At 62.9% G+C, this 113,459-nt stretch carries 107 protein-coding genes, 2 tRNA genes and 1 pseudogene (2 of these 110 running past the window's edge); 34 read left to right on the top strand and 76 right to left on the bottom strand.

Annotated elements, in window-relative coordinates; translation table 11 throughout:
• Positions 1-1,612, bottom strand: the 5' portion of a protein-coding gene (locus tag I4X03_RS13675; protein WP_223468791.1) for a DUF4214 domain-containing protein. Its footprint begins 1,760 nt before the window's first position; the window shows 1,612 of its 3,372 coding nt (coding positions 1-1,612); it begins with the start codon at positions 1,610-1,612; the stop codon falls past the left edge of the window.
• Positions 1,613-1,838: 226 nt separating this feature from the next.
• On the opposite strand from I4X03_RS13675, the gene I4X03_RS13680 reads away from it, so the two are divergent.
• Together I4X03_RS13680 and I4X03_RS13685 are read left to right on the top strand one after the other, a co-directional pair.
• Complete coding sequence (locus I4X03_RS13680; protein WP_223468792.1) at positions 1,839-2,315, top strand: RDD family protein; 477 nt, start codon at positions 1,839-1,841, stop codon at positions 2,313-2,315.
• A 95-nt stretch (positions 2,316-2,410) separates the two neighbouring features.
• On the top strand, positions 2,411-2,806 hold the full coding sequence (locus I4X03_RS13685; RefSeq protein WP_223468793.1) for a hypothetical protein: 396 nt from the start codon (positions 2,411-2,413) through the stop codon (positions 2,804-2,806).
• A gap of 74 nt (positions 2,807-2,880) precedes the next feature.
• On the opposite strand, the pseudogene I4X03_RS13690 reads toward I4X03_RS13685, so the two are convergent.
• Positions 2,881-3,327, bottom strand: a pseudogene (locus tag I4X03_RS13690) (alpha-isopropylmalate synthase regulatory domain-containing protein); the annotation flags it as partial.
• Between I4X03_RS13690 and I4X03_RS13695 the strand changes: the two are divergent.
• Together I4X03_RS13695 and I4X03_RS13700 are read left to right on the top strand one after the other, a co-directional pair.
• A complete protein-coding gene (locus I4X03_RS13695; RefSeq protein WP_307735367.1) occupies positions 3,327-3,581 on the top strand; it encodes a hypothetical protein in 255 nt (84 codons plus the stop codon). The pseudogene I4X03_RS13690 and the gene I4X03_RS13695 overlap by 1 nt on opposite strands.
• A 119-nt stretch (positions 3,582-3,700) precedes the next feature.
• Positions 3,701-4,174 carry an RDD family protein gene (locus I4X03_RS13700; RefSeq protein ID WP_223468794.1) on the top strand — a complete coding sequence of 158 codons (474 nt, stop codon included), beginning with the start codon at positions 3,701-3,703 and terminating at the stop codon, positions 4,172-4,174.
• 5 nt (positions 4,175-4,179) lie between these two features.
• Here the strand turns inward: I4X03_RS13700 and I4X03_RS13705 are convergent, their stop codons facing one another.
• Positions 4,180-4,551 (bottom strand): VOC family protein, encoded by a 372-nt coding sequence (locus tag I4X03_RS13705; protein WP_223468795.1) that lies wholly within the window; start codon positions 4,549-4,551, stop codon positions 4,180-4,182.
• Between the two features lie 105 nt (positions 4,552-4,656).
• On the opposite strand from I4X03_RS13705, the gene I4X03_RS13710 reads away from it, so the two are divergent.
• A complete protein-coding gene (locus tag I4X03_RS13710) occupies positions 4,657-5,352 on the top strand; it encodes a hypothetical protein (protein WP_223468796.1) in 696 nt (231 codons plus the stop codon).
• Between the two features lie 51 nt (positions 5,353-5,403).
• Here the strand turns inward: I4X03_RS13710 and I4X03_RS13715 are convergent, their stop codons facing one another.
• From I4X03_RS13715 to I4X03_RS13740, 6 genes are all read right to left on the bottom strand, one after another.
• Entirely contained in the window at positions 5,404-6,948 is a 1,545-nt protein-coding gene (locus I4X03_RS13715; RefSeq protein ID WP_223468797.1) for a 2-isopropylmalate synthase, read from the bottom strand.
• A gap of 61 nt (positions 6,949-7,009) precedes the next feature.
• A complete protein-coding gene (pssA, locus tag I4X03_RS13720) occupies positions 7,010-7,873 on the bottom strand; it encodes a CDP-diacylglycerol--serine O-phosphatidyltransferase (RefSeq protein WP_223468798.1) in 864 nt (287 codons plus the stop codon).
• Between the two features lie 125 nt (positions 7,874-7,998).
• Positions 7,999-8,742 carry an SIMPL domain-containing protein gene (locus I4X03_RS13725; RefSeq protein ID WP_223468799.1) on the bottom strand — a complete coding sequence of 248 codons (744 nt, stop codon included), beginning with the start codon at positions 8,740-8,742 and terminating at the stop codon, positions 7,999-8,001.
• A 207-nt stretch (positions 8,743-8,949) separates the two neighbouring features.
• Positions 8,950-9,966, bottom strand: a complete 1,017-nt coding sequence (ilvC, locus tag I4X03_RS13730) for a ketol-acid reductoisomerase (protein WP_223468800.1) — start codon at positions 9,964-9,966, stop codon at positions 8,950-8,952.
• Positions 9,967-10,005: 39 nt separating this feature from the next.
• The gene (gene ilvN / locus I4X03_RS13735; RefSeq protein ID WP_223468801.1) at positions 10,006-10,497 is read right to left on the bottom strand and encodes an acetolactate synthase small subunit; all 492 of its coding nucleotides are present in this window, start codon (positions 10,495-10,497) and stop codon (positions 10,006-10,008) included.
• Entirely contained in the window at positions 10,497-12,224 is a 1,728-nt protein-coding gene (locus I4X03_RS13740) for an acetolactate synthase 3 catalytic subunit (RefSeq protein WP_223468802.1), read from the bottom strand. The genes ilvN and I4X03_RS13740 overlap by 1 nt, the downstream gene beginning before the upstream one ends.
• 462 nt (positions 12,225-12,686) lie before the next feature.
• On the opposite strand from I4X03_RS13740, the gene I4X03_RS13745 reads away from it, so the two are divergent.
• The 5 genes from I4X03_RS13745 (at position 12,687) to I4X03_RS13765 (ending at position 16,283) form a co-directional block, all read left to right on the top strand.
• Positions 12,687-13,256 (top strand): RNA polymerase sigma factor, encoded by a 570-nt coding sequence (locus tag I4X03_RS13745; protein ID WP_223468803.1) that lies wholly within the window; start codon positions 12,687-12,689, stop codon positions 13,254-13,256.
• Positions 13,253-13,648 carry a DUF3619 family protein gene (locus tag I4X03_RS13750; RefSeq protein ID WP_223468804.1) on the top strand — a complete coding sequence of 132 codons (396 nt, stop codon included), beginning with the start codon at positions 13,253-13,255 and terminating at the stop codon, positions 13,646-13,648. The genes I4X03_RS13745 and I4X03_RS13750 overlap by 4 nt, the downstream gene beginning before the upstream one ends.
• Positions 13,645-14,175, top strand: a complete 531-nt coding sequence (locus I4X03_RS13755; protein ID WP_223468805.1) for a DUF3106 domain-containing protein — start codon at positions 13,645-13,647, stop codon at positions 14,173-14,175. The genes I4X03_RS13750 and I4X03_RS13755 overlap by 4 nt, the downstream gene beginning before the upstream one ends.
• A complete protein-coding gene (locus I4X03_RS13760; protein ID WP_223468806.1) occupies positions 14,165-14,704 on the top strand; it encodes an RDD family protein in 540 nt (179 codons plus the stop codon). The genes I4X03_RS13755 and I4X03_RS13760 overlap by 11 nt, the downstream gene beginning before the upstream one ends.
• A gap of 76 nt (positions 14,705-14,780) precedes the next feature.
• Complete coding sequence (locus I4X03_RS13765) at positions 14,781-16,283, top strand: helicase HerA-like C-terminal domain-containing protein (protein WP_223468807.1); 1,503 nt, start codon at positions 14,781-14,783, stop codon at positions 16,281-16,283.
• Positions 16,284-16,286: 3 nt separating this feature from the next.
• Here I4X03_RS13765 and I4X03_RS13770 read toward each other — a convergent pair whose 3' ends face one another.
• The gene (locus I4X03_RS13770; protein WP_223468808.1) at positions 16,287-16,961 is read right to left on the bottom strand and encodes a GNAT family N-acetyltransferase; all 675 of its coding nucleotides are present in this window, start codon (positions 16,959-16,961) and stop codon (positions 16,287-16,289) included.
• 333 nt (positions 16,962-17,294) lie between these two features.
• Here I4X03_RS13770 and I4X03_RS13775 point away from each other — a divergent pair, with 333 nt between their 5' ends.
• A complete protein-coding gene (locus tag I4X03_RS13775; RefSeq protein ID WP_223469056.1) occupies positions 17,295-18,971 on the top strand; it encodes a methyl-accepting chemotaxis protein in 1,677 nt (558 codons plus the stop codon).
• A gap of 64 nt (positions 18,972-19,035) precedes the next feature.
• Here the strand turns inward: I4X03_RS13775 and I4X03_RS13780 are convergent, their stop codons facing one another.
• From I4X03_RS13780 to iscR, 11 genes are all read right to left on the bottom strand, one after another.
• Positions 19,036-19,773 (bottom strand): rRNA pseudouridine synthase, encoded by a 738-nt coding sequence (locus I4X03_RS13780; RefSeq protein ID WP_223468809.1) that lies wholly within the window; start codon positions 19,771-19,773, stop codon positions 19,036-19,038.
• Positions 19,770-20,801 (bottom strand): low-specificity L-threonine aldolase, encoded by a 1,032-nt coding sequence (gene ltaE, locus I4X03_RS13785; RefSeq protein ID WP_223468810.1) that lies wholly within the window; start codon positions 20,799-20,801, stop codon positions 19,770-19,772. The genes I4X03_RS13780 and ltaE overlap by 4 nt, the downstream gene beginning before the upstream one ends.
• A gap of 20 nt (positions 20,802-20,821) precedes the next feature.
• The gene (locus I4X03_RS13790) at positions 20,822-21,715 is read right to left on the bottom strand and encodes a class I SAM-dependent methyltransferase (RefSeq protein ID WP_223468811.1); all 894 of its coding nucleotides are present in this window, start codon (positions 21,713-21,715) and stop codon (positions 20,822-20,824) included.
• Positions 21,702-21,896, bottom strand: coding sequence for a Fe-S cluster assembly protein IscX (gene iscX, locus I4X03_RS13795; protein WP_223468812.1), 195 nt, complete (start codon positions 21,894-21,896; stop codon positions 21,702-21,704). Before iscX ends, I4X03_RS13790 begins: the two co-directional genes overlap by 14 nt.
• A gap of 12 nt (positions 21,897-21,908) precedes the next feature.
• On the bottom strand, positions 21,909-22,250 hold the full coding sequence (fdx, locus tag I4X03_RS13800) for an ISC system 2Fe-2S type ferredoxin (RefSeq protein WP_223468813.1): 342 nt from the start codon (positions 22,248-22,250) through the stop codon (positions 21,909-21,911).
• A 31-nt stretch (positions 22,251-22,281) separates the two neighbouring features.
• Positions 22,282-24,168 (bottom strand): Fe-S protein assembly chaperone HscA, encoded by a 1,887-nt coding sequence (gene hscA / locus I4X03_RS13805; RefSeq protein ID WP_223468814.1) that lies wholly within the window; start codon positions 24,166-24,168, stop codon positions 22,282-22,284.
• Positions 24,169-24,272: 104 nt separating this feature from the next.
• Complete coding sequence (gene hscB, locus I4X03_RS13810; protein WP_223468815.1) at positions 24,273-24,788, bottom strand: Fe-S protein assembly co-chaperone HscB; 516 nt, start codon at positions 24,786-24,788, stop codon at positions 24,273-24,275.
• A 10-nt stretch (positions 24,789-24,798) separates the two neighbouring features.
• Positions 24,799-25,125 (bottom strand): iron-sulfur cluster assembly protein IscA, encoded by a 327-nt coding sequence (gene iscA / locus I4X03_RS13815; RefSeq protein ID WP_223468816.1) that lies wholly within the window; start codon positions 25,123-25,125, stop codon positions 24,799-24,801.
• A 15-nt stretch (positions 25,126-25,140) separates the two neighbouring features.
• A complete protein-coding gene (gene iscU, locus I4X03_RS13820) occupies positions 25,141-25,530 on the bottom strand; it encodes a Fe-S cluster assembly scaffold IscU (protein ID WP_223468817.1) in 390 nt (129 codons plus the stop codon).
• A 27-nt stretch (positions 25,531-25,557) separates the two neighbouring features.
• Entirely contained in the window at positions 25,558-26,811 is a 1,254-nt protein-coding gene (locus tag I4X03_RS13825; protein ID WP_223468818.1) for an IscS subfamily cysteine desulfurase, read from the bottom strand.
• Between the two features lie 19 nt (positions 26,812-26,830).
• Positions 26,831-27,313, bottom strand: coding sequence for a Fe-S cluster assembly transcriptional regulator IscR (iscR, locus tag I4X03_RS13830; RefSeq protein WP_223468819.1), 483 nt, complete (start codon positions 27,311-27,313; stop codon positions 26,831-26,833).
• Between the two features lie 438 nt (positions 27,314-27,751).
• Here iscR and I4X03_RS13835 point away from each other — a divergent pair, with 438 nt between their 5' ends.
• The gene (locus tag I4X03_RS13835; RefSeq protein WP_223468820.1) at positions 27,752-28,822 is read left to right on the top strand and encodes a trypsin-like serine peptidase; all 1,071 of its coding nucleotides are present in this window, start codon (positions 27,752-27,754) and stop codon (positions 28,820-28,822) included.
• A gap of 30 nt (positions 28,823-28,852) precedes the next feature.
• On the opposite strand, the gene I4X03_RS13840 is transcribed toward I4X03_RS13835, so the two are convergent.
• A complete protein-coding gene (locus I4X03_RS13840) occupies positions 28,853-29,626 on the bottom strand; it encodes a uracil-DNA glycosylase family protein (protein WP_223468821.1) in 774 nt (257 codons plus the stop codon).
• Positions 29,627-29,800: 174 nt separating this feature from the next.
• On the opposite strand from I4X03_RS13840, the gene I4X03_RS13845 reads away from it, so the two are divergent.
• The gene (locus I4X03_RS13845) at positions 29,801-30,244 is read left to right on the top strand and encodes a CBS domain-containing protein (protein WP_223468822.1); all 444 of its coding nucleotides are present in this window, start codon (positions 29,801-29,803) and stop codon (positions 30,242-30,244) included.
• A 66-nt stretch (positions 30,245-30,310) separates the two neighbouring features.
• On the opposite strand, the gene I4X03_RS13850 is transcribed toward I4X03_RS13845, so the two are convergent.
• The 5 genes from I4X03_RS13850 to I4X03_RS13870 all read right to left on the bottom strand — a co-directional run bounded on the left by I4X03_RS13850 (position 30,311) and on the right by I4X03_RS13870 (position 33,676).
• Positions 30,311-30,898, bottom strand: a complete 588-nt coding sequence (locus tag I4X03_RS13850; RefSeq protein ID WP_223468823.1) for an NAD(P)H-dependent oxidoreductase — start codon at positions 30,896-30,898, stop codon at positions 30,311-30,313.
• Between the two features lie 6 nt (positions 30,899-30,904).
• A complete protein-coding gene (locus tag I4X03_RS13855; RefSeq protein WP_223468824.1) occupies positions 30,905-31,342 on the bottom strand; it encodes a universal stress protein in 438 nt (145 codons plus the stop codon).
• 110 nt (positions 31,343-31,452) lie between these two features.
• Positions 31,453-32,100: a maleylacetoacetate isomerase gene (gene maiA, locus I4X03_RS13860; RefSeq protein WP_223468825.1), complete on the bottom strand. Its 648-nt coding sequence runs from the start codon at positions 32,098-32,100 to the stop codon at positions 31,453-31,455.
• A complete protein-coding gene (locus tag I4X03_RS13865) occupies positions 32,097-33,122 on the bottom strand; it encodes a fumarylacetoacetate hydrolase family protein (RefSeq protein WP_223468826.1) in 1,026 nt (341 codons plus the stop codon). The genes maiA and I4X03_RS13865 overlap by 4 nt, the downstream gene beginning before the upstream one ends.
• Before the next feature lie 8 nt (positions 33,123-33,130).
• Entirely contained in the window at positions 33,131-33,676 is a 546-nt protein-coding gene (locus I4X03_RS13870; protein WP_223468827.1) for a VOC family protein, read from the bottom strand.
• A gap of 88 nt (positions 33,677-33,764) precedes the next feature.
• Here I4X03_RS13870 and I4X03_RS13875 point away from each other — a divergent pair, with 88 nt between their 5' ends.
• Both I4X03_RS13875 and I4X03_RS13880 read left to right on the top strand, forming a co-directional pair.
• A complete protein-coding gene (locus I4X03_RS13875; protein WP_223468828.1) occupies positions 33,765-34,688 on the top strand; it encodes a LysR family transcriptional regulator in 924 nt (307 codons plus the stop codon).
• Positions 34,689-34,730: 42 nt separating this feature from the next.
• The gene (locus tag I4X03_RS13880; RefSeq protein WP_223468829.1) at positions 34,731-35,294 is read left to right on the top strand and encodes a gamma-glutamylcyclotransferase; all 564 of its coding nucleotides are present in this window, start codon (positions 34,731-34,733) and stop codon (positions 35,292-35,294) included.
• 43 nt (positions 35,295-35,337) lie between these two features.
• Here the strand turns inward: I4X03_RS13880 and I4X03_RS13885 are convergent, their stop codons facing one another.
• The 3 genes from I4X03_RS13885 to I4X03_RS13895 form a co-directional block, all read right to left on the bottom strand.
• Positions 35,338-36,468 (bottom strand): PA0069 family radical SAM protein, encoded by a 1,131-nt coding sequence (locus I4X03_RS13885; protein WP_223468830.1) that lies wholly within the window; start codon positions 36,466-36,468, stop codon positions 35,338-35,340.
• 93 nt (positions 36,469-36,561) lie between these two features.
• On the bottom strand, positions 36,562-37,188 hold the full coding sequence (locus I4X03_RS13890; protein WP_223468831.1) for a tRNA-uridine aminocarboxypropyltransferase: 627 nt from the start codon (positions 37,186-37,188) through the stop codon (positions 36,562-36,564).
• A 46-nt stretch (positions 37,189-37,234) separates the two neighbouring features.
• Positions 37,235-37,816 carry an NADPH-dependent FMN reductase gene (locus I4X03_RS13895; protein WP_223468832.1) on the bottom strand — a complete coding sequence of 194 codons (582 nt, stop codon included), beginning with the start codon at positions 37,814-37,816 and terminating at the stop codon, positions 37,235-37,237.
• Between the two features lie 346 nt (positions 37,817-38,162).
• Here I4X03_RS13895 and I4X03_RS13900 point away from each other — a divergent pair, with 346 nt between their 5' ends.
• A complete protein-coding gene (locus I4X03_RS13900) occupies positions 38,163-39,308 on the top strand; it encodes an alpha/beta hydrolase family protein (RefSeq protein ID WP_223468833.1) in 1,146 nt (381 codons plus the stop codon).
• A gap of 3 nt (positions 39,309-39,311) precedes the next feature.
• Here the strand turns inward: I4X03_RS13900 and I4X03_RS13905 are convergent, their stop codons facing one another.
• Positions 39,312-40,250 carry a pyridoxal-phosphate dependent enzyme gene (locus I4X03_RS13905; RefSeq protein ID WP_223468834.1) on the bottom strand — a complete coding sequence of 313 codons (939 nt, stop codon included), beginning with the start codon at positions 40,248-40,250 and terminating at the stop codon, positions 39,312-39,314.
• A 3-nt stretch (positions 40,251-40,253) separates the two neighbouring features.
• Positions 40,254-40,637 carry a hypothetical protein gene (locus tag I4X03_RS13910; RefSeq protein ID WP_223468835.1) on the bottom strand — a complete coding sequence of 128 codons (384 nt, stop codon included), beginning with the start codon at positions 40,635-40,637 and terminating at the stop codon, positions 40,254-40,256.
• Here I4X03_RS13910 and I4X03_RS13915 point away from each other — a divergent pair.
• On the top strand, positions 40,636-42,882 hold the full coding sequence (locus tag I4X03_RS13915) for an ATP-binding protein (protein WP_223468836.1): 2,247 nt from the start codon (positions 40,636-40,638) through the stop codon (positions 42,880-42,882). The two genes, I4X03_RS13910 and I4X03_RS13915, sit on opposite strands and share 2 nt — an antisense overlap.
• A 9-nt stretch (positions 42,883-42,891) precedes the next feature.
• Complete coding sequence (locus I4X03_RS13920) at positions 42,892-43,353, top strand: response regulator (RefSeq protein ID WP_223468837.1); 462 nt, start codon at positions 42,892-42,894, stop codon at positions 43,351-43,353.
• Positions 43,354-43,476: 123 nt separating this feature from the next.
• Here I4X03_RS13920 and I4X03_RS13925 read toward each other — a convergent pair whose 3' ends face one another.
• Positions 43,477-45,114 (bottom strand): response regulator, encoded by a 1,638-nt coding sequence (locus tag I4X03_RS13925; protein ID WP_223468838.1) that lies wholly within the window; start codon positions 45,112-45,114, stop codon positions 43,477-43,479.
• Positions 45,115-45,316: 202 nt separating this feature from the next.
• Here I4X03_RS13925 and I4X03_RS13930 point away from each other — a divergent pair, with 202 nt between their 5' ends.
• Positions 45,317-45,826 (top strand): hemerythrin domain-containing protein, encoded by a 510-nt coding sequence (locus tag I4X03_RS13930; RefSeq protein WP_223468839.1) that lies wholly within the window; start codon positions 45,317-45,319, stop codon positions 45,824-45,826.
• A 159-nt stretch (positions 45,827-45,985) separates the two neighbouring features.
• Here the strand turns inward: I4X03_RS13930 and I4X03_RS13935 are convergent.
• Positions 45,986-46,061 (bottom strand) — tRNA-Asn (locus I4X03_RS13935).
• A gap of 109 nt (positions 46,062-46,170) precedes the next feature.
• Here I4X03_RS13935 and I4X03_RS13940 point away from each other — a divergent pair.
• The gene (locus tag I4X03_RS13940) at positions 46,171-48,843 is read left to right on the top strand and encodes a PAS domain S-box protein (RefSeq protein ID WP_223468840.1); all 2,673 of its coding nucleotides are present in this window, start codon (positions 46,171-46,173) and stop codon (positions 48,841-48,843) included.
• Complete coding sequence (locus I4X03_RS13945; protein WP_223468841.1) at positions 48,840-50,051, top strand: EAL domain-containing response regulator; 1,212 nt, start codon at positions 48,840-48,842, stop codon at positions 50,049-50,051. Before I4X03_RS13940 ends, I4X03_RS13945 begins: the two co-directional genes overlap by 4 nt.
• A gap of 70 nt (positions 50,052-50,121) precedes the next feature.
• Here I4X03_RS13945 and I4X03_RS13950 read toward each other — a convergent pair.
• Together I4X03_RS13950 and I4X03_RS13955 are read right to left on the bottom strand one after the other, a co-directional pair.
• Positions 50,122-50,197, bottom strand: a tRNA-Asn gene (locus I4X03_RS13950).
• 126 nt (positions 50,198-50,323) lie between these two features.
• Positions 50,324-51,538 (bottom strand): amino acid aminotransferase, encoded by a 1,215-nt coding sequence (locus I4X03_RS13955; RefSeq protein WP_223468842.1) that lies wholly within the window; start codon positions 51,536-51,538, stop codon positions 50,324-50,326.
• A 95-nt stretch (positions 51,539-51,633) separates the two neighbouring features.
• Between I4X03_RS13955 and uvrB the strand changes: the two genes are divergently transcribed.
• Positions 51,634-53,721, top strand: a complete 2,088-nt coding sequence (gene uvrB, locus I4X03_RS13960) for an excinuclease ABC subunit UvrB (protein WP_223468843.1) — start codon at positions 51,634-51,636, stop codon at positions 53,719-53,721.
• 317 nt (positions 53,722-54,038) lie between these two features.
• On the opposite strand, the gene I4X03_RS13965 is transcribed toward uvrB, so the two are convergent.
• The 21 genes from I4X03_RS13965 to ndk form a co-directional block, all read right to left on the bottom strand.
• Entirely contained in the window at positions 54,039-57,110 is a 3,072-nt protein-coding gene (locus I4X03_RS13965) for a CHASE domain-containing protein (RefSeq protein ID WP_223468844.1), read from the bottom strand.
• Between the two features lie 405 nt (positions 57,111-57,515).
• On the bottom strand, positions 57,516-58,433 hold the full coding sequence (locus tag I4X03_RS13970) for an NAD(P)/FAD-dependent oxidoreductase (protein WP_223468845.1): 918 nt from the start codon (positions 58,431-58,433) through the stop codon (positions 57,516-57,518).
• A complete protein-coding gene (locus I4X03_RS13975; RefSeq protein ID WP_223468846.1) occupies positions 58,408-58,872 on the bottom strand; it encodes an RrF2 family transcriptional regulator in 465 nt (154 codons plus the stop codon). Before I4X03_RS13975 ends, I4X03_RS13970 begins: the two co-directional genes overlap by 26 nt.
• Before the next feature lie 81 nt (positions 58,873-58,953).
• A complete protein-coding gene (locus I4X03_RS13980; RefSeq protein ID WP_223468847.1) occupies positions 58,954-59,619 on the bottom strand; it encodes an ion channel in 666 nt (221 codons plus the stop codon).
• A 17-nt stretch (positions 59,620-59,636) separates the two neighbouring features.
• Positions 59,637-60,233 (bottom strand): MarC family protein, encoded by a 597-nt coding sequence (locus tag I4X03_RS13985; RefSeq protein ID WP_223468848.1) that lies wholly within the window; start codon positions 60,231-60,233, stop codon positions 59,637-59,639.
• Positions 60,234-60,481: 248 nt separating this feature from the next.
• Entirely contained in the window at positions 60,482-61,027 is a 546-nt protein-coding gene (locus tag I4X03_RS13990) for a phosphoribosyltransferase (protein ID WP_223468849.1), read from the bottom strand.
• A 17-nt stretch (positions 61,028-61,044) separates the two neighbouring features.
• Positions 61,045-62,358, bottom strand: coding sequence for an adenylosuccinate synthase (locus I4X03_RS13995; RefSeq protein ID WP_223468850.1), 1,314 nt, complete (start codon positions 62,356-62,358; stop codon positions 61,045-61,047).
• 5 nt (positions 62,359-62,363) lie between these two features.
• Positions 62,364-63,518, bottom strand: coding sequence for an ATP phosphoribosyltransferase regulatory subunit (locus I4X03_RS14000; protein WP_223468851.1), 1,155 nt, complete (start codon positions 63,516-63,518; stop codon positions 62,364-62,366).
• A gap of 229 nt (positions 63,519-63,747) precedes the next feature.
• On the bottom strand, positions 63,748-64,620 hold the full coding sequence (gene hflC, locus I4X03_RS14005; protein ID WP_223468852.1) for a protease modulator HflC: 873 nt from the start codon (positions 64,618-64,620) through the stop codon (positions 63,748-63,750).
• Positions 64,620-65,897, bottom strand: a complete 1,278-nt coding sequence (gene hflK / locus I4X03_RS14010) for an FtsH protease activity modulator HflK (RefSeq protein ID WP_223468853.1) — start codon at positions 65,895-65,897, stop codon at positions 64,620-64,622. The genes hflC and hflK overlap by 1 nt, the downstream gene beginning before the upstream one ends.
• 1 nt (position 65,898) lies before the next feature.
• Positions 65,899-67,095, bottom strand: a complete 1,197-nt coding sequence (gene hflX / locus I4X03_RS14015) for a GTPase HflX (protein WP_223468854.1) — start codon at positions 67,093-67,095, stop codon at positions 65,899-65,901.
• A gap of 54 nt (positions 67,096-67,149) precedes the next feature.
• Positions 67,150-67,386: an RNA chaperone Hfq gene (gene hfq / locus I4X03_RS14020; RefSeq protein WP_026354376.1), complete on the bottom strand. Its 237-nt coding sequence runs from the start codon at positions 67,384-67,386 to the stop codon at positions 67,150-67,152.
• Between the two features lie 136 nt (positions 67,387-67,522).
• On the bottom strand, positions 67,523-68,866 hold the full coding sequence (gene der / locus I4X03_RS14025; RefSeq protein ID WP_223468855.1) for a ribosome biogenesis GTPase Der: 1,344 nt from the start codon (positions 68,864-68,866) through the stop codon (positions 67,523-67,525).
• 1 nt (position 68,867) lies between these two features.
• Positions 68,868-70,022 (bottom strand): outer membrane protein assembly factor BamB, encoded by a 1,155-nt coding sequence (gene bamB / locus I4X03_RS14030; protein WP_223468856.1) that lies wholly within the window; start codon positions 70,020-70,022, stop codon positions 68,868-68,870.
• A gap of 96 nt (positions 70,023-70,118) precedes the next feature.
• Entirely contained in the window at positions 70,119-70,772 is a 654-nt protein-coding gene (locus tag I4X03_RS14035; RefSeq protein WP_223468857.1) for a YfgM family protein, read from the bottom strand.
• A 47-nt stretch (positions 70,773-70,819) separates the two neighbouring features.
• Positions 70,820-72,160, bottom strand: coding sequence for a histidine--tRNA ligase (hisS, locus tag I4X03_RS14040; protein WP_223468858.1), 1,341 nt, complete (start codon positions 72,158-72,160; stop codon positions 70,820-70,822).
• Between the two features lie 88 nt (positions 72,161-72,248).
• Positions 72,249-73,523 carry a flavodoxin-dependent (E)-4-hydroxy-3-methylbut-2-enyl-diphosphate synthase gene (gene ispG / locus I4X03_RS14045; protein ID WP_223468859.1) on the bottom strand — a complete coding sequence of 425 codons (1,275 nt, stop codon included), beginning with the start codon at positions 73,521-73,523 and terminating at the stop codon, positions 72,249-72,251.
• A 2-nt stretch (positions 73,524-73,525) separates the two neighbouring features.
• Positions 73,526-74,494 carry a helix-turn-helix domain-containing protein gene (locus I4X03_RS14050; RefSeq protein WP_223468860.1) on the bottom strand — a complete coding sequence of 323 codons (969 nt, stop codon included), beginning with the start codon at positions 74,492-74,494 and terminating at the stop codon, positions 73,526-73,528.
• A 13-nt stretch (positions 74,495-74,507) separates the two neighbouring features.
• Complete coding sequence (gene pilW, locus I4X03_RS14055; protein WP_223469057.1) at positions 74,508-75,326, bottom strand: type IV pilus biogenesis/stability protein PilW; 819 nt, start codon at positions 75,324-75,326, stop codon at positions 74,508-74,510.
• Complete coding sequence (gene rlmN, locus I4X03_RS14060) at positions 75,326-76,495, bottom strand: dual-specificity RNA methyltransferase RlmN (protein WP_223468861.1); 1,170 nt, start codon at positions 76,493-76,495, stop codon at positions 75,326-75,328. Before rlmN ends, pilW begins: the two co-directional genes overlap by 1 nt.
• Positions 76,496-76,560: 65 nt before the next feature.
• Positions 76,561-76,974 carry a nucleoside-diphosphate kinase gene (gene ndk, locus I4X03_RS14065; RefSeq protein WP_169463274.1) on the bottom strand — a complete coding sequence of 138 codons (414 nt, stop codon included), beginning with the start codon at positions 76,972-76,974 and terminating at the stop codon, positions 76,561-76,563.
• Between the two features lie 226 nt (positions 76,975-77,200).
• Between ndk and I4X03_RS14070 the strand changes: the two genes are divergently transcribed.
• Positions 77,201-77,884 (top strand): Bax inhibitor-1/YccA family protein, encoded by a 684-nt coding sequence (locus tag I4X03_RS14070; RefSeq protein ID WP_223468862.1) that lies wholly within the window; start codon positions 77,201-77,203, stop codon positions 77,882-77,884.
• Between the two features lie 459 nt (positions 77,885-78,343).
• Here the strand turns inward: I4X03_RS14070 and I4X03_RS14075 are convergent, their stop codons facing one another.
• The 9 genes from I4X03_RS14075 to I4X03_RS14115 form a co-directional block, all read right to left on the bottom strand.
• A complete protein-coding gene (locus tag I4X03_RS14075; protein WP_223468863.1) occupies positions 78,344-78,805 on the bottom strand; it encodes a cupin domain-containing protein in 462 nt (153 codons plus the stop codon).
• A gap of 4 nt (positions 78,806-78,809) precedes the next feature.
• Positions 78,810-81,230, bottom strand: coding sequence for a hybrid sensor histidine kinase/response regulator (locus tag I4X03_RS14080; protein WP_223468864.1), 2,421 nt, complete (start codon positions 81,228-81,230; stop codon positions 78,810-78,812).
• 77 nt (positions 81,231-81,307) lie between these two features.
• A complete protein-coding gene (rlmD, locus tag I4X03_RS14085) occupies positions 81,308-82,648 on the bottom strand; it encodes a 23S rRNA (uracil(1939)-C(5))-methyltransferase RlmD (protein ID WP_223468865.1) in 1,341 nt (446 codons plus the stop codon).
• A 143-nt stretch (positions 82,649-82,791) separates the two neighbouring features.
• The gene (rpoS, locus tag I4X03_RS14090) at positions 82,792-83,790 is read right to left on the bottom strand and encodes an RNA polymerase sigma factor RpoS (protein WP_223468866.1); all 999 of its coding nucleotides are present in this window, start codon (positions 83,788-83,790) and stop codon (positions 82,792-82,794) included.
• 23 nt (positions 83,791-83,813) lie between these two features.
• On the bottom strand, positions 83,814-84,737 hold the full coding sequence (locus tag I4X03_RS14095) for a peptidoglycan DD-metalloendopeptidase family protein (protein WP_223468867.1): 924 nt from the start codon (positions 84,735-84,737) through the stop codon (positions 83,814-83,816).
• Positions 84,738-84,773: 36 nt separating this feature from the next.
• Entirely contained in the window at positions 84,774-85,664 is an 891-nt protein-coding gene (locus I4X03_RS14100; protein WP_223468868.1) for a protein-L-isoaspartate(D-aspartate) O-methyltransferase, read from the bottom strand.
• Positions 85,661-86,398, bottom strand: coding sequence for a 5'/3'-nucleotidase SurE (surE, locus tag I4X03_RS14105; protein ID WP_223468869.1), 738 nt, complete (start codon positions 86,396-86,398; stop codon positions 85,661-85,663). The genes I4X03_RS14100 and surE overlap by 4 nt, the downstream gene beginning before the upstream one ends.
• Before the next feature lie 70 nt (positions 86,399-86,468).
• Positions 86,469-88,913, bottom strand: a complete 2,445-nt coding sequence (locus I4X03_RS14110) for a tetratricopeptide repeat protein (protein WP_223468870.1) — start codon at positions 88,911-88,913, stop codon at positions 86,469-86,471.
• Positions 88,914-88,922: 9 nt separating this feature from the next.
• Positions 88,923-89,531, bottom strand: coding sequence for a toll/interleukin-1 receptor domain-containing protein (locus tag I4X03_RS14115; protein WP_223468871.1), 609 nt, complete (start codon positions 89,529-89,531; stop codon positions 88,923-88,925).
• 190 nt (positions 89,532-89,721) lie between these two features.
• On the opposite strand from I4X03_RS14115, the gene I4X03_RS14120 reads away from it, so the two are divergent.
• Positions 89,722-90,696, top strand: coding sequence for an NADPH:quinone oxidoreductase family protein (locus I4X03_RS14120; RefSeq protein WP_223468872.1), 975 nt, complete (start codon positions 89,722-89,724; stop codon positions 90,694-90,696).
• 66 nt (positions 90,697-90,762) lie between these two features.
• On the opposite strand, the gene yoaA is transcribed toward I4X03_RS14120, so the two are convergent.
• A complete protein-coding gene (yoaA, locus tag I4X03_RS14125; RefSeq protein ID WP_370660520.1) occupies positions 90,763-92,799 on the bottom strand; it encodes a DNA repair helicase YoaA in 2,037 nt (678 codons plus the stop codon).
• Between the two features lie 28 nt (positions 92,800-92,827).
• Positions 92,828-93,028, bottom strand: coding sequence for a YdcH family protein (locus I4X03_RS14130; protein WP_223468873.1), 201 nt, complete (start codon positions 93,026-93,028; stop codon positions 92,828-92,830).
• A gap of 212 nt (positions 93,029-93,240) precedes the next feature.
• On the opposite strand from I4X03_RS14130, the gene I4X03_RS14135 reads away from it, so the two are divergent.
• Both I4X03_RS14135 and I4X03_RS14140 read left to right on the top strand, forming a co-directional pair.
• Positions 93,241-94,047: a PP2C family protein-serine/threonine phosphatase gene (locus I4X03_RS14135; protein ID WP_223468874.1), complete on the top strand. Its 807-nt coding sequence runs from the start codon at positions 93,241-93,243 to the stop codon at positions 94,045-94,047.
• A gap of 154 nt (positions 94,048-94,201) precedes the next feature.
• Complete coding sequence (locus tag I4X03_RS14140; protein ID WP_223468875.1) at positions 94,202-95,545, top strand: alpha/beta hydrolase family protein; 1,344 nt, start codon at positions 94,202-94,204, stop codon at positions 95,543-95,545.
• Positions 95,546-95,609: 64 nt separating this feature from the next.
• On the opposite strand, the gene I4X03_RS14145 is transcribed toward I4X03_RS14140, so the two are convergent.
• Positions 95,610-96,500 (bottom strand): LysR family transcriptional regulator, encoded by an 891-nt coding sequence (locus I4X03_RS14145; RefSeq protein WP_223468876.1) that lies wholly within the window; start codon positions 96,498-96,500, stop codon positions 95,610-95,612.
• 92 nt (positions 96,501-96,592) lie between these two features.
• On the opposite strand from I4X03_RS14145, the gene I4X03_RS14150 reads away from it, so the two are divergent.
• The 3 genes from I4X03_RS14150 (at position 96,593) to I4X03_RS14160 (ending at position 99,110) form a co-directional block, all read left to right on the top strand.
• A complete protein-coding gene (locus I4X03_RS14150; RefSeq protein ID WP_223468877.1) occupies positions 96,593-97,594 on the top strand; it encodes a sodium-dependent bicarbonate transport family permease in 1,002 nt (333 codons plus the stop codon).
• 167 nt (positions 97,595-97,761) lie between these two features.
• Entirely contained in the window at positions 97,762-98,370 is a 609-nt protein-coding gene (locus I4X03_RS14155) for a hypothetical protein (protein WP_223468878.1), read from the top strand.
• A gap of 92 nt (positions 98,371-98,462) precedes the next feature.
• The gene (locus tag I4X03_RS14160) at positions 98,463-99,110 is read left to right on the top strand and encodes a hypothetical protein (RefSeq protein WP_223468879.1); all 648 of its coding nucleotides are present in this window, start codon (positions 98,463-98,465) and stop codon (positions 99,108-99,110) included.
• A 166-nt stretch (positions 99,111-99,276) separates the two neighbouring features.
• Here the strand turns inward: I4X03_RS14160 and I4X03_RS14165 are convergent, their stop codons facing one another.
• The 7 genes from I4X03_RS14165 to I4X03_RS14195 all read right to left on the bottom strand — a co-directional run bounded on the left by I4X03_RS14165 (position 99,277) and on the right by I4X03_RS14195 (position 108,939).
• Positions 99,277-100,437: an IS30 family transposase gene (locus I4X03_RS14165; RefSeq protein WP_223468880.1), complete on the bottom strand. Its 1,161-nt coding sequence runs from the start codon at positions 100,435-100,437 to the stop codon at positions 99,277-99,279.
• A 608-nt stretch (positions 100,438-101,045) separates the two neighbouring features.
• Positions 101,046-101,687, bottom strand: a complete 642-nt coding sequence (locus tag I4X03_RS14170; RefSeq protein WP_223468881.1) for a hypothetical protein — start codon at positions 101,685-101,687, stop codon at positions 101,046-101,048.
• Between the two features lie 24 nt (positions 101,688-101,711).
• Positions 101,712-102,809 carry a cell division protein ZapE gene (zapE, locus tag I4X03_RS14175; RefSeq protein WP_223468882.1) on the bottom strand — a complete coding sequence of 366 codons (1,098 nt, stop codon included), beginning with the start codon at positions 102,807-102,809 and terminating at the stop codon, positions 101,712-101,714.
• Between the two features lie 55 nt (positions 102,810-102,864).
• Positions 102,865-104,298 (bottom strand): dihydrolipoyl dehydrogenase, encoded by a 1,434-nt coding sequence (gene lpdA / locus I4X03_RS14180; protein WP_223468883.1) that lies wholly within the window; start codon positions 104,296-104,298, stop codon positions 102,865-102,867.
• A gap of 14 nt (positions 104,299-104,312) precedes the next feature.
• Positions 104,313-104,654 carry a PspC domain-containing protein gene (locus I4X03_RS14185; protein ID WP_223468884.1) on the bottom strand — a complete coding sequence of 114 codons (342 nt, stop codon included), beginning with the start codon at positions 104,652-104,654 and terminating at the stop codon, positions 104,313-104,315.
• A 118-nt stretch (positions 104,655-104,772) separates the two neighbouring features.
• Positions 104,773-106,026: a 2-oxoglutarate dehydrogenase complex dihydrolipoyllysine-residue succinyltransferase gene (odhB, locus tag I4X03_RS14190; protein WP_223468885.1), complete on the bottom strand. Its 1,254-nt coding sequence runs from the start codon at positions 106,024-106,026 to the stop codon at positions 104,773-104,775.
• Between the two features lie 54 nt (positions 106,027-106,080).
• Positions 106,081-108,939 (bottom strand): 2-oxoglutarate dehydrogenase E1 component, encoded by a 2,859-nt coding sequence (locus I4X03_RS14195; RefSeq protein ID WP_223468886.1) that lies wholly within the window; start codon positions 108,937-108,939, stop codon positions 106,081-106,083.
• Between the two features lie 324 nt (positions 108,940-109,263).
• On the opposite strand from I4X03_RS14195, the gene I4X03_RS14200 reads away from it, so the two are divergent.
• The 5 genes in view from I4X03_RS14200 to I4X03_RS14220 are tightly spaced (at most 12 nt apart) and all read left to right on the top strand, a layout consistent with a single transcriptional unit that may run on beyond the window.
• Complete coding sequence (locus tag I4X03_RS14200) at positions 109,264-109,908, top strand: PepSY-associated TM helix domain-containing protein (protein WP_223468887.1); 645 nt, start codon at positions 109,264-109,266, stop codon at positions 109,906-109,908.
• Positions 109,909-109,917: 9 nt separating this feature from the next.
• A complete protein-coding gene (locus I4X03_RS14205; RefSeq protein WP_223468888.1) occupies positions 109,918-110,433 on the top strand; it encodes a DUF2271 domain-containing protein in 516 nt (171 codons plus the stop codon).
• 12 nt (positions 110,434-110,445) lie between these two features.
• Complete coding sequence (locus I4X03_RS14210; protein ID WP_223468889.1) at positions 110,446-111,264, top strand: DUF4198 domain-containing protein; 819 nt, start codon at positions 110,446-110,448, stop codon at positions 111,262-111,264.
• 2 nt (positions 111,265-111,266) lie between these two features.
• Positions 111,267-112,268: an FAD:protein FMN transferase gene (locus tag I4X03_RS14215; RefSeq protein ID WP_223468890.1), complete on the top strand. Its 1,002-nt coding sequence runs from the start codon at positions 111,267-111,269 to the stop codon at positions 112,266-112,268.
• Positions 112,265-113,459: the 5' portion of a sulfite reductase subunit alpha gene (locus tag I4X03_RS14220; protein ID WP_223468891.1), read on the top strand. It continues 140 nt past the right edge of the window; the window shows 1,195 of its 1,335 coding nt (coding positions 1-1,195); the start codon lies at positions 112,265-112,267; its stop codon lies off the right edge, out of view. Before I4X03_RS14215 ends, I4X03_RS14220 begins: the two co-directional genes overlap by 4 nt.

Genomic DNA, 113,459 nt, shown 5'->3' on the forward strand with positions numbered 1-113,459 from the left:
GGCTCCACGACGGACTGCTTGCCAAAGGGTTGCCGTTGGAATCGAGGATTTTTGCGATAACCGACGCGTCGAAGCTGGTCGCATCGGCGCTCGCGGTAGTGAACGAGTAACGCTGGCCAGCGGTCAAGGTAACGCCAAACCAGTCGCGGTCACCGCCGCCCGACGTCAGCTTGCCGGAGACGGAACTGCCGATGACCAGTTTTCCGGCCGTCGCCGCGGTCACGCCGAAATCATCGGTCTCAAGTGTGGCTTTGAACGTGAATGCGCCGCCCGTCGGTCCTGCCGATGCCGACACATAATAGGTGCCGCTACTTTGCGGTGTGAAGGTGTGCGAAAGCAGCATGCCTCCTTCTGAGTACACGCCTCCGGCAACAGTCGAAATGGCCATGCCCACGCCGGTGCCCGCCCTGCCGGATGCCATTTCGAACACGTAGCTTTTACCGGCCTGCAGGTCCAGTTTCAAGACGTCGATATCGCCAGCGCCGTCGAGCACGCCGCTGACGGTGGCGCCGAGCGCGACGGCACTAGCGTTGGCGTAATTGTCTCCAAAGTCATCGCCCGCGACCGGACGCACCCATTTCAGTGTGTAAGGGCTGCGCGTCACGCCATTGAATAATTGTTCGCCATCGACGACGAAGTAGTAGTCGCCTGCGGTGGCCGGCGTGAACGTCAATGTCGCCCTCCCCGCCGCTGGTGACGATTGCGACAGCGGCACCCATTCCCCGGCCGCGTTTCTCAGAGAAATACTGAGAGCAGAAATATCCGAGAGATGGGCAGCAAGTTCGAACGTGTACGCAACACCCGCGGCAAGGGTCGTCTTGATGTAATCCGTGTCGGCGCGGAACTGGATCGCGCCTGTGATATCGGCGCCGGCACGCAGGACTGCGGTGGTGCTCATGTCCCCTGCATAGTCATCGGTGGCCAGCGTGCGCGAGACAATCGAATACGTCCCGGGCTGGTGCGAACCGACAGCAACATAATAATCGCCGGTTACCGATGGATTGAAGGGGTAGATCGGATACTCGACACCGTTGCTGTCGAATATCTGCATGCCCCCGGGTGATACGAAGGGCGCTACTGTCTCGCTGCCGAACGAATAATGCTTGCCGGCTTCTGCCCGGAACCGGAACCAGTCGATATCGCCGGCGAACTCGAAAGTGCCACTGGCTTTTCCTGATGCGACCAACACCCCTGCTGTCGTGGCATTGCTGGCGAAATCATCAGCCACTGCCGGCTTGATGGCAGCGGCCACGTTGTAGCTGCCGTATTGGTGTGCGTCAGGGTTCCAGCTTCGCGTCTCAAGGAAGTAGCTACCAGACACCTTCGCCGTGTACTCGAAGGTGGGGCCGAACTGCCCTGAGCCAGACTGGTCCCAGAGCAGTGCGCCACCGGGACCGCGCAGTGCGAGTTCAGTAGAACTGAACGACGTGAAGCCACCCAATCCGGTAGGATGCGATGGCATCGAAAAGACGTACGAGGTACCTGCAACAAGGTCGACTTTCACCCAGTCCGAATCATACTCACGGTCAATACGCCCAGTCAGCGTGCCGCCAACCGTCAGTACGCCAGTGGTTGAGGAATCCCCTGGGAAGTCGTCGGCTGCGTGCGTCATAGAAATGATTAACCGTTAAATTGAATTGGAAGTAGCTTACCAGAAACACACGCTCCAAGTTGCAAGTTTATTAAGTTACTTGCCAATATGCATAACGCATCAGCGACTTTCATACACGTTCAGATGAGGGATCTTCGGTGCGACGGAACAAGCGTCTATGCATTACAGATTGCTGTCTATGTAGGGGGGTATTGTCGGTCGCAAGACCACCACACGCGGAGTAAAAATGCTGCAGCAACAAGAGTCCGAGATCGAATACGCTGGGTTTTGGTCTCGGGTTGGGGCAACGCTGATCGACACCATCATTCTCATGATCGTCTCGATACCGCTGCTGCTGGCCTTTTACGGTACCAGCTACTGGGAGAACACATCGTTCGTCGCTGGCCCGGCCGGCTTCCTTATTTCCTATGTTCTGCCGGCAGTCGCCGTCATCCTGCTGTGGATCAAGTTTTCGGCAACCCAGCGAAAGATGGCGATTGGCGCAACCGTGGTCGATGCCCGGACCGGCGGCAAACCAGGGACCTCCCAGTTTCTCATCCGCTACCTCGGCTATTTCGTCTCCACCATCCCACTGTTCCTCGGATTGATCTGGGTTGGCATCGATCCGCGCAAGCAGGGCTGGCACGACAAGATGGCCGGCACGGTCGTGGTCAAGCGGAAGGCTGGCGGGGCCGTGCCAGTCCGCTTCGACCAAGCAGGCTAAACTGCCGCCTACGCCATGGAATGCAGGCCGATCATATTGCCTTCGGTATCAGTGACCAGGGCAATGTGGCCGTACTCGTTAGCACAAGAGGTCCGATGACCAAACAGACTGGCTCCCATGAGGGAAAAATACCCCGATTAAATACTTTTATGGGGCTCACGATCGCTTGCCTCTCAGGACTTGCGTTGGTATTTGGCATCGCAGCGCCCGGCTTAGGGTGGGCGATTTCCGTCTCTATTTTATTGTTAGCAACCGCGCTTGCAAAAATAATCCGAGCGCGCTGGCTAACAGCTTCCATTGCGATCTCGATCGTTCATTTGTTGGCTTTCGGCCCTTTAGCAAATTTCGAGCTTCAACCAGGCGTATCTGCGACATTCGCCTTCTGGATAATTATCCTACCGCTGACGGTAGCCGCTGTTGCCGTTTGGGCCGTCATGGAAAAACGACCGAAAAAAAGACCTACTGACAAGGCGAAGATCGGCCATTCGTAATCCGTCCGCCTGCGGTCTTGGCCAACGAGGTTTCGGGCGAATGTGCATGTTGCCAAAAGCCAGGCCGGGTACGTTTATAGCTGCGGATTGACCCGCTCGATTTTTGAATGCAGCTTGTTCAGCCCTGACAGATACGCCTTGGCTGACGCGACGACGATATCCGGGTCGGACCCCACACCATCGACGATCCTGCCCGACCGCGACAGGCGCATGGTCACTTCGCCTTGCGATTCGGTGCCATTGCTGATCGCATTAATCGAGAACAGCACCAGCTCGGCGCCGCTGGCGGCCTGCTTTTCAATCGCGTTGACTGTCGCGTCGGCCGGGCCGTCGCCCTGCCCTTCGCAGGTGTGCTCCTTGCCGTCCATGGTAAACACCACTTTGGCCGTCGGTGTCTTGCCCGTTTCGGACTGCTGCGCCAGCGACACGAAGCGGTAATGCTCGCCTTCGCTCGCGTGCTCTTCATCCGATACCAGCGCCATGATGTCCTCATCGAAGATCTCCGACTTGCGGTCGGCCAGTGCTCACCGGCGAGAAGTTCACCACGCTCAAGATCGGCAAGGCAGCCAAGGAAGACGTGCTGCGCACCATCGGCAGGTCCGCGGAGACCTCGTTCCTGTCGCTGCCACAGCTGGAAGTCTGGTCGTACCGGTACAAGGAAGCGGGCGTGTGGAACTCGATGATGCACGTTCACTTCGACCGCAGCGGCGTGCTGTCGATGATGCAGAACGGGCCCGACCCGATGTACGAGGAAAAGCGTTTCTTCCGCGACTAGCGGCCGGTCCAACCCGGCAGTGGACGCCGCAGGAAAACGCGTATGCCGCGCGCATTGCGCGATGGTTGATCGGGTGTTATCGTCAGCAACATCTCATCGTCAACGCGGAACGGGCACCAATGGAACAACAATTGTCGGACGTCGAATACGCGGGCTTTTGGTCGCGCGTCGGCGCCACGATCATCGACACCATCATTTTGATGATCGTCACCGTGCCGTTGTTATGGACCATTTACGGAGCCAGCTATTGGGAAAGTGACGCGCTGGTCGCCGGCCCCGCCGACTTCGTGGTGTCTTACCTGCTCCCGGCAGTTGCAGTGATCCTGCTTTGGATCAGGCTTTCAGCAACGCCCGGCAAAATCGCGATCGGCGCGACCATTGTCGACGCCAGGACGGGCGGCAAACCAACCGCGGGGCAGTTTGTCATCCGTTACCTCGGCTATTTCGTGTCTACCATTCCGCTTTGCCTTGGACTGATCTGGGTAGGCTTCGATTCGCGCAAGCAGGGCTGGCATGACAAGATGGCCGGCACCGTCGTCATTAAACGCAGGGGCGGCGGCGCCGAACCCGTCAGTTTCGACCAGCCAGGCTAACGCGGTTATTCCATCGAATGCAGGCCGATCATATTGCCCTCGGTATCGGTGACCAGGGCGATGTGACCATACTCACCGATGGAGAATTTCTCTTTTTCGACCTTGCCGCCGAAAGTGGCCGCCTTCGCCGCCTCAACCGCGCAATCATCGCATACGAAGTAGACCAGAACACTGTTTCCGCCTGACGGAATACCCGGCATTTTCACCAGCGCGCCGGGTGAGCCGTAGCGTTCCGAGTCCATCGGAAATGCCAGCATCTCGATTCCCGGACTCGGCAGCGGAGCCAGCGGTGTGCCGAATACGCCTTCGTAAAAAGCCTTCGCACGCTCCATGTCCTGCACGTAGATTTCAAACCATCCAACGGCGTTGCTGTTCATGGCAATCCTTTCGAAGTTCGGTGTGGTTGAGGGTAGCGGTATGCTGCCACGGAAAGATTGGCAAGACAATCAGCCGAGGCTGGTTCTTGTTTATGATTCTGCTGAATGATGCTGACTTCGCCCCTCCTCCGAAATGACCGCCGCGTGGGCGCGCTTGCGCTGACGCTCGGCATGCATCTGGTTATCGTGTACGGCTGGCATCTCAATAGCCGCATTCGTGACCATGAGGACAGCGACGCCGGCAGCCGGATTCAATGGCTGCTGGTTCCGAAGGCTGAACCCGTCGCGGCGCCAAAGCCGAAGCCGCAGGTATCAAAGCCTGTTGCCGCAGCGCCCCGGCCGCAGGCGTCGGCAGCGCCGGTGGCGCCATCGGATGAGGCTCCATCTTTGCCAGCCGATGTTGCCTTGCAAGACGCGCCGACACCTGCTCCGGTAATAGGTCTGCTTGACCGCGCGCGCAGCGCCGTCGGGGAAATCGATCGCGGTTTGCAAGAAGCGAACACGAGCAAGCTGATTCGCGCGAAACCGGTCTCCACCCAGATGCGCCTGGAACGCGCGATGCAAAAGGCCCACGACATGGCGCCGAACAAATGGTACGAGGCGCCCAAGGTGACTGAGATCATTGACCCGGGCGGGTACGGCCGGCGCCGCTATCGGGTAGTCGGGGCGAACGGTACCTATTGCATCACGGTCGAGTCGAACCACGCGCCCGATGGCATCGATACCATGCAGCATGGAATAAAGCCGAAGCTGACCAATTGCGACACCGACGAACAGGCCGCGACGAAGCAGGATTGGTAGCGCCGCATGCCCGACTCGGCATGGGCTCCCGCATTCGCGGGAGCGACGGCTCTACAGCTGCGGATTGACCCGCTCGATCTTCGAGTGGAGTTTGTTCAGCCCTGACAGATAGGCTTTCGCCGAGGCCACGACGATGTCCGGGTCGGACCCCACACCATTGACGATCCTGCCCGAACGCGACAGGCGCATGGTCACTTCGCCTTGCGATTCGGTGCCATTGCTGATCGCATTAATCGAGAACAGCACCAGCTCGGCGCCGCTGGCGGCCTGCTTTTCAATCGCGTTGACTGTCGCGTCGACCGGGCCGTCGCCCTGCCCTTCGCAGGTGTGCTCCTTGCCGTCCATGGTAAACACCACTTTGGCCGTCGGTGTCTTGCCCGTTTCGGACTGCTGCGCAAGCGACACGAAGCGGTAATGCTCGCCTTCGCTCGCGTGTTCTTCATCCGATACCAGCGCCATGATGTCCTCGTCGAAGATCTCCGACTTGCGGTCGGCCAGCTCCTTGAAGCGCGCGAATGCGGCGTTCACTTCTTCCTCGGTCTTGAGGTCGATGCCCAGCTCCTGCAGGCGCTGCTTGAAGGCGTTGCGGCCGGAGAGCTTGCCCAGCACGATCTTGGTGGCGGCCCAGCCCACGTCTTCCGCGCGCATGATCTCGTAGGTCTCGCGCGACTTGAGCATGCCGTCCTGGTGGATGCCCGAGGCGTGTGCAAAGGCGTTGGCGCCGACCACCGCCTTGTTCGGCTGTACTGCGAAGCCGGTGATCTGCGAGACCATCTTGGATGCGGCCACGATCTGCGTGGTATCGATGCCCAATTCGAGCTTGAAGATGTCCGGACGCGTGCGCACCGCCATCACCACTTCTTCCAGCGCCGTGTTCCCTGCGCGTTCGCCCAGGCCGTTGATGGTGCATTCGATCTGGCGCGCGCCGCCGATGGTGACGCCGGCCAGCGAATTGGCGACCGCGAGGCCAAGGTCGTTGTGGCAGTGGACCGACCATACGGCCTCGTCGGAATTGGGAATGCGCTCGCGCAGGCGGCGGATGGTTTCGCCGAACACTTCCGGCACCGCGTAGCCGACGGTGTCGGGGAAGTTGATGGTGGTGGCGCCTTCGGCGATCACCGCTTCCAGCACGCGGCACAGGAAGTCTTCTTCCGAGCGGCTGCCGTCTTCCGGGCTGAACTCGATGTCGTCGGTGTACTGGCGCGCGTAGCGGATTGCCTGCTTGGCCTGTTCCAGTACCTGCTCCGGCTGCATGCGCAGCTTGATCTGCATGTGCAGCGGCGAGGTGGCGATAAAGGTGTGAATACGCTTGCGCGGCGCCGGCATCAACGCTTCGGCGGCGCGTGCGATGTCGCGCTCATTGGCGCGCGACAGCGAGCAAATGGTGGAGTCCTTGATGACGCTGGCGATCGCGCGGATCGCTTCGAAGTCGCCCGGCGAGGCAGCGGCGAAGCCGGCTTCAATCACGTCGACCCGCAGGCGCTCAAGCTGGCGCGCGATGCGGACTTTTTCGTCGCGGGTCATCGAAGCGCCCGGCGATTGCTCGCCGTCGCGCAGGGTCGTATCAAAAATGATGAGGCGGTTCGAGTTGGTCATGGAGGGGCTCCGTCATAGCTAAATAAATAGCAGGCGCCCCGCCATCGACCAAAGTCGACGGTCAGCGGCGCTCGCTCGCGTCAACCGGCTCGTCGTCGGTCTGCACGATGGACACGGGCTTGCCTTTTGCAAGGCGCCACAGGTACACGGCATAACCGGACAAACCATATAAAACAAAGATCGGCATCAGGACTTTCGGCGGGTCGATCGATACCAGCGCCAGCGCCAGTGCGATCAGGAACACCACGATGAACGGTACCGACTTGCGGAAGTTCACGTCCTTGAAGCTGTAATACGGTACGTTGGTGACCATCGTCAGTCCGGCGAACAGCGCGATGCCGAACGAGATCCACGGCAATTGGAAGCCGCTGATTAACAGGTCGTCCATCAGCAGCACAAAGCCCGCCACCATCGCCGCCGCCGCAGGGCTTGGCAAGCCCTGGAAGAAGCGCTTGTCGACGACTTCGATATTGGTGTTGAAGCGGGCCAGGCGCAGCGCGGCGCCGGCGCAGTAGACGAAGGCGGCGATCCAGCCAAGCTTGCCCAAGCCGCGCAGCGACCATTCGTAAATCACCAGCGCCGGTGCGGCGCCGAACGACACCATGTCGGACAGGCTGTCGTACTGGGCGCCGAATTCGGACTGGGTGTTGGTCAGGCGCGCGATGCGGCCGTCCAGGCTATCGAGGATCATCGCGATAAAGATCGCCCACGCGGCGTATTCGAAACGCTGGTTCATCGACATGACGATCGCGTAGAAGCCGCAGAACAGCGCCGCTGTGGTGAAGGCGTTTGGCAGCAGGTAGATCCCGCGCGAGCGCACCGGCATGCCGTCGGCATCGAATTTCGGGCGGCGGCGGAAACGGGGAATTTTCGCGGCTTTCGCGGACAGGGTTCCGGGCTTTCGGCGGCGTGGGAAGGTGGGCATAAGTTTCCGTTTCAAGTGATTGTGTCGCTCTTTGCGGCCGCGCCAGGTTCAGGCGCGCCTGTGCCCAGGTATGCCGGGCTACCTTATTATAGTGGGCAGCCCGTCAACTTAGCGAACAGATACTGTTACTTGAATTTCACCTTTCCTACGAGACGCATTTGGAGGGTGGTTTCGCCCGGCTCGAAGCTGGGTTCGGCGACCTGGCCGGAGTCAGCCATCTTGGCAGAGCGCATGCTGGCCATCTCCATTTGCTGCGGAGCGCCGGCATAGTTGCCTGAGCCTTCGAAATCGACCGTATCGAGCACGGCTTCGCCTGGCTGGCGGCCCATCGCCTTGGCAATCGACGCGATCCGCTCGTTCAGGTTGCGGTAGGTGACGGCAATGCGCTGGTCATCCAGCTTTTTGGTGGTTTCCGCCGACAGGCCGTAGTTCAGGCCATTCAGACCCAGTACTTTCTGGGCGGCAGCGGTGGTTTTCGGCAACCCCGTCAGGTTATTCGTCTTGACTTCCAGGTACTGCCCGACGCGCCAGCCGACGATGCTTGGCTTTGGCATGGTGCCGTTCGGCAACGGGCGCACTTCCGAATGCACCGGGTAGGTGTAGTAGCCGTAGGTCTTCAGCTTGGCCTGCGGATCTTCCTTGCGGATGATCTCGGTGCCCTGCTTCATTTTCTGGTTGACGCGCGAAGCCGCCGCGGCCTTGTCCTTGTCCTGCTCTTCAATCATGAAGTGCGCAAGCGCCTCGTCGTTGGCGTGGGTGACTTCACCGAAGGCCGGGACGACGACCATGGTGCCGCTGGTCGATTGGGCGAATGCTGCTTGCGATGCCAGTGCGACACTGGCGAGGACGAGGATGGTTTTGAGCGACATTGTTTTTCTCCAAGGGTTGATGTGCGGGCGACCGCGTAGTATCAACAATACAATCAAATCAATAATCGCTGTGCCACGGAAATATATGGTTGCACATTGGTTGATTTGTAACCTTGGTGGGAATGGGCGGATCATAGGGTTTCCGCCTGCGCCGGAACGACGGCAAATCGTCGTTCCCGCGCAGGCGGGAACCCATGCATGACTTGCTTAGTTCTTGGACTGATCCACCAGCTTGTTCTTGGCAATCCAAGGCATCATCGCGCGCAGCTTCTCACCGACCTGCTCGATCTGGTGCTCGGACGTCAGGCGGCGGCGCGAGATCAGCGTCGGGGCGCCGGCCTTGTTTTCAAGAATGAAGCTCTTCGCGTATTCGCCGGTCTGGATGTCCTTCAGGCACTGGCGCATCGCTTCCTTGGTCTGCTCGGTAACAATGCGCGGGCCGGTGACATACTCGCCGTATTCCGCATTGTTCGAGATCGAATAGTTCATGTTGGCAATGCCGCCTTCGTAGATCAGGTCGACGATCAGCTTGAGCTCGTGCAGGCACTCGAAGTACGCCATTTCCGGCGCGTAGCCCGCTTCGGTCAGGGTCTCGAAGCCAGCCTTGATCAGCTCGACCGCACCGCCGCACAGCACTGCTTGCTCGCCGAACAAGTCAGTCTCGGTCTCTTCACGGAAATTGGTTTCGATGATGCCGGCGCGGCCGCCGCCATTGGCCATCGCATACGACAGCGCGATGTCGCGCGCCGAACCGGACTTGTCCTGGTACACCGCGATCAGGTGCGGCACGCCGCCGCCTGCCGCGTAGGTGCCGCGCACGGTGTGGCCCGGCGCCTTTGGCGCGATCATGATGACGTCGAGGTCGGCGCGCGGCACAACCTGGCCGTAGTGGACGTTGAAGCCGTGCGCGAAGGCCAGCACCGCGCCTTGCTTGGCGTGCGGCGCGACGTTCTCGCTGTAGACCTGGGCGATGTTCTCGTCCGGCAGCAGGATCATGATGATGTCGGCGGCCTTGATCGCGTCGTTGACTTCGGCAACCTTCAGGCCCGCCTGCTCAACCTTGTTCCACGAGGCGCCGCCTTTGCGCAGGCCAACGGTGACGTTGACGCCGGAGTCGTTCAGGTTCTGTGCGTGCGCGTGGCCTTGCGAGCCGTAGCCGATGATGGCGACGTTCTTGCCTTTAACGAGGGAGAGGTCGCAGTCTTTGTCGTAGAAAACGTTCATGGTGTGGGTTCCTGTATTTTTTTGTGTGGGATTAAATAATTAAACTTTGAGGATGCGTTCGCCGCGGCCGATGCCCGATCCGCCGGTTCGCACCGTTTCGAGGATGGAGGCGCGGTCGATCGAGTCGATGAACGCGTCGAGCTTGCCCTTGTTGCCGGTCAGTTCGATCGTATAGGTCTTCTCGGTCACGTCGATGATGCGGCCGCGGAAGATGTCCGCCGTGCGCTTCATCTCTTCGCGTTCCTTGCCGACCGCCCTGACCTTGATCAGCATGAGCTCGCGCTCGATGTGCTGGCCTTCGGTGAGGTCAACCACTTTCACCACTTCAATCAGGCGGTTCAGGTGCTTGGTGATCTGCTCGATGATGTCGTCCGAGCCGCTGGTGACAATCGTCATGCGCGACAGGGTGGCGTCTTCGGTCGGCGCCACCGTCAGGGTCTCGATGTTGTAGCCGCGCGCGGAAAACAGGCCCACGACGCGCGACAGCGCACCGGCTTCGTTCTCAAGCAATACAGAAATAATATGGCGCATTACAGGTCCTCCGATCCGAGCAGCATTTCGGACAGGCCTTTGCCCGACTTGACCATCGGCCAGACATTCTCGGACTGGTCGGTGATGAAGTTCATGAACACCAGGCGGTCCTTCATGCCGAAGGCTTCCTTGAGCGCGCCGTCGACGTCGCCGGGTTTCTCGATGCGCATGCCGACGTGGCCATACGCTTCGGCCAGCTTTTCAAAGTCGGGCAGCGATTCCATGTAGGACTCCGAATAGCGCGAGCCGTAGTCGATTTCCTGCCACTGCCGGACCATGCCGAGGAAGCGGTTGTTGAGCATGATGATCTTCGGCGTCAGGTGATACTGCTTGCAGGTGGCAAGTTCCTGGATGCACATCTGGATCGAGCCTTCGCCGGTGATGCAGGCAACCGTCGCGCCGGGGTTGGCCATCTGCACGCCCATGGCGTACGGCAGGCCCACGCCCATCGTGCCCAGGCCACCGGAGTTGATCCAGCGGCGCGGCTTGTCGAACGGGTAGTATTGCGCGGCCCACATCTGGTGCTGGCCGACGTCGGAGGTGATGAAGGCGTCGCCCTTGGTCACTTCCCATACCTTTTCAACTACCGACTGCGGCTTGATCAGCGTATCGGAGCCGGCGTACTTCAGGCATTCGCGTCCGCGCCATTCGTCGATCTGCTTCCACCAGTCGGTGATGTTGGCCGGGTTCGGCTTGACCTCGGCGGCGTCGAGCTGGGCGAGGAACTCGACCAGCACCTCCTTGACGTTGCCGACGATCGGAATATCGACCTTGACGCGCTTGGAGATCGACGATGGATCGATGTCGATATGGATGATCTTGCGCGGGTTCGATGCAAAGTGCTTCGGGTTGCCGATCACGCGGTCGTCGAAGCGGGCGCCGATGGCGATCAGGACGTCGCAGTGCTGCATCGCCATGTTCGCTTCGTAAGTACCGTGCATGCCAGGCATGCCGACGAAGTTCTTGCTCGACGCGCGGTACGCACCCAGGCCCATCAGGGTGTTGGTAACCGGGAAGCCAAGCTTGTCGACCAGGCGGTTCAGCTCCGGCGAGGCGTTCGCGAGAATGACGCCGCCGCCGCTGTAGATCATCGGGCGTTCGGCCTGCAGCAGCATCTGCACTGCCTTGCGGATCTGCCCGGTGTGGCCCTTGTCGACCGGCTTGTACGAGCGCATCTCGATATCCTTCGGATAGTCGTAGACGCACTTGTGCATGCTGATGTCTTTCGGGATATCGACCAGCACCGGTCCCGGACGGCCGGTCCTGGCGATGAAGAAGGCTTTCTTGATGGTCGATGCCAGGTCGCGGACATCCTTGACCAGGAAGTTGTGCTTGACCACGGGGCGGGTGATGCCCACGGTGTCGCATTCCTGGAAGGCGTCCTGGCCAATGGCGTGGCTCGGCACCTGGCCGGAGATCACCACCATCGGGATCGAGTCCATGTACGCGGTCGACAGGCCGGTGACGGCGTTGGTGACCCCGGGACCGGACGTGACGAGGGCGACGCCAACGGTGTTCGAGCTGCGCGAATAGGCGTCGGCAGCGTGGACGGCGGCCTGTTCGTGGCGCACCAATACGTGCTGGAATTTGTCTTGCTGGAAGATGGCGTCGTAGATATACAGGACTGCCCCGCCCGGATAGCCAAAGACGTGTTTCACGCCCTCTTCGGCCAGGCAACGCACGACGATCTCAGCGCCCGTGATGGGAGCCGTTGTTTCGTTACTCATGATACATTCCTTTCAAAACCCATTGGGAGGTGATCGGATGCTCTTTCCTAACGAAGTACGCGTGCCGCGACAGTGCTCAGGCTTCCCTTCTTTCTGCGGTCGCCGCAATCCTTCTCGTACCCATAGGTACGTTACGAACTGAGGCTAAACGCAACTCGTTTGGCATGAGTTTCTGTAGCGGCTGTACGAACCTCTCACGCTTGTGGCGCGGGTTAGAGCAAACTGCCTACATATGAAAGCGCGCCAGTGCGTTGCCGGCATTGTGCGCCGGCCGCGACCGGCCTGAGCTTTGGGAGTGCAAAGCGTCCCTAACCTTACTGCGTTGCACCATTTTGGTCAAGATAAAAAAATGCGCTTTTTCAGGGCAAAATGGCGCAAAAACGGTAAATTTCCAGCAAGAAGGCCGGTAATTTGCTAGCATGCCTCAGTTTTTCCACCCGGCCATACCGTTCCTCCTTTTGCATGGCGACCGATAAAGAACTCTCCGATTTCCTCGCGCACGTAGAAAAGCGCGCATTCAAGCAGGCCGTCTACGCGGTCCGCAAGGATGAGTCTGCCCTTGATATCGTGCAGGACGCGATGATCAAGCTTGCCGAAAAATACGGAGACAAGCCCGCCGCCGAGCTGCCGATGCTGTTCCAGCGCATTTTGCAAAACACCATCCTCGATTACTTCCGGCGCGAAAAGGTGCGCAATACCTGGATCAGCCTGTTCTCCGGCATGGGAAAGCGCGATGGCGACCATGACGATTTTGATATACTCGACTCTTACGAGGCGGAGGACGGATCGCGGGCATCGGAGTCAACCGCGGACCAGTTCGAGCGCATGCAGACGCTCGGCCTGATCGAAGCGGAAGTACAAAAGCTGCCGACGCGTCAACGCGAAGCCTTCCTCATGCGTTACTGGCAGGATATGGACGTGGCTGAAACGGCCGAGGCGATGGGATGTTCGGAGGGCAGCGTCAAGACGCACTGCTCGCGGGCCACGCACACACTGGCGGCGTCGCTGAAAGCCAAGGGAATTAAACTATGAACACCGACGACCTCAATTTTGCGTACAAGGTAAGACATGCCTTGAACGACAACCTCGACAACCTGCCGCCTTCGACGACGGACCGACTCGCTGCCGCGCGCAAGCTCGCCGTGTCGCGCAAGAAAGCCAACGCCAGCCCGCTGCGCGCCGTTCATCACGCCATCGCCGGCAACGCCTCTTCGCTGTTGTCGTTCGAGTGGCTCGGCCGCATGGGCGTGGCGGTGCCGTTGATGGTGATGGTCGCCGGCCTGGCCGGCATCTACCAGTTCCAGGAAGAACAGCGTATCGCTGAAGTTGCCGAGCTCGATGCCGGCGTACTGTCCGACGAATTGCCGCTGACCGCCTATCTCGACCAGGGCTTCAACGCCTACGTCGACGAGCGCACCCAATGATCGTCAAGCTGTTACGCGCAGCCGCCGTCGCGGCGGCCATGCTGGCCGGTGTGGTGGCGGTCGCACAGTCGGCGCCGCCCAAACACGGCGCGGTTCCGTCCGCAACCAAGCCGTCATGGGCCGAGCTGACGCCCGCCCAGCAAATGGCGCTCTCGCCGCTCAAGGGCGAGTGGAACACGCTGGAAGCGGTGCGCAAGCAGAAGTGGCTGGAGATCGCCAACCGTTTTTCGTCGATGCAGCCGGGCGAGCAGCAGCGCATGCATGACCGCATGCGCGACTGGGTCAAGCTGACGCCGGAACAGCGCAAGGTCGCGCGCGAAAACTATGCGCGCGTCAAGAAGATCGACAAGGACGAGCGCAGCGCCAAGTGGCAGCAGTACCAGCAGCTTCCCGAAGAACAAAAGCAGAAGCTGGCCGCCGACGCCGCGCGCAAGCGCAAGGCAGGCGCCGCTTCGCCCAAACCTGGCGACACGCCACCATCCACCTCACCGGCCCAGCCGGCACCGCCCGCACCAAATGCAAAATAGTAAGCCGCTCGTCGTCACACCCACCCTGAAACGCCGTTTTATCTGCCTGGTTTATGAAGCGTTTTTGCTGACCGCCGTGGTCATGTTCGCGCTGTTCGTGTTCCTGTTCCTCACTCAGAAGCTGCAGGGCGGGCCGGTGCAGGAATATGGCCGCCAGATCGTGCTGTTTCTCGCCTCGGGCGCCTACTTCATCCACTCCTGGACTGGCAGCGGCCACACGCTGGCGATGAAAACCTGGCGTATCAAGCTGGTCAAGGTCGGCCATGCGGCCGTGCCGTTCAAGACGGCGTTGCTGCGCTATGTGTTTGCCTGGGGCTGGGTGTTCCCTGCCCTGGCCATCTGCTACGCATTCGGATTGACCAGCAAAGCCCAGGTCAGCGCGGCGCTGGCGATCAATATCGTGCTGTGGGGCCTGAGCGCCCTGGTCGACAGGGATGGCCAGTTCCTGCATGACCGCCTCGCCGGTACGCGGCTGATCCAGCTGCCAAAACCGGTCAAGGCGCAAAAGGCCAAGGCCGCAGTGTCGTAGGGACGTATCGACGTATGATCGGGAACGTGGAATCTTGAAGTATCATTAACTACTTCCATTCCATGCGAGTCTCGTCATGTCCACGCTGCTGCCGATTGCCAAAGCCACCTCCTCCACGCTCGGCCCCCTCTCCAACCTCGTCAACCGCCATGGCTGCATCACCGGCGCCACCGGCACCGGCAAGACCGTCACGCTGCAGGTCATCGCGCAGGCGCTGTCCGGCATCGGCGTGCCGGTGTTCATGGCCGACGTAAAGGGCGACTTATCCGGCATGGCAAAAGCCGGCGCGCTGTCGGAAAAAATGGGCGCGCGCCTGCAGTCGCTGGGCGTCGATGCGCCGCAGTGGGCCGGCTGCCCGGTCACCTTCTGGGACGTGTTCGGCGAGAAGGGCCACCCGGTGCGCGCGACCATCTCCGACCTCGGCCCGCTGCTGCTGGCGCGCATGCTGAACCTGAACGACACCCAGGAAGGCGTGCTGCAGCTGGTCTTCAAGATCGCCGACGACAGCGGCATGCTGCTGCTCGACACGCGCGACCTGCGCACGATGCTGCAGCACGTCGGCGACAATGCGGCCGACTACCGCACCGAATACGGCAACATCTCGGCCGCCAGCATCGGCGCGATCCAGCGCGGGCTGATCGGCATCGAGGAGCAAGGCGGCGACCAGTTCTTCGGCGAGCCGATGCTGAACATCGACGACCTGCTGCAGACCGATGCGCGCGGCAAGGGCGTGGTCAACATCCTGGCCGCCGACAAGCTGATGAACGCGCCGCGGCTGTACTCCGTGTTCCTGCTGTGGATGCTCTCGGAACTGTTCGAAAACCTGCCCGAAGTGGGCGATCTCGATAAGCCGAAGCTGGTGTTCTTCTTCGACGAGGCGCACCTGCTGTTCGACGAGGCGCCCAAGGCGCTGCTGCAAAAGATCGAGCAAGTGGTGCGGCTGATCCGCTCGAAGGGCGTCGGCGTTTTCTTCGTTACGCAAAATCCCCTGGATATCCCGGAAACCGTGCTCGGACAGCTGGGCAACCGCGTCCAGCATGCGCTGCGCGCCTACACGCCGCGCGACCAGAAGGCCGTCAAGGCCGCCGCTGAAACCTTCCGCCCCAACCCCGCGCTGGACACCGCGCAGGTGATCACCGGACTTGGCGTGGGCGAGGCGCTGGTATCCTTCCTCGATGAGAAGGGACGCCCGAACATGGTCGAACGCGCGTTCATCCTGCCGCCTGCTTCGCAGATCGGACCGATTAACGATGCCGAACGCCAGCAAGTGACGGCAAGCTCCGTGGTCGCGGGCGTCTATGAAAAGACCATCGACCGCGAATCGGCGCACGAGATGATCAGCGCAAGGGTCGCGGCGGCCGCCGCGGTTCAGCAGCCGGCACCCGCGGCGAAAGGCAAGGCAGCACCGGCTGAGGAGCCAGCCGCTGGCGGGATGTTCGGCGGTTTGTTCGGCGGCGGCTCCAGCAAGCGCGAGTCGCCGGTTCAGGCGATGATGAAATCGGCGGCGCGCAGCATCGGCTCGCAGGTAGGACGCGAGATCATTCGCGGGGTGCTCGGGTCGATTCTCAAGAAGCGCTGACGCCTAGCACGGCGCCACCACGCGCACCACCGTCTCCTTGTAGTCCTTGAATCCCATGCGCAGGTATAGCGCATGGGCGCTGGCGTTGGTGCTCATCACGTGCAGGAACGGGGTCTCGCCGCGCTGCATCTGGCGCATCAACAGCTTTGCCATCAGGCGGCGCGCGTAGCCCCTGCCCTGGTAATCGGGATGGGTGCACACGCCGCTGATCTCGCGCAGGCCGGTGGCGGCCGCGCGCTCGCCCGCCATCGCGACCAGGCGTCCATTGTCCACATAACCGAAGTACTCTCCCAGTTCCGGCGTGCGCGGGCCGAACGGGCCGGGGCGGGTGAGCATCGCCAGGTCGTACGCCTGCTGCGCATGCTCCGGCCCGAGCAAAATGGCGTCCGGCGCCTCGTCGTGCGGCGGGGGCGGCGCATCCCACACCATCAGGTACATCGTGGATTCGGCTTCGATCACCCATCCGTCGGGCACCTGGCCGGACCACCCTTCGCAATAGAAGTGCTCGCCCGGCGTGCAGAAAGGCCGCAGGGACGCGAAGTCGGGCCGACTGGCATCGGGAAAGGCGACGATCGGCGAGAAGCCGGGCGCGAAGCGGAGCGCAGCCGGCGTGCCGGTAGCAAATTTTGCATGTGGGCCAGTGAGGCAAGCCCAAAAGATATTCTCAAGCGCCAGCACACCCGGTCTCCTGCGATCTTAGAGATGCACAGCATACAGCAGCCCGGCCTAAGGCGAGGAGTAAGCAAGTGGCAACACACGACCACTCTTTTTCTACTATGAAAAAAGCATTGTTTGTTGATTATTCGCAATAACAGGGCAGCTACTGTTGCGCTGCGACATCATTTTGTTTTGGAATTGATATTGTTGCCTACACCTGCGCCGCATATTGGTGCGCATTTTCTTTCCGTTGGGCTACTCTGTATACACGTCGGCCCCCTGTCCCTTTGGGACAAGCCGACTTCGTTTGCCCTGACGCTCTCGTTGCGGACTCGTTTTAAGATTGGAACAATGATGAAGATTTCAGATTTAAAAATTGGCGTTCGACTGGGCTCAGCATTTGGCGCCGTGCTGCTACTGATGGCCGCGATGGTCGCCGTTGGCATTTGGGAGATATCCAAAATTGCGGACGCCAAAGTGGAGATGAAATCCACCGCCTACAAACAGCGCCTGGCGGCGAACTGGCTCCAAGGCATCGCGACCAATGCCGTCCGGACCTACGCCAAGGTGCGAAGTTCCACGGCCGAGGATGAACAGTTCTTCGGCGACGAGATGAAAAAGACGAGCGCGGACATCACAAAAATCCAGAAAGAACTCGAAACACTGATTCAAAGCGATGAAGGCAAAGCCCTGTTTACGGCAGTGGGAGAAAAGCGCAAGTCCTATGTCAGCATCCGCGACGCCGCGTTCAAGCTCAAGGCTGACCCCGCCGGCAACATGGATGACCTCAACAACAAGGTCCGCAATGAACTGCTGCCGGCAATGGCCGCCTATACCAAGTCGGTTGAGAACGTGGCTATTTTCCAGAAATCACTGTTCGACCAGGCCGACGCCACCATCGACGACGTGTATGCCCAAGCGATCAACCGCCTGGCGGCGCTCGGCGCAGCCGGACTGGTGCTTGGCACGCTGATGGCATGGCTCCTCTCGCGCAGCATCACCCGTCCGCTGGCCCATGCGGTGACGCTTGCCGAGACCGTCGCCATGGGCGACTTGCGCAGCGAGATCGACGTCAACTCGCGCGATGAAGTCGGCCAGCTGCTCGGCGCGCTCAAACGCATGAACGAGAGCCTGCGCACCACCGTCATCCAGGTTCACAGCGGCACCGACATGATCTCGACGGCATCGCAGGAAATCGCAGCGGGCAACATGGACCTGTCGTCACGCACCGAGCAGCAAGCCAGTTCGCTGGAAGAGACGGCATCGTCGATGGAAGAGCTGACCAGCACCGTCAAGCAAAACGCCGACAACGCCCGCCAGGCCAACGCGCTGGCCGTGTCGGCGTCGGAAGTGGCGGTGAAAGGCGGCACCGTGGTGTCGGAAGTCGTCGATACGATGGCATCGATCAATGAGTCCTCGCGCAAGATCGTCGACATCATCGGAGTCATCGACGGCATCGCGTTCCAGACCAATATCCTGGCGCTGAATGCGGCGGTGGAAGCGGCGCGCGCCGGTGAACAAGGCCGCGGTTTTGCGGTCGTGGCATCCGAAGTACGCAACCTGGCGCAACGCTCGGCCGCCGCCGCGAAAGAGATCAAGACCCTGATCAACGACTCGGTCACCAAGGTCGATGCCGGCGGCAAGCTGGTCGACCAGGCCGGCGCCACCATGACCGAAATCGTCCAGTCGATCACGCGCGTTACCGACATCATGTCCGAAATCGCGTCCGCCAGCATCGAGCAAACCAGCGGCATTGAGCAGATCAATATGGCGATCAGCCAGATGGACCAGGTCACGCAGCAAAATGCCGCGCTGGTCGAGGAAGCCGCCGCTGCCGCCGGTTCGCTGCAGGATCAGGCGAGCGCGCTGGCCAAGGTGGTTAGCGTGTTCAATGTCGGTGACGCGCACGTCGTCGCGGCGGCGCCGAAGCGCGCGGCCAAGCCGGCGGCGCGTCCCGCTTCAACCCAGGCCGCACGCAAGTCGCCGCGGCTTGCGGTTGCCGGTGGTGCTGACGACTGGGAAGCGTTTTAAGAGCAAGCGGCGGATGCGTTTCGCTTACGCGAACGCGCATCCGCCGAATTGATTTGAAAGAGCCTTAGAACCGCTCGTAGTCGTGCAGGTAGCGCCACTGCCCCGCAGGCAGCCCGGCCATCGGCAAGCGCCCGATACGGATGCGCTTCATGCCCACCACTTTCAGTCCGACCATCCGGCACATGTGCTCCAGCTGCCCCGGCTTGACGCCCTTGGCGGCGAACCGCAGGCGCGTCTCGTTCTGCCAGCTGACCTTCATCGGCGCGATCGGCTTGCCATTGAACGGCAGCCCGTGATTGAGCAGCGCCAGGCCGCCCTCGGCGATTGCGCCCGCGGTTTCGACGATGTACTCGTTCTCGACTCGCATGCCCTCTTCCACCAACTTGCGCGCGACGCGGAAGTCCTGCGTGTACACCACCAGCCCGCTGGCCATGGTTTCCAGCGGCGAGGCGATCGTCAGGTTGGCCGTATGCCGTTTCAGGAAACGCTGCTGCTTGCCGTGATCGGCAGGCAGCAGTGTTTCGGCCGTCACCAGGTTCAAGGCCGGCGTGCCGTCGCTGCCGATGCCCGCGTTGTAGCCAGCCGGTTTATGCAGCAAGATCGTCACCGGCGGGATCTCGTCGGCGCGCGCATCCGGGTGCAGCACGACATCCTGCGCGTCAAGCACGCGCATGCCTGGATCCTCAGCCACCGCACCGTCGACGCTGACCCAGCCGCCGGCGATGTATCGCTCAGCTTCGGCGCGCGAGCAGGGAATCATTTCGGCCACGCGCTTGGCCAGGCGAATCGAGGAATCGGTCATGAGTTGTTACGCCAGTCTTTGAAAAATTGGGTGAATGCCTCGACGGTGCGCTCTACGTCAGCCGCGCTGATGTCCAGGTGCGTCACCAGGCGCATGCGCGGGCCGACCGTGGCGCGGATGTTCGCGCGCTCCAGTGCGGCGCGCAACGGGTCGCAGGCCGCTGCCGGCACGTCCATCCAGAAGATATTGGTTTGCGGCGCGCTCACGCTGAGGGCGTCGATGGCCGACAGTCCCTGCGCCAGCGCGGCGGCGTTGGCGTGATCGTCGGCCAGCCGCTCGATATTGTGCTCCAGCGCGTACAAGCCAGCGGCTGCGAGAATACCGGCCTGGCGCATGCCGCCGCCGAGCATCTTGCGCCAGCGCTTGCCATGCTCGATGAATTTCTTCGGTCCGCACAGCACCGAGCCTACCGGCGCCCCAAGGCCCTTCGACAGGCACACCGATACGGTATCGAAACCGGCGGCGGCCGCGCGCAGGCTGATGCCCTGCTTGACCGCGGCATTGCAGATGCGCGCGCCGTCGAGGTGGGTAGCCAGGCCGCGCGCGTGCGCCAGGCTGGTGGCCGCCGCGATATAGTCGGCGCCGAGCACGCGCCCGCCAATCGTGTTCTCCAGCGCCAGCACGCGGGTGCGCGCGAAGTGGATGTCGTCCGGCTTGACGTAGGCGTCGATATCGGCCAGCGCGATGCTGCCGTCAGGCTGGTTGGCGATCGGCTGCGGCTGGATGCTGCCCAGGACCGCCGCGCCGCCGCCTTCGTACTTGAAGGTGTGCGCTTCCTGGCCGACCAGGTATTCGTCGCCGCGGTCGCAGTGGACCATCAGCGCGATCAGGTTGGTCTGGGTGCCCGATGGCGCGAACAGCGCAGCTTCATACCCGAACATCTCGGCTGCCACCTGCTGCAGGCGGTTAACGGTCGGGTCGTCGCCGTACACGTCGTCGCCGACTTCGGCGACCTGCATGGCGGAACGCATCGCGCCGCTCGGTTGGGTAACGGTGTCGCTGCGCAGGTCGATCCAGTGGTGGCTCATGATGTTCGTCTCTTGATGTGTTATTTAGCCGCCGACATGGTTTCGGCTTCGGCCAGTTTCTCGCAGTAGAAGCGCTCGCCCATTTCTTCCAGGCCCAGCGTCGCCAGCACTTCCTGCAGGCGCTCGGTCGGACGCTTGCGCGGCAGGTTCTTGTAGCTGGCGATGATCAATTCGTTCTTCATCGAGTGCTCCCAGCCCACCAATTCGGTCACGTTGACCTGGTAGCCGTGCGCTTCGAGCTGCAGGCAGCGCAGCACGTTGGTGACCTGGCTGCCGAATTCGCGCGTGTGCAGCGGGTGGCGCCAGATTTCGGTCAGCGCGCTCTTGCCCAGGTCCTTGCCTTTGTTCTTGCGCAGGACGCTGGCCACCTCGGCCTGGCAGCACGGCACCAGCACCATGAACTTGGCGTTTTTCTTGAGCGCGAAGTCAATGGCGTCATCGGTGGCGGTGTTACAGGCGTGCAGCGCGGTGACGATGTCGATTTGCGCCGGCAGCTGGTTCGACCTGGTCGACTCAGCCACCGACAGGTTCAGGAACGACATGCCCGGAAAGCCAAGGCGTGCAGCCAGCTCGGTCGACTTCTGCACCAGTTCTTCACGCGTCTCGATGCCGTAGATGCGCGAGCCGTCGTCCAGTCCCTTGAAGAACAGGTCGTACAGGATGAACCCGAGGTAGGACTTGCCGGCGCCGTGGTCGACCAGCGAAATGCCCGGGTGGTCCTGCTGGACTTCCTTGAGCAGCGGCTCGATGAACTGGTACAGGTGGTACACCTGCTTGAGCTTGCGGCGGCTGTCCTGATTCAGCTTGCCGTCGCGCGTGAGGATGTGCAGTTCCTGCAGCAGTTCGATGGATTGGCCGGGACGCACTTCCGGCGGCAGGACCATACCCTGCTGCCTGGTCTCAGCGCGCTTCATCGATCCACGCCTGTTGAATCGCTTCGAGAACCTTCTCGCCGCCGCGGGTGCGGTCGTCGTCGAAGCCGTCCAGCGCCACCACCCAGTTATGCAGGTCGACGAAACGCACGGTGGCGGGATCGACGTCCGGATACAGGTCGTACAGTGCCTCGGCAATGGCCGGGATATCGCTCCACTTCATCGTACGCTCCGGTCAGTGGCTTTTTTCAGCCGCGTGATTGATCGTATATTTCGGCAGCTCGACCACCAGGTCCTGCTGGCCGACGATCGCCTGGCACGACAGGCGCGACACAGGCTCCAGGCCCCAGGCGCGGTCGAGCAGGTCTTCTTCGTCTTCTTCCAGCTCGTTGAGCGAATTGAAGCCTTCGCGGATCAGCACGTGGCAGGTGGTGCAGGCGCACACGCGGTCGCACGCGTGCTCGATTTCGATATCGTTCGCGAGCAGCGTGTCGCAGACCGACTGGCCGGTCGGCGCTTCGAGCACGGCGCCTTCAGGGCAGTACTCGGGATGTGGAAGGATGACGATTTGTGGCACGGGATTACCTCTTGATTGTGTATATATTCGTTCAGACTTCGTCGAGCTTCTTGCCGGCCAGCGCGCTGCGCACGCTCTGGTCCATGCGGCGCGATGCAAAGTCTTCGGTGCCCTGCGCAAGGGCGGCCACGGCCGAATGCAGCGCCGCCTGCTTGAGCGCGACGTCCGCAGGGTCGACCGGCATCGCGATGGCGTCGCGCACCTTGTTCATCAGCGCGGCGATCTCGATGCGCTCTTGTTCCGACAGCAGCGCGCTGTCGCCGTTCAGCGCCGAATCGGTCGCCAGCAGGATGCGCTCGGCCTCGACTTCTTCTTCGCGCAGCGCGCGCAGCTGCATGTCTTCCTTGGCCGACGTGTACGAATCCTGCAGCATGCGGGCGATGTCGTCGTCGGCCAGCCCGTAGGACGGCTTGACGGTGATCGACGCCTCGACGCCGGACCGTGTTTCGCGCGCCGATACCGACAGCAGGCCGTCCGCATCGACCTGGTAGGTGATGCGGATGCGCGCGGCGCCGGCGGCCATCGGCGGAATGCCGCGCAGCTCGAAGCGCGCCAGCGAACGGCAATCGGTCACCAGCTCGCGCTCGCCTTGCAGCACGTGCACCGCCAGCGCGGTCTGGCCGTCTTTGAATGTGGTGAACTCCTGCGCGCGGGCGCACGGGATGGTCGAATTGCGCGGGATGATTTTTTCGACCAGGCCGCCCATCGTCTCGATGCCGAGCGACAGCGGCGTGACGTCCAGCAGCAGCCAGTCATCGCCGGGGGCGCGGTTACCGGCCAGCAGGTTGGCCTGGATGGCGGCGCCGAGGGCGACTACCTTGTCCGGGTCGATGTTCGCGTGCGGGATGGTCTTGAAGAACTCGGTCACCGCGCGGCGCACGTGCGGCATGCGGGTGGCGCCGCCGACCATCACCACGCCGTCCACGTCTTCGACCGACACGCTGGCGTCGCGCATGGCCTTTTTAATCGCCGTCATGGTCTTGCCGACCAGGTGTTTGGTGATCTCGGCGAAGATCTCCGCCGTCACGTTCAAGTGCACCATCTCGCCCGAATTGAGCATCGCGTCGATGGTGGTCTGGTGGTTGGTCGACAGCAGTTCTTTCGCCTGGCGCGCCTTGACCATCAGGGTCGCCGTGTCTTCGTCCGACAGCGGCGCCAGTTTCGCCTGTTCGACGATCCAGCAGAACAGGCGGTGGTCGAAGTCGTCGCCGCCGAGCGCGGAGTCGCCGCCCGTGGACAGCACTTCAAACACGCCTTTGGACAGCTTGAGGATCGAGATGTCGAAGGTGCCGCCGCCGAGGTCATACACCGCGTAGATGCCTTCGGAAGCGTGATCGAGTCCGTAGGCGATGGCAGCGGCGGTTGGCTCGCTGAGCAGGCGCAGCACGTTCAGGCCGGCCAGCTGGGCCGCGTCCTTGGTGGCCTGGCGCTGCGCGTCGTCGAAGTAGGCGGGTACGGTAATCACCGCGCCGACCAGCTCGTCGCCGAGCGAGTCTTCCGCGATCTGGCGCAAGGTGGCGAGGATTTGCGCGGAGATCTCGACCGGGCTCTTGACGCCGGCGACGGTCTTGAGCTGCACCATGCCGGGCGTGTCCTGGAAGTCGTACGGCAGGTTTTCCGCGTAGGCGATGTCCTTGAGGCCACGGCCCATGAAACGCTTGACCGATACGACGGTGTTGCGCGGATCGGTGGTCTGGTGCGCGCGCGCCTTGTGGCCGATGTGCGCGTTGCCGTTCGGGAGGTAGCGAACGATCGAGGGCAGCAGCTGGCGGCCCTCTTCGTCGCTGAGCACCTCGGGGATGCCGCTGCGGACCGATGCGACCAGCGAGTTGGTGGTACCGAGGTCGATGCCTACCGCCAGGCGATGCTGGTGCGGGGCGGTCGACATGCCAGGTTCGGAGATTTGCAGAAGTGCCATTTGGATGTACCGATTTATTATTCTAAGTCGTCGTTCCCGCGCAGGAGGGAACCCATGCTGAGCATATGTGCCGTAGGTTCCCGCCTGCGCGGGAACGACGCTGTTTAGCTTTCGAGCGCCTCGAAAGCGTAGTGAACCTCTTCGCTGAACTTTTCAAGGAACATCAGCGCGCGAACACCCTGCGCCGCGCTGTCGAAGTCGCCCGCGTCGAGCTGCGTGCCGACCAGCGCCAGCCGCGACTTGCGTTCGCCCTTGACCTGTTCGTCGAGCGCGTCAAGCGCATCGCTGTCCTTCGCCGCCCTCGCCTCGCCAAGCGCCTCGCGCCATTCCATCTGCTGCATCAGGAAGTCCATCGGCATCGCCGTGTTCGATTCCGTATTCAGGTCCACGCCATTGAGCTCGCACAGGTACTGCGCGCGCTTTTGCGGGTTGCGCAGCGTCTGGTAAGCCTCGTTGGCGCGGGTGGCCCACTGCATCGCGACCCGCTTTTCAGCGTCGGTGGCGTTGATGAAGCGGTCTGGGTGGACGCGGCCCTGCACGTCGCGGTAGGCCGAATCGAGCGCGCCCATGTCGAGCGCGAACGTGGCCGGAAGCTGGAACAGGTCAAAGTGATTCTGCATGACCGCCCGCTTAAATGCGGAAGCTTTCGCCGCAGCCGCAGTTGTCCTTGACGTTCGGATTATTGAAGCGGAAGCCTTCGTTCAGGCCTTCGCGCGCAAAATCGAGCTCGGTGCCGTCGATGAACGGCAGGCTTTTCGGATCGACGAATACCTTGACGCCGTTCGACTCGAACACCGTGTCGTCGCCGGTGCCTTCATCATCGACGTACTCGAGCTTGTAGGCCATGCCCGAGCAGCCTGTCGTGCGCACGCCAAACCGCAACCCGACGCCCTTGCCGCGGCGTTCGATGTAGCGGTTGATGTGCTTCGCAGCTTTATCGGTCACTGTAATTGCCATGGTATTTCCCTCGCTTTAAGCGACAGCCGGATGCTTGGTCTTGTAGTCGGCAACGGCTGCCTTGATCGCGTCTTCCGCCAGGATCGAGCAGTGAATCTTCACTGGCGGCAGCGCCAGTTCTTCGGCGATCTGGGTGTTCTTGATCGACAGCGCCTGGTCGAGCGTTTTGCCCTTGACCCATTCGGTGACCAGCGACGACGATGCGATCGCCGAGCCGCAGCCGTAGGTCTTGAACTTTGCGTCCTCGATCACGCCGTCCGCGCCGACCTTGATCTGCAGCTTCATCACGTCGCCGCATGCCGGTGCGCCGACCATGCCGGTGCCGACGTCGCCGTCGTCTTTGCCGAAGGCGCCAACGTTACGTGGATTTTCGTAGTGATCCAACACTTTGTCCGAGTATGCCATTTTGATGCTCCTAAAAATTCCGTGCGGTTAGTGGGCTGCCCATTGGATCGTCGAAATGTCGATCCCTTCCTTGTGCATGTCCCACAGCGGCGACAATTCGCGCAGCTTGTCGACCTTCGACTTGAGCAGGTTGATCGCGAAGTCGATGTCTTGTTCGGTCGAGAAGCGGCCGATGGTGAAACGGATCGAGCTGTGCGCCAGTTCGTCGCTGCGGCCCAGGGCGCGCAGGACATACGATGGCTCCAGGCTGGCCGAAGTACAGGCCGAACCTGACGACACCGCGATGTCCTTGATCGCCATGATCAGGGATTCGCCTTCGACATAGTTGAAACTGACGTTCAGGTTGTGCGGCACGCGGTGCTCCATGTCGCCGTTGATGTAGACCTCTTCGATCTCCATCAGGCCCTTGGCCAGGCGGTCGCGCAGCGCGGTGACGTGGGCGATCTCGCTGTCCATCTCTTCTTTGGCGATGCGGAAGGCTTCGCCCATGCCGGCGATCTGGTGGGTCGGCAAGGTGCCCGAACGCAGGCCGCGCTCATGGCCGCCGCCGTGCATCTGCGCTTCAAGGCGCACGCGCGGCTTGCGGCGCACGTACAGCGCGCCGATGCCTTTCGGGCCGTAGGTCTTGTGCGCGGTGAAGGTCATCAGGTCGCATTTGGTCTTTTGCAGGTCGATCACGACCTTGCCGGTGGCCTGGGCCGCGTCGCAATGGAAGATGATGCCCTTCGCGCGGCACAGCTCGCCGATTTCGTCGATTGGCTGGATCACGCCGATTTCATTATTGACCAGCATGACCGATACCAGGATCGTATCCGGACGGATCGCCGCTTCCAGCTGGGCGACGGTAATCAGGCCGTTGTCTTGCGGTTCGAGGTAGGTCGCGTCGAAGCCGACGCGTTCCAGCTCGCGCACGGTGTCGAGCACCGCCTTGTGTTCGGTCTTGACGGTGATGATGTGCTTGCCCTTGGACTTGTAGAACTGGGCAGCACCTTTCAGCGCCAGGTTATTGCTTTCGGTCGCACCGGAGGTCCAGATGATTTCGCGCGGATCGGCATTGACCAGCGCCGCGACGTGGCCGCGCGCTTCCTCGACCGCGGCTTCCGCCGACCAGCCATACATGTGGCTGCGCGAGGCCGGATTGCCAAACTGCTCGCGCAGGAATGGAATCATCTTGTCGGCTACCCGTGGGTCGATCGGCGTGGTGGCCGAGTAATCCATGTAGATCGGGAAGTGCGGTGCTGGCACGAATTTCTGCTCGATGTTTTTTTCTGGCGCGTTCATCAATTTACTCCAATATGCTTCAGTTTTGGCCGACTGCGACGTTGTTGCGGTGCATCACCACGACGTTTTGTTCGGCACTCTTTTGCTTCTGCTGGTCGACCAGGTCTTGCAGCGACACCGAGTCGAGGTAGTCGACCATTTTCTCGTTCAGCGTCGACCATAGCTCGTGCGTCATGCAGCGCGCGCCGGTTGCGGCATCGGCGCCGTGGCAGGTTTCCTTGCCGCCGCACTGGGTCGCATCGAGCGGCTCGTCGACCGCGATGATGATGTCGGCCACCGTCACTTTGCCCGCTTCGCGCGCCAGGCTGTAGCCGCCGCCCGGTCCGCGGATGGACTCGACGATGGCGTGGCGGCGCAACTTGCCGAACAACTGCTCCAAATAGGACAGCGAAATCGCCTGGCGCTGGCTGATGCCCGACAGCGTGACGGGACCTTTGCCTTGACGCATGGCAAGATCGATCATCGCAGTTACAGCAAAACGGCCTTTTGTGGTCAGACGCATCACAACCCCGGTAGTGATAAAATATTGCCCTCAATTCAACCGTACGTCCTCATGCTGATTCCCGGGGAAGCGTAGTAGTTGAATGATTTAGTCAAGTATATCAAATTCCGCAGCCCTTGTCTTCGCATCCGGCTTTTCCTCCCCGGGAATGCGAAATGTGCGGCGCAGCATTTTTCCTATTGAATCCCATCCAACTCTGCTTGACCGCCGTCAGGCCGAGGCCAGATCGCGCCCCCAGTCAGGGAACCACGTGACTACTATCCAGTGGTAGACGAGCTCTACATTCGCCTCGATCGAGGCTTGATGCCGCAACGCATACACAGTCACCAGGTCCAACCCAGTAATCCGCCCACGTCTGCGAGGATGAAAATGAAACATCCAATTCCCGTCTTATGCGCCACCGCCCAGGCTATCGCCCTGCTAGCAGCGGTCCCGGCGATGGCACACACCGACCAACCAGTGAGCAAGGAGAATGCCGACCCCAAGAGCGTGGTGGAATACTGGACGCCCGAGCGCTTCAAGTCGGCCAAGCCGCTGCCGCTGCCGGCGGCCAAGGCCGGTCAGGACAAAAAAGGCGCGCCGCCGGCCCAGCCCACTGCCAAGCCGGAAAGCAGCGACGCCCAGCCGCCGACGATCCACCTCGATCCGAACGAGCAGCAACTGTATGAATTCGAGCAAAAGAGCTTGCTGAATGGCCAGGTCGATCCGCAAGCCCAGGGAACCTTCGGCGCGCCCTACACCAGCACCCGCGTGTTCCCGATGTACACCGGATCGGCAGCGAACTATTCGGCCGACCGCGCCTATCCGTACCGCACGGTCGGAAAACTGTTTTTCTCGATCGACGACGCCGCTTATGTCTGCTCGGCCTCGGTAATCCAGCGCCGGGTGGTCTCCACCGCCGGCCACTGCGTCCACAGCGGCGACTCGGGCGGCTTCTACAGTAACTTCGTGTTCGTGCCGTCCTTCCGCGACGGCGCCGCGCCGTTCAAGACCTGGAACTGGCGCTATGTCGTCGTGACCGGGGCCTGGGCCTTCGGCGGCGGCGGCGTGCCGAATGCAGCCGATTACGCCATGATCGAGTTCGGCGACCAGCCGATGACCAGCGGCGGACCGCTGACCAAACTGGGCAATGTAACCGGATGGCTCGGCTGGCAGACCCTCAGCCTGAACGGCAACCACACGTCCAAGCTTGGCTATCCTTGCAACCTGGACAGCTGCCAGAAGATGCAGAACGTGATGAGCAACAACTTCCAGCTCTCCGCGCCAAACAATGTCGAGTACGGGTCGGACGCGCGGGGCGGCTCCAGCGGCGGGCCATGGGTGCAAAACTTCGCCATCCAGGCGAGCGGCGGCGCCACCGGCATCAATACCGGACAGAACCGGGTGGTCGGCATCACCTCGTACGGCTACGTCAGCACCGACCCGAAGGTGCAGGGCTCGTCGATCCCGGACAACCGCTGGGTACAGATCTGGAACCTGATCTGCGGGCGTCCGGGCAATTGCAACTAAGCGGCCAACGTCACGGCATTGCGCAGGCGGCTAGCCCGCCTGCAGCAGCCGCATCGGCCGGAACAGGTCTTGCATGCCGGCATTGGTGATGAACGACAGGTTGTACGGGTGCTCGGAACACAGCTGCGGGAAGCGCTCCGTCTCCCGCAACTGCTTCAGCTGTTCGGCGATTTTTCCCCACAACACCAGGGTGGGAGCGGTTTGCGCCGAGTCGGCAAGCGCGCCCAGCACTGTCTGAAGGAAAGGCAGCCAGGCGCGCGCATCGACCGCGGGCTTCACGTGCGGCCGGAATACCAGCGCAGCGTTGAGCAGCAGGAAACCCTGGCGTGTCAGGTTGGCTTGCAGCTCGGCCAGGGTGCCGATGGCGCCGTTGGCCAGGGCCCGTTCGGCAACCGCCTGCATCGCCAGCGCAGCCGTGCTCGCCCCGTCAAGTTGCCCATCGGCGACTAGCAGCATCTTGATGAAATTGCGCAGCGACGTCGCCCGGTTCACCGGCTTCGACAAGCCGGTGGCGCACCACAGGCTGCCTACCGCGCCATCCATGAAGCACACCCCGGTTGCGCTCTCGGCGCGCGGGTACGGTCCCTCCCCTACCAGCACGTAGCGCACCTCGCCCAGCGGCTGGGCGAAGGCGGCAAAGATGCGCTGCTCGGTCGGCAAGTAGTCATCCTCGGCAAGTGCCGGAAGATAAGCCGGGTCGGCGCGCGCGACCGCTTCCAGCCCGCGCAGCAGGTGCGGCCGCCACGTCGGGTGGGCCAGCGACAAGGCGTCGCGCAGTGATTGGGGGACAAGGTTGGCGGTCATTGCAGGGGGGGCTTGTTGGACACCCGGGATTGTAGCGCAAGGGTCCGGCGCTGCTGGCGCACGGCAGTGTTCAAGCAAGCGTCAGTTTTTAAAAAAACAAGGCATTATGACAACACCATACGGAGAACCGGTTAGCGCCGGCTCGCATATCAATCGCAATTACGGAGGCTTTTCATGCAAAAAATTTCAGAAGTGATGACCCGCGACGTCAAAAGCATTAGCCCGGAAGAAACCGTGCGCCGCGCCGCAGAGATGATGGATGAGCTCAATGTCGGTTCGCTGCCTGTGTGCGACGGCCCGAAACTGGTCGGCATGATCACCGACCGCGATATCACGATCCGCTCGACGGCCAAAGGCCAGGCGCCGGAAACCACCCGCGTGGGCGACGTCATGAGCCCGCAGGTCCGCACCTGCAACGAGTCGCAGTCGGTCGACGAAGTGCTGCGCGAAATGGGCGATGCCCAGATCCGCCGCGTGCCGGTGGTCGACCAGGCGTCGCATTCGCTGGTGGGCATCGTCTCGCTGGGTGACTTCGCCGTGCGCCACGACGGCACGACCGATGATGCGCTGGAAGAAATCTCGGCGCCGACCGAAGGAAGCCGCGCCAAGCTGAACTAAGCTGCAACGGTTTCACGCAGCGCGGAACAGGCCCGGGTTGCGCCACGCTGGCGCGACCCGATCGGGCTACGCCGCGTTGCGCCCCAGTTCCGCCATCTTGTCGACCCAGCCGGCCACCTTGTCATGGGTGGCATTGCCCGCCAAGCCAAACAGGGTTTCGCGCACCGGTGAAATGCCGACGAATCCTAAAATATTGCGCTCCAGCGACTTGATGCTGTGCGCCATAAAATACCAGCGGTAGACCAGCGCCGGCATGCCCATCGTAACGACGATGCGCGCCGAGCGGCCTTTCAGCACCTTGTCTGTCAGCGGGTTGCTGGCCTGGCCGTGAAACGCAAAACCCGGCCGTGCCACCTGCTCCAGGAAACCCTTCAGCAGCGCAGGCATATCGCCCAGCCACAGCGGGAACAGCAGCACCAGGTGCTCGCACCAGCCGATATCATCCTGCGCCGTTTGCAGCACGCCGGGCAAGGCGCCTTTTTCCCAGTCCTGCTGCGTACGCAACAGGGGGAAATCAAGCTCGGCCACGCGCACATGCCGCACCTCGTGGCCGGCCAGCACGGCCGCCCTGGCATACGCGTCTTCCAGCGTATGGCACAGGTGCTCGCGGTTGGGGTCGGGATGCCCCTGAATCAGCACAATCCGCTTGCCCATGGCGCGTCAGCGGTACACCAGCACCGGCACCAGGCTGTGCGTCAGGACCTTTTGTGTTTCGCTTCCCAGCAATAAGGCACGCACACCGCGGCGGCCGTGCGAGGCCATCGCAATCAGGTCGCATTGCCGCTCCCTGGCCGTCGCGATGATGGCGTCGTGGACGTCGTCGGAGCGCACCACGACACTGTCGCATGGCACGCCGCATTCCTGGGCTAGCTTTTCGACGGTGAGCAGTACCTTGCGCGCCTGCTCTTCGCTTTCTTTCTCGTACTGTTCTTCCGTGTCTTCGATCATGTCGGGACGATAGGTGAAAGTATGGAAAGGCGGAACCACGTGCAGCCCCGTGACCCGCGCGCCCAACGCTTTAGCAAGGCTTACGCCGGCCTGGATGGCGGCGTCCGAGCCGGCCGAACCATCGGTCGGCAGCAGAATGTGCTTGTACATATATCCCCCTCGTGGTCATCGATTCGAATGCCTAGTGTGTGCCTTCGAGGGGGGGCGCGACTTTGATGCACATCAAAATCGGCGGACGGCGCCGTACCGGCTCGGTACTGCTATTCGGAATCGAGCTGCTTCGACGGATGCGCGGCGATAAAAGCGTCGAGTTCACTGCAGGCGGCGTGGATGCGCGAGATGGTCGGGAAGCGCGTCAGGTCGACCTCAAAGCGCAAGGCGTTAAACACCTGCGGCACCAGGCAGCAGTCGGCCAGCGTCGGCGTGTCGCCGTGGCAGAAGCGCCCGGTGTGCGGGGACCCCGCCAGCATCGCTTCCAGCGCGGCAAAGCCCTCCGCGATCCAGTGGCGCGACCAGGCGGCCTTGGCGTCGTCGCTCGCCTTCAGTTCGTGCACCAGGTACTTCAGCACCCGCAGATTGCCGAGCGGGTGGATATCGCATGCCACCGTCAGCGCCAGCGACCGCACCCGCGCGCGGCCAAGCGGGTCAGGCGGCAGCAAGGGCGTCGCCGGATGGGTCTCGTCGAGGTACTCGATGATGGCCACGGACTGCGTCAGCGTCGCACCGCCATCATCCTCCAGCGACGGCAGCATTGCGGCAGGATTGATCGCACGGTACGCCGGCTGCAGCTGTTCGCCGCCCTTGCGCAGCAGGTGCACCGGAACCGCCTCATACGCCAGGCCCTTGAGGTTCAGCGCGATCCGCACCCGGTACGCCGCCGAGCTGCGAAAGTAGGTGTACAGTTTCATCGCTGGCGCCCTTCGTAGTGGGCGACCTTCTGGTCGATCGCGCCGAAGATGCTGGCGCCCTGCTGGTCGAACATCTCGATGCGCACGGTGTCGCCAAATTTCAGGTACGCCGTCTTGGGCGCGCCATGCTCGATGGTTTCGTACATGCGCACTTCGGCCAGGCAGCAGTAGCCCACGCCGCCGTTCTCGATGCTCGAACCGTGCAGGCTTCCCTGCTTGTTCGATACCGTTCCCGACCCGATGATGGTGCCGGCGGCCAGTTCGCGCGTGGCCGCGGCATGGGCGACCAGCTGGGCGAAGTTGAAGGTCATGTCGTCGCCGGCATTGGGCTTGCCGAACGGGCGCCCGTTCAGCGCCACGTTGATCGGCAGGCGCAGCTTGGCGTCGGCCCATGCGGCGCCCAGCTCGTCGGGGGTGACGCATACCGGGGAAAACGCGCTGGCCGCCTTCGACTGGAAGAAGCCGAAGCCCTTGGCCAGCTCGTTCGGAATCAGGTTGCGCAGCGAGACGTCGTTGACCAGCATGACCAGCCGGATCGCCTTCGCGCATGCGTCGACGCTGGCGCCCATGTCCACTTCGCCGGTAACGACCGCCACCTCGGCTTCCAGGTCGATGCCCCAGTCCTCGGATAACGCGAAGATCGGGTCGTGCGGGCCGATGAAGGAATCGGAGCCGCCCTGGTACATCAGCGGATCGGTGTAGAACGAGGCCGGCACTTCGGCGTTGCGCGCCTTGCGTACCAGCTCGACGTGGTTGATGTAGGCGGAGCCGTCGGCCCACTGGTAGGCGCGCGGCAGCGGCGAGTGGCACTGCGTTTCGTCGAACGGCTGCATGTCCCACGCGCTGCCGTCGTTCAGGTTCGAATACACCGTCTCAAGGCGTTCGACCACCAGGTCCCAGTTGTCCAGTGCGAACTGCAGGGTTGCGGCGATCTTCGGCACCTTCTGGTAGTGGCGCAGGTCGCGGCTGACCACGACCAGCGTTCCGTCGCGGCCGCCGGCTTTCAAAGTAGCGAGTTTCATGTCTGGCCTTAGTAGTTTTTCTTGGCGTCGGCGGACGTGTGCATCCAGGCCGCGTGCTTGGGCGCCTTGCGCGTCTGGGCCCATTCGTTGAGCATGTCCCACTTGACCTCGTCGAGCTTGCGCATCATCTCGGGGGTGGCGGTGTTGACCGACAATTCGAGGCGGTGGCCGTTGGGATCGAAGAAGTAGATCGACTTGAAGATGGTGTGGTCGGTCGGGCCGATGACGTCGATGCCGTCGGCCTGCAGCCGCTCTTTGGTCGCCAGCATCGCATCCATCGACTCGACTTCCAGCGCCAGGTGCTGGACCCAGGACGGCGTGTTCTGGTCGCGTCCCATCGGCGCCTGCGTCGGCAGCTCGAAGAAGGCCAGCACATTGCCCATGCCGGCGTCGAGGAAAACGTGCATGTACGGGTCGGGCGCGCCGGTTGACGGTACGTTGTCTTCGGCGATCGCCAGCTGGAAGTCCATGTTCAGGTACTTGCCGTACCACTCGACGGTTTGCTTGGCGTCCTTGCAGCGGTATGCCACGTGGTGAATTCGTTTGATCTGCATGGTGGTCTCTCCATTCCAATACGCTATTAGAGGGTAAAACGAACTATCATACAAACAATATTTTCCACATCATTTATTAGCTATCGTTATGAATCCGACCCTGCGCCAGATGCGCGCCCTGATTTTCCTGGCCAAGACCGGCAGTTTTACGCTGGCGGCCGAGCAGATGCATGTGACGCAGGCGGCGCTGTCCGGACTGATCAAGGAGCTGGAGCAGACGCTTGGCGCGCGCCTGGTCGACCGCAGCACGCGCAAGATTGCGCTCACAGAGATCGGCCGCGAGCTGTACCCGCTGTTCTCGAAAATGATCGACGATCTTGACGCTGCGCTGAACGACGTCGCCAATCATACCAAGCTAAAAAAAGGGATGGTGCGTATCGCCGCCCCGCAACTAATGGCGTGCACGCTGCTGCCCGAAGTGATCGCCGCCTATCGCGCGGCGCATCCGGATATCCAGGTCAAGCTGGTCGACTGCGCGGTCGAGAACGTGACCGCGCGCGTGACCAGCGGCGAAGTCGATGTCGGCATCGGTCCCGAGCGCGACGCGGCGGCGCAGATCGATGCGGCGGTGCTGTTCGAGATGCCGTTCGTGCTGGTGTTTCCGCAAGGGCATCCGCTGGAAGCGCGCGAACGCGTGACCTGGCAAGACCTGGCCGACTACCCGTTCATCTCGCTGCAGGGCCAGTTCACCGAACGGCTGCTGAGCGACATGCACAGCTCGCTGCGCGATGTGCCGCTCAATCCTGCCAACGAAGTGACCTTCATGACAACCGCGCTGGCCATGGTGGCCGCGAACCTCGGGGTGACGGTGTGCCTGCCGTACGCCGAACCGCTGGTCAAGCTCTACAAGCTGCACATGCGCCAGTTGCGCGAACCCGAACTGACGCGGCGCTTCTTCGTGTACACCCGCGAGAACCGCTCGCCGTCGCCTGCCGCCGAGAGCTTTATCGCCTTCCTGCTGCGCTTTGTCGAAGCGCATGACTGGAATATGCCGGTGCAAAACGGCGGCTGACGCCCTCGTTATAATGGGCGCTGGTTCAAACAGGGCAAGCACATGTCACACAACACCGTCGCCATCAACCAGCGCATGGACAAGTTCGACGGCCATCACAAGGTCTGGCTGTTCGGTTACGGCTCGCTGATTTTCAAGGCGGATTTTCCGTTCATCGAGCGGCGCGCGGCGCATATCGACAACTGGACGCGGCGCTTCTGGCAGGGCTCGCACGATCATCGCGGCACCGAGACGGCGCCGGGCAGGGTCGCGACCCTGGTTCCGCAGCCGGGCGCGCGCTGCGCAGGGATGGCTTACCTGATTACGCCGGAGGTGTTCGCGCATCTTGATCATCGCGAAAAGAACGGCTACCTGCGGCTGGCGATCGACATTCAGTTCGAGGCCGGCGACAGCGAAGAAGGACTCGTCTACATCGCCACCGCCGATAACGCTGCCTTCCTCGGGGAAGCGCATGAGCGCGATATCGCGCGCCAGATAGCATCATCGGCCGGCCCGAGTGGCCCGAATCGCGATTATCTGCTGGACCTGGCGCACGCGCTGCGCGAACTGGGCCTCGACGACCCGCATGTGTTCGAGATCGAGCGGCATCTGGCCCAGCACAAGTAAGGCCAGGCCTGGTTGTTTTCCATTAGGTTCGGCATCATCGTTGTTACGCGAACAGGTCAAGCTGCCCGGTCGCGTTGCCGTTCTGCTTTCCGGCCGCCGCGGGCACCACCAGCGGGCGCCGGAAGCGTGACGCATCGAGTTCGGCGAACCTCCCGCTGCTCAGGTTCATCCCCAGCCGCTTGACGGCCTTCTCGAAACGCTGGCGAATCAGGTCGGCCCACACGCCCTCCCCGTGCATGCGCTGGCTGAAGTCGCTGTCGTAGTCCTTGCCGCCGCGCATTTCGCGGACCCGGTTCATGACGCGCTGCGCACGGTCGGGAAAGTGCGCCTGCAGCCATTCGTGGAAGAGCGGATTGACTTCCCATGGCAATCGCAGCACGACGTAATGGGCGCTCAAGGCGCCCGCCTCGCGCGCCGCTTCCAGCACCCGCTCCAGCTCGGGCTCGGTGACGAACGGGATGACCGGCGCGACGCTGACGCGCACCGGAATGCCGGCCTCGGCCAGCGTGCGGATCGTGCGCAGGCGCCGTGCGGGCGCCGCCGCACGCGGTTCGAGCGTGCGCGATATGGCGGGGTCGAGCGTGGTCAGGGTAATGGCGGCGATCGCCTGGTTGCGCGCGGCCATCGGCGCGAGCAGGTCGATGTCGCGCTCGATCAGCGAATTTTTGGTGATCAGCGCCGCAGGGTGCGCGCACTCGCTAAGCACCTCCAGCACGCGGCGCGTGATTTTATAGTCGCGCTCGCACGGCTGGTAGGCGTCGGTATTGACGCCGATCGCAATTGGCTCGGGCACGTACGACGGCCTGGACAGCGCGTGGCGCAGCAGGTCCGGCGCGTTGACCTTGGCGAAGATGCGGGTTTCGAAGTCAAGCCCTGGCGAGAGTCCCAGATAACTATGCGTTGGACGCGCGAAACAGTAGATGCAACCGTGCTCGCACCCGCGGTATGGATTGAGCGACACGTTGAACGGAATGTCGGGCGAGGCATTACGGCTGAGAATGGTTTTTGCGAACTCGTCCGTCACCTGGGTCTTGAACGGCGCTGGCTCACCGTCCTCGTCGTCATGCGTCCAGCCATCGTCAAACGATTCGCGACCGTTGACCTCGTAGCGTCCTTGCAGGTTCGACACGGCGCCACGCCCCTTGCGCGCCGCGAGGGGCCGCGGAGGAAGCATTACGTGCTCTTCGCAATTTTCGTCGTGACCAGCCATGGCAGCACCTTGATACTGTACATTTATACAGTATTTTACGCCTGCTTCAAGCGCTTTTCAAGCGTGCGCGGCGACTGTGGCGTATTGGTCCACAAACGCGTCGAATGCGTCAAGGATCGGCTGGAAATGGCCGACGCGCCCCTCCAGCTGCATCAGGGCGTAAGTTGCCGCCTCGAGCGTCGACAGCTGGTCGGGAGCATGCGCCTTGCGGATACGGTACAGCGACGGCGGCGCGCCGGTCAGCGGCAGGCGCGGAAGATTTTGCAGCAGCCGGTTCAGGTACAGCATCTTGCGGCTCTTGCGCCAGGTGCCGTCGAGTACCACCAGCCTGAGCCCGGATGGCGCAAGGTGGCGCACCGTGGCGAAGCCTGGCGGCGGCGCCAGTCCAAGCGCGCGCTCGCCCGGCATGTCCGGATACAGCAGCACCGGCTGCCTGCCACCGGCGTGCAACAGCGCCTCCAGCGCGCGCTCGTCGAAGACCTCGCCCACCGCGATCGTGCTGCCGGGCAGGCACAGGTGCAAGAGACGCGCGCTGCCCTTGGCGTTGGCGACCTCAAGCGGGTGCTGCAGCACCAGCACCGACACGTCGGACGCGACCGGCATTGCCAGAGGGCAGATGCAGGTTTTGGCGGGTCGCAGGCAAGCCGCGCACATCGCGCGTTTAATTGGGAGCAGTTCGGGCATCGGATGGGCCGGCAAAAGTGACCGGCGTGGCAGGTGCCCGATTATATCAACCCGGCACCCCTGCCTCTACCCGCTCGCGCACGGTTTTCAGCGCGCCGCTCCACGATACAAGTTCATCAAGCATCGTCGTTACCGATTTTTCGTGATGCTGGCCCGGCTTGAAGGTGGCGTAGTTCTCGAAGTCCGAAAACAGCGACAGCATCACCTGCGTGCGCACGTCAGCAATTTTTAGCTCGCCCATCACCAGCCGCAGGCTCTCCACCGCGCGCGCGCCGCCGGCGCTGCCGTAGCCGACGAAGCCCGCAGCCTTGTTGTTCCATTCGGCGAACAAAAAATCGATCGCGTTCTTGAGCGCGCCCGAGGTTCCATGGTTGTACTCCGGCGTGACGAATACAAAGCCGTCGTAGGCCGCGATTTTTGCGGCCCAGGCGATCGTGTGCGGCTTTGAATACTGCCCCATCGACGGCGGCACTGGTTCGTCCAGCAAGGGCAGGTTGAAGTCCTGGATATCGACCAATTCATACGCGGCGTCCGAACGCAGGCTGGCAATCTCCATGACCCAGTTCGCGACGTCCAGTGCTTTCCGGCCGGGCCGTGTGCTTCCGACAATCACGCCAATCCTGATCATGGTCCCCTCCCCTGTGCAGTCGTTAATCGTTTGAAAATTGTAAAAGAAGCGACGCTTGTGGCGCGCCGCGTTGCATCGTTTACAGCCTTGCAAATCGAGCACTGCAAGGCAAACAACAAAGCGCAAAGAATCCGAAAAAAATTCGCAATTCAGTGCCCGAACTTATCAATCCGGTATTGCTCAGCAAAATTCGCATGCCTAGAATCATTACATTCCAATTGGCAATCCGATCCACCGGGAGCCTGATATCGTTACCGCCACATTTCGTTTTCGCAACGCTGCCCGCAGGCTCGCCACCGTCGTCGTCGCCTGCTTCTCGCTGACGCCGCTTCTGGCGATTGAGCAAGTGCTACCGCTCGATTACCGTCTCAACGAACAAGTCATCATGGTCCCGGCCGGCGCGCGCGGCGACGTGCAGCTGCAGACCACCGTGTTCCGGCCAAACGGCGACGGACCGTTCCCGCTCTTGATCATCAATCACGGCAAGGAGCCGGGCGACCCGCGCCTGCAGGCACGCGACCGCTTCATCTTCATGGCGACCGCCTTCGTCAAGCGCGGCTACGCGGTGATGGTGCCGATGCGGCGCGGCTTCTCCAATTCCTCGGGTACCTACATCGACCACGGCTGCGACATGCGCGCCAACGGCTACGGCCAGGCCAACGACATCAAGGCCACCATCACCTACGCGCGCAAACAGAAATGGATCGACGATGACCGCATCGTCGTCGCAGGCCAGTCCTATGGCGGCCTCGCCACGGTGGCACTGGGCACCGAAGCGATCGACGGCGTGCGCGGCCTGATTAACATCGCGGGCGGCCTGCGCGACGACGGCGACGGCTGCGACTGGCGCGGCGAACTGGTTAACGCGTTCGCCAACTACGGCGCCAACAACAAGATCGCCAGCCTGTGGATGTATGGGTTTAACGACTCGCTATTCGGCCCCAATCTGGCGGCGCGGATGCACGATGCGTTTGTGCGTTCCGGCGGCCAGGCCAGGCTGATCGCGTTCGGCCCGTTCAAGCGCGACTCGCACGGCATGATCGCAAGCCGCGACGGCGAAAAAGTGTGGTGGCCGGATACCGAGCGCTTCCTGCAGGAGATCGGCATGCCGACCAGGGAAGTGTTCAGCATTGTCGATGCGCCGCAAGTGCCGAAGACCGATTTCGCGGCGGTCGATGACATAGACGCGGTGCCTTACCTGACGGAGGCCGGACGTGCGGCGTACCGCGAATACCTGAACAAGATGACGCCGCGCGCGTTTGCCGTGTCGCCGAATGGCGCGTGGTGCTGGGCCGAGGAAGGAGAAGCGCCGGAGATGCGCGCGCTGGCCACCTGCGCCAAGAACAGCGGCCAGGACTGCAAGCTGTATTCCGTGGATGACTACGTGGTGTGGCAAGCGCCGCGCATGCCGCCGGGAAGCCTGGATGACGCGCAGTTGGCGTCGACCTCGACCGGCGGTGCGGGGCTCGATCAGGCGGACCAGCCGCAGTGACGCTCAATCGGCGGATGACGCTCCGCCGAAGCTGTCGGCCCACTTCTGTAGCTGTCCCACCGTGGCGGTGACGCCGCCGCAAACAATCACCAGCACCGTACGGTAATCGATCAGCGACCGCGCAGCGTCATATGCCACCGCCAGCGACGCGCCGCAGGCCGGCTCCACCACCACCCGCTGATCGTCCATGAACCGCAGGCACGCCCGCACCGCATCAGAGTCCGACACGACAACGCTGCGTACCGGATGCTGCTGCGCGAAGGCGAACGCCTGCTGCGCAACCTTGCGCGCCCCGAGCGAGGTGGCGATGCTGGTAATGCCGGTCAGCTCGACGCGCTCTCCCGCCGCCAGCGACTGGGCAAACGAATCGGCGCCGGCCGTCTCCACCGCCACCACCGGCACGTCGTTCCAGCCATTGCGGCGCAGGCCCTCGACCACGCCGCACAGCAGGCCACCGCCCCCGACCGACAGGACGACCGCATCGGGTTTGAGCCCCGCCGCCGCCACTTCGTCGATCATGCTGGCGTGTCCCTGCCACAGCAGCGGATCGTCGAACGGATGAATGAACGCGTCGGCCTCGGTCACCATCGACTGCGCCAGCGCATTCGCTTCCTGGAACGAGGCGCCATGCACGATGACCTGCGCGTTTTCGCGGCAGATCAGCTCCCTGGCGCGTTCAGTCGTGGTCTCGGGCACGACAACGACAACTGGCACGCCAAGCCTGCGGCCCGCATACGCGGCGGCAATGCCGGCGTTGCCGCCGGACGAACAGATAAAGCGCCTGGCGCCGCGCCGCACATATTCTTCGCATGCGAAGCCGATCCCGCGGATCTTGAAAGACCCCGGCGGCTGCATCGATTCCATCTTCAGCCAGACTTGCTGGCCATCGCGGGCGGCCATCGCGCCCGATTCAAACAGGGGTGTATGCAAATGCAGCGGCATGATTCAGGCGTATCTCGGAAGCTGGCGCGCAAGCGCGGCGCCGACCGCGTCGACGAAGCGCGCCGGCTGGTCGACATACAGCGCCAGCGTTGATGTGCCGGGCTTGAAAGGATACCCGAAACGCTGCCCCCCGGCCACGGCACCATCGCGCATCCGGCAATGCGGCCCGCGCCGTGTATTCACAATCAGCGGCAATCCAGCCTCATATCTTTCCAATGAAACAACACCCTGCCCTGTCGATTGCACCAGTGCAATTAAAATCATAAATAATGTAAAAATCGCCCCTGATAAGGGTGGCAAAATTGCGTGTACTCCAAAGCTTTGAAGTAAAATCCCTTTTCCGCAATTTTGCACTTCCGGACGCGCGCGTGCGTCCCGAATCGACATGACCCAGGCCGCAACTTCTGACACGAACGTTCTCGACCTGTCCACCTGCGACAGTGAACCAATCCGCACCCCGGGCAGCATTCAGCCGCACGGCTTCGCCCTGTCCCTGGCGGAAGACCTGACCGTTCTTCAGGCCAGCGAAAACCTCGCGCAGCACATCGGCAGCGCCGCAGCGGGCGCAGTCGGCCTGCCGCTGGCACGCGTCATCGGCGACACTGCGGCCGCGCTGGTCGTGACCGAACTGGCCGCCACCCGGGTGCTCGAACGACCGCTTTACCTGGGCACTGTCTGCATCAGCGAGACCTGCTACTTCGACGTGCTGGCGCATCGCTATGACGGCGTGCTGATGCTCGAATTCGAGAGCGTCGAGCGGCGCGCCTCGGCCGACTTCCGCAACCTCTACCCGCTGGTCGGCGAGTTCCTGCTCAAGTTGAACAACACCGTCAGCACCGATGCGATGAGCGCGCTGGCCGCGGACGAAATCCGCGCGGTGACGGGCTACGGCCGCGTGATGGTGTACCACTTCGACCACGACGGCCATGGCCATGTGATCGCCGAAAGCCTCGCCGACGGCTATCACTCTTACCTCGGCCAGCGTTTCCCGGCGTCGGATATTCCGCGTCAGGCGCGCGAGCTGTACACGCTGAACCGCATCCGCCTGATCCACGACGCCAACTATACGCCGGCGCGCCTGGTCCCGGCGATCAATCCTGTTACCGGCGCACCCAACGACCTGTCGTTCGCCGCCCTGCGCAGCGTGTCGCCGATCCATCTGCAGTACATGCGCAACATGAAGACGCTGGCCTCGATGTCGGTATCGCTGATCGTCAAAGGCAAGCTGTGGGGGCTGATCTCGTGCCACAACGAGACCCCTAGCCCGGTCGCCTTCGAGCGCCGTACCGCCTGCGAGCAGCTGGGCCAGATCCTCGCGCTGTCGATCGAATCGCGCGAGGACGCAAGCGAACTGCAGTTCCGGCTCGACCTGCGCCGCATCATGGTGTCGATGCTGGGCGGCCTGACGCAAGGCGCCGACTTCATCGACAACATGACAAGCGTGTTCCCCGCGCTGCTGACGTTCGCCCGAGCCAGCGGCGTCGCGATCGTCGTTGACGACCGCCTGCTTACCTATGGCGACACGCCGAGCGATGAACAGATCCGCGAATTGGTCGGCTGGCTGTCGATCCGGGCCCACGGCGACGTGTTCCACACCGACCAGCTGGCCGCGGGGTACCCGGGCGGCGCCGACATCACGCGCAACGCCAGCGGCATCCTTGCGCTGCCGATCTCGCGCATCCACAAGCACTACCTGATCTGGTTCCGCCCCGAGGTGATCCATACGATCGACTGGGCCGGCAACCCGCATGCGAAAGAAGGCGCCGGCCCGCTTGACCAGCTCACCCCGCGAACCAGTTTTTCAAGCTGGCGAGAGACCATCACCGGCACCAGCATCCCATGGCACAAGGGCGAACTGGAACTGGCGCTCGAATTCCGCACCGCCCTGCTGGGGATCGCGCTGGAACGCGCCGAGCAGATGGCCGAACTGGCGGAAGAGCTGGGCCGCGCCAACAAGGAACTCGAAGCGTTTTCGTATTCGGTATCGCACGACCTGCGCGCGCCGCTGCGCCACATCGTCGGCTTCTCCGACCTGCTGCTCGAATCGGCCAGCAACGAAGACCTGGAAAAGCGCCACCGCTTCCTGAAGAACATCAAGGAATCGGCGCGCCTCGCCGGCAAGCTGGTCGACGACCTGTTGAGCTTTTCGCAAATGGGCCGCGCGGCACTGCGCCCCAGCACCATCAGCATGAACGACCTGGTTCACGGCTGTATCGAGAAGCTGGCGGGCGACACGCATGGCCGCGACCTGCGCTGGGAGGTGGAAGACCTGCCCGAGGTGCGCGCCGACGCCTCCTTCATCCAGCTGGCCGTGTACAACCTGCTGTCGAACGCGGTGAAATTCACCAGCCAGAAGGAATCGGCGATCATCCGCATCCGGGCCGAACGCCATCCGCATGAAAACGTGTTCCACATCGAGGACAACGGCGCCGGCTTCAACATGGATTATGTCCACAAGCTGTTCGGCGTGTTCCAGCGCCTGCACCGGATGGAAGACTTCCAGGGCACCGGCATTGGCCTGGCCAACGTGCGCCGCATCGTTGAACGCCACGGCGGCAAGGCCTGGGCCAGCTCGGTAGCGGGCCAGGGCGCCACCTTCTCATTCAGCATTCCTAAAGAACTACCTGTCTAAGGCAAGACCATGTTAAAGCCCATTCTTCTCGTTGAAGACAATCCCAACGACCTCGAACTGACGCTGATCGCGCTCGAAAAGAGCCAGCTCGCCAACGAGGTGATCATCGTGCGCGATGGCGCCGAGGCGCTCGACTACCTGATGTGCCGAGGCGAATACGCAAACCGCCAGGCCGGCAATCCGGCGGTGGTGCTGCTCGACCTGAAGCTGCCGAAGGTCGACGGCCTGGAAGTGCTGCGCGAGATCCGCACCACCAACGGCCTGAAAAGCACGCCGGTCGTCATGCTGACGTCGTCGAAGGAAGAGCAGGACCTGCTGCGCAGCTATGAGCTGGGTGTGAACGCGTACGTGGTCAAGCCGGTCGACTTCACCGAGTTTGTGCGTGCGATTGCCGACCTCGGGATCTTCTGGGCCGTGCTCAACGAGCCGCCCCCTGGTTCGTACCGCTACACCAAGCCGCGCGGCGAGTAAGCGCAGGCCGGCGGCTCAACTTGTCGCCAAGGCAGGTTAGCCGACACAGGATTTGCCCGCTCCGAGGATGGAACGGCGATGCCAGCCAAAACCAGGAACTTCCTTGCCGACTCAGGCCGGAAGTTAAGCCTGGTGGTTTGCTTGCGGCTCGTTGGCGGCCTGCTGCTGCCGGCGGCGGCGCAGCAAGTGGCGAATGCGCGAACTGAGAACATCGGCGCTGTAGGGCTTTTGAAGCAGGTTTACGCCTGGATCAAGCTTGCCTTCATGGGTCAGGACGCCCTCCGCATAGCCGGACGTATAGAGTACCTGCACTCCCGGCAGGCGCGCCATCACGGCCTCTCCCATCTCCAGCGCACTGACCTTGCCGGGCATGATCACGTCTGAAAACACCAGGTCCACATGCGCGCCGCTGTCGACCAATGCGATCGCCGCGGCGGCGTCTTCAGCCTGAAACACTTGGTAGCCCAGTGCCGAGAGCAATTCAACGGTGCTGTTGCGCACATCGGTTTCGTCCTCGACCACCAGGATGGTTTCGACACCGCCCACCAGCGGGACCGGCGCGCTTTCTTCATCGGCCACCGGTTCTGTCGCGCTCTTGAGCAGGAAGATCTTGACGCTGGTGCCCTCGCCCGGCTCGCTCTTGAGAATGATCTCGCCGCCCGACTGCTTGACGAATCCATACGCCATCGACAGGCCGAGGCCTGTTCCCTGGCCGGTCGGCTTGGTCGTGAAGAAGGGCTCGAAGGCACGCTGCAAAACGGCCGGCGGCATGCCGCGGCCGGTGTCGGCCACTTCGATCATCACATAATCGGCGTTACCCACCTCGGACAGGTCAGGCGAGCTGGCGTTGACGTTAGCGGCCCGGATGGTCAGGGTTCCGCCGTCGACCATCGCGTCGCGCGCGTTGATGGCCAGATTGAGGATCACGTTATTGAGCTGGCTCGGATCGACCGTGGTACTCCACAGGCCGTCCTGGATATCGGTGAGGATGTTCGAGCGCGGACCGAGCACGCGCCGCATCATCTCGTCCATGCTGAGGAGCACCGCGCCCGGGTTGACCACCACCGCCTGCAGCGGCTGGCGCCGCGCGAATGCCAGCAGGTGGGCCGACAGCTTGGCGCCGCGCTCGACGCCGGACAGCGCGACGTCGATGCGCGCACGCGCGCTGTCGCTGACGCCGCCCAGCAGTTTAAGCAGCTGGAGGTTACCGCCAATGATCTGCAAGACGTTATTAAAGTCGTGCGCCACGCCGCCCGTCAGCTGTCCGATCGCTTCCATTTTCTGGGCCTGGTGCAGGGCGGACTGGCTGGCCGCCAGCTCTGCCTGGCTGCGCCGTAGCGATACGAAGGCTTCGTCGCGCTGGCAGCGCGCGATAAATGCGGCGCTGTGGTAGCGCACGCGCGCCACCAGCTCGCGTGGGTCGGGCCACTTGACCAGGTAGTCGTTGGCGCCGGTAGCAAAGGCTTTCGCCTTGATCTCGGCATCCTCTTCGGACGACAACAGGATCACTGGCAGGTGTTCGGTATCGGGATGCGAGCGCAGTAGCGTAATGACATCGAATCCATCGGTCCCCGGCATCCGCAAGTCGACCAGCACGACGGTCGCCCTGACCTCCCGCGCAAGCTCGACCGCGCACTCGGCACGCGGGTCATAACGCAACGCGATGTCCGCGCAGCCCTCCAGGCAATGGCCGATGAAGTCCTGCGCGTAAGGTTGATCGTCGATCAGCAGGATCGAACAGGAACAGGATTCATCAATCATTGTTGTCTTCGTGTCTATGCCATGCAACGTGAAATTGTTGCACCATGTGAATTCTACATCACGATTATTTTTCAAGTGCAAGCAATCGTGCGGAGTAACTATCGGCGATGGCGTCCATGTTCAATAACGCACAGACGGGATCGTTTTGCAGGGACAAAGTCAATCCTCGCACCATCCATTTGCTAAATTTCCAGGAGTAATCATGCGCACGAACGCGACGACCACCAAAGCAGGCAACAAGCAGATCCCGACTTCGACCGAGATGGACGCGATCGCACTATTGACCGAAGACCACGCCAAGGTCAAGGCCATGTTTGAACAATACGAAGGCCTCGGCGACCGCGCCTATGCAACCAAGCAAAAGCTGGCGATACAGATCTGCACCGAACTGACCAAGCACGCAACCGCCGAGGAAGAGATTTTCTACCCTGCCGTACGTGCCGCGACCAAGGAAGATGACCTGCTCGATGAGGCGACCGTGGAACACGCCTCGGCGAAAGATTTGATCGAACAGATCATGTCGATGGACTCCGAAGATGAGCTGTTCGACGCCAAGGTCAAAGTGCTGGGCGAACAGATCGAGCACCACGTCGAGGAAGAAGAAGGCGAAATGTTCCCGAAAGCGCGCAAGGCTGGCCTCGACCTGGTGGCGCTGGGCGAGGAAATCCAGGCGCGCAAGGACGAGATCACGATCCCCCAGCGCATGGACTAAGTCTTCTGCAGAAATGCCAAGCCAGGGCCACGTCGCGATGCGTGGCTTTTTTCGCTGGGTGTCGACGGAAGTATTGGATCGCCCTAGTCCGGCGGCTCGGCTGACGCACGTTAGCCAAACGCAAAAGGGGCCACATTGCTGTGGCCCCTTTCATCATTCTGGCTCCCCGACCTGGACTCGAACCAGGGACCTGCGGATTAACAGTCCGTCGCTCTACCAACTGAGCTATCAGGGAAAAGAGGCCGCATTATAGCTGGCCTGTGGAAAATTGGCGAGAGTAAATCTGCAAAATATGCCGTTTGGGTGACAGTCGGCAAAATGGCTATAGTTGCAAAGTATAATCATTGAGCGACGGGACGAACCGGATCGGCGCCGACCTCAGCGAGAAACCAATGGACGACGCCATCCGTCGCATCGTGTCAAGCAAGCACAGCCGCAACGTGGGAATGGCAGGCCCATTTGCGCTGCTGACGCTGGTATTCGCCCTGGACTTGAATACCCCGCTCGACTTTGCCGTATGCATCGGCTACGCCCCCGCCGTCTTGCTCGCGATGCTCTCGCGCAACCACCGCGTCGTCCTGATCGCCGCTGCCATCGGCGCACTGCTGACGCTACTGGGCATCATGCTCTCCCCGCCGGCCCTGGCTGGCACGCCGGATGCCTATATCGTTGTCCACCGAAGCATGGCGCTGGCCGCCATCGCGACCTGCGCCTTCCTGTCGATTTTCCTGATCCGCCTGAGCGATCGCTCCGCAACGGCCAGCCGCATGCTCGACATGGCCGGCAACCTTGGCAAGCTGGGCGGATGGCGCGTCGACGTCCAGAGCGGCAAGGTGGACTGGTCCCACGAAGTGGCGCGGATTCACGGCGAGCCGCAAGGATTCTCGCCGAGCCTCGATCAAGGCCTCAACTATTACGCCGATGAACACCGGGCGCGCATCCGGGAGCGCGTTGTCGCCTGCATCGAACAGGGCACGCCGTTCGCGGAAGAGTTGCAGATCATTACGCGCGAGGGCGATCGCCGCTGGGTTCGCTGCGTCGGCCGCGCCGTACGCAACGAGCGCGCCATGATCGTGGCGATCCAGGGCGCCTTCCAGGATATCAACGAGCAGAAGTCGATCGAGACCCAATTGCGCCTGAGTTTGGCATCGTGGCACAGCCTGGCCGAGGCAATGCCGATGATCGTCTGGACGGCCGACTCGTCGGGCGCGCTCGACTACTTCAATCAGTTGATGATGGCCTACTCTGGCTTGACGCGCGAGCAACTTCTGCCCAACGGCTGGATCGGCCTGATCCACCCGGACGACTGCGACGCCATGATCGCGACCTGGACCCGCGCCGTGTCGCTGCACGCGCCCGTCGAGATGAGCTTCCGCGTGCGCCGCCACGATGGGAGCTATCGCTGGCACCTGTCCCGTGCGGCCTTCGTGCCCGATGGCGTGACCGGCGCGGCCAGATGGTTTGGCAGCGCCACCGACATCGACGACCAGATGCGCCTGCAGCACGAGGCCAAATCGCTGGCCGACCGCCTGACCGCGACGATGGAAAGCGTTGGCGACGCCATCCTGGCACTCGACAGCCAATGGAACGTCGTGTACATCAACCGGCATGGCGAGGCCCTGCTCCACGTCACACGCGAAGAGCTGATCGGCGAACGCTTGTGGGAGAAGTTCCCGGAAGCAGTTGGCTCAACCTTCGACACGGAATACCACCGCTGCGTCGAGCAGCAGGTCGCGGTCCGGTTCGAAGAATACTTCGCGCCCCTGCAAAAGCATTTCGAGATCAACGCCTACCCCGCCCCGGATGGCCTGACCGTGTACTTCCGCGACATCACCCAGCAGCGCATGCTGGCAGAGCAAATGATCCAGGCGCAAAAGCTGGAGTCCCTTGGGCGCCTGACCGGTGGCGTTGCCCACGATTTCAACAACCTGCTGACGGTTATTCTTGGCAATGCCGAGATGCTGGTCGAGCAAGCGGTGCCCGATACCACCGGCCATCTGCTCGCCGACATGATCTTCGCCGCGGCCCAACGCGGCGCGGCGATGACCCAGCGCCTGCTCGCCTTCGCCCGCAAGCAGGCGCTGGAACCGGTGCCAGCCGACCTCAACGCCTTGGTCGGTGGTACCGACCAGCTGCTGCGCCACACGCTGGGCAGCCACATCGAGATCGCCATGCGGCGCACGAACGGGCTGTGGCTGACCCTGGTCGATCCCGGCCAGCTGGAAAGCGCGCTGCTGAATCTCGCCATCAACGCGCGTGACGCGATGCCGGACGGCGGCGTATTGACCATCGAGACCGCCAACACCAGCCTCGACGAAGTGTATGCCAGCAACTATAGCGGCGTCACGCCCGGCGACTATGTGATGCTGGCGGTATCGGACAGCGGCAGCGGCATCGCGCCCGATATGCTGGCGCGCGTGTTCGAGCCGTTTTACACCACCAAGCAGATGGGCAAGGGAACCGGGCTCGGCCTTGCGATGGTGTACGGCTTCGTGATGCAATCAAAAGGCCACGTCGCCATTTCCAGCGAGCTTGGGCATGGCACGACGGTCAAGATCTACCTGCCCCGGCTGGCAGGTGGCGAGCTGGCCGCCAGGTCCGCCGACCGGCCGGCAGAGATCGAAAACGGCAACGGCCAGCTGATCTTGGTGACCGAGGACGATGCCATGGTGCGCGCCTACGCCTGCGGACAACTGAAAGAGCTGGGCTACCGCGTGATCGAGGCCGCCAGCGGCGCCGACGCGCTGGCACTGCTGCATTCGCGCGACGACATCGACTTGTTGTTTACCGATGTCGTCATGCCTGGCGGCCTGAGCGGCCGCCAGCTCGCCGATGCGGTGCAGGCCTTCCGCCCGGCACTGCCGATCTTGTACACATCGGGCTATACTCAAGATGCAATTCTCCAACATGGCCGGCTCGCACCCGGCGTGATGCTGTTGAACAAACCTTACCGCCGTGCCGAAATGGCGCAGAAGGTCGCGGCCGCACTTGACGCAAACACACTGGAGTCGCAATGAACGAATGCCGCCTCCTTATCCTCGACGACGATGAATCAATCGCCCGCACTGTCGCGCTGATCGCCAGTTCCGGCGGCGCGCAAAGCCGCGTCTGCACCAATGCCCATGAATTCCTCGACCTGACGCAGTCATGGACGCCGAGCCATTTGTTTGTCGACCTGCAGATGCCCGACATGGATGGCCTGCAAGTGCTCAGCGAGCTCGCCAAGCGAGGCTGCCGCGCGTGCATCATCATCAGCAGCGGCGTCGGTGCGCGCGTGCTGGAGGCCGCCGTGCTGTCGGCCAACGAGCTCGGGCTGAATGTATGCGGCATGCTGGCCAAGCCGTTCCGCCTCAACGAGCTGCGCTCGCTGCTGTTCGACACCAATGCCACGCCCAGCAAGATGGCGCTTGGCTTCGGGCCAGCCCACCTGCCGGCATTCAAGCCTGCCGCGCCGGACCTGCAGGCGGCGCTGGACCAGAAGCACCTGTTCGTGGTCTACCAGCCGAAGATCCATTGCGCCACTGGCAGGGTCAGCGGCCTGGAAGCGCTGGTACGCTGGCAGCATCCCGATCACGGCCTGATCACGCCCGACCGCTTCATCTGCCTGGCCGAGGAAGCCGGCCTGATCGACAGCATCACGCTCGCCGTGCTGCACGACGCCCTGCCCTGGTTCGCGCAGCTGTCGACCGACTACGGCGGGCTGGGCGAATTGACCTTATCGATCAATATTTCGGCGCGCAGCCTTGGCCGCCCCGAGCTGATCGACGCCATCGTCAACCTGTGCGCCCGCAGCGGCGTGAGTCCATCCAGGCTGATCTTTGAACTGACCGAGACCGCCGCCATGGACGAGCCGGTTGCCGCGCTTACCCTGCTCACGCGGCTGCGCGTGCATGGCTTTATGCTGTCGCTGGATGATTTTGGCACCGGCTACTCGTCGATGCTGCAACTGGTGCGCCTGCCGTTCTCGGAAATCAAGATCGACCGCTCGTTCGTGGCCAGCGCCGCCACTTCGCAGGAATCGCGTGCGGTGATCCGCTGCATTACCGACCTGGGCCGCAGCCTGGGCATGAAGACCACCGCCGAAGGCGTCGAGGACGCCGCCACCCACGCCTATCTGCAGGAAATCGGCTGCGACCTGGCGCAGGGCTACCTGTTCGCCAGGCCCATGACGCGGCAACTGCTGACGAACTGGATGGATCAGCAACTGGCGCGATTCGGCCACTAGGCAAGCGGCGCGGAGTGACACCCGCACATGCAAAAAGGGCCACGTTTTTCAACGTGGCCCTTCTAAATTCTGGCTCCCCGACCTGGACTCGAACCAGGGACCTGCGGATTAACAGTCCGTCGCTCTACCAACTGAGCTATCAGGGAAAAGAGGCAACATTATGTACTGCTCGGGTTGCGCTGTCAATGCTTGGCATTTTCTGCGCTTACCTTCGTCGTACTCTCCGAAGCCGATCAAGTTGTGCTCGTACACAACTCGAAAGAAGCAAGATTTTAGAGCACTTTACTGATGGCGTCAATCACGACATCGATATTTTTCGAGTTCAGCGCGGCGACGCAGATACGCCCCGTGTCCACCGCGTAGATCGAGTGCTCCTTGCGCAGCATCTCGACCTGGTCCTTGGTCAGGCCCGAGTACGAGAACATGCCGACCTGCTCGCGCACGAAGTCGAAGTCCTGGCCGGGCGCTTTTTCCTTCAGCTTGGCGACGAACTGGGTGCGCATTTCCCGGATACGCACGCGCATGCCTTCGAGCTCCTGCTCCCACAGCGTGCGCAGTTCCGGCGTGGTCAGCACGGTGGCGACCACTTTGCCGCCGTGGATCTGCGGGCTCGAATAATTGGTGCGCACAACGCGCTTCAGTTGCGACAGCACGCGGGCCGCCTCGTCCGCCGACGCGGCGACAACGCTCAGTGCGCCAACACGCTCGCCGTACAGCGAGAACGACTTCGAGAACGAGTTCGACACCAGCAGCGGGCCGCCTGCCGCAGCAAAGCGCGACACTACGGCGCCGTCCTGCGCGATGCCCGCGCCGAAGCCCTGGTAAGCCATGTCGAGGAAAGGAATCAGGCCGCCGTCGATCACCGCCTTGATCACATCGCCCCATTGGTCAGCCGACAGGTCGGCGCCGGTCGGGTTATGGCAGCACGCGTGCAGCACCACGACCGAACCGCGCGGCATCGCCTGCAGCGACGCCATCATGGCGCTGAAATTGACGCCGCGCGTGGCTGCATCATAGTAAGCGTAGTTATTGACGGTGAAACCGGCGCCCTCGAACAGCGCGCGGTGGTTTTCCCAGCTTGGATCGCTGATATACACCTGGGCGCCCGGCGCGAAACGCGCGAGGAAGTCGGCGCCGATTTTCAGCGCGCCGGTGCCGCCGATGGCCTGCACGGTTACCGCGCGCTTCTCTTGAATAATCGCGCTGTCGGCACCAAATACCAGCTCCTGAACCGCCTTGTCGTACGCGGCCAGTCCTTCGATCGGCAGGTAAGTACGCGGCGCGAACTGCTCGGCCAGCAGCGCCTCGGCTTTGCGTACGCACTCCAGCAGCGGCACTTTGCCATTATCGTCATAATAGACGCCTACGCCCAGGTTGATCTTGCCCGGGTTGGTGTCGGCATTGAACGCCTCGGTGATACCCAGGATAGGGTCGCGCGGGGCCATGGCGATGGCGCTGAAGATGCTGGCGGAAGCTGGTGAGGTCATCGTGATAAACTTGATTGTCGGCTGGTTGTATAGACAGCGCCCCTTATATTCATTGGGCCGCGAGCGGAGTCCCATTCTAACAAAGGTCTGATCGTATGGCAGAATTATCCGTCGTAAGCCCCCCGGAAGCGACCGTCGTCGCGTTCCCCGACTCGCCCTTCAAACTGCACCAGCCGTTCGCTCCGGCGGGCGACCAGCCGACCGCGATCGAGGGCCTGATCGAGGGCATCAACGACGGCCTGTCGTTCCAGACGCTGCTCGGCGTGACCGGCTCCGGCAAGACCTACACGATGGCCAACGTGATCGCCCGCGCCGGCCGCCCGGCCATTGTCTTCGCGCCAAATAAAACCCTGGCCGCGCAGCTGTACTCGGAGTTCCGCGAGTTTTTCCCCGAAAACGCGGTTGAATACTTCGTCAGCTACTACGATTACTACCAGCCGGAAGCCTACGTGCCGCAGCGCGACCTGTTCATCGAAAAGGACTCGTCGATCAACGAGCATATCGAGCAGATGCGCCTGTCCTGCACCAAGTCGCTGATGGAACGGCGCGACGTGGTGATCGTCGCGACCGTCTCGGCGATTTACGGTATCGGTAATCCGAGCGAATACCACAAGATGATCCTGACCCTGCGCGCCAAGGACAAGGTCGCCCAGCGCGACGTCATCGCGCGCCTGATCCAGATGCAGTACACGCGCAACGAAATGGACTTCGGCCGCGGCACTTTCCGGGTGCGCGGCGACACCATCGACATTTTCCCGGCGGAGCACGCCGAACTGGCGATCCGCGTCGAGATGTTCGACGACGAGATCGAATCGCTGCAGCTGTTCGACCCGCTGACCGGGCGCGTGCGCCAGAAAATCCCGCGGTTCACCGTCTACCCGGGTTCGCACTACGTGACGCAGCGTTCGACCGTACTGAAAGCGGTGGAAAGCATCAAGGCCGAGCTGCGCGACCGGCTCGAGTTCTTCCGCACCGAAAACAAGCTGATTGAAGAGCAGCGCCTTGAACAGCGTACCCGCTTCGACCTGGAAATGATGGCCGAAATCGGCTTTACCAAGGGTATCGAAAACTACTCGCGCCATCTGTCCGGCGCGATGCCGGGCGAGCCGCCCCCTACCCTGGTCGACTACCTGCCGAAGGACGCCATCATGTTCCTCGACGAGTCGCACGTGCTGATCGGGCAGCTCAACGCGATGTACAACGGCGACCGCTCGCGCAAGACCAACCTGGTGGACTTCGGCTTCCGCCTGCCGTCCGCGCTCGATAACCGTCCGCTCAAGTTTGAAGAATTTGAACGCAAGATGCGGCAAACCATCTTCGTCTCGGCGACGCCGGCCGACTACGAGAAAACCCACGCCGACAATGTCGTCGAGCAGGTGGTGCGGCCAACCGGCCTGGTCGACCCGCTGGTGATCGTCAAGCCCGCCCGCACCCAGGTCGATGACCTGATGTCCGAGATTAACGACCGGATCGCCAAGGACGAGCGCGTGCTGGTGACGACGCTGACCAAGCGCATGGCCGAGCAGCTGACCGAATACCTGGGCGACCACGGCATCAAGGTGCGCTACCTGCACAGCGATATCGAGACGGTGGAACGGGTCGAGATCCTGCGCGACTTGCGCCTTGGCACCTTCGATGTACTGGTCGGCATCAACCTGCTGCGCGAGGGCCTCGATTTGCCGGAGGTGTCGCTGGTGGCGGTGCTGGACGCCGACAAGGAAGGCTTCCTGCGGTCGGAGCGCAGCCTGATCCAGACCATCGGGCGCGCCGCGCGCAACCTGAACGGCATGGCGATCCTGTATGCCGACAAGATCACCGATTCGATGCAGCTGGCGATCGGCGAAACCGAGCGCCGCCGCGCCAAGCAGATCGCCTTTAATGAGGCCAACGGCATCACGCCGCGCGGCATCAAGAAGCAGATCAAGGAGCTGATCGACGGCGTCTACAGCCCGCAGCAGGCGCGCGAGACGCTCGACGCCGAGAAGGAAACCGCGAAGATCGAATCGATGAGCGAGAAGCAGATCAGCAAGGAGATCAAGCGCCTCGAGAAGCTGATGGTCGACCACGCGAAAAATCTCGAATTCGAGAAGGCCGCGCAGGTGCGCGACCAGCTGCACATCCTGAAGCAGCAGGCGTTTGGCGCGCCGGGAACCGACAACATCGTGTCGATGCTCGGGAAGTAACGCGGCCTGTCCCTGTTCGCGCGGGAGAGTGGCTCTGGCACTGCCATTGCATCAATCGGGTTCGGGGCGCTCACGGTAATCGCGGCATTGAGACTTGGAATGCAAGATTTGACGTCGCCCCTGCGAAGGCAGGGGCGACGTTGGCTTGGCTGCCGAGCGATTCGTGTCAGGCAGAATATCCCGGACAGCAGTGCGCGCCGGCGGGAATCCAAGCTGACGCCGCGCAGCGAACTTGACCTTCGCGATTACAGCATCCTGGGTATGGGTGCCCGCCTACGCGGGCACGACGTAGTGGTGGCAACGGCGACATCGTCTTTTCAATTGCCCTGGCGAGCCAATATTTCCCTTATCCTGCGCGCCAGCTCTTCGCGCCGGTAAGGCTTGCTGAGCAGCTGCACGCCCCCGTCGAGCCGGCCGCCGGTCGTCAACGCGTTGCGCGTGTAGCCCGAGGTGTACAGCACCCGCAGGCCAGGCAGAAGCACCCTTGCCCGCTCGGCCAGTGCGGTACTCGATACCGGGCCAGGCATCACGACATCGGTGAACAGCAGGTCGACCTGGACGCCGCCCTCCAGCATCGCCAGCGCGCTTTCTCCGTCACGCGCTTGCACCACCTGGTAGCCGAGTTCCTGCAACTGGCTGATGGCCGTGGCGCGCACGTCCTCATCGTCCTCGACGACGAGGATCGTCTCGCCGCCGCCGACCAGATCGGCCGTCGCCGCGACCTCGACGATCGTCTCGGCCTGTTCTGATCGCGGCAAATGGATCACCACCGATGTGCCGCTGCCCGGTTTGCTCAGCAGCTGGATGTGTCCGCCGCTTTGCTTGACGAAGCCGTATGCCATGCTCAGCCCCAGCCCGGTCCCCTTGCCTACCGGCTTGGTGGTGAAGAAGGGCTCGAACGCCAGCGCCTGCACTTCCGGGCTCATGCCAACCCCGGTGTCCGTCACGCTCACGCGCACGTACTGGCCCGGCGCCATGTCCGGTGCGCCGTCCAGCCCGCCTTCGCCGATCGTGCTGTTGTCCAGCTCGATAACGATCGCGCCGCCATCGGGCATCGCGTCACGCGCATTGATGGCCAGGTTGAGGAGGACATTCTCGAGCTGGCCGGGATCGACCAGGGTGTTCCACAACAGCTCATCGGACCGGATCGACAGCGCGACCGACTCGCCCATCGCGCGCCGCAGCAGGTCATCCATGTTGACCAGCACGTGGGTCAGGTCGACCACCACCGGCTGCAGTGGCTGGCGGCGCGCAAACGCCAGCAGTTGCGATGACAGCTTGGCGCCGCGGTCGACCGCGGCGTGCATGCTGGCAAGGCGCTTGAGCAGGCGCTCATCGCCCTTGCACAGCAGTTGCAGCAGTTGGACGTTTCCGCCGATCACATGTAATACGTTATTGAAGTCGTGGGCGATGCCTCCGGTCAGCTTGCCGACCGCTTCCAGCTTCTGCGCGTGCTGCAATGCCGCGCGCGCTTCGTCGAGTGCCTTGCCGCGTTCGATTTCAAGCTGCTCGGCAGCCTTGCGCAGGGAGATGTCGCGGATAAATGCGCTGGCCGCGTAACCATCGGCCGTCGGCAGGCCGGCGATCGCCAGCTCAACCGGAATGTGTTGTCCGCTGCGGTGAACGGCGGTCACTTCCATCACCGTGCGGATCGGATGGCCGCCGCCGGATTGCGTAAACCGCGCGAAACCGCGGTTGTGCGCGTCACGCTGGTCCGCTGGAATTATCAGTTCGGGCAGCTGGCGCCCGATCGCCTCGGCCGCGCTCCAGCCAAACATGGTTTCGGCCTTGGCATTCCAGTCGGTGACCTGGCCGGCGGCATCGACCGCCAAGAACGCGTCGTGCGAATGGTCGAGGATCACCCTGATGCGCTGCTGTTCGTTGGCAAGCTGCGCGTTTGCTTCGCGCAGCGTACCCTCGTCCATCTTGGCGCGCGTGATATCGGTGTGCGTGCCGATCGTGCGCAGCGGGCGCTGCTGTTCGTCGCGGGTGACGGCCATCGCGCGCGCCAGTATCCAGCGCCAGCTGCCATCCTTGCAGCGCATCCGGAACTCGACCGCATACACCGAGTCGGTGCTGGCCAGGAAACGCTTTATTTCGCCCAGCGCCAGTTCCTTGTCGTCCGGATGCAGCAGGCTGGCCCACACCTTCTCATCCTCGCCCAGTTCATCTTCCGCGTAGCCCAGCATCTCTTTCCATCGCTTGGAATACACCACGGCGCCGGTTTTGCAATTCCAGTCCCAGACGCCGTCGCCGGCGCCTTCAAGCGCATACTTCCAGCGGAATTCGCTATCGCTCAGCTGGCCGGTGACTTCCCTGGCGCGCCACGCCGCGCGCCGCTGGCCGGAGGCAAGCGCGAACACCAGTAGCCCGAGGACAGCGCTCAGGGCCGTGCCGACGACGGCGATCAGGCTCGCCTCGTCCGACTCGATGCGGTCTTCCAACGCCGGGGCCGAGCGCAGGTCGAGCGTCCACGGACGCCCGCCTATCATCAACTGCTTGGTAGCGCGAAACTGCGGCACGCGCGACTGCGTGCCAAGGCCGTTGGGGTGCGATTCGAACAGCAGCGCATCCCGATCGACCACGGTGCCGTCGTAAATGCCCATGATCAGATCCTGCGAGCGTTCGCCGCTGATTCCCCTCATTAAGTCGCTGATGCGGAACGGCGCGCCAACCCAGCCGATCAGGTTGCTGCGGCGCTGTTCCAGCGTCGACACCTCGGCGCCGCGGCGGTACACCGGCAGGTACATCACTGTGCCGGCCTGGACGTCCTTGCCGTTTTCCTGGATCAGGCGCACCTTCGCGGACGCCGACTGCATGCCGGTGTCGCGCGCGCGCTCCATCGCCAGGCGCCGGTTTGGCTCGGTCAGCATGTCGAATCCGAGCGCGCGAAGGTTCAGGCCGCTAAAGGGCTCGATGTGGGTGATCAACGAATACAGCGCGCGCGGGCCGGGCGGATTGACATCGTAGGGCAATCCCTCGCCGCGAACGGCGGCGAGGTGCTGGTCGAGCTGGGCGGGCTGCACCAGGCGGACCACCGCCAGCCCCTGGATGCCCGGATAGCGCTCTTCGAGACTGAGCGACCGAACGAACGCGCGGAAGTTGTCGCGGTCGACATCCATCGAGCCGAGCATGAACGCCACGACACCGCGCTGCACCTGAGCGTAGGTCGCCATCCGGACGTCGATGCGCCTTGCCGCCTGGCGCACCTGGAAATCGAACTCGCTCTGGCGCGCGCGCTGCAACTGGTCGCCGGCGATGCGCCAGGCGTTGTAGGTTGCCGCGAGCGACATGGCAAATACCGTCACGCCGAGCAGAAGCGGAATGCGCTTGCGCAACGATGGGAACGACGGCACGCCGTCGGCTGGCCGGCTGGCAGAAAATAGCATCAAGAGGTCCACGAATTGGCTGAGCGGCGTTTAGAATCCGATCATGTTAGTTGCAGTGTAACAAGAAGAGCACTGCACACAGTCAATGGACGAAAAAAAAGCCCGCTTGTGCGGGCTTCGTTCCAATGTATTACCAATAATTTAATCGCGAACCAGAGCCCATGCTATCTGCGTGGTGCCCGGAAGTTTGGACGCCCATGCTATCTGCAAGGTGCCTCCAATGTGTAAATCGACTAGCGTATCCGGAATTACAAACCCTGGTTCTCAGAGCACCAGCTTGATGACATTACACCTGTCACATCGCGGCGCAAACCAGGATCGCGGTCGAGTTTGTGAACAAACTCAACCGCTGAACGCAGTGTAACACAGCTTTTTGTGCGGCGCACAAATTGTTTTCACCGGGTGTCACGCCGCCGGCACCGCGCCGAAGATCAGCGACTGGTGCGCGGCAACGCCTGCCATCGCACCGTCGGCGACAGCCAGCGCGACACTGCCCGCGATGCGCGCGGCGTCGCCGCAGCAGAACACCCCCGCCACCGTGCTCGCCTGGCGCGCGTCGGTACGCACGTAAAGGCCCATCGGCCCCTCGTCCAGCGCGCAGCCCAGCTCGGCGGCCAACGGGCTGTTGTGCGTGCGGCTCATCACGAACAGGCCGGCCAGCGCGATACTGCGGCCGTCGCGCAATACGACATCGGCCCTACCCTCGATGCGCGCCACCGGGGTGCGCTCGACGGCCACTGCGCGCTCGGCCAGCGCTTTCAGCTGCGCCTCGTCAGGCTCCAGTGCATCATTCAGGAACAGCGTCACGCTCCCCCAGTCCGGCAGCATCAGCGCGTGGTGCAGCGACATCGGACCGGTTGCCAGCACGCCGATGGCGCCCTGCTCCAGCTCGTAACCATGGCAGTACGGGCAGTGGAATACGCTGCTGCCCCAGCGTTCGGCCAGGCCCTCCACCGGCGGCAGGTCATCGACGACGCCGGTGGCAAGCACCAGGCGCCGCGCCTGGAATGCATGGCCATCGTGCAGCGCCACGTCGAAGCCATCGCCATTGGCCATAGCGGTGGCGGCGGTGCCTTCCTGCCAAATGACATTCGGGTAAGCCATCAATTGCGCCTTGCCATCGGCGGCGATTGCCGATGCGCTACTACCGTCCTGGGTGAGGAAGCCATGCGAGTGCGTGGCGTAGCGGTTGCGGCGCTGGCCGGCGTCGATCACCAGCACACGGCGGCGCGCGCGCGCCAGCTGCATTGCCGCCGACAAGCCCGCGTAGCTGCCGCCCACAATGATGGCGTCGAATTCATCGTTCAGCTGATTGGTGTGCATGGATGTCTCCTTTATGTTGCGTGTAGAGGTGGTTGAACTGCTTGGACAGGTCGGCCAGGGTGACATCCTTGAAGCGCTCGATCAGCAGCGCCTCGGCTTCGTCAAAAGCGCTGGCGAGCGACTGGTTGACGACCTTCTCGACCAGGCAGGTCGGGTGATCGATGCGGTTCCCCATCGCAAATACCGTCGGCGAACCGACTGCTTCATAGATATCGCGCAGGGTGACCTGGTGCAGGTCGCAGGTGATGGACCAGCCGCCGCCATGCCCTTTGCCGGAACTGACGTAACCCCGTTCGCGCAGGCCGGCCAGCACGCGCCGCACCAGCACGGGATTGGTGTCCAGATAGAGCGATAGTTGCTCGGATGTCAGGGGGACCTCGCTGTGCGCCATGTGCAGCAACACGTGGAGGATGGAGGATAGTTTGCTGTCTCGTCTCATGTAACTAATGATAGTACATAAATGAGAACAGTGCTGGCGGCGGATGAAAAAAGGCTGCCGGGCAGTGTCGGCGGCTTCGTTCTATTTGTGCGACGACACGGTAAATCCGATCAGGCGGGCAACCACTGCGGCCAGGTACATCAGGCCGACCAGCATCTCGACGCTCGCCAGCGCGCGCGCCTGCGAGGTCAGCGGAATCACATCGCCAATGCCGGTGCTCGATAGGAGTGCGAAGCTGAGGTAATTGAGCTCTGTCCAGGTACGCGCATCGGCAGCGTTGACTGCCGCGGCGAATGTTCCGGGATGCATCGCCTGCACCAGCACGAACAAGTGGGTGAAGGCCCATGCCAGCAAGGTGAAGGTGGCCGCGGCGGCGAACAACTCGTCTGGCGTGGTGCGCCGGTCTTCCATCATGTAGCCGACCAGGCTGACCGCGGCGTAGAAGTAAAACAGCGCTTCAAGCGCCGACGACCATGGCAGCAGGTACTCCATGCCGTACAGCGTCTGCAGGGCCAGCAAGATTATGATGGGCACCGCGATTGACCCGCTGATCCACGCGTGGCCAGGCGTACGGCGCACCATCAGCACCGTCATGGCCAAGACGACGACGCCGAAGCCATTGAAGACTACCTGGCCGCCGCGCGTGTCCTCGATGATCGGATACAGCAGCATGCCGCTCAACTGCACCAAGAGCAGGATGGCAGACGGGTGGCGCTTGGTATGCAGGAGCAGGTTCAGCGTATTCATGGTGGCTTAGCAGACTATTACAATGTTTTGACGAACTCGCGGATACCGCCCAACAGCATCTCGACCGACATTGCCGTCAGGATCAGGCCCATCAATCGCTCGAAGGCCGTCATCACCTGCGGTCCCAGGCGCTCCTGCAGCTTCTCGGCGCTGAGGAAGACTGCCAGCCAGACCACGCCGACAGCCGCCAGCGCTGCGACATTGACCGCGATCTCCGTCATGGTGTTGGCGGAGAACAGCAGCACGGTCGCGAGCGCGGATGGTCCGGCCAGGGCTGGAATCGCCAGAGGCACGATGAACGGCTCACCGCCATCGGTTTTGCCGAGCACGCCGTCCGGATGCGGGAAGATCATGCGGATCGCGATCAGCAACAGGATCACCGCGCCGCCGATGCGCAGCGAGACTTCGGACAGGTGCAGGGCTGTCAGGAAGTGGCGCCCGAAGAACATGAAGACGAGCAGGACAGCGAAGGCGATGGCGCACTCGCGCACCACGATGCGTGCCCTCCTCGCCTTTTCGACCGGGGCGAGCGCGCTGGCGAACAAGGGAACGTTGCCGAAAGGGTCGGTGACGAGGATGAGCAGGATGAAGGTTTGGAAGAAGCTTTGGGTCATGATGAATTTTCAATAGCGAATACCGAATGATACCCGGTGCGGACACAGCCGTTGCCGGGGAAATTCGCTCATCCGGTCCAGCCTCGTCGTGATTGAAGGCTCCAGTTGGATGTTAAAGCTTTGTTCAGAGCAATCTGAGTCCAAATTCTTTATGAGGTGCTAGGCACTCTGGCCCAGGGCAGGCAAAAAAAAACAGAGTGCCCACCGCATCACGGCAAACACTCTGGCTCTCTGTTTAAAGCGGCAGTTTACGCCTGCTTATCGAACTTCTTCAACCACGCCGACAGCTGATGCGGGCGCAGGCCGTCATAGTCTTCAAACGGCTGATGAATCCATGGATTGTGCGGCAGGTCTTCCAGGTAGTAATCCGGACGAATGGCCGAAGTCCCCTTCACCCAGATAACAGCCGATTTCACCTCGGTCACACCGGAGAAGTTCTCCTTCAAGTGCTTGGTCACCTTGTCCAAGGTAACGCCCGAGTCAGCCAGGTCATCAACCAGCAAGATTTTCCCCGACAGCGGGCCCTTGGTCATCGTCATGTACTTGGCAATGTCCAGGTCACCCTGCTTGGTACCCGACTCTTCGCGGTACGAGCTGGTCGACAAAATCGCCAGCGGCACGTCGAAGATGCGCGAGAACACGTCGCCAGGACGCACGCCGCCGCGCGCCAGGCACAGCACCTGGTCGAACTTCCAGCCCGATTCATGCACCTTGAGCGCCAGGCGCTCGATCAGGCGGTGATACTCGTCCCAGGATACCCAGAGGTCTTTATCGGTGGTTGGTGGGGTTGTCATGAAAGCTCCTCTTCTTATTATTCGAACGGGTGGCGCAGGACGATCGTCTCGACGCGGTCAGGGCCGGTCGATACCATGTCGATCGGAATACCAACCAGTTCTTCGATACGCTTGATGTAGGCGCGTGCGGCGGCCGGCAGTTCTGCCAGCGACTTGGCGCCAACAGTGCTCTCGGTCCAACCCGGCATCTCTTCGTACACTGGCACGCAGCGTGCCGCGTCCTCAGCGCCAACCGGGAAGATGTCGACAGCGCGGCCGTCGATGGTGTAGCCGGTGCACAGCTTGAGCGACTCGAGGCCGTCCAGCACATCGAGCTTGGTCAGGCACATGCCCGACACGCCGTTGATCTGCACCGAACGGCGCAGCAGCGCTGCATCGAACCAGCCGCAGCGGCGTGCGCGGCCAGTCACGGTGCCGAATTCGTGGCCGATGCGCGACAGGTGCTCGCCCACGCCGGCATCGGTCGGCAGCTCCGACGGGAACGGGCCGGAGCCGACGCGCGTGGTGTATGCCTTGGTGATGCCGAGAATGTAGTGCAGCATGCCCGGGCCAACGCCCGCGCCTGCGGCGGCGTTACCAGCCACGCAGTTCGACGAGGTGACGAACGGGTAGGTGCCGTGGTCGACGTCGAGCAGCGAGCCCTGTGCGCCTTCGAACAGCAGGTTGCCGCCGGCCTTGTGCGCAGCGTACAGCGCGGACGAGACGTCGCCGACCATCGGGCGCAGGCGCGGTACCAGTGCCATCGCGTCGTCGAAGGTCTTCTGGAAGTCGACTGCGTCGGCTTTCAGGTAGTTCGTCAGCACGAAGTTGTGATAGTCAAGGTTTTCGCGCAGCTTTTCTGCGAAGCGCTCTTCGTTAAGCATGTCGGCGATGCGGATCGCGCGGCGCGCGACCTTATCTTCGTAGGCCGGGCCGATGCCCTTGCCGGTCGTGCCGATCTTGTTCACGCCGCGCGCAGCTTCGCGGGCCACGTCGATGGCGACGTGGTACGGCAAAATCGCCGGGCACGCTTCCGAAATCTTCAGGCGCGAGGCCACTTCGATGCCGGCCTTTTCGAGCTTGTCGATTTCACGCATCACGTCCGGTACCGACACCACCACACCGTTGCCGATGTAGCAGGCGACGCCTGCGCGCATGATCCCCGACGGGATCAGCTGCAGCGCGGTCTTCTGGCCGTCGATGACGAGCGTATGGCCCGCATTGTGGCCGCCCTGGAAGCGCACCACGCCTTGCGCGTTGTCCGTCAACCAGTCGACGATCTTACCTTTGCCTTCATCGCCCCACTGGGTGCCGATGACAACGACGTTCTTTGCCACGTTTTTCTTTGACATCACACTTAACCTAAGTTTTTGAGAATCCAGTTACTGTCTTCGAGGACGAGTACGCGGTCGCACTCGAACTCGTCCTGCTCATTGTCGTGACCCGGCAAACTCTGGATCACAACCTCTCCTGCGGTGCGCAGTTGAGCGATTTTTTCGCGCAGCTCGGGAGCATTGCCCCACGGTGCGCGGATGGAGTGCTTGCGCTCGGCCGTCGGCAGCAGCCGCGCCAGTTCGCGCAGGTCGAGCGAGAAGCCGGTGGCGGGACGGGCCCGGCCAAACGCTTCGCCGACATGGTCGTAACGGCCGCCGCGCGCAACCGCGTTAGGCAGGCCGGGAACATACAGCGCGAACATCGCGCCGCTTTCGTATTGGTAGCCGCGCAGGTCGGCCAGGTCGATCGCCACTTCGGCGCGGCCCAGCGCACTGCCGGCCAGCGCCGCCAGTTCGGCCAGCGCGCGCGTCACGCCCGGCAAAGCCGGCAGCACGTCGCGGGCGCGCGCCAGCACGTCGATGTCGCCGTACAGGTTCGGCAGCGCCATCAGCGCGGCGCGCGTGGCCTCGCTGTAGCCGGCGGTCAGGTCGGCAAGGCCCGGGCAATCCTTGGCGCGCAGCAGTGCCGACAACGCCGCCTCGTCCTTGCTGGCCGCCTCGTCTTCCGCGATGATCGCGCGCAGCACGCCGACGTGCGACATGTCGAGGCGTACCTCGGGGAAGCCCGCCATGGCCAGCGAGGCCAGTGCCAGTTCCTGGATTTCGGCGTCGGCTTCGAGTCCGGCGTGGCCGTAGATTTCGGCGCCGATCTGCAGCGGCTCGCGCGTCGCGTGCAGGCCCGATGGATGGGTATGCAGCACGCTGCCGGCGTAGCACAGGCGCGTCACCGAATCGCGGTTCAGCAGGTGGGCGTCGATGCGCGCCACTTGCGTCGTCATGTCCGGACGCAGTCCCAGCATGCGGCCCGACATCGGGTCGATCAGCTTGTAGGTGCGCTGTTCGGTGTCCTTGCCGGCGCCGGTCAGCAGCGACTCGACGTATTCGAGCAGCGGCGGCATCACCAGCTCGTATCCGTACAGGCGGAAGTTATCGAGCATCAGGCGACGCAGCTCCTCGATCTTGCGCGCTTCGGACGGCAAGACGTCGGCAATGTTTTCAGGCAAAAGCCAATTCGGCATGAGCAGGGACAGTTTGGGAGTTTATTAAAAGACGAACAATGCGCAGCGAGTGATGTGCGTAAAAATGGCGCCGAATCGATAATTTTACCCGAAATTGAAGGTATTGCGGGAGAAAACGGCAGAGGGTGATGCCAATCCGACACTGAAAACAGTCGTTCCCGCGGAAGCGGGAACCCATACATGGCATGCTCAGTATAGGTTCCCGCCGGCGCGGGAACGACGGTATTGCTTACTTGGTCGACGGATTGCGGAAGTACTTGAAGAACTCCGAATTGGCGTCGATCACCATCAGGTCATTGCGGTCCTTGAAGCTGGCGCGGTAGGCCTCGAGCGAGCGGTAGAACTTATAGAACTCAGGGTTCTTGGTGAATGCCTGGGCGTAAATCTGCGATGCCTTGGCGTCGCCGTCACCCTTGATTTTCTCGGCTTCGCGGAACGCTTCAGCCAGGATCACCGTGCGCTGGCGGTCGGCGTCGGCGCGGATCTTTTCCGAGTCTGCCTGGCCGGTCGAACGCAGTTCATTGGCCACGCGGGCGCGCTCGGCCTTCATGCGCTCGTACACCGAGTTGTTGATCTGCTCGACGTAATCGACCCGCTTGAGGCGCACATCGACGATCTGCACGCCGATCTGCTTGGCCTCGGCCACAACCTTGGCCTGGATCGACTGCATCACCTTGCCGCGCTCGCCCGAGATCACTTCGCGCACGGTGCGCTTGGTGATTTCATCGTTCAGCGCCGCCTTGACGATCTGCGACATGCGGTCGCGCGCGCGGGTTTCGTCGCCGCCGAAGCTGACGTAGTACAGGCGCGGCTCGGTGATGCGCCATTTGATGTAGGCATCGACCAAAATGTTCTTCTTCTCGGCCGTGATGAAGCGGTCGGCGTCGGGCGTGTCGAGCGTCAGGATGCGCTTGTCCAGGTACAGCACGTTCTGGAACGGCGGCGGCAGCTTGAAGTGCAGGCCTGGCTCGCTGATCACTTCACGTACTTCACCCAGTGCGAAGACGATCGCGAAGCGGCGCTGGTCGACCACGAACACGGTCGACGACAGGATCATCAAGCCAATGAAGCCCGCGACAAAAATGGTTACAAGGCGGTTCATTAACGGCTCTCCCGATCACGTGAAGATTCGCGACTACGGCTGTCGCGCTGGATTACCTGGTCAAGCGGGGCGGTTTCCGCAGGCGCCGGCATGGTTACCGGGCCCGACTTGCTGCCCACCGCTGCCGCATTGGTCGCGGTTTGCGCGATCAGCTTGTCGAGCGGGAGATAGAGCAGGTTGCTGTTCGATTTGGCATCGACCATCACCTTGCTTGCGCTGGTGAAGATCTGCTGCATGGTGTCGAGGTACATACGGTCACGGGTGACGCCAGGAGCCTTCTGGTACTCGGCCAGCACCTGCGAGAAGCGCGAGGCGTTACCAGTGGCGTTCTCGGTCACCATCGAGCGATACGCTTCGGCTTCCTGCAGCAGGCGCGATGCGTTACCACGGGCACGCGGAATCACGTCGTTGGCGTAAGCCTGGCCTTCGTTCTTGGCGCGCTCGCGGTCCTGCCCTGCCTTGACGGCGTCGTCGAAGGCGCTTTGCACCTGCTCCGGCGGCTGCACGCCCTGCATCGTCACGTTGGTGATGACGGCGCCCAGTGCGTAGCGGTCGACGATCTGCTGCATCAGCATCTGGACGTCGTTGGCGACCTTCTCGCGGCCTTCATACAGCACGAAGTCCATCTTGCTCTTGCCGACCACTTCGCGGATCGAGGTCTCGGCGACCTGGCGCACCGTCTCGTCCTGGTCGCGGTTGTTGAACAGCCAGTCGACCGGGCTCTTCAGCGTGTACTGCACCGCGAACTGGATGTCGATGATGTTCTCGTCGTCGGTCAGCATCAGCGCTTCTTGCGGACGCTTGTTCTTGACGTTCGAGCGGTAGCCGATTTCGGCGGTGCGCACCTGCGAGACATTGACCGTCTCGTGGGCCTGGAACGGGTACGGCCAGCGCCAGTTGAAACCGGCGCCGGTAGTGCGGCTGAGCTTACCGAAAGTGGTCACCACGCCGGCCTGGCCTTCCTGCACGATGAAGGCGCCGCTGGCGAGCCAGATGAACAGGATGATCGCGCCGACCACGCCGGCGGTAGCGCCAGCGCCTTTCATGTCGCCGCCCATGCCGGGGCCGCCGTTGTCGCCGCCCCCGCCCCTGTTCTTCTGGCCGAACAGGCGGTTCAGGCGCGCATTGAAGTCGCGCCACATCTGTTCGAGGTCAGGCGGGCCGTCGCCAGGGCGTTTGCTTTCCTGGGCTTTGTTGTCGCCTTCGGGTTTGCGGCCCCAGCGCGGGTCGTTCAGCGTCAGCTTGATGCCGGCGCGTTTAAGAATTGAAGCAAGCATGCTATCGTGGTCCGACGTTGGTGGAGGTTAGAATACTTTCGGCATGGAGGTCGTCGGCCGCTTCGGCCTCATACACATCCAGTCCGGCATCGTCCTGCTCTTTGTTCGCGTATTGATACATCAGACCTGGCGCGGACTTGGCCGCTTCGACGATCGCATCGCGCAGCAAATCCAGGCCGGCGCCACTCTTGGCGCTGATAAAAACGCGGCTGATTTTATCATATTCATCACGCTCGGTCGCCGGCTCAAGGCCAGCGGCATCGATCTTGTTCCAGACCAGGATCTGGGGAATATGGTCGGCGCCGATCTCTTTGAGCACCAGGTTGACCTGCTCGATCTGCTCCATCCGCACCGGGCTGGCGCCGTCGACCACGTGCAGCAGCAGGTCGGCGTGAATGGTCTCTTCGAGCGTGGCGCGGAACGCGGCCACCAGCTGGTGCGGCAGTTCGCGCACGAAACCGACCGTGTCCGAGATGACGACATTGCCGACTTCTTCGCCCAGATAGACGCGGCGCGAGGTCGTGTCGAGCGTGGCGAACAGCTGGTTGGCGACATACACGCCAGCCTTGGTCATCGCATTGAACAGCGTCGACTTGCCGGCGTTGGTGTAGCCAACCAGCGACACCGAGAAGGTGCCGCTGCGGCCGCGCGAACGGCGCTGGGTCTCGTGCTGCTTGCGCAGCTTGGCCAGGCGCGAGCGCAGGGCCTTGACCCGCTCGCCGATCAGGCGGCGGTCGGTCTCAAGCTGGGTCTCGCCCGGACCGCGCAGGCCGATACCGCCCTTCTGGCGTTCAAGGTGGGTCCAGCCGCGGATCAGGCGCGTCGAGAGGTGCTGAAGCTGGGCCAGCTCGACCTGCAGCTTACCCTCGTGGCTCTGGGCGCGCTGCGCGAAGATGTCGAGAATCAGGCTGGTGCGGTCGAGCACCCGGACGTTCAGGCGCTTTTCGAGATTGCGCTGCTGGGCTGGCGACAGGGCGTGGTTGAAAATGACGATCTCCACCTGCTCGGCGACGCAGGCCTGCGCCACTTCGTCGGCCTTGCCGCTGCCGATGAAATAGGCGGAGTCGGGACTGGAACGCTTGGCGGTGATGGTCGTGATCGGCTCCGCGCCCGCGGAATGGGCGAGCAGCGCCAATTCTTCGAGGCTGGCGTCAAAGTCGCCAGCGCCGAAGTCGACGCCGACTAAGGCCGCGCGCATTGGGTACCCGGGCACAGGTTGGCGCAGCGCAAGACAGGCTTTTCGCCCATCTGCTTATTCAGCTTCGGAGTCAAGGTTGAGGTTGACAGCGCGGGCCGGTACAACGGTTGAAATTGCATGCTTGTAGACCATCTGGGTGACAGTGTTACGCAGCAGGACGACGTATTGGTCGAACGATTCGATATGACCTTGCAGCTTGATCCCGTTGACCAGGTAGATCGAGACGGGGACGTGCTCTTTGCGCAATGCATTGAGGAATGGGTCTTGTAACAATTGCCCTTTGTTGCTCATAAAAGCTCCGTGTGTTGTTGTAGTAAAGAATTGGAGACGACTAGCGTTTTTTCAAGAGACACCATTCTATAAAAAAGAGAATGATGTCTCCAAGCTACTGTAAACGGTTTTGCCAGTTTGTGTCGGACGACCGGCGTTATTTCTGCGTTCGGGCAAATGGATTCTTGCCCATGCGCAACTCGATCCGCAGCGGGGTACCGACCAGGTTGAAGGTGTCGCGGAAGTGCTTTTCCAGGTAGCGCTTGTACGGTTCGGAAATGGCGTCGAGCGAGTTACCGTGGATGACGATGATCGGCGGATTCTGGCCGCCCTGGTGCGCGTAGCGCATCTTCGGACGGGTCGAGCCCTTGCGTTTCGGCTCCTGCTTTTCGACCGCTTCGATCAAGGCGCGGGTCAGGCGCGGGGTCGACAGGTCGGCGGTGGCGGCGGCGTAGGCGGCGTCGACGGACTTCATCAGCGGGCCGATGCCCGAGGCCTTGAGCGCCGAGATGAAGTGCATCTTGGCGAACGACAGGAAGTCCAGCTTGCGGTCGAGGTCAATCTTGATCTCGTCGCGGTCGCTCGACTGCAGGCCATCCCACTTGTTCACTGCCACCACCAGCGCGCGGCCCGATTCAAGAATGAAGCCGGCAATGTGCGCGTCCTGCTCCGAGATATCCTGCTGCGCGTCGAGCAGCAAGATGACCACGTGGGCTTCCGAGATCGACTGCAGCGTCTTGACAACCGAGAACTTCTCGATCGCCTCGAACACCTTGCCGCGGCGGCGAATGCCGGCCGTATCGATCAGCGTGTAGTGCCTGCCCTCGCGCTCGAACGGAATCTCGATCGAGTCGCGGGTCGTGCCCGGCATGTCGAACGCGATAACCCGCTGTTCGCCGATCAGGGTGTTGACCAGCGTCGATTTGCCGACGTTCGGTCGGCCGACGATGGCGATCTTGATGCCGCGTTCGGCCGGCTCGAGCTCTTCGACGTCGGCGGGACGCTGCGCGAACGCCGCGTCGATGGCTTCCTCGACCAGGTCGGTGACGCCGTCGCCGTGGGCGGCGGAGATCACGTACGGGTCGCCCATGCCGAGCTCATAGAATTCGGCGACGACCGACGTGTACTTCATGCCCTCGGCCTTGTTCACGACCAGCATGACCTTGCGGCCAGACTTGCGCAGGAAGTCGGTGATGGTCTTGTCGTGCGGCGTCAGGCCCTGGCGGCCGTCGACGATAAACACCACGACGTCGGCTTCGGCCACGGCCTGCTTGGTCTGCAGCGCCATCTGATGGACGATGCCTTCTTTGGCCACGGGCTCGAAACCGCCGGTGTCGATGACCAGGAACGGACGCTCGCCGACACGGCCTTCGCCGTAGTGGCGGTCGCGTGTCAGGCCAGGCATGTCCGCTACCAGCGCATCGCGCGAGCGGGTGAGGCGATTGAATAAGGTCGATTTCCCGACGTTGGGTCGACCAACTAGTGCTATTACCGGCTTCATTTTATTCGACCGCGATTGCGGTCACGGTCCCAGATTGTGTTTGAAAAATCAGATTCGAGCCTGCGACCTGGGGAACCGAAATCACCGGGCTTCCGTCAGTTGCGGCACGTGCTAAAAAGCTGCCATCTTCCCGCGAGAGGAAGTGGATGTAACCCTGGTAGTCGCCCACCGCCACGGCGCGGCCGTAGGAGACAGGCGTCGACAGGCGACGGTAGCCCAGCTTGTCGTTCTTCCAGGCGCTGGCGCCGGTTTCGCGGTCGAAGGCCAGCACCGCGCCCTTGTCGTCCACGGCGAATACAAAGCGCTGGTCGACCGAGACGCCGACTTCCGACGACAGGTCCTTGTTCCAGCGCGGCTGGCCGGTGGCGACGTCGAAACAGCCGACCCGGCCCTGGTAAGCGGCGGCGCAGACCTGGCCTTCGAACAGCACCGGGGTGCCGCCGATGTCGGTCACGCGTTCCAGTTCGGTGGCGCCGCGCGCCTCGCCGACTGCCACTTCCCAGCGCGGCGCGCCGGTCGCCAGCAGCAGCGAAATGAGTTTGCCGCCCGGCTGGGCGATGACGACGTCCTTGTCGACGACGATCATGCCCGGCGCGTTGCGCAGGGTCAGCGCAGGCGAGGTGCGCTGCACGGTCCATTTCTGTTCGCCGGTCCTGGCGTCCAGGCCGACGATGCGGTTGTCGACCGAGCGCACCACCACGATGCCCTGCCCGATCACCGGCGAGGACAGCACTTCGGACGAGGCCTGGTACTTCCACATCGCCTTGCCGTCCATGTCGAACGCCAGCACCGCGCCCTTGTGGCCGCCGAACACCAGCATGTTGCCGTCCGAGCCGACACCGGCGGTCAGCGCGGTGTCCGACTTGACGCGCCACAGCAGGCGGCCGGTGGCCGCTTCGACGCGCGCGATGGCGCCGTCGGCGCTGGCCGCGACCACGGTGTTGCCGACGATGGCGGGCGTGAACACGAAGTCGTTCGCCTTGCCGATGTCGAGCTTCCATGCGGTGCGCACCGCCATCGAGCCTTTCAGCTCGACCAGCGGGACCGGCTGGTTACCCTTTGGCTTGGACGCGAAAGGGTTGATCGAATTGAGCGTGGAACAACCGGCCACCAGGGCCAGGACACCTGCACCGACAAGCTTATGGGTAATACGCATATTCATGTACCTTGTACTGTTTTGTTCATTGCCGCCAGAGGGCGCAAAGCCCGCGCGCACCCGCAAAGGGCACGCGCGGGCTGCCAGGACCGGAAATTACGCAGCCGCTTTCGGGGTCGCTACGGTACCGCCGATCGCTTCGAGCTTGAGCTGCACCAACTGGCGCGCCGGGTCGTTCTTTGCCATTGCATCGAGCGCCGCCTGGTACGCGGTGCGCGCCTCGGCTACCTTGTTCTGTGCGACCAGGACATCGCCCTTGCGGTCGGCCACGGCCGCGGCAAACTGCGGCAGCACGTCGGCGTTCAGCGTCTTGAGCGCGTCGTCGTAGGCTTTCTCGTCGAGCTGCAGGCCGGCCAGGCGCAGGCGCGCCACCGACTTGTACTCGTCGCTGCCATGCTCGACAACCCACTGCAGGCGCGCCTTGGCGGTCTTGCCGTCGTTGGCGTCGAACGCGCTCTTGGCTGCCGACAGTGCACTCATCTGGGCATACGCGCTGCGCGCGTATTTCGACTCGATATCGCTGGCGATACGCTGCACCTTGGCGTTGTCCTTGGCGGCCAGCGACTTCTGCATTTCTTCGTACAGGCCGGACGCTTCGGCGGCGTTGGTGCGCTGCGAGTAGTTCCAGTAATTGTAAGCCGCGTAGCTGCCCAGGACGATGATCGCGATCCAGGTAATCATGTTGCCAAACTTGTTCCAGAAAGCCTTCAACGACGCTATCTGCTCTTGTTCTTCGAGATCGTATGCCATGTGTTTATAGGTATAGTAAGTGGATCAAATGGTGTGGTGCTGGTATATCAGTGATGGTAATGCACGTGGTCGTGATCGTGGTCGTGACCGGCGCCGACAATCTGGTCGACCAGGTAGTCAACCACTTCCAGGAACGGCACCGACGCCTGCTGCTGGTCGGCGTCGCCTTCGCGCAGCGCCTTGACGGCGGCCGTTTCATTGGCCATTTCGTCGTCGCCGATGATGACCGCGAACGCAGCGCCGCTGCCGTCGGCCTTTTTCATCTGGCTCTTGAAGCTGCCCGCACCTGCGGCAGTGGCGCAATGTAGCACAACATCGAGGCCGGCATCGCGAATGCGCTCGGCCAGGATGAACGCCTGGGTCTGGGCCGCCTCGCCCTGGTGCACCATGTAGACGTCGCACAGCGCCGGCGCGGCAGGCTCGCCGGCCAGTTTCATCAGTTCGACCAGGCGCTCGATACCCATCGCGAAGCCGACCGCCGGGGTTGGCTTGCCGCCGAAGGTTTCGATCAGCGGGTCATAGCGGCCGCCGGCGCAGACGGTGCCCTGCGCGCCCAGTTCGTCGGTGACCCATTCGAACACGGTGCGGTTGTAGTAGTCCAGGCCGCGCACCAGGCGCGGATTGACCGTGTACGGGATATTGTTGGCGTCGAGGATGCGCTTGACGCCGTCGAAGTGGGCGATCGACTCGCCTTCGAGGTAGTCGAGCAGCTTCGGCGCGTTGTTGACCAGGTCCTGCATGGCCGGGTTCTTGGTGTCGAGGATGCGCAGCGGATTGGCGTGCAGGCGGCGCTTGGCTTCGGCGTCGAGCAGCGCTTCGTTCGCTTCGAAATACGCGATCAGGTCGGCGCGGTGGCGGTTGCGCTCGGCCGCGTCGCCGATCGAGTTCAACTCCAGGCGGATGTTTTCCAGGCCGAGGTCGTCCCACAGGCGGCGGCACAGCATGATCATTTCGGCGTCGATGTCCGGGCCGGTGAAGCCGACCGCCTCGGCGCCGATCTGGAAGAACTGGCGATATCGGCCGCGCTGCGGGCGCTCGTGGCGGAACATCGGGCCCTTGTACCACAGGCGCTTCGGGCCGTCGTAGACCAGGTTGTGCTCGACGACGGCGCGCACCACGCCGGCCGTGCCTTCAGGGCGCAGGGTCAGCGCATCGCCGTTCATTGAATCGGTAAACGAGTACATTTCCTTTTCGACGATGTCGGTGACGGCGCCGATGGCGCGCGCGAACAGCGCGGTGTCCTCGACGATCGGCGTGACGATCTTCTGGAAGCCGTAGCTTTGCAGGACCGATTGCGCGGTATTCTCGAACAGCTCCCACAGCGGCGCGTCGGCCGGCAGGATGTCGTTCATGCCCTTCACGGCGGCCAGTTTTTCAGCTTTAGACATTTATTCTTCCACAATTCTTTTATCGCGTCGTTCCCGCGACAGCGGGAACCTATACTCAGCATGGGTTCCCGCTTTCGCGGGAACGACGTTAGCTCAATGCAGCGGTCTCGCGACCGTAATTTTTCTTCACATAATCAAGCACGATCTGCTGGAATTCTTCGACGATCCGTTCGCCGCGCAAGGTGGCGAACTTCTGGCCGTCGACGAAGACCGGGGCCGCCGGCGACTCGCCGGTGCCTGGCAGGCTGATGCCGATATTGGCGTGCTTCGATTCGCCCGGCCCGTTGACGATGCAGCCCATGACGGCCACGTTCATCGCCTCGACGCCGGGATAGCTCTTTTTCCACTCCGGCATCTGCTCGCGCAGGTAGGTCTGGATGTTGTCCGCCAGTTCCTGGAACGTGGTCGAGGTGGTGCGTCCGCAGCCCGGGCAGGCAATCACCATCGGCGAGAATTTGCGCAGGCCCATGGTCTGCAAAATCTCCTGCGCCACCACGATTTCCTTGGTGCGGTCGCCGCCCGGTTCGGGGGTCAGCGAAATGCGGATGGTGTCGCCGATGCCTTCCTGGAGCAGCACCGACAGCGCCGCCGTCGAGGCCACGATGCCCTTGCTGCCCATGCCCGCCTCGGTCAGGCCGAGGTGCAGCGGGTACTCGCAGCGGCGCGCCAGTTCGCGGTACACGGCGATCAGGTCCTGCACGCCCGAGACCTTGCACGACAAGATGATCTTGTCGCGCCCCAGGCCCAGCTCTTCGGCGCGCACCGCGTTCTCAATGGCCGAGGTGATCAAGGCTTCGTACATCACCGCCTGCGCGCTCCACGGTTCGGCGCGCTGGGCGTTTTGGTCCATGATACGGGCCAGCAGCGCCTGGTCAAGGCTGCCCCAGTTGACGCCGATCCGCACTGGCTTGTCGTACTGCGCCGCCACTTCGATCATCTGCGCAAACTGGGTGTCGCGCTTGGCGCCCTGCCCCACGTTGCCCGGGTTGATGCGGTACTTCGACAGCGCGCGCGCGCACTCGGGATAGTCGCGCAGCAGCGTGTGGCCGTTGTAGTGGAAGTCGCCCACCAGCGGCACATCGACTTCCATGCGGTCGAGCTGTTCGCGGATCAGCGCCACGGCGGCGGCCGCTTCCGGCCGGTCGACCGTGATGCGGACCATCTCGGAGCCGGCGCGCGCCAGCTCCTTGACCTGGATCGCGGTGCCGATCACGTCGGCGGTGTCGGTGTTGGTCATCGACTGCACCACGATGGGCGCGTCGCCGCCGACCCAGATCTTGCGCTCGCCGTGCGAGACCAGCACGCTGCGGCTGACGCGGCGGGCCATCGGGCCGGATGGAATTGCGGTATTCGAAAATGCCATGTTTACTGAACTTTGACTCGTGAAATGGTGCTGCCCTGCATAGGCGGCAGCGCAACCGGGGCGCCACGCAAGGTGGCCGTGACCGCGGCCGGCTTGCCGACGATGACAACCGACGGGCCGGCGATCTCGACGCTGGCCGTTTCGCCGGCCTTGACCATGCGGCGCAGCAGCGCCTTGCCGTTGGCGTCGCGTACTTCAACCCAAGAATCCTCACGCACCGCCATCACCAGCGGATTGGCGCCCGCGGCGGCAGGCGCGGCGACTGCCGGGGCCGTCGGCGCAGGCACTGCGGCTGGCGGCGCGACACTCGTCGCAGCGGCCGGCGCGGCGCCGGCCGGCGGCGTGCCGACACCCCGCACCGGCCCGGTGACGGCCGGCGTTTGCGCCCCAGGCGCGGCATCTGTTCCGCCAGCCGGAGGCGGCACCGAAATCAGCGGCACCGATGGATCCTGCATGACTGGTGCGGACGGCGTGAGCACCGTGACGGTTGGCACCGCGGTATCGGCGGCCGGCGTGCTGCCGCCAAACAGGGCGCCAGGCACGACGCCCAATTGCCACGCGCCGATGCCGGCAGCGGCGACCAGCACCACGCCCAGGATCGGCAGCAGCGGCAGCTTGCTGCGCTTGCCGTGGCTAGGGAAGCGCACTTCCGAGAACGACGCCGGACGGTCGCGGCGCACGCTGCCGGCAAGCGCCGCTTCCGGCTCGTCGAGCGCAATCTGCGCCACCAGCGGCGCCGGATCGAGCCGGACCACCTTGGCGTAGGCGCGCACGAAACCGCGCACCACGGCCGGACCTGGCAGCGCGGCGTAGTCGCCCGCCTCCAGTGCCACCACCTGGCGCACCGCCATTTTCAGCTGGTCGGCGATCTGCTCGACCGACCACCCCATCGCTTCACGCGCTGCGGCCAGTGTTTGTCCCGGAACGCCATGATTGCCTGCTGCCGGCTGATCTGCCCACTCTCCGCTCATTGTTTTTCCTGTCTCACTCATTGAAAGCACCGCGCTGGTATTCTGCGTATTCTGGCGATGCCGGGAACCGGCGGCGCAATTGCGACACCATGCTCGCCTCGGACGACTTGTCGCCGAGCTTGCGGTCGATACGGATCGCAAGCCACAGCGTTTCCGCCGGGAGGGCATCTATTTTCGCAGCTTCACGCAGGCGGCTCAGAAAGAATCCGGCGCGCTTGATGTCGCGCCGCTCGAAATAGACCTGTGCCAGGTTGCCGTTGGTCGCCGGAAGGTCGGCGTCGTAACGCAGCGCATCCAGCAAATAACGCTCGGCAGCGTCCAGCTTGCCGGCGCGCAGGCTGCACGAGCCGGCGTTCAGCAAGGCGTTCACCGGCGACTGGTAGGCCGGGTTCTTCAGCGCCGATTCGAACAGCGCGATACCCTGCTCCGCCTTGCCGTTCTGGCACAGGAAGGAGCCGTAGTTGTTCGCCAGCTCGGGGTTGCGCGGCGCCAGCTGGACGGCGCGCTGGAAGCTCTGGTCGGCCAGCGCGGTTTCGCCCATCGACGAATAGATCAGCGCGCGCACGCCGTGGGCGTCGGCCGAGGTCGGGTTGGCGGCGATGGCCTGCTTGATCTCGTCGAGCGCCACGTCGTACTTGCGGTCCTGGAAATAGCCGATCGCCAGCTGCATGCGAATCGACGCGCGCTTTTCATCCAGCGTCTGGTCGGACGCGGTCTTCAGGTCGCCGCTGCTGGTGGTGTTGCTGTTGCCGCTGCCGCCCGCGCAGGCGGACAGGGCCGCCGCCGCGCACAGCGCCAGCGGGACCAGCCATGGCCGGGCACCGGCCGCCATCAAGAAGGAATCTCCACGATGCGCCCGAAATTGGCGCCGAACTTCTGCTGGTACTCGGCCATTTTTTCCATCCTTGCCTGCACGCGGGTGCGGTCCTGTACTTCGCCGGCCAACTGGCCGCAGGCGGCGTCGATATCGTCGCCGCGGGTCTTGCGGATGGTGGTCACGATGCCGGCCGCCATCAGCACTTCGGAGAACGCCTTGATGCGCGGATTTTTCGAGCGCAGCAACCCGGACTCAGGGAAGGGATTGAACGGAATCAGGTTGAACTTGCACGATACGCCGACGACCGGGTCGTTGACCAGCGCCACCAGCTCGCGCGCGTGCTCGTCGCTGTCATTGACGCCGTCGAGCATGCAATATTCAAACGTGACGAAGTCGCGCGGGGCGAATTCCAGGTAGCGCTTGCACGCGGCCATCAGCTCGCGCAGCGGGTATTTCTTATTCAGCGGCACCAGGCCGTCGCGCAGCGCATCGTTGGACGCGTGCAGCGACACCGCCAGCGCCACCGGCACTTCTTGCGACAGGCGGTCCATCATCGGCACCACGCCCGAGGTCGACAAGGTCACGCGGCGGCGCGACAGGCCGTAGGCGTTGTCGTCGAGCATCAGCTTGAGCGCGGTGGCGGTGGGTTCGAAGTTGAGCAGGGGCTCGCCCATGCCCATCATCACCACGTTGGTGATCTGGCGCTCGCCCTTCGGACCAGGCTCGATGCCCTTGGTGCGGCGCAGCTCGAACTCGGCCATCCACAGCTGGCCGATGATTTCGGCAACCGTCAGGTTGCGGTTGAAACCTTGCTTGCCGGTCGAACAGAAGCGGCAGTTGACGGCGCAGCCAGCCTGGGTCGAGATGCACAGGGTGCCGCGGTTTTCTTCCGGGATGAACACGGTTTCGACGGCGTTGCCATTGCCCACGTCGACCAGCCACTTGCGGGTACCGTCGGTGGACGTATTGTCGCTGATGATGCCTGGCGAGCGGATTTCGGCGCGCGTCTTGAGCTTGTCGCGCAGCGACTTGGCCAGGTCGGTCATGCTGTCGAAGTCGCTGGCGCCGAACTGGTGTATCCAGCGCTGCAACTGTTTGGCGCGGAACGGCTTCTCACCCAATTCGCCGCAGTAAGCGACGAGTTGCGCGGGATCGAAGTCCAGCAGGTTGGTGAGTGTCGTCATATTCTTTATTCCAAAGAGCCGTTCCCGCGCGCGAAAGGCGGCGACAGGGAACGGCGGGTACTAAATTACTTAACTTCTGGGAAGAAGTAAGCGATTTCTACTTTTGCAGCTTCAACAGCGTCCGAACCGTGAACCGCGTTAGCGTCGATCGAATCGGCGAAATCGGCGCGGATGGTGCCAGGTTCAGCTTTCTTTGGATCGGTTGCGCCCATCAGGTCGCGGTGTGCCAGCACGGCGTTTTCGCCTTCCAGCGCCTGGATCATGACTGGGCCGGAGACCATGAAGTCAACCAGGTCCTTGAAGAAGCCGCGCTCTTTGTGGGCTGCGTAGAAGCCTTCAGCCTGCTCGCGCGACAGCTGGGTCATGCGGGCGGCGACGATCTTCAGGCCAGCGCCTTCGAAACGGCTGTAGATCTGGCCGATCACGTTCTTGGCCACTGCGTCTGGTTTGATGATCGAGAGGGTGCGTTCGATTGCCATGTAAAACTCCAATAAAAAGAAAGGTTTAATAATGCGTTGTAAGACTTCAATCAACCTTTGATTTTACCATATTCCACCCCACTTGATGGATATTGCAAGGCCTGGGCCAGCAATGGTAGAGTGGCGCCGGCTTTGCGCAAGCCCGTGAGGACGATTGTCCGCCGATTTGCGCAGGCGTGCTATGCTGTTCACACATTTTTACCTTATCCATTACCGGAGGCCTACTATGACCCCAATGACGCAAAACACTTTCGGCATGTCGGCAGGCAGCCAGGCCGTACGCAATAAAGTATTGCGTAACACCTACATGCTGCTCGCCATCTCGATGATTCCGACCGTGCTCGGCGCCTTCATCGGCGTCTCGCTGGCGCTGCCGATGTTCAGTGGCTTCATGGGATTCATGATCTTCATGGCAATCGCGTTCGGCTTCTTCTGGGCCATTGAAAAGAACAAGAACTCCGGCGTGGGCGTCGCCCTGCTGCTCGGTTTCACGTTCTTCATGGGCCTGATGATGTCGCCGCTGCTGACCCGCACGCTGGGCTTCTCGAACGGCGCGCAGATGATCATGATGGCTTTCGGCGGTACCGCCTCGATCCTGGCAGTCATGGCGACCATCGCCTCGACCACCAAGCGTGACTTTTCGGCAATGGGCAAATGGCTGACCGCCGGCGTCGTTGTCGTGCTGCTGGCTGCGGTGGCCAACATCTTCCTCGGCATGCCGGCGCTGTCGATCGCGATCTCGGTACTGGTGATCGGCATCTTCTCGGCCTTCATCCTGTATGACGTGCAGCGCATCGTCAACGGCGGCGAAACCAACTACGTCACCGCCACGCTGTCGCTGTACCTGAGCATCTACAACATCTTCACCTCCCTGCTGAGCCTGATCGGCCTGGGCGGCAGCAGCGACTAATCGTTGCCATCCCCAAAAAAACCGACCCGTGGGTCGGTTTTTTTTCGCCATGTCACCGCCACGCCGTGCCCCGCGCAGGCGGGCACCCATACCAGCGATGCCGCAAGCGCGAGACTCCGGCCCGCTAGCCGGCTTCCGTATGGATACCAGCCTGCGCGCACTGCTGTCCGGGATAGTCTGCTTGACAGTGCCATTGCATCAATCGGCGCTCACAGAAATCGCGACATTGAGACTTGGAATGCGAGAGTCAACGTCGCCCCTGCGAAGGCAGGGGTCCATACTGGGCATGTTTGGTATGGACCCCTGCCTTCGCAGGGGCGACGTTGGCCTGCATTGCCGATTTGGTCGTGGCTGTCGTTTCTAAATCGACGCCTGGCTGCCGAGCGATTCGTGTCAAGCAGATTATTCCGGATAGCAGTGCGCCTGCGCGGGAAGGACGCAGTGATGCTTTTCTGCCATCTAGTAAGGGCTGGTGGCGGGGCGGCCCGCCGTGTCGACCCAGGCGTCATGCTCCAGCGAGCGGTCGCGCAGGCACACCCGGTCGTGCTCGGGATAAGTGATCCGGTCGACCTGCGCGCGCGTGCCGACTACCAGGCAGGTGGTCGGCAGCGCGCTGCGGTTCCAAAGGCAGTGGCCGACCGCAACGCCGGCGCGGAAGGTTGCCGCGTCGCCGGGATGCAAGAGCGTTTCGGTGTCGCCTTCGACCAGCGTTACCTGCCCGGCGAGCACATACACCATCTCATCCTCGGCGCTATGCCAGTGCTTGATCGAGGAGCAACTACCGGGCTGCAGGATCTCAAGGTAGGAGCCGAACTGGGTCAGCCCTCCGGCTTCCGAAATCCAGTGCACCTGGTCCGGCGCGCCGCCCCCTTGCCCCTGGTTTTCTTCCTTGATGAAGCTCTCTGGCGTGTGTTTTGGCATGCGCTTATCCTTTTTTGTAGAGCGTGGCGGCCTGGTCGACCAGCGCCATCACGTCGCCCAGCCGGACCGGCTTGACCAGGTGACGGTCGAAGCCGGCCGCCAGCGCGCGCGCCCGGTCGCTGGCCTGGCCGTAGCCAGTGACGGCCACCAGCATCGCGCCGGCCGTTTCGGGCATGCCGCGCAGCGTGCGCGCCAGCGCGTAGCCGTCGATGTCGGGAAGGCCGATGTCGAGGAACAGCAGTGCCGGCGCACAGCGGCGCGCCATCTCGATCGCTTCGGCGGCGTCGTACGATACGGCAACTTTGTGGCCGACCGCCTCAAGCAGCATCGTCAGGGTCAGCGCGGCGTCGCGGTTGTCATCGACCACCATCAGCTGCAAGCCGCGCGCATCCGCGGCAACCGCGGCGGCGGCCAGCGGCGCGGCGGCGGTCGAGGAAGCTGCAGCGGTCGCGGTCGCAGCGTCGCACAGCGGCAAACGCACCGTGAAGCAGCTGCCCTTGCCCGGTCCGCCGCTGTGGGCCACCACCGTGCCGGCGTGCAGTTCGACCAGGCTCTTGACCAGCGCCAGCCCCAGCCCCAGTCCGCCCTGGGAACGGTCGGGCGAGCGCTCGGCCTGGGTAAACAGGTCGAACACGTAAGGCAGCAGCGGCGGCGCGATCCCGATGCCGTTGTCTTCGACGCTGATCTCGGCCTGGCCATCCACCGCGGCCAGCCGCAGGATGATGCGGCCGTCCGCCTGGGTGAACTTGGCCGCGTTGTTGAGCAGGTTCGAGAACACCTGGATCAGGCGGGTGCGGTCGCCCCTGACCGAGACGTCCTGTTCCGGCGCCTGGATCGTGAATTGCTGGTGCTTGGTCTCGAGCATCGCGTGCACCTGCTCGACCGCGTCGGCGACCAGGTCGTTGAGCACCAGCGTTTCTTCATGCAAGGTCACCAGTCCGCGCGTGACCCGCGAGACGTCCAGCAGGTCGTCCACCAGCTTGGTCATGTGCGACACCTGGCGGCTGATGATGTCGCTGGTGTGGCGAACCCGTTTTTCGTCCAGCGCCGTCAGCTTGAGCAGTTCGGCCGCGGTGCTGATCGGCGCCAGCGGGTTGCGCAGCTCGTGCGCCAGCATCGCCAGGAATTCATCCTTGCGGCGGTTGGCGGCGCGCAGCTCGCTTTGGGCCGTCTCGATGGCCGTCACGTCGGTGTCGGTGCCGAACCACTGGATGATCGCACCAGTTCCGTCGTGCAATGGCGCGGCGCGGATGAAGTAGGTGCGGTAGTCGCCCTGCGCCGACCGGATCCGCACCTGGACTTCATAGGGCTCGCCGCTGGCATGGGCGCGGGTACGTTCGGCCACCAGCAGCGCGCGGTCGTCCGGATGGATGAAGTCGAGCCAGCGACCCGCCTCCAGCTGCTCGGGCGTCGAGCCGGTGTAGTCGTACCAGCGGTCGTTATACCAGTGCAGCTGGCCGGCAGCGTCGGCCATCCAGGCCAGGTGAGGAATGGTGTTTGCCAGGTCGCGCAGGCGTTGTTCGCTCTCGCGCAGCGCCAGGCTCGCCATCACCGCATCGGTCACGTCGCTGCCTTCGACGAAAATGCCGGACACCTGGCCGAGGTGGTCGCGGGTCGGCTGGTAGACGAAATTGAGGTAGCGCTGTTCGATGGTGCCGTCGGATGAGCGCTTGAGCATGAGCGGCACTTCGCGCCCGATGAATGGTTCGCCGGTCCGATAGACCTGGTCGAGCAGGTCGAAAAAACCCTGGCCTGCAACCTCCGGCAATACGTCGCGCGCGCTTTTGCCGATGATGTTGCCGCGCTCGCCGATCAGCTCCAGGTAGGCGGTGTTGGCGATCTCGAACACATGGTCCTTGTCGCGCAGCACGGCGATGATCCCGGGCGCCTGGTAGAACAGCTGGCGCAGGCGGTCGACCTCCTGGGTGCGGTGATTCTCGGCCAGCACCTGCTCGGTGGTTTCGGTGCAGGCGCAATAGACCCCGGCCACGTTTCCCCGCTCGTCGCGCATCGGCGCGTACGAGAAGGTGAACCAGGTCTGCTCGATGAAGCCCTTGCGCATCAGCTGCAGCGGCAAGTTCTTGTGGTAGGTGGAGTGCCCCGCCATCGCCTGCTCGATGATCGGGTAGATGTCGCTCCAGATCTCGGACCAGATTTGCTGGAACGGCTGGCCAAGCGCGGCGGGATGCTTGGCGCCGAGGATCTCGGCATAGGCATCGTTGTACAGGAAGCTCAGCGTGGGGCCCCAGGCGACAAACATCGGGAACGACGTATTGAGCATCAGCCCGACGACGGCGGACAGCGATTGCGGCCAATGCGCAGCGTCGCCCAGGGGCGAGCGGGACCAGTCGAGCGAGCGCATCAAGGCACCAGCCTCGCCGCCCGCGGTCAGGAATGCGGGCATTGGTGCAATATCTTCACGCATCGGCAAAGCCTTTTCTACTCACAAGTTGTCGCGAGTATAAAGGATGCCCGGCGCCCCCGTCAGAGCGCGAACGTACATTAGGCGAGATCGAACACGGCCATCGACTCCACGTGGGAGGTGTGCGGGAACATGTTGACCACGCCAGCCTTGCTGAGCACGTAGCCTGCTTCGTGCACCAGCACGCCGGCGTCGCGCGCCAGCGTCGACGGGCTGCAGGACACGTAGACAATGCGCTTTGGCATCATTTCAGGGTGGCTGGCGCGCAGGCCTGCCAGCGCTGCCGACAAGGCGGCGGCGCCGTCGCGCGGCGGATCGATCAGCATGCGGTCGAACTTGCCGAGGGCGACCAGGTCCTCGGTGGTCACGTCGAACAGGTTGCGGGTGAAGAAGGCAGTCTTTTCCGACAAGCCGTTGGCGCGCGCATTGGACAACGCGCGCTCGGTCAGCGCAGTGCTGCCCTCGATGCCGACCACTTCGCGCGCCAGTGTTGCCAGCGGCAAGGTGAAGTTGCCCAGGCCGCAGAACAGGTCGGCGACGCGCTCGTCAGCCTGCACGTCCAGCAACAGCAGCGCCTTGTGCACCAGCACCCGGTTGATATGGTGGTTCACCTGGGTAAAGTCGGTCGGCTTGAATGGCATCCGGACATTAAACTCGGGCAAGCTGTAATACAATTCCTTGCCGATTGGATAGAACGGCGCCGCGGTATCGGGTCCGCCTGGCTGCAGCCACCACTGGATGTTCCACTGGTCGGCGAAGGCTTGCATCAGCGCTTCGTCCTGGGCGCTCAACGCGTCCATGTTGCGCATTACCATGACCGTCAGCTCTTCGCCGATCGCCAGTTCGATCTGCGGCACCTTGTTGTAGATGGACATCGCGGCGATCATCTCGCGCAGCGGCACCAGCATGGCCGATACATGTGGCGGGAGAACATGGCATTCGGTGATGTCGGCAACAAAACTCGATCCGCGCTCGTTAAAGCCGACCAGCACCACCTCGCGCTTGGCCAGGTAGCGTGCCGACAGGCGCGCGCGGTAGCGGTAGCCCCAGGTCGGGCCGTACATCGGCCGCATGACGTTGCCGGCCTTGACCTTGCTGATGTGCCACAGGTTATCTTCCAGCACGCGCTGCTTGACGGCGACCTGGGCCGATGGCTCCATGTGCTGCATCGAGCAGCCGCCGCAGACACCGAAATGCGGGCAGCGCGGCGCAACGCGCATCGACGATTCGCGGTGCAGCACCGTCATGTGCCCGGCCTCCCAGTTCTTCTTTTTCTTGGTCGTCGCGAAGCTGACCCGCTCGCCCGGCAGCGCGCCTTCGACAAACACCACCTTGCCCGGCGAGCCGTCTTCATTGTCGAGGTGGCCGACGCCGCGCGCGTCCATGTCGAGGGATTTGATGTCGATGATCTTGTCGTGCATAGCGATAAGGGATGGGGAAAGTGGTGTGGTGAATTCACCGTCATTCCGGCCCACGCGGGAATCGATGCCACCTCTGCGCGGAGGAGCGATGGGTTCCCGCGTTCGCGGGAACGACGGCGTTTCGGCTGCTCAGCCGGTGCGCATCATAGCAAGGAATCGCGCACCACGCCACGCGAGGCCATCGCCCGCTTCAGCTTGATCAGCGCTTCCTGCTGGATCTGGCGCACCCGCTCGCGCGTCACGCCCATCTCTTCGGCCAGGGTTTCCAGGGTGGCCGGATCGTCGTTGTCGAGGCCAAATCGGCGCATCACCACGATGCGCTGCTTGTCCGGCAGGCGGCTGAGCCAGTCGCGCACCAGCAGCGTCATTTCGTGGTGTTCGGCGCGCGAATCGGGGGCGTCGTCGGCGTCGCCAGGCAGCATGTCCATCAGGCTGGACTGGGGATCGTTGTCCAGCGGGGCGTCGAGCGAGGTGGCGTGCTCGGACAGCGCCAGGATGTCCTGCACCTCCTCGACCGGCCGCCCGACCAGGTGGGCGATGTCTTCGGCCTTGGCGTCCTTGCCGTCATGGTGCTGGGCTTCGAGGTGGTATTTGGCGCGCAGGATCTGGTTCAGCTCGCGCACCATGTGCACCGGCAAGCGCACCGTGCGCGCCTGGTTCATGATGGCGCGCTCGATGCTCTGGCGGATCCACCAGGTGGCGTAGGTCGAAAAACGGAAGCCGCGCTCGGGCTCGAACTTGTCGATCGCGCGCATCAAGCCGATATTGCCTTCCTCGATCATGTCGAGCAGCACGACGCCGCGGTTGATGTAGTGCTTGGCGATCGACACCACCAGCCGCAGGTTGTGCTCGATCATGGCCTGGCGCGCGTCGAAGTCGCCCGCCTTGGCCAAGGTGGCGAAATGCACTTCCTGGGGCGCGGTAAGCAACGCCCTGGTGCCGATCTGGTTCAGGTAATGCTGGGTGGTGTCGGTGGAGAGCTCGGCTGCCAGCACTTTCTTGAGCTCGTCAACGGTCTCGAGTACCGGAACCGCTTCGGCCCCGCTGGCGGGCGCGTCGCCGCCCTCGCCGTCATCTATCGCCTCGTCGGGATAATCATCGGCCGAGGGGTCGTCTTCAAGTTGGCGCGGCGAGTGTGACATTTGCTACTCTCCGGAAGGAGTGTTTAGCGTATCGGCAAAAACTTCGATGGGTCGACCGGCTTGCCCTGCTGGCGGATCTCGAAGTGCAGTTTAACCGAGTCGGCATCGGAATCGCCCATTTCGGCGATGACCTGTCCCTTGTTCACGTTCTGTCCTTCCTTGACCACGATGCTGCGGTTGTGGGCGTAGGCGGACAGCAGGCTGTTGCTATGCTTAACGATGACGAGATTACCATATCCGCGGATGCCGCTGCCTGCATACATGACTTTTCCGGCGCCGGCGGCCATCACATGCTGCCCTGCCCGGCCGGCAATGTCGATGCCTTTATTCTTGCCTTCGTCGAAAGTGGCGACAATGCGGCCGTCCGATGGCCACATCCACGACAGCTTTTCGTCGTCGGTGGCAGTGACGGTCGCCCCTGGCACGATCACTGGCGCGGCCGGCGCGGCGACGGCGATTGGCGCGGCCGGCTCGGGACGCTCGACCGGTCTCTGGTCGGCGCGGCCGTTGTTGCCCTCGCCCTTCTGGGCGTCGGCCACCGCGGTGTCGGTGTACGGGCGCTTGTCGGCGCGCGGCGTGGTCTTGCGCGGCACCACAGGCTGGCGGGTTTCCGGCGGGGCAACCGGCGCGGCCTGCGCCAGCTGGGCAGGCGGCGACACGCGCAGCACCTGGCCATACTTGATGTCGTTCGGGTCCGACAGGTTGTTCCAGACAACCAGGTCGCGGTAGTTCTGGCCGAAGTCGAGCGCGATGCCCATCAGGGTGTCGCCCTTCTGCACGGTGTATTGGTTACGGTCTTCCTTGACTGGCTGGGGCGCGGGCGCCGACGGGCGCGACGGCGCAGGCTGGGTGCGCTCGACGACGGGCGCCTTGCGGGTGCTGCTGGTACAGGCGGAAAGCAGGCCGACGGTAACGGCCAGCAGTGCATATTGGATTTTTTGATTCATTCTCATATTCTGTAGGTCGACAAGCCTGGCATCCGTTTAAACGATGCCAGGACGCAACGGCACGAAGTGGCACGCTTCCAACGTGTCGCTGGTCCATTCTGCCTTGCCGGTGCGGGTAATCAATTGCAGGTGCTGTGTCTGCGCACCCACCGGGGCAACCAGGCGTCCGCCGATTGTCAGTTGTTCAAGCAGCGCCTGCGGCACCGCGAGACCGGCCGCCGCGAGGATGATGCCGTCGAACGGGGCAGCCTGCGGCAGGCCAAGCATACCATCTCCGTAATGCAAACGCAGGTTTGCAATACGCAACGGACGCAAATTGGCCTTGGCCAGCTCGTGCAGCGGCTTGATCCGCTCGATCGAAAACACGTTGCGCGCCACGCAAGAGAGCACCGCAGCCTGGTAGCCGCAGCCAGTGCCGATCTCGAGCACGTTGTTAAGTTGACCACCGTTGCGCATCACTTCGATCATGCGCGCGACGATGTATGGCTGGGAAATGGTCTGGTGATGCCCGATCGGCAGCGAGGCGTCGATATACGCCTGGGCCGACAGCGCCGGCTCGATGAAGCCATGGCGCGGCACGGTATTGAGCGCGGCCAGCACCACCTGGTCCTGGACGCCCTGGCGCGCGACCCGCTGTACCATCTGGTTGCGGATCGCATCCGAAATCATCATGTCGGCGCGCGGCGCGGCCACCGGAACCGGTTGCACGCGCTGGGCGAAGCCCTGCACGGGCGCGGCGCCGGAACGAACCGGCGTTGCAACCCGAGCAACAAAAGCTCCTTGCACCGCGGTATGCGCGGCATTGCGTGTCGCCGTCTGCGGCGTGGCCACGCGGATCGGCTGGCTGGACGGCACGCCGCCTGGCTTGGCGTTGCTGCCCGTTACCGAGGACAGCGGCAAGGGGAAATTGCTGCGCTTGTCGTTCATGCGAGTCCCTTGGCCAGCAAATCGAGCTGGAGCTTGTGGGTGAGGTCGATTTGCAAGGGAGTGATCGACACCTGTCCCTGGCTGGTCGCGTGGAAGTCGGTGCCTTCGCCGGCGTCGCGGGTCGCGCCCGGCGGCCCGATCCAGAAGATCTCGCGCCCGCGCGGGTCGAGCGCGCGGATCACGGCTTCGGCCTGGTGGCGGCGCCCGAGGCGGGTCGCAGTGATCGTGGTCAGCTGCTCGTACGGCAGGTTCGGGATATTTACGTTCAGCAGGTAAGGCGACGGCAGTTCGTCGAAGCGGCGCATCACCAGGTCGCGCGCAACCCTGGCGGCGGCGTCGATGTTGCCCCAGCCGTAGTCGACTTGCGAAAAAGCGATCGCCGGGATGCCGAACAGGAAGCCTTCGGTGGCGGCGGCCACGGTGCCCGAATACAGGGTGTCGTCCCCCATGTTCTGGCCGTTGTTGATGCCGGAAACGATCAGGTCCGGCCGGTAGTCGAGCATGCCGGTCAGCGCGATGTGGACGCAGTCGGTCGGCGTGCCGTTGACGAAATAAAAGCCGTTGGCGGCCTTGGTCACCGACAGCGGACGGTCGAGCGACAGCGAGTTGGACGCGCCCGAGCGGTTGCTGTCGGGCGCCACCACCACGATGTCGGCCACCGATGCCAGTGCATCGGCCAATGCATTGATGCCGGGGGCGAGATAGCCGTCGTCGTTACTGATTAAGATTCGCATCCCGCGATTTTACCTGAAGCAACGGTCCTGTCGTTCGTTCAGCTGCAACATTTCCATTGCCTACCAACACTTATTCTGCGGCGACCCTCCTTCCGCCCGCGGCGTGGTTCAGGTGGGCGTCGAGCAGAGCCACCTCATCTTGTACGAACGACAGCAAGGCGTCCTTGTCGCCGTCGCGCGTGTAGACCTTGCGGATCATGGCCACGCCGCGCTTTCTGAGGGGATGGGCGACGCTCGGGCGCAGCACCGACTTGCGCAGGCTGTCGGCCAGCTCGCGCGCTTCGCCGTCGCTGCGGCTGTCGATCAGCTGCTGCAGCTGCTCCAGCTTTTCATTGAGCGACTGCATCAGCTGCTCGCTGGCATGGTCGCGCTCTTGCGGACCGGCCGCGGGGTAATGCAACAGTCGGTGCGACTCGTGCGGCCCGGACACCATCGCGCGCGGCGCCAGCTGCCGGTCGGCCCGGTGCGCGACCGCGTCTTCGAGCCGGCGCGCGTCGAGCGTGTGCCCCTGTTCGCTGAGCGTTTTTGCCAGCATTTTCTTGCTGTGCAAAGTCTGCGGGCTGTCGGCGCCGTACATGCGCTCCTGGGTGTCCACCACGCGCTGCTGCAGCACACAGGCAGCATCGAGTTCGCCCTGCATACCCAGCGTCGTTGCCAGGCTCAGCTGAATGCTGAGGGTTTCCGGATGTTCGGAGCCGAGGTTGCGCTCGCGCGTACGCGCCAATTCTTCCTGCAGCGCGCGCACCGCCGGAATATCGCCCAGCCCGGCAAGGATTTCAGCCAGGATCTCGCGCGCCTTCACCGTTGACGGATGGTCCGCCCCGGCATGGCGCTCGCGCGCCGCGACCACGCCCTGCTGCAGCTTTTTGGCGTTGGCCATGTCGCCGAGGTCCGACAGCACGATCGCCAGCTGTTGCGCGCAGCGCAAGGTGTCGTCGTGTTCATTGCCGAGCAGGCGCTGGCGTCCGTCAAGCACCAGCTCAAACAGCATCCGCGCACGGCTGAACTCGCGCTGGCGCGCCAGCGTCTGCGCCTGGCCCGCATAGCTGTTCAGTGTCAGCAAGTGGTCGTTGCCGAACCGGTCTTCGCAGATCCGCGTGATGGCCGCGTGCAGCGCAAGCGCTTCGTCGAACTCGCCCAGCTGAGCCAGGGTCGAAGCGAGACCGGAGCGCGCCGCCAGGGTTTCGGGATGTTCTTCCCCAAGCAGCCGCTGGCAGTCGCGCGCCAGCATCGCGTACAGCTCGCGGGCATCATCGAGCTTGCCGGAATCGCGCAGCAGCCGCGCCAGCTTGCTGCAGCCGGCGCGGGTATCCGGATCGTCGTTGCCCAGCATGCGCTGGCGGATCGACAGGCTCTCTTCCAGACACTCGCGCGCCTGCACTTCCCTGCCATTGGCGCGATACAGGTCGCCGAGTTCGGCCAGGTCGCGCGCCAGCGGCAGCAGCGCCGGACCGGACAGCGCATCGCCGGCCTGCGCACGCGCCGCCGCAATCGTGCCGAGCAGCGCGATTTCGCTGCGCGACTGCCACGGAAAACGGTCGTGCTCCATCCAGTCAAGCAGCGTGTCGAAGGTGCGTTCGAGCGAGAAGCGGTCGACGCCATGGCCGCGCAGATGCGACAGCGGCGCCCCGCCCGACATGGCCGCGGTCTGCTGCAGCTGGACTTCGTCAAGGTAGCTGTCGAGCGACAGCTGCGACAAGCCGTACGACTGCGCCAGCAGGCGTTCGAGCACTGGCTGATAGCCGGTGCTGCCGCGCAGCGGGTCGCCGCGCCGCCACTGCATGCGGCGTTCGCAGTCGGCGCTGTCGACCAGCGCGGGCAGCGGATACACCATCAGTGGCCGCTGCGCTTCTTCGTGGCTGCAACGGTAATCGATGGCGCGGTTGACCACGCCGGCCAGCCCTTCCAGGCTGCGCTGGTTGGGTGTGAACAAGCCCACCAGCTTGCGCGGCAACAGCGCCGTACAGATGCTGACGGCCGCCGAGCGCCCGCTGCGCGCATCGATCAGCACATGGCGAAACCTGCTCGACATGAAATCGCCGAAACTGCGGAACAGCGCAGGGCAAGCGGCAAACAGGCTGTCCCAGTCCATCGCATGGGCGCGCTCGCCATAGCTGTCGTCAAACCGCCCGGCGCGCATCAGGTAAAGCGGGCGGCTTTCGTCAACCCGCTCGACGTACAATTCCCAATCAATTGATTCAAGCACATGGCGCGCCATCGCCTCGTCATCGCCGCCGCTGGTGCCGGCCAGCAGCCGCAAGTGATCGCGGCAGGCCTGGAAATATTCGAGCAGTCCCAGCTTTTCTTCGCGCTGCTCGAAAAAATGGTGCAGTCCGGGCGACTCGGTGTCCCAGTCGATCATCAGCACCGGTACCGTGGCGTGTTGGCGCCCCGCCAGCAGTACGGCCATGTTCGACAATGCCACGCTTCGCGCTGTTCCGCTCTCGAACGAATAAAACGTGGTCACCTCGCCGGGAGCGGTTATCGGCGGAAGCGTAATTCGGTTCAGTTCCATCAGTGCTCCTCATATTTTTGGGAAAGTTATATCCGGAATGTCGCGCCATGCAGGTGGGACATCGGGGAGCACAAATTGGTTGCAATTATGGCTCGCCGGCATATGCTTTTTTTGATACTCGTAGTGGATCGCAATGCGATCGACGATTTTCTTGATGTCGGGTAGGAAATCCGGGTTCGCCATCAGGTCTCCCGTTGCCATGGTGAAGTTTGAAAAGTCGACATACATGTTCGACTCGGCCACCTGGGGCGGCAGGCGGCCGGGATGCTTGGTCATGATCACTGGGATGATCAGGCGGCTGGGCAGCTCATACCACTGGCTGCGCTCGGCTTCGAGCAGCTGCATGGCGGCATATTCGCGCCGCGTGTAAGGGTGCGACTCATACTTGGGCGTATAGATCATGATCATCGCCACGCTCTCGCACATCGCGCGCGCGATGCGGCGGTCGATGTCGTCGCCGCCGCCGAGCTGTTCGGTGTCGATGAACAGCTCGTTCTCATTGTCGAAGTAGGGTTCCAGATAACAGCGGATGGCATCCGACAGCGCATTCTTGAACCGGTTCATCAACGCATAGCGGCCATGGGCATAACTGAAGAAACAGCCATAACGGATCGCCATTGCAGCCTCCTCTTTGCAGATTGCCAAACCGGCGCGCTTCCATCCACGACTCTAACAAGCTCGACTTTCGTCACTTTGTGCACGCGCAAGCGCTCCCGATGGTGCGGTGAGCCCGCGTCGAGCCGCACAACTTCGGGCATAATCAAAAGCAAACGACCGTCTTTTTTTGAGACCAGACAACGGAGACATCATGAAAGCAGTAGTGTGCAAAGCGTGGGGATTGCCCGACAGCCTGACCGTGGACGAGGTGCCCGACCTGGTGCCCGGCGCGGGCGAAGTGGTGGTCGACGTCAAGGCGGCGGGCGTGAATTTTCCCGACGTGCTGATCGTGCAGGGCAAGTACCAGTTCAAGCCGGCGTTGCCGTTCACGCCAGGCAACGAGCTGTCGGGCGTGCTCCGCGCGGTCGGGCCGGATGTGACCGGATTCAGCGTTGGCGACAAGGTCATTGCGTTTACGCCGGTCGGCGCGTTTGCGCAGCAGGCACTGGTGCCGGTGCGCGCACTGATGCCGATGCCTCCGGGAATGGACTTCGATACCGCGGCGGCGATCACCCTGACCTACGGCACTTCCCATCACGCGGTGGCCGATCGCGCCGCGCTGAAGGCAGGCGAGACCATGCTGGTGCTGGGCGCCGCTGGCGGCGTCGGACTGGCGGCGATCGAGATCGGCAAGGCGCTTGGCGCGCGCGTGATCGCGGCGGCGTCATCGGATGAAAAGCTGGCGGTATGCCGCGCGCACGGCGCCGACGCGACCATCAATTATGCGACCGAAGATTTGCGCGAGGCGATCAAGGCGGCCACCGATGGCAAGGGGCCGGACGTGATTTACGACCCGGTGGGCGGGGAGTACGCCGAGCCGGCATTCCGCTCGATCGGATGGCGCGGGCGCTATCTGGTGGTCGGGTTCGCGAACGGCGAGATTCCCAAGCTGCCGCTGAACCTGGCGCTGCTCAAGGGCGCGTCGCTGGTCGGCGTGTTCTGGGGCGAATTCGCCAAGCGCGAGCCGAAGGCGAACCTGGCGGCGATGCGCGAGATGATGGGCTGGCTGGCCGAAGGCAAGATCAGGCCGCACATTTCGGGCCGGTACAAGCTGGAAGACACGGCGCAGGCCTTGAACGACATGGCGGCGCGTAAAGTGACCGGAAAAGTCGTCATCAACCCTTGACCCCGTCGTTCCCGCGTACGCGGGAATCCATGCCCGGCATAGGTTCCCGCCTGCGCGGGAACGACGTCAGGCCGGATCGGCGGGTTTGAAAAACGCGATCACGTCGGCTTCCACGCGGGTGCGCTTGAATGGCGGAAGACTCTGCCACACGCGGCGGCCGTACGATTTACTGATGATGCGCGGATCGCAGATCATCAGCACGCCACGGTCGGTCTCGTCGCGGATCAGGCGCCCTGCCCCCTGTTTCAGGTTGATGATCGCCTCCGGCAAGGTATGGTGCATGAACCCGTTCATGCCCTGCTTTTCCATCACGTCGATGCGCGCGGCCAGCACCGGGTCATCGGGCGGCGCGAACGGCATCTTGTCGATGATCACCAGCGACAGCGCGTCGCCGCGCACGTCGACGCCTTCCCAGAAACTCTGGCTGCCGACCAGCACCGCGTTGCCCGCCGCACGGAACGAGTCGAGCAGTTCGGTGCGTCCGCGCTCGCCCTGCACAAACAGTGGGAAATCGAGGCCGCGCGCGGCGAACTCGGTGCGCAGCCGTTCCGCCACATGCTTGACCGCGCGAATCGTCGTGCACAGGAAAAAGGTGCGCCCGCCGGCCGCCTCGATCACCGGCAGCGCCGCATCGACCACCGCATCGGTGTAGCCGAACGCGTTCGGCTCCGGCAGTCCGCTCGGCACGTACAGTAATCCTTGCTGCTCGTAATTGAACGGGCTTGGCCAGTTCTTGGCCTCTTCGCCTTCCAGGCCCATCTGCGCCGAAAAGTGCTTGAAGTCATTCTTGACGGCTAAGGTTGCCGACGTAAAGATCCAGCTGCGCGGCGTGCCTTCGCGCTGGTTCGAGAAGATCGGCGCGATCGACAGCGGCGTTTTGTGCAGCTGCAGCGCGGACGAGAACGCCTCGACCCACAACACCGCCTGGTCGCCCTCGACCACCTTGCCTTTGGTGTCGGCCTTCCAGGCATCCAGGCCCGCTGCCAGCTCGACCGCGCGCACGCGGCATTGCTCGATGCTTTCGGCGCGCGCGGCCTGGTCTTCCAGCACATCGATCATCGCCGCCAGCTGCTCCTTCAAGGTGTCCAGCGCGGGGAAAAAGTCGGACGACGGCATGATCTGCGCCAGCGCCAGGCGCATGATGTCTTGCGGGAAGGCCAGGCGCAGGTCGCGCGCGGCCTTCTCGACCGCGGTAACGACCTTGGCCCAGTCCGGTCCACCGCGCGCATGGGCCAGGCCTTCGGCCAGCACGTCGCGGCACAGTTCGAGAATCTGCGAGGTCGACACCGTCTGGCCGAAGAACAAGGTGGCGGTGTCGGGCAGCTGGTGCGCTTCGTCGAAGATGATGGTGTTGGCCGACGGCAGCAGCTCGGCCACGCCGGTGTCCTTCAGCGCCACATCGGCGAAGAACAGGTGGTGGTTGACCACCACCACATCGGCCTGCTGGGCCTCGCGGCGCGCCTTCATCACGAAGCAGTCCTGGTAGTACTGGCACTCGGCGCCCATGCAGGTGTCGCGGGTCGAGGTGACCAGGTTCCAGATGGTGGCGTTCTCGGGCACCTTGGTCAGTTCGGCCTTGTCGCCCGAACTGGTCATCTTGATGAAGCGCGAAATCTCGCGCAGGTGGCCGACGTCGTCGCGCGAGGTCATGCGCCCGTTGTTGAGCGTGCGTTCGAGGTGGTAATGGCAGACGTAATTCGAGCGCCCCTTGAGCAGCGCCACCGAGACCGGCGCGCGCAAGGCGGTGCGCACGGTCGGGATATCGCGCAGGAACAGCTGGTCCTGCAAGTTCTTGGTGCCGGTCGAGACGATGGTCTTGCCGCCCCACAGCAGTGCCGGGACCAGGTAGGCGAAGGTCTTGCCGGTGCCGGTGCCGGCTTCGGCGATCAGGGTTTTCTGGCCGGCGATGGCTTGCGCGATCGATTTGGCCATCTCGGTTTGCGAGCGGCGCGGGCTGAACGCACCGACCGAAGGCGCAAGGGGGCCGCCCGCGGAAAACAGGCGGTCGATTTCGGCGTCGTACTTGCCGGCCGGAGCGGCCTCGAAGGCGCCCTGGTCAGGCAGCACGCCGGTCGTGCCCGGGGCTGGTGTTTGCTCGGTCAAAGTGGATGGCAGGTAATGCGAAGACAAATCAGGCCGGAACGTCCGGCACCAATTGCATTTTCAGCAGGGTGATATGGTCTTTCAGCTGCAGTTTGCGCTTTTTCAGGCGGCGCAGCTGCAGCTGGTCGTTGTGGCCGTCCTCGGTCAGCTTGTTTATGACCGCGTCCAGATCGCGATGTTCCACGTCGAGTTCGACGAGGCGGCTCTGGATATTTTCTACGTCAGTCATTGTCGCTTTCCCAACCTTGTTTCAGTGCTGCTAACGGGCGCCGTGCGGCGTGCATACATTTGGATACAAAAGTTTCGGGAGGACAACCGTTTCATCTTGCAACTTAGGGTGTTCCCGGTGCATAGTTTAATCTACCGCGACGTTGCCGCCAATACAGATCGAGCGCGCGCTGCAATTGCAGTGATAACGCAGCAACGGAAAACATAGACGAGATGAGTTCATACAAGATTGAAGCGGGCACGGCGCAGCACATTGGCAACCGCGCACAGCAGAACGACCGCGCTGCCCTGTTCACCGGCGCGCGCGCGCCGGGCTATGTGCTGGCCATCCTGGCCGACGGCCAGGCCGGCGGCGCCATCGCGCCCGAGCAGGTGCTGCACACGGCCAGGCTGGTGTTCAATGAATTCAAGCCTGGCGACGTCGCCAGCACCGCGCGCATGGCCGACCTGCTGCGCGCCATCGTGCACGAGAGCCACCTGGTCATCAAGATGAACGGCGTCACCACCGGCACCGAGCCGACCGCCAGCTTCGTCGGCTTGCTGATCAGCCCGCAAGGACAGGCGGTCTGGGCGCATGCCGGCGATTCGCGCCTCTACCATTTCGTTGCTGGCCAGTGCCGCGCCCGCACCACGGACGCGGCGTATGTCGACCATTTGACCGTGAACGACAAGCTTCCGCTGGAAGCTGCGAAGGCGCACCGCCAGTCGCCGCTGCTGGCCAACGTGCTTGGCAATATCGTCAAGGAACCGTTCGTGGCGATCGGCAGCCACGATGGCCTCGCCGCGGACGACGCTTTCCTGTTGTGCTCGGACGGCCTGTGGGCGTACTTTACCGATACCGAGCTGGGCTCGGTGCTGAACAAGAACGCCCCGCGCCAGGCGTCCGAAATGCTGATCAACAAGGCAATCGAACGCGCCGACGGCAAGGGCGACAACTGCACGATGGCGATGATCAAGCTGGTGCGCCCGCCGAAGGAAGTGCCGGACTATAAGGTGGAAAAGATGCGCCGGGCAGTCTGAGGGGACGCGAATCGGCGGCGTTTCGCGCCGCGGCCGCGCGGTCTATCGCTGGAATCTGCGGCTCATGCTGTGTTTCCAACATTTCATCCCGTAGGGCATCCGTCGCGGCCATTATCCGCGTATGTTATTTCCTTTCAATCAAATGGAAAATGACATGCATATCCGCCTCCTACTCGTTGCACTAGCCGTTGCCAGCACGGTGCAGGCCGCACCTCCCGCGGCCAGTGCAAAGCCAGGTCAGTTCAGCGGCAACACCATCAAGCGCCATCTGTTTTCCGTCGACCAGTTTGCCGGGATCCAGGCCGAGTTTGACAAGCGCAAGTTGCGGGTCGCAGACGCCCCACGGGTGCCGGCAAGCGGATTGCCGATGCGGATGACGGCGACCGGCGGAAGCGGCATCGCCACGCCCCTCCTGATCGAGCATGCCAACGGCCGCTTTCACGTGTACGCCGAGCGCCGCCGACCGCAGCACCCCGCCGCGCCGCTTCCCTATGTCAGCCAGGACGTCGTGTTCGATACCGGGAATCCCGAGGTGGCGCCAGTCGGTACGCTAAGCTATCCATCATCGGCCGGGCCTTTTCCTGGTGTGGTGCTGGTTGCCGGATCAGGCCCCCACGATCGCGATGGCGGCATGTCGCTGCACAAAACGATGGCCGTCCTGGCCGATCACCTGACCCGCCAGGGCTTCGCCGTACTGCGCTATGACAAGCGCGGTGTCGGCCTGACGGGCGGCAACTTACATCCGGGCTCCACGACGGATGACTACGCCGACGATGCACTGGCCGCGGTCCGCTTCCTTCAAATTCAGCCGCAGGTCCGTTCAGCGCAGATCGGCATCGTCGGCCACAGCGAGGGCGCGATCATTGCGTCGATGGTGGCTGCGCAAGCGCCAGCTGAAGTGCGCTTCATTGTCATGCTCGGCGGCACAGGACTCCCCGGCGCAGAAGTCCAAACCCGGCAAGATGCCGCCGCCCGGCGCGCCGACGGGATGCCGGAAGCACTTGTCCTCCTGAACCAGTCGCAAGAGCGCGACCTGCTGGACATCGCGGCAAGCGATCGGAATCGCACCGACGCGCTCAGCGCGATGCGCGCGGCGACGCTTGCACTGCCAGCGGCGACCAAGGCCGAACTCGGCATCGCGCCTGACGGCCTGCCCGACGAAGCCTTCGAGGGGCTGCTGACGCCGTGGCATCGGCGATTTCTTGCGCTGGATCCGCGCGTGTACCTGAATCGGGTCACTTGTCCGGTGCTCGCGCTGGGCGGCGAAAAGGACATGCAGGTGACGCCGGCCGACAACCTGAACGAAATCGAGCGCGCGCTCAAGCGCGCCGCGCCACTGGCGACGGTGCGCCAGCTTGCTGGGCTGAACCATAATTTCCAGACGGCCAGGACCGGGCATCCCGGCGAGTATGGGCTGATTGAAGAAACCATCGCGCCGTCCGCGCTGGCGACGATATCAACATGGATGACAAATGTGACCGGCAACGGCAAGCGATAAGAGCGCAAATACCCATCCGCAGCGTGGCATCGCCCCGTTCGAACCAGCTCTGCCGCGCAGCCGCCTAGTCCCCTGCCCGCTGCTCGAGGTGCTGCAGGAACGCGCTGGCGACCGGCGAGAGCTTCTTGCCTTTCCGGTAGATTGTCCACCAGTTGGACTGCACCGGGAAACCGGCGACATCGAGCACGGCAAGATGCTCATCGGCCGGATTCTTCGCCAGCGCGTGGCGGGACACGACAGCAATTCCCAGTCCCGCCGCGACCGCTTGCTTGATCGCTTCATTACTGCCCAACTCCATCCTCACCGTCGGCTCGAATCCCAGGCGCCTGAACTGGTTGTCGCCGGCCAACCGGGTGCCCGAGCCCTTCTCGCGCAGGATGAAGCGCATCGCACCCAGGTCCGCCAGCGTAACCTGCTGCCTTCCCGCCAGTGGATGCGAGTCGATCGCAATCACGTCGAGCGGGTTGGTCAGAAAGGCGTGGCGCTCGAGCTCCATGTCGTCGGGCGGCATCGACATGATGTAGAGGTCATCGAGGTTCTCGCGTAGCCGGTTCAGCACGCCATCGCGGTTCAGCACTTCGAGGGCGATATCGACATCCGGATACAGCGCGCAAAACGTTCCCAGAACACGCGGCACGAAATATTTCGCGGTGCTAACCACCGACAGCCGCAACCGTCCGCGGGTCATGCCCTTGAGCGCGTCGGCGTGCTGCTCAAACGCGCCCCATTCGTTCATCATGTTGCGCGCGGTGGTGGCCAGCGCTTCGCCAGCGGCGGTCAGGTAAAGCCGCTTGCCCACCTGTTCGTACAGGGGCAGCCCGATACCCTCGGAAAGCTCCTTTAGCTGCATCGAGGCGGTCGGCTGGGTGACGTGACAGGCACGCGCGGCCGCAGTCACACTCAGGTGTTCGGCAAAGAACAGGAACAGGCGAAGCTGGCGGAAAGTGGCGTTCATAGATTTTTCTCTATTCTAGCCATCATGATAATCGATTTTTATAAATCGATCGCAGCCGTTAGGATGCTTAACCTTCGCAAACAACGCTTCCCATGCACAACCTCCTCGATCCAGCCATCCTGTTCTTCGCCTTCGGCATCCTTGCCGGTTGCCTCAAGTCCAATCTTGAAATTCCCCAGCCGATCTCGCGCTTCCTGTCGCTCTACCTGCTCATGGCGCTGGGCTTGAAAGGCGGCTTCGCGCTCGCGCAATCGGGCCTGACGACCGAAGTGGCTGTGAGCCTGGGCTGCGCGGTGCTGCTGGCGATCATCGTCCCGCTCATTTCTTACCACCTGCTCAAGCGCAGCCTGCCGGCGTTCGATGCCGCCGCGGTCGCCGCCACCTACGGCTCGGTCAGCGCCGTGACCTTCATCACCGCCACGCAGTACCTGGATGCCCAGCAGATCGTGTATGGCGGCCATATGGCGGCCGCCATGGCGCTGATGGAATCGCCCGCCATCATCATTGCCGTCGTGATTGCCAACACGCTGAGGCAAACGGCGGCGCAACCGGTGATGGCAGCCGGCGGCGCAGCCGTGCTTGGCGTGGGCGGGCCGAAGCAAAGTGGGCTGGGAAAGATTCTTCACGAATCGCTGACCGATGGCACCCAGCTATTGCTGCTGGGCGCGATGGTGGTCGGACTGCTGACGGGAGAAGCCGGAAAAGCGGCGATGGCGCCGTTTTCCATCGACCTGTTCAAAGGCATGCTCGCCTTCTTCCTGCTCGACATGGGGCTGATGACTGCGCGCAATCTGGGAAAATTGCGCGAGCAATCGCGCTGGCTGATCGCTTACGCCAGCGGCGCGCCGGTTCTGCATGCTGGCCTCGCACTTGGCCTGTCGCTGATGCTGGGTCTGTCGACCGGCAACGGTGCGCTGCTGATGATCCTTGCCGCGAGTGCTTCTTACATCGCGGTTCCGGCTGCCTTGCGGTATGCGATTCCAGAGGCGAACCCGTCGATCTATTTCAGCATGTCGCTGGGCGTGACGTTTCCCTTAAATCTTTTGTTCGGCATTCCTGTGTACACCTATCTCGCCGGCGCGGTCCTTGGCTGACCGCGGCGCTGCGCTGCGCCGGCCGAGGCAGTGGCAGTGGCAGTGGCAGTGGCAGTGGTAAGTTAGATTGACGGCGAAGCCGAGCTCTATCAGCGTGGCGACAAGGCCGACTCGCGAGACCATGTCACAGCATCATGCTCCGGCACCACCTCGGCCGACATCAGAGCTTGACCTTGTTGGTCGTTGAACACGTCGATCAGCCACGTGAAGTGGCGGCCGACAAAATCACGAGATGCAAGCGGCTGGTCAGCGTCACCATCGGTGATCTCGGGGTGAACGCGTACGGCGCGGTGTCGGAGGTGCAGGCGCATTTGGTGGTGGGCTTGGCTGCGGTTGCTAACGAGGTGAACATGAGGACATTCCCTGCAACATCGGAACCGGATGGGCGGCTTTCCGCCTTTGAGGTGGAAAACGCATACATCGGGCCATCTGCGGTCGCTCAAATCCTCCGAGGGACGGAGGGCGTGACGGAGGTGGAGCAGCGCCGTCTCTTCTCCCGCGACAGCGACGTCCATGTGAAGTTTAAGTACCGAGGGTATCCCTGCATTGTCTGGGAGCCCTACGGCGACAACAGCAGGTACTGGATTGGCCCAGCGAGCACAGGCATGTTTACGGAAGACATGGCTCCTGTGGAAAAGGCCTTCGCTCACTACCAGCCACCCCTGCACCGGACGCTTGTGGGAGACATTCTGACCCTTCGCTTCGGGAAGCGAGACAAACAGGGGACGGAGTGCGCCAGTACCAAATGGGGCCCCACCCTCTTCCCGGGAAAATAGTGGCGTGGGGAACGATAGCAAAGGTGAGGAGCGGGCGGAGCCGGGGCGGCCCGTGTCGCCTTCGCCGCAAGGTCGGCAACCAAGAGGGGACATTGGAAAATTTACGCAGCGTAGCTTTACACGATGCTGAACACGTTGACGAATTGAATGGGCGGAGTGAGGGGACAGGAATGACTCATCGAGCGGCAGCAGAATCGGCATATTTGCTGGCATGCAATGACCAGGAAGACGTGGCAAGGCTCGGACTACGCCTATTAGAAGATCTGGCTGTCAAGGAATGCTATTTAGCCAAATTGTGCATGATGTATGTGTACGATTTTGGAGGACTCGTTGACCCCGATCCAAAAGTGGCAAGGATGTGGGCAGACCAGGCTCGGGCAATGCATTCAACACTGTCAGACCCGGATGATCTTCATGATGCCGGGCAAAAGTGCAAATGGGATCGTCACCGTTTTCTGGCATCAGATCAGGATGCCCTTGCGCTCTGGGAAAAGTCTGCCTCGCTTGGAAATGGTGCGGCGCTTTTTGCCATCTGTGACGCTACGCATTATGACGCGGATCGCCCTAAAGATTGGACCGAGAGATTGACCGCTGCGGCACACTTAGGTAGTACCCAGGCAATAGTCGAACTTGCTGGGCAGGATGGAGTTCGTGGAACTGAGCAAGAGTTGATATGGCTTCGTGCTGCCGTCGCACTTGAAAGTTTAAGGGCAAAAGAAATGCTCGAATGCTCCGAATAGTTAAAGCGGTATTTTGAAAGGCTCGCGAGTGTCTACCAAACTCGTGGCGATTCACTCGGTAATAAATAAAGTCGCGATTGGCGAGAAGGTGCTCCTTGCGATTACCTGTATTAGCTCAGACTTGACCTGACACACGACGTTTGACTGGCTGCATCCGACTGCGGATTCAACTGATCATCGCAACACAGCTTTCAAATCGTTGAGCAGGAGTCTCGTAAAGCAGCGTCTTCCGTGGTCGCTCGTTGAGTCGCCTGGCAATCTCATCCAGATTGTCCTGCGTGTAGGCGGATAGGTCTAGTCCTTTAGGAAGATACTGTCTCAGTAATCCATTCGTGTTCTCGTTCGAGCCGCGTTGCCATGGGTTTCTGGGATCACAGAAATAGACCTGAATGTCGGTCGCCAATGTAAATCGTTTGTGGCCGGCCATTTCCTTACCTCTATCCCACGTCAGAGATTTGTAGAGTTCTTGCGGTAGCCGTCGTGCATTGTCTATCAACGCACTGACGACCGTTTCAGTATCTTTGCCATCCACTTTCACCAGCATGACGTAGCGTGTCTGTCGTTCGACCAGAGTCGCGATCTGGCTGTTATGGCTGCCAAAAATAAGGTCGCCTTCCCAGTGCCCAGGGACCGCACGATCTCTTGCCGATGCTGGCCGCTCACTGATTGATACGGCATCGCTAATCCTGCCGTGGTTGTCCGTTTTTTGGGTGTGGTGCCGCGAGCGCCGCATGACGCGGGTTCGTCTCAAGTGCTCTAGTAGCTCTTTTTTCAGAGCACCGCGGGCCTGGATGTACAGGCTTCGATATATGGTCTCGTGTGACACGGAGTACTCCCGGCGGCCGGAGAAAAGCCGTTTGAGCCAACCCGCGATTTGTTCTGGAGACCACTGCATTTGCAGCTTACCGGCCACCAGGTTGGCTAGCATGGGGTTCTCTGTCAGCTTACAGTCTTTTGGGCGCCGCGCTCGATCCCATGCATGCTGGTCCGCTTGATTGGCCCGGTACACCTCCTTGCCGCCATTGCGCTTCAGCTCTCTACTGACAGTCGATGGTGAGCGGCAAAGCCGTGCTGCAATCCACCGGATTGATTGACCGGCAAGGACGTGTCTTGAAATCTCTTCGCGCTCGGCCAGCGTCAACGCTCGAGGAGAGCGACATCGCGATGCTGGCCGGATACCGCCAGTTTCGGCAAGAATGCGTTGAACGGCGGAGTGATTGCGGTCGAACAGCTGCGCAATCGTCTGCAAGGAGTCGCCTTGCTTCCAGCGATCCCACATCAGCGCTTTCTGGCTCTCATTGTAATAAATCCGAGGTCTCTGTTTCATCGCCAACACCTCCCCGTGATTGCATGAATGGGTTAGAGTGTTGCGACCACCGATTGAATCCGCAACCCATTGCAGACCTTCGGTAAAACTAGGTTCCCGCCGCTAGCCCCAGGTAAGTGCTCGGTTAAGGGCAGACTCGAGCTTGGCAAGGGGTATTGGTGCTGCAGCAGCGATCGTAGCAACTTGGGCAACGCAGTCGATCTCGACGTTCAGTTGTTCTGGCCAATGATTCCCCGGGAACTTGCGGAGGATGAGACTTACCTGGTTCTCGCTGGACCAAACGCTATTGTCTGCAGACCAAGATTCGTCCTCAAACGAAAGTATGTGCAGGTTCCGCTCGACGTCCAAAATGCTTGGGGTGTACACCCAAAGTGAATTTCGAGCCTCCCAGACGTCAGCCTGAATTTGAAAGCGCCCAGTCGGTGAAGTCGAGATTATTTCCATATGTCGTGTTCGGTTGGCTAGGTCCGCTCTTGGCCGGTAGCGGCCTCTTAGAACTCTAACTCATCTGACAGTTCGTGTCAGGTCAAGTATGAGCTAGTACAGATTACCCCTGTCTACGGCGCTACTGTCATTGCGCTTGTCACGAAAGTTTCGGAGCCATACCCCTAATTATTGTCGGCCTCGCGTTCGGCCTGGCGCTTCCTGCGCTGGGCTTCGCGGCGCTCCGACTCCAGGCGCTTCTTCTCGAAGTTGGCGGCGTTCTGCGCGCGCTGGCCTGCCTCGGCCTGCTCCTTCTCCGCGATGCGCTTCAGCTTAGCCGCGTTGTCGGCGGCGCGGTTCGTCTGCGCCGCAATCGGCTTTGGCTCCGGCGCCGGTTCCTCAACCCGCTCGGGACGCGGATTGGCCGCGCGCTGGGCGGCGTCAGCCTCGAATTCCTTCTGCGACTCGGCCAGCGCGCGGTCGCGCGCATCGGCCTTGGCGCGGCGCTGATACAACTCTGCTTCGACTTCAATCGAGCGCACCACCGCCAGCGCTTCGCGGCGCTTCTCTTTCGCCTTCTCCAGGCAGCTGTTGACGAAGAATTTCTTGTAGCAGACCTGCTCGCTGGCCGCGAACTCCGCTTCAATCGCGCTGCGTTCGGCGATGGCGTCGGCCAGCTTGCGCTCGGCTTCGGCCAGCGACGACGAGGTTGGCGCCACATGCTGCACATTCGGCGGCAGCAGCACGTAGGAGCAGGCGGATAGCGCCGCGCATGCCAGTACCACGGCGGCATGACGAAGCGTTGAGTAAGCGAACGGAGTTGCCATTATTATTGTCCTTGTTGGCGCCGGTCAGGCCAGCGCGTCTGCGGCGTCACGCCGCTGGGAGTCCATGTATTCGCGCGACTGCATCTCAATGATACGCGAGGCCGTGCGATGGAACTCGTTCGCCATCTGGCCCTGCGTGTACAGCTGCTCCGGCTCCACCTCGGCCGACATCAAGAGCTTGACCTTGTGGTCGTAAAACACGTCGATCAGCCACGTGAAGCGGCGCGCCTCGGACGACTGCGACGCCGACATCGCCGGCACGCCCGACAAGATCACGGTATGGAAGCGGCTGGCGATTTCCAGGTAATCGTTTTGCGAGCGCGGCCCGCCGCACAGCGTGTGGAAGTCGAACCAGATGATGCCGCCGGCGCGGCGCAGCGAGCGGATTTCGCGGTGCTCGATATGCACGATCGGGTCTTCATCGGCGATTTCAGCCACTGCCGCGTAAGCGTCGCGCAGCGCCTTGTCGGCCGCCGCGCCGAGCGGCGTGTAATAGGCCTCGACCTGTTCCAGCGCACGCTTGCGATAGTCGATCCCGGCGTCGACGTTCATCACGTCGAGCTTGTCCTTCAGCAGCGCGATGGTCGGCAGCATGCGGTCGCGGTGCAGCCCGTCCGGGTACAGCTTGTCCGGATCGTAGTTCGACGTCATCACGAACGATACGCCGTTGTTGAACAATGCGGTGAGCAGGTTATACAGGATCATCGCGTCGGCGATGTCCGAGACATGGAATTCGTCGAAGCAGATCAGGCGATATTTTTTGGCGATGCGGCGCGCCACTTCGTCGAGCGGATCGGCTACGCCCTTGAGGTCATCGAGCTGGCGGTGCACGCCGCGCATGAATTCGTGGAAGTGCAGGCGCGTCTTGCGCACCACCGGCACCACCGAGTAGAAGCTGTCCATCAAAAACGACTTGCCGCGCCCTACCCCGCCCCACAGGTACACGCCGCGCGGCACATCCGGACGGTTGATCAGGCGCTTGAAGCTGGACGACCGCTGCGACTTGAAATGCACCCACTCTTCATAGGCAAGCTGCAGGCGGTCAACCGCGCGCTGCTGCGCATCGTCAGGCTTGAATCCACGCTGGGACAGCGCGTGCTGGTAGAACTCTTGGACATTCATGGGAGGGCAATGCGAGGAGCCGGACAGGCGCGAGGCCCATCCGGCTTGGTACAGATTAGAAGTTCAGCGAACGCTTGTCGACTGCGAGCGCGGCTTCCTTGGTTGCTTCCGACAGCGATGGGTGTGCGTGGCAGATGCGCGCGATGTCTTCCGACGATGCGCGGAACTCCATCGCGACCACGGCTTCCGAGATCAGCTCGGAGGCCATCGGGCCGACGATATGCACGCCCAGGATTTCATCGGTCGTCGCATCGGCCAGAAACTTGACCATGCCCGAGGTGTCACCCAGCGCGCGCGCACGGCCGTTGGCCATGAACGGGAAGGTGCCGGCCTTGTAGGCCACGCCGTCGGCTTTGAGCTGCTGCTCGGTGCGGCCAACCCACGCGATTTCCGGCGAGGTGTAGATCACCCACGGAATCGTGTTGAAGTTGACGTGGCCGTGCTGGCCGGCGATACGCTCGGCGACGGCAACGCCCTCTTCTTCCGCCTTGTGCGCCAGCATCGGGCCGCGCACCACGTCGCCCACTGCCCATACGTTCGGCAGGTTGGTCTTGCATTCGTCGTCGACGGCGATGAAGCCGCGCTCGTCGAGCGCCAGGCCGACCGCTTCCGCGCCCAGGCCGATGGTGTTCGGTACACGGCCGATCGAGATGATGAGCTTGTCGAACACCGCAGTCTGCGCCGCGCCGGTGGCATCGGCGTATTCAACGGTGACGTTGTTGGTGCCCTTGGTGATCGCGCCGATCTTGCAGCCGAGGTTGATCTTCAGGCCCTGCTTGGTAAACAGCTTGTGCGCTTCCTTGGCGATCTGCTCGTCGACCGCGCCGAGGAAGGTTGGCAGGCCTTCGAGGACGGTGACGTCGGCGCCGACACGGCGCCATACGCTACCCATTTCCAGGCCGATCACGCCGGCGCCGATCACGCCCAGTTTCGCCGGAACGGCTTCGATCGCCAGAGCGCCGGTGTTCGACAGGATCAGCTTTTCGTCGAATTCCGCGCCAGGCAGCGGACGCGCGTTGGAGCCGGTCGCGATAACGACATGCTTGGCCTGCAGCGTGTCGGCGCCAGGGCCGGTCACGTTGATGGTGTAGCCGCCGTCCGCGGCGGCGGCAAACGCGCCGCGGCCGTGGAAGAAGCTGACCTTGTTTTTCTTGAACAGGAACAGGATGCCGTCGTTGTTCTGCTTGACGATGGTTTCTTTACGCTTGAGCATCTGCGGCAGGTTCAGCGACAGGCCGGCAACTTCGATGCCGTGCTCCTTGAATGCGTGGCCGGCGTGCTCGAAATGCTCGGACGACTGCAGCAGCGCCTTCGAAGGGATGCAACCGACGTTGGTGCAGGTGCCGCCTGGGGCAGGACCGCCCTTGGCGTTGGCCCACTCGTCGACGCAGGCGACGTTAAAGCCCAGCTGCGCGGCGCGGATTGCGGCGATGTAGCCGCCAGGGCCGCCGCCGATCACGACGACATCGAATTGTTTAGAAGTGCTCATTGATTATTCCTTGATTATTCTTCGGGGACGAAAATCCACAACAGCAGGTAGATTACAAGTCCGAAACCAAACGAGATGGTGAACAGCGCGAACACCAGGCGCCAGATCCAAGCATCCATGCCCGATGCCTTGGCCAGGCCGCCGCAGACGCCGCCGATCCAGCGGTCGGTACGCGAGCGGCGCAGGCGCGAGAACTCGTCGCCCAGGCTACCGTTACCAGATGGGGTGTGGCCTGGCTTGTTCAAGTCGGCGGAAGCCGACAGCAGCCGCGCCTTGGCTTGCTCGAATTCGGCATCGGTCAGCGCGCCGGCCTGGTGCAGTTCGTGCAAACGCTTGATTTCATCGGAGATGTTCACGTGCTACCCTCGCTTAAAGCAAAAAGATAACTGCCGAACCGTCGTTCCCGCGAAAGCGGGAACCCATACACAGCGTACTCGGCATGGGTCCCCGCGTTCGCGAGGACGACGGGCTGTATTACAGATCCAGCAGGAGGCGCGATGGATCTTCCAGCGTTTCCTTCATCGTGACCAGGCCGAGGACGGCTTCGCGGCCGTCGATGATGCGGTGGTCGTACGACATCGCCAGGTAGTTCATCGGACGCACCACGATCTGGCCGTTTTCGACGACCGCGCGGTCCTTGGTCGCATGCACGCCCAGGATGGCCGACTGCGGCGGGTTGATGATCGGGGTCGACAGCATCGAGCCGAAGGTGCCGCCGTTCGAGATCGAGAAGGTACCGCCGGTCAGGTCTTCCAGGGTCAGCTTGCCTTCTTTCGCCTTCTGGCCGAATTCGCCGATCTTCTTTTCGATCTCGGCGATCGACATCTGGTCGGCGTTGCGCAGGATAGGCACCACCAGGCCGCGCGGCGAACCGACAGCGATACCGATGTCGAAGTAGCCGTGGTAAACGATGTCGTTACCGTCAACCGATGCGTTGATGATCGGGTACTTCTTCAGTGCCGCGACAGCCGCCTTGACGAAGAACGACATGAAGCCCAGCTTGACGCCGTGCTCTTTCTCGAACTTGTCCTTGTACTTGTTGCGCAGGTCGATGACCGGCTGCATGTTGACTTCGTTGAACGTGGTCAGGATCGCGTTGGTCGACTGCGACTGGATCAGGCGCTCGGCGATACGGGCGCGCAGGCGGCTCATTGGCACGCGCTCTTCCGGACGGTCGCCCAGGTTTGCTGGCGCCGGTGCCGCGACCTGCTGCAGTGCAGGCTTGGCGGCAGGTGCAGGGGCTGCAGGCGCAGCAGGCTTGGCGCTAGAGGCGACCGCTGCCAGGGCGTCGCCCTTGGTGACGCGGCCGTCCTTGCCGCTACCGGCGACGTCGGCTGCGTTCATGCTGTTATCGGCCAGGATCTTCGATGCTGCCGGCATTGCCACGCCGGCCATCGACTGCGATGCCGCAGGCGCTGCCGCCGCTGGTGCCGCCGGTGCTGTTGCTGGCGCGCTCGATACTTCGATCGGGCTGACCTTGACCGAACCTTCGGTGTCGATGATCGCGATGACTTCGCCCGCGACAACGGTCTCGCCGTCGCCCTTGATGATGCGGCAGATCACGCCTGCTGCAGGCGCCGGCAGTTCAAGAACCACCTTGTCGGTTTCGATATCGATCAGGTTCTCGTCGCGGGTGACCGCTTCGCCGAGCTTCTTGTGCCATGCCAGCAGGGTAGCTTCAGCGACCGATTCCGACAGTTGTGGGACCTTGACTTCAATTTGTGCCATGTATAACTCCGTATTCTGTTTTTATGTGCCCGCCGCCCGGCAGGCACCTTGTTATCACTGTTTGTTCAACACAAAGCCCTTGAGCTTCGAGAATGCCGTTTCCAGCAGTTCCTTCTGCTGCGCGTAGTGCTTGTCGTAGTAGCCGACAGCTGGCGCGGCGGAAGCTGGGCGTCCGGCGTACGCAAGGCGCTGGCCCGACTCCATGTTCTCGAACAGGTTGTGCTGGATCTGGAACCATGCGCCCTGGTTTTGCGGCTCGTCCTGCGCCCATACCAGCTCGGTCGCGTTCGGGAACTTCTTGAGCTCCGCGGCGAACGACTTGTGCGGGAACGGATACAGCTGCTCGACGCGGATGATCGCGGTGTCGGTCTGGCCGCGCGTCTTGCGTGCGTTGACCAGGTCGAAGTACACCTTGCCCGAGCAAGCCACAACGCGCTTGACCTTCTTGGCGTCGATCTTGTCGTCGGTCTCGCCGATCACGGTGTGGAAGGCGCCCTTGGACAGGTCGGTCAGCGGCGAACCGGCATCCTTGTTACGCAGCAGCGACTTCGGCGTCATGATCACCAGCGGCTTCCTGAACTGGCGCACCATCTGGCGGCGCAGCAGGTGGAAGATCTGGGCGGCGGTGGTTGGCTGCACCACTTGCATGTTGTTCTCTGCGCACAGCTGCAGGAAACGCTCAGGACGCGCCGACGAGTGCTCAGGACCCTGGCCTTCGTAACCGTGCGGCAGCATCATCACCAGGCCGGAGGCGCGGCCCCACTTGACTTCGCCCGAGCTGATGAACTGGTCGATGACGACCTGCGCACCGTTGGCGAAGTCGCCGAACTGCGCTTCCCAGATGGTCAGCGTGTTTGGCTCCGCGGTCGAATAGCCGTACTCGAAGGCGAGTACCGCTTCTTCGGACAGCACCGAGTCGATCACGGTGAACGGCGCCTGGGTTTCCGACACATTGCACAGCGGGACATAGGTACCTGCGTCCCAACGCTCGCGGTTCTGGTCGTGCAGTACCGCGTGGCGGTGCACGAAGGTGCCGCGGCCGGCATCCTGGCCGGTCAGGCGCACTGCGTAGCCCGAGGCTACCAGCGACGCGTAGGCCAGGTGTTCGCCCATGCCCCAGTCAAGGTTGTTGTCGCCGTTGCCCATCGCGGCGCGGTCGCCCAGAACTTTCTCAACCAGCGAGTGCGGCTTGAAGCCTTCCGGCACCGTGGTGATGCGGGCGGCCAGGCGCTTGAGTTCCGTCATCGGCACGGCGGTGTCGGCGCTGTCGGTCCACTTCTTGTTCAGGAACGGCAGCCAGTCGACCGCGTACTTGTTCTTGAAATCGGTGATGACCGGGTCGTGCGTGTGCTTGCCCGCGTCCATCGCGTCGCGGAAGGCAGCGACCATCTTGTCGCCTTCGTCCTCGGCGATGACGCCTTGCGCGATCAGCTTGTCCGCATACAGCTTGCGGGTGCCCGGGTGCTTGGCGATCTTCTTGTACATCAGCGGCTGGGTCAGCGCAGGCGTGTCCTGCTCGTTGTGGCCCAGTTTGCGGTAGCAGATGATGTCGAGGACGACGTCCTTCTTGAACTCCATGCGGTAGTCGAGCGCGATCTGGGTCGCCAGCACGACCGCTTCCGGGTCGTCGCCGTTGATGTGCAGGACCGGTGCTTCGATCATCTTGACGACGTCCGAGCAGTAGGTGGTCGAGCGCGCGTCGCGCGGGTCGGAGGTGGTGAAGCCGATCTGGTTGTTGATCACGATGTGCACCGTGCCGCCCGTGCCGTAGCCGCGGGTCTGTGCAAGGTTCAGCGTTTCCATGACCACGCCCTGGCCGGCGAATGCGGCGTCGCCGTGGACCAGGATCGGCAGCACTTGGGCGCCTTCCTTGTCGCCGCGGCGGTCCATGCGCGCCTTGACCGAACCTTCAACCACCGGGTTGACGATCTCGAGGTGCGACGGGTTGAATGCCAGCGACAGGTGAACCGGGCCGCCAGCGGTCGAGATATCGCTCGAGAAGCCCTGGTGGTACTTGACGTCGCCCGATGGCAGTTCGTCGCCGTGCTTGCCTTCGAATTCTTCGAACAGGTCCTGCGGCGATTTGCCCAGGGTGTTGACCAGCACGTTCAGGCGGCCGCGGTGGGCCATGCCGATAACGATCTCCTGCACGCCTTTTTCGCCGGCGCGCTGGATGGTCTCGTCGATCGACGGGATGAACGATTCGGAGCCTTCGAGCGAGAAGCGCTTCTGGCCGACGTAGCGGGTGTGGAGGTAGCGCTCGAGGCCTTCGGCCGCGGTCAGGCGGTCGAGGATGTGCTTCTTCTCTTCCTTGTTGAAGGCCGGGGTCGAACGGATCGATTCGAGGCGTTCCTGCAGCCAGCGCTTTTCGGCCGGATCGCTGATGTACATGAACTCAGCGCCCACCGAACGGCAGTAGGTGTCGCGCAGCAGGTTGAGCAGGTCGCGCAGGGACGCGGTCTCTTGCCCGAAGTAGGTGTTGCTGATGTTGAAGACGGTGTCGAGGTCGGCATCCGAGAAGCCGTACGACGCCGGGTCCAGTTCAGGAATAAGCGGACGTTCCTGGCGCTGCAGCGGGTCGAGGTTGGCCCAGCGCGCACCGAGGTAACGGTAGGCAGCGATCATTTGGGTGACGGCGACGCGCTTGCGACCCATTTCGACATCGGTCGACGCGGTCACAACGCGGATTGGTCCCTGCTTGGCGCGTTCGGCAAACGAGGCGATGACAGAAGCGTGCGCGACGTCAGGCTTGTTCGAGCCATCGACCGCAGGCACATGCTGCATGGAGTCGAAATAGGAGCGCCAGTTATCTGGCACCGAGCCCGGATTGTCGAGGTAGGCCTCGTACAACTCCTCTACGTAGGGCGCATTACCGCCGAACAAATAGGAGTTGGCGGTGTTTTCTTTCATCATCTTGCTCACCTTTCTTCGCGCTTCGCGAGGTTGGCGGGTTAATCTAACCTTCCGCGACACGGCCTGACCGTTTAGCGGATTGCACATCAAGTTGTGGGGAAGGACTTTAAAGCCGGAGTATTCTTTCCAGGGTGCGTCAGAATAGCACGCGATATTGTATCGCAACACCCGAGCGGAGGAAAAAGTGCCCGCGAATGTTGCGATTTAGAAGGTTTGCACGGACAACATTATCATTGCGATAAGTTGATCCTTTGCACAAAGAGGCGTTGACGATCTAAATGAGAATCGTTATTATTCGCAATAACGAATCTGCTCAGTGATCCAATGCCACCAACCTCTCCTTCCGGCCTGCCAGGCACCGGCCGCGCCGTGTGGCTCAAGACGCTGCATCAATGGCACTGGATCAGCGCCTCGCTGTGCCTGCTCGGCATGCTGATGTTCAGCTTTACCGGCTTCACCCTCAACCACGCCACCCAGATCGAATCGGCACCGCAGGTCAGCAACCGCAAGGCGAGCTTGCCGGCGCCGCTGCATGCGCGCATGGCCAGCAGCGCCGAACGGCATGCCGACGCCAGCGCCCCGCTGCCGCCGGCCGTTGCTGGCTGGGTGCGGCGCACCTTCGACATCGATGTCGAAGGCGTCGAGGCGGAATGGAGTCCTGACGACGCCTACGTGCCGCTGCCGCGTCCGGGCGGCGACGCCTGGCTGCGCATCGGCGTCGATGGCGCCGCCGAATACGAGGTGACCACGCGCGGCGCGGTCTCCTGGCTCAACGACCTGCACAAGGGCCGCAACACCGGGCCGGTATGGAGCTGGTTCATCGATATCTTCGCGATCGCCACGCTGGTGTTCTCGATTACCGGTTTCCTGATCCTCAAGCTGCACGCGGCTAACCGCCCTGCCACCTGGCCGGTGGTCGGCTTCGGCATTGTCGCCCCCGTTTTAATCGCCCTCCTCTTCATCCACTGAACCGCCCCCATGAAACTACAACACACGCTGGCCCTCACCCTTCCGATGCTCAGCAGCTGGGCTGTTGCCGCCGACCTCACCGTCAAGTTCGAGATTCCGCAGCTGAACGTGGCCGAATATCACCGCCCGTACGTCGCCATCTGGCTCGAGCGCGCCGACCAGACCATCGCGTCGAACCTCGCCGTGCTGTACGACGTCAAGAAGAAGGACAACGGCGGTACCAAGTGGGTGAAGGACCTGCGCACCTGGTGGCGCAAGGCCGGACGCGAAATGGAGCTGCCGATGGACGGGGTCAGCGGCGCGACCCGCGCGACCGGCACGCAGACCATGAACTTCGGCCCGGCGCGAACGCAGATCGACAAGCTGCCGGCCGGCGACTACAAGCTGGTGATCGAGGCGTCGCGCGAGGCTGGCGGCCGTGAGCTGGTACGCATTCCGTTTACGCTGCCGGCCAAGCCGGGCCAGCTCTTGAGCGCCAGCGGCAAGGAAGAACTGGGCGCGGTCAGCCTCCAGGTCAGCAAATAATCGGAGCCAGACATGAACCACACCAAGAACATTTTGCTGGCCGCCGTGCTGGCCACTCTGGCGCTGCAAGCGAGCGCGCACCGTCCCTGGCTGTTGCCGTCGCTGACCCAGGTCGATGGCAAGGAGCCGGTCGTGATCATCGACGGCGCCGTGTCGGAAGAACTGTTCGAGTTCGACCACATCGCGCTCAAGCTGGACGGCGTGATGATCACCGGCCCGGACGGCGCGGTAATGCCGGCGCCTGCCGCCACCAGCCTCAAATCACGCAGCAGTTTCGACCTGAAGCTGTCCAAGCCTGGAACCTATAAAGTCAGCATGGCCAGCACCACCATGATGGCTAGCTGGAAGGAAGGCGCCGAGACCCGCCGCTGGCGCGGTCCGGAAGCCGATTTCGCGAAGCAGGTGCCGGCCAATGCGGCGGAGCTCAAGACCAGCGTGATGCAGACCCGCATGGAGACCTTCATCACGTCGAACAAGCCAAGCGCCGGCGCTCTGGCACCAAGCGGCAACGGACTTGAAATGGTCCCGGTCACGCATCCGAATGAACTGCGCGCGGGCGAAACCGCGAAGTGGCGCTTCCAGCTCGATGGCAAGCCGCTGCCCAACTTCCCGTTCTCGCTGGTTCCAGGCGGGGTGCGCCACCGCGGCGTGCTGGGCGAGATCCGCCTCGGCACCGATGCCAAAGGCGAGGTCGCGGTGCAGCTGCCGGCAGGCGGCATGTACTGGCTGAGCGCCAGCTACCCGGCCGGCCTGGCCAAAGGCGAACAGCCGCAAGGCCCGAACCCGCGCCGCTATTCGTACTCGGCGACGCTCGAAGTGCTGCCGGAGTAGACGTGCGGCGCGTACTGGTGCCGCTGGCGGTGCGCGGTGGCGAGGTGCCCGAGGGGCGGATCGCCACCATTTCCGGGACATCGATGGGAACCACCTGGTCAGCCAAAGCGGTACTGGCCGACGGCTTCGACAGCGTCCTGTCCGATCAGCTCCAGGGCGCGCTCGACGATGTCGTGGCGCAGATGAGCCACTGGGAAGCCGGCTCGAACCTCGGCGTCTACAACCGTTCGGAAGCAGGATCCTGGCACGTGTTGCCGGAAGCGTTCGCACGCGTGATCGACTACGCACTGTGGGTGCGCTCGGCCACCAGCGGCGCTTACGACCCATGCGCCGGCGCACTGGTGAACCTGTGGGGCTTCGGTCCCCATCGGCGCTACGACCAGCCGGAATTCCACCTGCCGTCTGCCGCCGCGATTCGCACCGTACTGGCGCGCGGCGACGGCGCGCGCGTGCGCTTCGACCCCGTCACGCGGCGCATTCTCCAGCCAGGCAGTGTCGAACTTGACCTGTCGGCGGTTGCCAAAGGCTTTGCGGTCGACCAGCTTGCCCGCACGCTGGAAGCGGCCGGCGTGAACGACTACCTTGTGGAAGCGGGCGGTGAGTTGCGCGGCGCCGGCGTCAAGCCGGACGGCCAGCCGTGGTGGGTCGAACTCGAAAGCGTGCCGGGCGAAGACAGCGGCGCGCCAATGGTCGTGGCCCTGCATGGCCTGTCGGTTGCTACCTCGGGCGACTACCGCCGCCAATTCCGCCACGGCGACCTGCGCGCTTCGCACACCCTCGATCCTCTCACCGGCTATCCGATCGCCAATCGCATCGCCTCGGTCAGCGTGCTCCATCGGGACTGCATGGCGGCTGACGCGCTGTCGACGGCGCTATCGGTTCTCGGACCGGATGCAGGCCTGGCCTTCGCCGAACGGCACCAGCTGGCGGCGCGCTTCCTGCTGCGCGCGCCGGGCAAGCTGGAAGAAATCACCTCAAGCGCCCTGCGCGCCATGCTCCAATGATCACCGTCGACCCGGGCCGCATCGCGGCTGCCGCCATGTTGTTGTGCGCGTATGCCGGCATGTGCGCGGCGATCGTGCGCTCGGTGCGTGCCCGCGTCAAGACGCCAGCCGCAGGCGGCGACTGGCTGGTTGCCTACGCCAGCCAGACCGGAACCGGCGAATATCTGGCCGAACAGACCGCGGCCACCTTGCGCGCTGCGGGACTGGCGGCCAGCAGCGCCAGCATCGACACCCTCGGCGCGGACGTACTGGGCAGCGGCTGCCGCATCTTGTTCATCGCCAGTACCTACGGCGAGGGCGATGCGCCGGACAGTGCGGCGCGCTTTGCCAGCCGGCTGGCGGCAAGCGACGCGTCGCTGGCCGAGCTTCATTATGCGGTGCTGGCACTGGGCGACAGCACCTACGCCAATTACTGCGGCTTTGGCCGCTGGCTGGACGACACGCTCCAGGCGCGCGGCGCGCAGCCGCTGTTCGCGCGGATCGACGTCGACCGCGGGGTCGGCGTCGACGCCTGGCAGCACCAGCTCAGCCACCTGGCCGGAACCTCCGACGCCCCCGACTGGAGCGCGCCGATCTTCCAGCCCTGGCGTATCGATAGCCGCCAGCTGCTCAATCGCGGCAGCGCCGGCGCGCCGGTCTACCTGATCTCGCTGGCGCCTGCCGACGGCCCGCTGCCGCCATGGGAGGCCGGCGACCTGGTACAAGTGAGCCCGCCTTCCGACCCCGGCCAGCCGCGCGAATATTCCATCGCGTCGGTGCCTGGCGACGGCCGCCTCGAACTGCTGGTGCGCCTGCACCTGCATGACGACGGCAGCCGCGGCGCGGCCTCGGGCTGGTTGTGCGAAGGCGCGGACAACGGCGGCACGGTCGCGCTGCGGGTACGCCAGCATAGCCGCTTCCGGCTTGGCGCCAACGCCGGCCGTCCGCTGATCCTGATCGGCAACGGCACCGGCATCGCCGGGCTGCGCGCGCACCTGCGCGCCCGCGTGGCCGCTGGCGAGAAGCGCAACTGGCTGTTGTTCGGCGAGCGCAATGCCGCCACGGACAACTTCTTCGGCGCCGAGATCGGCCGCTGGCATCGAGACGGCTTGATCGAACAGGCCGACTTCGCGTTCTCGCGCGATGGCGCCGGCCCGCGCTACGTGCAGGATGCCGTGACCCTGCGGGCCAGCCAGATACGTGCCTGGGTCG

Origin of the sequence: Massilia soli, from assembly GCF_016809835.1 — a bacterium.
GTDB classification, from domain to species: domain Bacteria; phylum Pseudomonadota; class Gammaproteobacteria; order Burkholderiales; family Burkholderiaceae_D; genus Telluria_A; species Telluria_A soli.

Coding starts and splice junctions, on each gene's coding strand:
- hflC (WP_223468852.1), bottom strand. CDS start 64,620: ATGAACCGCCTTGTAACCATTTTTGTCGCGGGCTTCATTGGCTTGATG.
- I4X03_RS14120 (WP_223468872.1), top strand. CDS start 89,722: ATGAAAGCAGTAGTGTGCAAAGCGTGGGGATTGCCCGACAGCCTGACC.
- I4X03_RS13765 (WP_223468807.1), top strand. CDS start 14,781: ATGTCCACGCTGCTGCCGATTGCCAAAGCCACCTCCTCCACGCTCGGC.
- I4X03_RS13705 (WP_223468795.1), bottom strand. CDS start 4,551: ATGAACAGCAACGCCGTTGGATGGTTTGAAATCTACGTGCAGGACATG.
- I4X03_RS13915 (WP_223468836.1), top strand. CDS start 40,636: ATGACCCAGGCCGCAACTTCTGACACGAACGTTCTCGACCTGTCCACC.
- I4X03_RS13680 (WP_223468792.1), top strand. CDS start 1,839: ATGCTGCAGCAACAAGAGTCCGAGATCGAATACGCTGGGTTTTGGTCT.
- hscB (WP_223468815.1), bottom strand. CDS start 24,788: ATGCAGAATCACTTTGACCTGTTCCAGCTTCCGGCCACGTTCGCGCTC.
- I4X03_RS13930 (WP_223468839.1), top strand. CDS start 45,317: ATGCGCACGAACGCGACGACCACCAAAGCAGGCAACAAGCAGATCCCG.
- I4X03_RS13855 (WP_223468824.1), bottom strand. CDS start 31,342: ATGTACAAGCACATTCTGCTGCCGACCGATGGTTCGGCCGGCTCGGAC.
- I4X03_RS14165 (WP_223468880.1), bottom strand. CDS start 100,437: ATGAAACAGAGACCTCGGATTTATTACAATGAGAGCCAGAAAGCGCTG.
- I4X03_RS13725 (WP_223468799.1), bottom strand. CDS start 8,742: ATGTCGCTCAAAACCATCCTCGTCCTCGCCAGTGTCGCACTGGCATCG.
- hisS (WP_223468858.1), bottom strand. CDS start 72,160: ATGTCTAAAGCTGAAAAACTGGCCGCCGTGAAGGGCATGAACGACATC.
- I4X03_RS13970 (WP_223468845.1), bottom strand. CDS start 58,433: ATGCACACCAATCAGCTGAACGATGAATTCGACGCCATCATTGTGGGC.
- maiA (WP_223468825.1), bottom strand. CDS start 32,100: ATGAAACTGTACACCTACTTTCGCAGCTCGGCGGCGTACCGGGTGCGG.
- uvrB (WP_223468843.1), top strand. CDS start 51,634: ATGGCAGAATTATCCGTCGTAAGCCCCCCGGAAGCGACCGTCGTCGCG.
- iscX (WP_223468812.1), bottom strand. CDS start 21,896: ATGAAGTGGAGCGATATCCCGGCCATTGCCGAGGCACTGTACGACCTG.
- I4X03_RS14170 (WP_223468881.1), bottom strand. CDS start 101,687: ATGGCAACTCCGTTCGCTTACTCAACGCTTCGTCATGCCGCCGTGGTA.
- I4X03_RS13865 (WP_223468826.1), bottom strand. CDS start 33,122: ATGAAACTCGCTACTTTGAAAGCCGGCGGCCGCGACGGAACGCTGGTC.
- I4X03_RS14095 (WP_223468867.1), bottom strand. CDS start 84,737: ATGAATCAAAAAATCCAATATGCACTGCTGGCCGTTACCGTCGGCCTG.
- I4X03_RS13835 (WP_223468820.1), top strand. CDS start 27,752: ATGGCACACACCGACCAACCAGTGAGCAAGGAGAATGCCGACCCCAAG.
- surE (WP_223468869.1), bottom strand. CDS start 86,398: ATGCGAATCTTAATCAGTAACGACGACGGCTATCTCGCCCCCGGCATC.
- I4X03_RS13840 (WP_223468821.1), bottom strand. CDS start 29,626: ATGACCGCCAACCTTGTCCCCCAATCACTGCGCGACGCCTTGTCGCTG.
- zapE (WP_223468882.1), bottom strand. CDS start 102,809: ATGAATGTCCAAGAGTTCTACCAGCACGCGCTGTCCCAGCGTGGATTC.
- I4X03_RS13965 (WP_223468844.1), bottom strand. CDS start 57,110: ATGCTATTTTCTGCCAGCCGGCCAGCCGACGGCGTGCCGTCGTTCCCA.
- I4X03_RS13760 (WP_223468806.1), top strand. CDS start 14,165: ATGCAAAATAGTAAGCCGCTCGTCGTCACACCCACCCTGAAACGCCGT.
- I4X03_RS13890 (WP_223468831.1), bottom strand. CDS start 37,188: ATGCCCGAACTGCTCCCAATTAAACGCGCGATGTGCGCGGCTTGCCTG.
- I4X03_RS13985 (WP_223468848.1), bottom strand. CDS start 60,233: ATGACCCAAAGCTTCTTCCAAACCTTCATCCTGCTCATCCTCGTCACC.
- I4X03_RS14210 (WP_223468889.1), top strand. CDS start 110,446: ATGAACCACACCAAGAACATTTTGCTGGCCGCCGTGCTGGCCACTCTG.
- I4X03_RS13870 (WP_223468827.1), bottom strand. CDS start 33,676: ATGCAGATCAAACGAATTCACCACGTGGCATACCGCTGCAAGGACGCC.
- I4X03_RS14070 (WP_223468862.1), top strand. CDS start 77,201: ATGACCCCAATGACGCAAAACACTTTCGGCATGTCGGCAGGCAGCCAG.
- ltaE (WP_223468810.1), bottom strand. CDS start 20,801: ATGAGCCACCACTGGATCGACCTGCGCAGCGACACCGTTACCCAACCG.
- hflX (WP_223468854.1), bottom strand. CDS start 67,095: ATGCGCGCGGCCTTAGTCGGCGTCGACTTCGGCGCTGGCGACTTTGAC.
- I4X03_RS13880 (WP_223468829.1), top strand. CDS start 34,731: ATGTCACACAACACCGTCGCCATCAACCAGCGCATGGACAAGTTCGAC.
- bamB (WP_223468856.1), bottom strand. CDS start 70,022: ATGCGTATTACCCATAAGCTTGTCGGTGCAGGTGTCCTGGCCCTGGTG.
- I4X03_RS14145 (WP_223468876.1), bottom strand. CDS start 96,500: ATGAACGCCACTTTCCGCCAGCTTCGCCTGTTCCTGTTCTTTGCCGAA.
- ndk (WP_169463274.1), bottom strand. CDS start 76,974: ATGGCAATCGAACGCACCCTCTCGATCATCAAACCAGACGCAGTGGCC.
- I4X03_RS13885 (WP_223468830.1), bottom strand. CDS start 36,468: ATGCTTCCTCCGCGGCCCCTCGCGGCGCGCAAGGGGCGTGGCGCCGTG.
- I4X03_RS13990 (WP_223468849.1), bottom strand. CDS start 61,027: ATGACAACCCCACCAACCACCGATAAAGACCTCTGGGTATCCTGGGAC.
- I4X03_RS13745 (WP_223468803.1), top strand. CDS start 12,687: ATGGCGACCGATAAAGAACTCTCCGATTTCCTCGCGCACGTAGAAAAG.
- hflK (WP_223468853.1), bottom strand. CDS start 65,897: ATGCTTGCTTCAATTCTTAAACGCGCCGGCATCAAGCTGACGCTGAAC.
- I4X03_RS13895 (WP_223468832.1), bottom strand. CDS start 37,816: ATGATCAGGATTGGCGTGATTGTCGGAAGCACACGGCCCGGCCGGAAA.
- I4X03_RS13790 (WP_223468811.1), bottom strand. CDS start 21,715: ATGAAGCGCGCTGAGACCAGGCAGCAGGGTATGGTCCTGCCGCCGGAA.
- hscA (WP_223468814.1), bottom strand. CDS start 24,168: ATGGCACTTCTGCAAATCTCCGAACCTGGCATGTCGACCGCCCCGCAC.
- I4X03_RS13905 (WP_223468834.1), bottom strand. CDS start 40,250: ATGCCGCTGCATTTGCATACACCCCTGTTTGAATCGGGCGCGATGGCC.
- I4X03_RS13875 (WP_223468828.1), top strand. CDS start 33,765: ATGAATCCGACCCTGCGCCAGATGCGCGCCCTGATTTTCCTGGCCAAG.
- I4X03_RS13700 (WP_223468794.1), top strand. CDS start 3,701: ATGGAACAACAATTGTCGGACGTCGAATACGCGGGCTTTTGGTCGCGC.
- I4X03_RS14075 (WP_223468863.1), bottom strand. CDS start 78,805: ATGCCAAAACACACGCCAGAGAGCTTCATCAAGGAAGAAAACCAGGGG.
- I4X03_RS13995 (WP_223468850.1), bottom strand. CDS start 62,358: ATGTCAAAGAAAAACGTGGCAAAGAACGTCGTTGTCATCGGCACCCAG.
- I4X03_RS13755 (WP_223468805.1), top strand. CDS start 13,645: ATGATCGTCAAGCTGTTACGCGCAGCCGCCGTCGCGGCGGCCATGCTG.
- I4X03_RS14130 (WP_223468873.1), bottom strand. CDS start 93,028: ATGACTGACGTAGAAAATATCCAGAGCCGCCTCGTCGAACTCGACGTG.
- I4X03_RS14050 (WP_223468860.1), bottom strand. CDS start 74,494: ATGAGCGGAGAGTGGGCAGATCAGCCGGCAGCAGGCAATCATGGCGTT.
- I4X03_RS13975 (WP_223468846.1), bottom strand. CDS start 58,872: ATGAGACGAGACAGCAAACTATCCTCCATCCTCCACGTGTTGCTGCAC.
- I4X03_RS13825 (WP_223468818.1), bottom strand. CDS start 26,811: ATGAACGCGCCAGAAAAAAACATCGAGCAGAAATTCGTGCCAGCACCG.
- I4X03_RS14195 (WP_223468886.1), bottom strand. CDS start 108,939: ATGATGAAAGAAAACACCGCCAACTCCTATTTGTTCGGCGGTAATGCG.
- ispG (WP_223468859.1), bottom strand. CDS start 73,523: ATGGCATTTTCGAATACCGCAATTCCATCCGGCCCGATGGCCCGCCGC.
- I4X03_RS14205 (WP_223468888.1), top strand. CDS start 109,918: ATGAAACTACAACACACGCTGGCCCTCACCCTTCCGATGCTCAGCAGC.
- I4X03_RS14000 (WP_223468851.1), bottom strand. CDS start 63,518: ATGCCGAATTGGCTTTTGCCTGAAAACATTGCCGACGTCTTGCCGTCC.
- I4X03_RS13845 (WP_223468822.1), top strand. CDS start 29,801: ATGCAAAAAATTTCAGAAGTGATGACCCGCGACGTCAAAAGCATTAGC.
- rlmN (WP_223468861.1), bottom strand. CDS start 76,495: ATGACGACACTCACCAACCTGCTGGACTTCGATCCCGCGCAACTCGTC.
- I4X03_RS14150 (WP_223468877.1), top strand. CDS start 96,593: ATGCACAACCTCCTCGATCCAGCCATCCTGTTCTTCGCCTTCGGCATC.
- I4X03_RS13925 (WP_223468838.1), bottom strand. CDS start 45,114: ATGATTGATGAATCCTGTTCCTGTTCGATCCTGCTGATCGACGATCAA.
- I4X03_RS13710 (WP_223468796.1), top strand. CDS start 4,657: ATGATGCTGACTTCGCCCCTCCTCCGAAATGACCGCCGCGTGGGCGCG.
- I4X03_RS13780 (WP_223468809.1), bottom strand. CDS start 19,773: ATGACCGATTCCTCGATTCGCCTGGCCAAGCGCGTGGCCGAAATGATT.
- odhB (WP_223468885.1), bottom strand. CDS start 106,026: ATGGCACAAATTGAAGTCAAGGTCCCACAACTGTCGGAATCGGTCGCT.
- iscU (WP_223468817.1), bottom strand. CDS start 25,530: ATGGCATACTCGGACAAAGTGTTGGATCACTACGAAAATCCACGTAAC.
- hfq (WP_026354376.1), bottom strand. CDS start 67,386: ATGAGCAACAAAGGGCAATTGTTACAAGACCCATTCCTCAATGCATTG.
- rlmD (WP_223468865.1), bottom strand. CDS start 82,648: ATGCACGACAAGATCATCGACATCAAATCCCTCGACATGGACGCGCGC.
- I4X03_RS13775 (WP_223469056.1), top strand. CDS start 17,295: ATGAAGATTTCAGATTTAAAAATTGGCGTTCGACTGGGCTCAGCATTT.
- I4X03_RS13715 (WP_223468797.1), bottom strand. CDS start 6,948: ATGACCAACTCGAACCGCCTCATCATTTTTGATACGACCCTGCGCGAC.
- lpdA (WP_223468883.1), bottom strand. CDS start 104,298: ATGAGCACTTCTAAACAATTCGATGTCGTCGTGATCGGCGGCGGCCCT.
- I4X03_RS13750 (WP_223468804.1), top strand. CDS start 13,253: ATGAACACCGACGACCTCAATTTTGCGTACAAGGTAAGACATGCCTTG.
- iscA (WP_223468816.1), bottom strand. CDS start 25,125: ATGGCAATTACAGTGACCGATAAAGCTGCGAAGCACATCAACCGCTAC.
- I4X03_RS14140 (WP_223468875.1), top strand. CDS start 94,202: ATGCATATCCGCCTCCTACTCGTTGCACTAGCCGTTGCCAGCACGGTG.
- I4X03_RS14135 (WP_223468874.1), top strand. CDS start 93,241: ATGAGTTCATACAAGATTGAAGCGGGCACGGCGCAGCACATTGGCAAC.
- I4X03_RS13740 (WP_223468802.1), bottom strand. CDS start 12,224: ATGAGTAACGAAACAACGGCTCCCATCACGGGCGCTGAGATCGTCGTG.
- I4X03_RS13955 (WP_223468842.1), bottom strand. CDS start 51,538: ATGACCTCACCAGCTTCCGCCAGCATCTTCAGCGCCATCGCCATGGCC.
- I4X03_RS14110 (WP_223468870.1), bottom strand. CDS start 88,913: ATGGAACTGAACCGAATTACGCTTCCGCCGATAACCGCTCCCGGCGAG.
- pilW (WP_223469057.1), bottom strand. CDS start 75,326: ATGGCGGCCGGTGCCCGGCCATGGCTGGTCCCGCTGGCGCTGTGCGCG.
- I4X03_RS13685 (WP_223468793.1), top strand. CDS start 2,411: ATGACCAAACAGACTGGCTCCCATGAGGGAAAAATACCCCGATTAAAT.
- pssA (WP_223468798.1), bottom strand. CDS start 7,873: ATGCCCACCTTCCCACGCCGCCGAAAGCCCGGAACCCTGTCCGCGAAA.
- I4X03_RS14080 (WP_223468864.1), bottom strand. CDS start 81,230: ATGCGTGAAGATATTGCACCAATGCCCGCATTCCTGACCGCGGGCGGC.
- I4X03_RS14100 (WP_223468868.1), bottom strand. CDS start 85,664: ATGAACGACAAGCGCAGCAATTTCCCCTTGCCGCTGTCCTCGGTAACG.
- I4X03_RS14035 (WP_223468857.1), bottom strand. CDS start 70,772: ATGGCATACGATCTCGAAGAACAAGAGCAGATAGCGTCGTTGAAGGCT.
- der (WP_223468855.1), bottom strand. CDS start 68,866: ATGAAGCCGGTAATAGCACTAGTTGGTCGACCCAACGTCGGGAAATCG.
- ilvN (WP_223468801.1), bottom strand. CDS start 10,497: ATGCGCCATATTATTTCTGTATTGCTTGAGAACGAAGCCGGTGCGCTG.
- I4X03_RS13910 (WP_223468835.1), bottom strand. CDS start 40,637: ATGTCGATTCGGGACGCACGCGCGCGTCCGGAAGTGCAAAATTGCGGA.
- I4X03_RS14115 (WP_223468871.1), bottom strand. CDS start 89,531: ATGGCGATCCGTTATGGCTGTTTCTTCAGTTATGCCCATGGCCGCTAT.
- I4X03_RS13980 (WP_223468847.1), bottom strand. CDS start 59,619: ATGAATACGCTGAACCTGCTCCTGCATACCAAGCGCCACCCGTCTGCC.
- I4X03_RS14200 (WP_223468887.1), top strand. CDS start 109,264: ATGCCACCAACCTCTCCTTCCGGCCTGCCAGGCACCGGCCGCGCCGTG.
- I4X03_RS13850 (WP_223468823.1), bottom strand. CDS start 30,898: ATGGGCAAGCGGATTGTGCTGATTCAGGGGCATCCCGACCCCAACCGC.
- I4X03_RS13920 (WP_223468837.1), top strand. CDS start 42,892: ATGTTAAAGCCCATTCTTCTCGTTGAAGACAATCCCAACGACCTCGAA.
- I4X03_RS13945 (WP_223468841.1), top strand. CDS start 48,840: ATGAACGAATGCCGCCTCCTTATCCTCGACGACGATGAATCAATCGCC.
- rpoS (WP_223468866.1), bottom strand. CDS start 83,790: ATGTCACACTCGCCGCGCCAACTTGAAGACGACCCCTCGGCCGATGAT.
- iscR (WP_223468819.1), bottom strand. CDS start 27,313: ATGCGTCTGACCACAAAAGGCCGTTTTGCTGTAACTGCGATGATCGAT.
- ilvC (WP_223468800.1), bottom strand. CDS start 9,966: ATGAACGTTTTCTACGACAAAGACTGCGACCTCTCCCTCGTTAAAGGC.